The sequence below is a fragment of the Pseudomonas eucalypticola genome (assembly GCF_013374995.1).
In the GTDB taxonomy this organism is placed as follows: domain Bacteria; phylum Pseudomonadota; class Gammaproteobacteria; order Pseudomonadales; family Pseudomonadaceae; genus Aquipseudomonas; species Aquipseudomonas eucalypticola.
The window spans coordinates 3,694,969-3,810,311 of the sequence record NZ_CP056030.1; the positions used below are offsets into that span (position 1 = coordinate 3,694,969).

Here is a 115,343-nt window from a genome sequence, read left to right on the forward strand (position 1 = left end):
GAAGAGCGCAGCGTGATCGGCTCCCAGGAGGCCATCGAGTCCCTGGGCCGCCTGACCCGCAGCCATGCGCGCCTCATTGGCAGCGATGGCAGCATCAGCGAAGTGGACAACGGTACCCTCAAGGCCGGCGACCAGGTGGAGGTGCGCGCCGGTGACCGCGTGCCAGCTGACGGCCGCGTCCTGGAAGGCCAGGCCAGCCTGGACACCGCGCCCATCACGGGCGAGTCGGTGCCGGTGCAGGCCGCGCCGGGCATGGAAGTGTTCGGTGGCGCGATCAACCTGGACGGCCTGCTGCGCATCGAGGTGTCGCGCACCGGTGAGGATTCGACGCTGGGCAAAGTCATCGCCCTGATGCAGAAGGCCGAGCAGTCCAAGCCCCCCATCACCCGCCTGCTGGAGCGCTACGCTGGCCAGTACATGGTGCTGGTGCTGCTGATCGCCGCCGTGACCTGGTTCATCACCAACGACCCCCAGGCCATGCTGGCCGTGCTGGTCGCCGCCTGCCCTTGCGCCCTGGTGCTCTCGGCGCCGGCCACGGCGATCGCCGGTATCGCGGTGGCGGCGCGCCACGGCATCCTGATCCGCAGTTCAGCGTTCCTGGAAGAGTTCGCCGACCTCAGCTCGCTGGTGATCGACAAGACGGGCACCCTCACCTATGGCGCCCTGCACCTGCAGCGCTTGCAAGCGGTGCCTGCCTGCAGCGCCGATGAGTCGACCTTGCTGCACCTGGCCGCCAGCCTCGGCGCCGCCAGCAGCCACCCGGTCAGTCGTGCCCTGGCGACCCTGGTGGCGCAGGATGCCTACCACCCGCTGGAGCAATTGCGCGAACGCCAGGGCCTTGGCGTGATCGCCCAGACCCCGCAGGGCGAAGCGGCCCTGGGCCGCGCCGAGCTGTTCCAGCAACTGGGCATCGACCTGCCGCCGGTGCCGGAGCACGACGGCCCGATTGCCGGGCTGTCGCTCAACGGCCGGTTCCTGGCCTGGCTACTGCTGGCCGACCAGATGCGTCCGGAGGCCGCCAGCGCCTTGGCCGACCTGCGCGAACTGGGCCTGGGCCGGCAACTGCTGCTGACCGGCGACCGCCTGCCGGTGGCCAATGCCCTGGCCAGCCAGGTGGGTATCAAGGACGTGGTGGCCCAGGCATTGCCGGAAGACAAACTGCGCCACGTCACCGACGAAATCCGCCAGGGCTTCCGGCCGCTGGTCGTGGGTGACGGCATCAATGACTCACTGGCGCTGAAGGCCGGCGTGGTGGGGGTCGCCATGGGTGCCGGCGGTTCCGACATCGCCCTGGCCTCGGCCGACATCGTGCTGATCGGCAGCGACCTGCGCCGCCTGGGCACCTGCGTGCGCCTGAGCCGCCAATGCCGCCGCACCCTGCAGGTGAACGTGGCCATCGGCCTGGGCTGGACCCTGGCGATCGTCGCAGCGGCTGCGTTCGGTTTGCTGGGCGTGGCGGGCGCGGTGATCGCGGCGTTGCTGCATAACTTGAGCACGTTGCTGGTGCTGGGGAACGCGGGGCGGTTGTTGCGGATCGAGGAGCCTTTGAAGTAGGGGGCATGGATTGGAGCTGTTGCGTTCTCCAGATCGAGCGCCGCCCGCGCGGCGCTCGATCTCGGGAACACCAGAAGCCTTAAGCCACGCACCTGACTGCCCGGCCCAATCCTCCCCCCTACCGCCCGCGCAACCCCACCGGCCGATACAACTCCCTCACCCCATACCGCTCGCGGTACTCGCTCAACGCATACCCTGTGACCCGCATGAAGATCTTGCGCAAGGCGCCCACGTCCTGATACCCGACGCTGTTGGCGATCTGGTCGACATTGCGCTGGGTGGTCTCCAGCAAATGGCACGCCCGGGCGATGCGCAGGTACTGGCAATACTCGGTCGGCTTGAGCCCGGTGCTGGCGTGAAAGCGACGCAGAAAGGTGCGCGGTTCGAGCCCTGCGCACGCCGCCATGTCGTCCAGGGTCACGCCCTTGGCCTGGTTGGTCTGCAACCACAACTGCACCTTGAGCACCTCGGCACGGCCATGATCCAGGCGTGGCTGGAAGGGGCTGGGCGGCAAGGGCTCGCTGCGCCAGGGCACATTCAGCACACCATGGGTTTCCACCGCCAGCGCTGCCCCCAGGTAACGCGCCAGCACCGCCAGCCCCAGCGCTTGCCATGCATGGTTGCCCGAGGAGGTCACCACATCACCGTCATCCAGCAGGGGTTCATGGGGCAGTACCTGCACCTGGGGGTAACAGGCCGCCAGGCCCATGGCGTGGTCCCAGTGCAGCGTGGCCTGGCGGCCATCGAGCACCCCGGCCATGGCCAGCAGCCAGGCGCCCGAACAGACTGCCACCAGCACGGCGCCATCGGCATGCCAGCGTCGCAACGCAGCAACCGCAGGCCCCAGCGCTTCGGCATCAGGCACCTGCACAGCGGGCAACGGCGGTACGAATACCACCGTCGGTGTCTGCCCGGCGTCGGCACCGCTTACGACGTCCACCTGTAAGAGTGGCGTTTTCGCCATGCCCAGGTCGTCACGAACCTGCTCGGCGCAGGCAAACAGATCCACCAGCCCGGCCACCGTGGATGCCTGGCTACCGGGGTATTGCAACAGGCACAGGCGCAACCCTGCGTGCGGGGATCTTTCTGTCATTTTTCACTGCCTTCTACACGGTGGCGTACATGCTACCCAACGGGCCTGTGGCAGAGAAGCGCTTTCAGAAAATGACGTTGCGCACGAAGCGCACCGGCACCGGCCCGTCATTACGATAGCCGTGAGGGCGGTCGCTGGCGAACATGAAAAATTCGCCCGCCTGGACAGGCCGCGCCAGGCCGTCTACCTCAAGGGTCAGACAGCCTTCGTAGACGAATACCTGCTCGGTATAACCCGGGCCATCGCAGGAACCCTGATAGATCTCTCCAGGGGCCAGCTGCCACTCCCACAGTTCCACTTCCCGACGCGCCGGGGCGCTGGCCAGCAGCACCGCGGTACTGCCCGCCTGGCTGCCGGCCCAAGCCAGCTCATTGATGCGACCGCGGTCGCGGTTGTCCGGGGCGCTGATCAGGTCGCTGAACACCACCGCCAGCGCCTCGGCGACCCTGTCCAGGGTGCCCAGGCTCACATTTCTCTCACCCGCCTCGATGGCGACCAGCATTCGCCGGCTGACCCCGGAGCGCTCGGCCAAGGCGGTCTGGCTCAGGCCAGCGGCGAGGCGCAGACGCCGCACATTGTGGCTGACGTGTTGCAGCACCGAGGCGCGCGGGGGAGAGTCTGGGGGCACGGCAATAGGCTCTGGCATGGGTTCTGGCGCAACGTAAGGTCGCTGTCCCCGGCTGGCGCTGGGGTGGCGAGCCCTGTTGAGCGCCTGTTCGACGAGGTTCATGCCGGGGCATTGCGTGGAAGGATGGACGCAGGACTTCAGCGACCTTCATCCGGGCGTGAACGATTCAAGGATTATGGCTTTTGTAAACTTTTGCAATGAAAAACCCACCAAATAGACCACTATTGTAGGGTTCAGGCATAGGCTGGCGGTTGGTGATGGCCGCCCTGGCCCGTATGATTCCTAGTCCCTTTCAGCAGATCAGACCGCTATGTCATTGATAGTCCTACTGCTTCTGCCCTTCATCGGTAGCTGCCTGGCAGCGGTGCTGCCCCACGATGCGCGCAACCGCGAGTCGATCCTGGCCGGCCTGGTGGCGCTCACCGGCACCGTCGCGGTGGCGCTGATGTACCCGCAGGTAGCCCATGGCGGGGTCATTTGCGAGACCTTCGAATGGCTGCCCGGCCTGGGCCTGAACCTGACCCTGCGCATGGACGGCTTCGCCTGGCTGTTCTCCCTGCTGGTGCTGGGCATCGGCACGCTGGTATCGCTTTACGCGCGCTATTACATGTCGCCGGATGACCCGGTGCCGCGCTTCTTCGCCTTTTTCCTGGCGTTCATGGGCGCCATGCTCGGGTTGGTGATGTCCGGCAACCTGGTGCAAATGGTGTTCTTCTGGGAGCTGACGAGCCTGTTCTCGTTCCTGCTGATCGGCTACTGGCACCACCGCGCCGACGCCCGCCGCGGCGCCTACATGGCCTTGGCGGTCACTGGCGCTGGCGGGCTGTGCCTGCTGGCCGGGGTGATCGTACTCGGCCAGGTAGTGGGCAGCTACGATTTGGACACCGTGCTGGCGGCCGGGGAACAGATCCGCGCCAGTCACCTGTATCCGGTGTTGCTGACGCTGATCCTGATCGGCGCGCTGAGCAAGAGCGCCCAGTTCCCCTTCCATTTCTGGTTGCCCCACGCCATGGCGGCCCCCACACCCGTATCGGCGTACCTGCACTCGGCGACCATGGTCAAGGCCGGGGTATTCCTGTTGGCCAGGCTATGGCCGTCGCTGTCGGGCAGCGAACAGTGGTTCTGGATCGTCAGCGGCGCAGGCGCCTGCACCCTGCTGCTGGGCGCGTACGCGGCCATGTTCCAGAACGACCTCAAGGGCCTGCTGGCCTACTCCACCATCAGCCACCTGGGCCTGATCACCTTGCTGCTGGGGCTCAACAGCCCGCTGGCGGCGGTGGCGGCCGTGTTCCACATCCTCAACCACGCCACGTTCAAGGCCTCGCTGTTCATGGCCGCGGGCATCATCGACCATGAAAGTGGCACCCGCGATATCCGCCGTCTCAGCGGGCTGTTTAGGATGATTCCGTTCACGGCGACCCTGGCCATGGTGGCCAGCGCAGCCATGGCTGGGGTGCCGTTGATGAACGGTTTCCTGTCCAAGGAAATGTTCTTCGCCGAGACCGTGTTCATCACCTCCACGGCCTGGGTCGAAGCGGCGCTGCCCGCCGTGGCGACCATCGCCGGCACCTTCAGCGTGGTGTACGCCCTGCGTTTTACCGTCGACGTGTTCTTTGGCCCACCGGCCACCGACCTGCCCCACACCCCACACGAACCGCCCCGCTGGATGCGCGCGCCGGTGGAGCTGCTGGTACTGCTGTGCCTGGTGGTGGGCATTTTCCCGGCGCAATCGGTGGGGCCTTTGCTCGCGGCCGCGGCGCTGCCGGTGGTGGGCGGCGAATCGCCCGCCTACAGCCTGGCCATCTGGCACGGGTTCAATGCGCCGCTGATCATGAGCCTGATCGCGATGGGCGCCGGCATCGTGCTGTACCTGTTGCTGCGCGGCCAGTTGCGCCGCGGCCGGTTGCAGCGCCCACCGCTGGTGGGGCGCCTGAGCGGCAAGCGCCTGTTCGAACGCAGCCTGGTGCTGCTGATGCGCCTGGCCCGGCGCAGCGAGCGCTGGCTGACCACCCGGCGCCTGCAGCCGCAATTGTTCATGCTGGTGCTGGTGGCGGTGGTCGCCGCGGTGATCCCCTTGCTCCACAGCGGGCTGAGCTGGGGGCTGCGGCCCAAGATCGCCGGCTCCGGGGTATTCGTGACCTTGTGGCTGATCGCCATTGCCTGCGCCCTGGGCGCTGCCTGGCAGGCTAAATACCACCGCCTGGCGGCCCTGACCATGGTCAGCGTCTGCGGGCTGATGACCTGCATCACCTTCATCTGGTTCTCGGCACCGGACCTGGCCCTGACGCAACTGGTGGTGGAAGTGGTGACCACGGTGCTGATCCTGCTGGGCCTGCGCTGGCTGCCACGGCGGATCGAAGACGTGCAGCCCCTGCCTGGCCACGAACGTCGCGCGCGGGTGCGCCGGGTGCGCGACCTGCTGCTGGCCATTGCCACCGGGGGCGGCATGGCGGCCCTGTCCTACGCCATGCTGACCCGCGCCACGCCCAACCATATTTCCGAGTTCTACCTGCGCAAGGCCTTGCCCGAAGGCGGCGGCAGCAACGTGGTCAACGTCATGCTGGTGGACTTCCGCGGCTTCGACACCCTGGGGGAGATCACCGTGCTGGTGGCCACCGCCCTGGCCATCTTCGCCCTGCTGCGCCGCTTCCGCCCGCCGCGCGAGAGCATCCAGTTACCCGCCCAGCAACGCCTGCTGGCGCCGGACGTGGTGACCGACCTGGTCAACCCGCGCCAGGCCAGCGACACCGCACTGGGTTTCATGATGGTGCCAGCGGTGCTGGTACGCCTGCTGCTGCCATTGGCGGTAGTGGTGTCCATGTACCTGTTCATGCGGGGTCACAACCAGCCCGGCGGCGGCTTCGTCGCCGGCCTGGTGATGGCAGTGGCGTTCATCCTCCAGTACATGGTGGCCGGCACCCAATGGGTCGAGGCGCAGATGCGCCTGCGGCCGCAGCGCTGGATGGGCACGGGCCTGCTGTTCGCCACGCTCACGGGCGTGGGCGCCATGGTCCTGGGCTATCCGTTCCTGACCACGCACACCGCCCACCTGCACCTGCCCGTGCTGGGTGAGGTTCATGTGGCCAGCGCACTGTTCTTCGACATCGGGGTGTTCTGCGTGGTGGTGGGCTCGACCCTGCTGATCCTGACCGCCCTGGCGCACCAGTCGGTGCGCGCGCACAAACCCTCCGGGCTGCCCAAGCCCATCGCCCCTCCACAAGGAAGTGCCTGATGGAAGAAGTCATCGCAATCGCCATCGGCGTGCTGGCCGCCTCCGGGGTCTGGCTGGTGCTGCGGCCCCGGACCTTCCAGGTGATCATGGGCCTATGCCTGCTGTCCTACGGCGTCAACCTGTTCATCTTCAGCATGGGCAGCCTGTTCATTGGCAAGGAGCCGATCATCAAGGACGGTGTCCCGCAGGATTTGCTGCACTACACCGATCCCCTGCCACAGGCCCTGGTGCTGACCGCCATCGTCATCAGTTTCGCCATGACTGCGCTGTTCCTGGTGGTGCTGCTGGCGTCGCGCGGCCTGACCGGCACCGACCATGTGGATGGCCGGGAGACCCGGGAATGACTGCCATGCCGTCGCTGCTGATCGCCCCCATCCTCCTGCCGTTGCTGACCGCGGCGGTGATGTTGTTGCTGGGGGAAAAACACCGGCCGCTCAAGGCTCGCCTCAACCTGCTGTCGACCCTGGTCGGCCTGGGCATCGCCGTGGTGTTGCTGCTGGGCGTGCAGAACCAGGCCAGCGCCATCGGGGTTTACTTGCCCGGCAATTGGCAAGCGCCGTTCGGGATCGTGCTGGTACTGGACCGGCTGTCCGCGCTGATGCTGGTGCTGACCGGGATCATCGCCAGCGCCGCCCTGGTGTTCGCCATGGCCCGCTGGGACCGCGCCGGGGCCAGCTTCCATGCACTGTTCCAGATTCAGTTGATGGGCCTGTACGGTGCCTTCCTGACGGCCGACCTGTTCAACCTGTTCGTGTTTTTCGAGGTGCTGCTGGCGGCCTCCTACGGCATGCTGCTGCACGGGTCCGGGCGGGCACGCGTGTCCTCGGGGCTGCATTACATCGCCATCAACCTGCTCGCTTCGTCGCTGTTCCTGATCGGCGCAGCGATGATCTACGGGGTCACCGGCACCCTCAACCTGGCCGACCTGGCGCTGAAGATCCCCCTGGTGCCGGAGGCCGACCGGGGCTTGCTGCACGCCGGGGTAGCGATCCTGGCCACGGCGTTCCTGGCCAAGGCCGGCATGTGGCCGCTGAACTTCTGGCTGGTACCGGCCTATGCTTCGGCCAGCGCGCCGGTCGCGGCCCTGTTCGCGATCATGACCAAGGTCGGCGTCTACACCTTGCTGCGCCTGTGGACCTTGCTGTTTTCAAGCCAGGCGGGCGCCTCGGCTCATTTCGGCGGCAACTGGCTGCTGGCCGGCGGGCTGCTGACCATCGCCGTGGCGGGTATTGCCGTACTGGCCGCCCAGCGCCTGGAGCGCATGGCCAGCCTCAGCATCCTGGTGTCGGCAGGTACATTGCTGGCGGCGATCGGCTTCGGCGTGCCGGCCATCACCGCTGGCGCCCTCTTCTACCTGGTCAGCTCGACCCTGGCGCTGGGCGCGCTGTTCCTGCTGGCCGAACTGATCGAGCGCTCCCGTTCGGCCAACGAAGTGGCCCTGGAAGACGACGGCGACCTGCTGCCACGCCCCGTGGAGTCGCTGCACCCACCCAAGGGCATCAACCTGGACGACGAACAGAAAGCCGTGGTCGGCCAGGTGATTCCCTGGACCATGGCGTTTCTGGGCCTGAGCTTCATCGCCTGTGCGCTGCTGACGGTCGGCATGCCGCCACTGTCGGGCTTCATCGCCAAATTGAACCTGATCGGTGCGCTGGTGCGCACCTCGGGGCCGGCGGCCTGGGCGCTGGTAGCCTTGCTGATTCTGTCAGGGCTGGCCGCCCTGCTGGCCATGACTCGGCTCGGTATCCAGCGCTTCTGGACACCCCAGGAGCGCCCCTCGCCGCTGCTGCGTCCTGCCGAATGCGTGCCCATCGTTATGCTGCTGGGGCTGTGCGTCGTGCTGACGATCAAAGGCCAGTGGTTGCTGGATTACACCCACGATACCGCCGCGGTGCTGGATGACCCCAGCCACTACATCGACGCGGTCATGACCACTGAGGTGCGCCCATGAAGCGTCTGTTTCCGGCGCCGTTGCTGTCACTGGCTTGCGGCTCACTGTGGTTGCTGCTGAACCTGTCCCTGAGCGCGGGCAACGTGCTGCTGGGGGTTGTGCTGGGCATTCTGGCACCCTGGCTGATGCGCTCGCTGCGCCCACTGTCCGTACGCATCCGCAAACCCGGCGTCATCCTTCGCTTGCTGGGCCGGGTGGGTCTGGATGTGGTGGTATCCAACCTGCAAGTCGCCTGGGGCGTGCTCAACCTGGGGCGCCGGCCTCCCCGCTCAGCCTTCGTCAAGGTACCGCTGGACCTGCGCGATGCCAATGGCCTGGCGGCCCTGTCGACCATCACCACGGTGGTGCCGGGCACGGTCTGGTCGGAACTGGCCCTGGACCGCAGCATTCTGTTGATGCACGTCTTCGACCTGGACGATGAAGCCCGCTTCATTGCCCACTTCAAGGCCACCTACGAGCGTCCGCTCATGGAGATTTTCGAATGAGTGCCTGGCTCGACCACGTCATCGTCCTGAGCCTGGCGATTTTCGCCCTGGCCATGCTGCTGACCCTGTATCGGCTGTTCAAGGGGCCCTCTGCCCAGGACCGGGTGCTGGCGTTGGACTACCTGAACATTCTGGGCATGTTGACCATGCTGGTGCTGGGCATCCGCTATGCCAGCGAGACCTACTTCGAGGCAGCGCTGCTGATTGCGCTGTTCGGCTTCGTCGGCTCGTTCGCCCTGGCCAAATTCCTCTTGCGCGGCGAGGTGATCGAATGAACGAAGTGCCAGCGTGGGCCGAAGCGGCCGTTGGGCTGCTGCTGTTGCTCGGCAGCCTGTTCGCCCTGTTGGGGGCGATCGGCATGGTGCGCCTCAAAGACTTCTTCCAGCGGATGCACCCACCGGCCCTGGCGTCGACACTGGGTGCCTGGTGCGTGTCGCTGGCGTCCATTGTTTACTTTTCGATGGTGCGGCACGAACCGGTGCTGCATGCCTGGCTGGTGCCCATTCTGCTGGCCATTACCTTGCCGGTCACGACCCTGCTGCTGGCGCGCGCCGCGCTGTTTCGCAAACGCATGGCGGGCGAGCCTGTGCCGGGTGAAGTCAGCAGCCGCGAAACCCCGTAGCGGCTTGCGCAAAGGGCTCGAGGCTGCCCTGGCCGCATCGCGGTGTGCCTGATGTTACGCGGCGTTCGTGACGCGGCCAAGTCCGCTGCTACAGCGCGGCGGCGACTTTGTCGGCTACCGGGGCGGGCACCCAGGCGCGCCATAGCTGTGGGTGCGCCTTCAGGAAGGCGATGGCGACCTGGCGCGGCGGCAGGTGCTCTTCGCTCATGGTGGCCAAGGCCTTGTTGAGGTCATCGATAGGCAACTGCACCTTCTCGAAGAACCCCACCAGTTGCGGGTAATCCTTGGCGAACGCCGTAGACACCCCTACCGACAGGATGGAGGGCGGAGAACGGGTAGGCCGGGGCGCCGGGTTGTCCGCCTGGGTCAGGGTTTTCCAGGCCTCGGGGTCGAACGCCGGCTCCTGCAATTGCACCAGGCGGTAACGGCCCAGCAACGGTGTAGGCGACCAGTAATAGAAGAGCACCGGCCGGCCCCGCTTGATCGAGGAAGTGATTTCCGCGTCCAGCGCCGCACCACTGCCGGAACGGAAGTTGGTGTAGCTGTCGCTCAAGCCGTATGCCTTGAGTTTCTGGCCGTTGACCACTTCCGACGTCCAGCCGATCGGGCTGTTGAGGAACCGGCCCTTGCCAGGGTCTTCAGGGTCACGGAACACGTCCTTGTAGCGCGGCAGGTCGCTGACGCTGCGCAGTTCGGGCGCCAGGGGCTTGATGCCCTGCGCCGCATCGCCCTTGATCACGTACTCGGGCACCCACCAGCCTTCGGTCGCCCCCGCCACCAGGTTGCCCAGCCCCTTGACCTGGCCCGCCGCCTCGGCCTTCACCCACACCGGACTGCGCCCAGCCCACTCCTCGGCGATCACCTGTATGTCGTTTTTCGCCAGGGCGGTTTCCAGGGTGATGGTGGTGCCCGGCAGGGTATCGGTCGGCAGGTCGTAGCCCTTCTCCACCACCAGGCGCAGGACTTCGGTAATCAGGCTGCCGCTTTCCCAGTTCAGGTCGGCAAAGTGGATGGGCGCAGGCGCGGCGCGCAACGGCGACGCCGCCAGCGCCAGGCAGCAAAGCACAGCGGACACTAACAGTTTCATCGGCATGGTCTCGACAGTCAGCACTCACTGACTGTAGACCACCGCGCGGACGTTACTCGCTGGGCTTGAACGTCAGCTCGCCCTTGCGCCATTTGGCGGCCTTGGACGAGGCGGCCTTGAGGGTCTTGGCCAGGCCACCCTGCAGTTGTTCATTGGCAGCGAACACCATCACCACGGTCTGGCCTTCCTTGAAGACGATACCGTTGCCATCGGCGGTGCTGACAAAGGCATATTCGCCAAGCCCATAGACCGCCAACTTGATTTCGCGGAACTTGATTTCAAACTTTCCGCCTTCTCGGCTGGGTAATACTGCCGCACGGAAGTGGTCACCCACTTTCAGTTCCAGGCGGGGTTTGTCATCCACTACCAGTGCGCTTTCGGTATCGAGCTCAGCCATGTAAATGCCTTCGGCGGTTTGCTCGGTGACATACACGAAACGCGATTGAAACAGTTTTACCAGTTTGGCGCGAAGGTCGCCCAGCACGAACAGCGCGTGCATTTCCAGATTACTTACTGCCAATTAAAAATCCTCGAAATGAAAACACTGCCCCCTCCAACTCGGGCAGCCGAACCCAACCCGGCCGAACCCGAACACCAAGGCCCGGCGTGAAGAACACACGTCCATGAGAGACCCGACCAGCCCCGCCATGAGAAAGGGCGAGACTCGCTCCGCAGCGCAGAAGACTAACGGAAACAGCCCAGGGACGACGCCCGCAGGCATTCACTGACCTTGAAGGAAAAAACCACCCTACGTGTAGGGCGTTGCCTATTCGCTGGAATCAGCAATACGCCACAGCCCGCAGTACCTTTTCCGACAGCCTGATGCGGTAAAAAATGCGATAGCTATGCACGCCGCTACGCACAGGGCGTACCGCTACCCCACGAGAAGGAACGAATATGCACGATTCAATGGAAAACCGTCGAGCCTCTATTGACGAGGCCCACCCAACTATCGACTTCGGCGCTCTATTGTACCGACACATCGGGTCACAGGGCTACCACCCCGCGCCCCGTTGCCATGTTATTCCAGCGGGGCGCAACTTCTTTCATATCCAGGAACGCGCCTCCGGGCGAACCCTGGGCTTTCGCCGCAGCCATCTTGAAGCCTGTGCGCTGGCCCAGCAACTGGAAAGCAGCGTACCGGCCTAAAGGACTGTGTAGCACCGCCGATACAATTGGCGAGCCCTCTTCGAGATCAACGCCATGCTTGAAATCAATACGGTCCTCGGCCTGCTGGCGCCGCGGGAAGAGGACCCGGCGCGCGTGCGGGCCGAAGCCGAGGCCAGCGCACGGGCGCGCGCTGAAGTCGAGGCCAGTGCGGCCGAGGCAACCGCCGCCAAGGCCGCTGCCACCGAGGCCGCCACTGCCAAGCGCCAGGCCCAGCAGGTCGCCAACCGCCGCCGCGCGCGCCAGCACAATCAACGTATCGCCGAACTGCAGAACCAGGCCAGGCACGAACAGCACCAATACATGGCAGCGCTGAACGCCGACTACCCGAGCGTCGCCGAACGCAATCTGGCGCTCACCCGCGCCCGGGCCAGCATGATGGCCGCGCATATCGCCAGAGACTTGGCGACGACGGTACCCGTGACCCCACGCCCGCCCGCTAGCACGCCGGGCCAGGATTCAAGCAGCGTCGACACCTTCGCATGAGCCTCGGGCCTGCCGGTGCCCGATCAGGGCCTGCCGCCCCTTCTGCCACGCGGCTCCACCTCGGATAGAACTCTTGTGCCTGGAACCTTTCATAGCATAGACAAGCGCTTTTTCAGCCAGGCACCGGCAGGCTTCCCCTGCCAAGGAGATGACATGGAAACCGAACAAACGAATCTGGGTACCCTGTTCGAACAATTGGGGCTGGACGGCGACCCGGCCAGCATTGATCGTTTCATCGCAGCCCACCCCCTGCCCGCGGACGTGAAGCTGATCGATGCCACGTTCTGGACCGACCGCCAAGCGCAATTTCTGAAGGAAGAACTACGCGCCGATGGCGGCGACTGGGCCATTCCTATCGACGAGTTGAACCAGCGGCTGCATCAGCAAGCGTGACGCGACGCTAACAGCCCAGGCTCTACGGCCAGTTGCGCCAGCCAGGCGTCCCGGCACTCCAGCGCTTCGGCGCGGCTCGCGAAGGCGGTGCCGCGCCGTTCGCCGTTGACCAGCACCACCCAGCACACGCGCGTGCCCACCGCCTGAAGGCCGGCGGGTACGCCGCTGCCGATCATGACGGCCACATCAACTTTGCTTTGCATGATTTCCCTCCCGAGATTTCATTAGCTAGCTAACAATGTAACTATCATAGTGCCTTCAGTGATGAAGAAACAGTGAACTCTGGTATAGCTTCGTTACAGAAACGGTAACAAAACCCCGTTAGTCTCGAACACTCTGCGGTGTGTATCCCAACCGGAACCCGCCCCAGTGCCTTCCCTTGATATGTATCGGCACGGACAGGTCGTGCATGAGCTCCCCGGTATCGCGGGTGTAAGTCTGCAGCAGCACTGCCTGTTCATGACTGCCACAGCGCACGCCAGTGCGGTCGTCGAACTTGCGCTTGGTGCGGTTGCCCAGGGTGTCCCGCGCCACATCGCCGGTCAGTGGTTGGCTGAACGCCTGGTTATGCGTGGGTACATAGCCTTGGGGCGTGCAGGCGATGGCGAAGACCAGGCCCTCGTGGCGGCGCAACAAGGGCTCCTGGATCGCCGGCAGTACCTGGTCGGTGTAGCGGTCGAAACGGGTGCGGAATTTCACCGGGTGCGTATTGGCAACCGGCTGGTAGTGACGGTCGAACAGGTCGTCCAGGCTCAAGCGCCCGCTGTCCAGGTCCTGTTCGAACTGCCGCGCGATGTGGGCCGCGCCTTCACGGGCCAAATCGTAGACGCGCTGGTGATAGTCGTCGAGGCCGACCTCGGCCAGGCGCTCGCTGATGCTCTCGGCCTGGCTTTCCAGCTGCACCGCGGCCCCGGCCAGGTGCTGGGTCTGCTGGTCGCTGACGGCCAGGTCGCCACGCATCTGCTCCACCGCCTGAAACAGGCTGGCCAGTTGCTCACGATTGGTCTGGGCGCCCTGGGCGATCTCACCCACCTGGCGCTCCACGCCCGCCGCCAAAGTGGCGATGGTGTGCAGTTGCTCACCGGTATGTTCCACCTGCAACACCCCTGCCCCCAGGTCCGTGGACAACTGGCGGATTTGCTCCACCACCTCAGCGGTGCGCATTTGAATATCGGCGACCATCTGCCCGACCTCTTCAGTGGCCGTTGCAGTGCGGCCAGCCAACCCCCTCACCTCATCGGCGACCACGGCGAAACCACGGCCATATTCCCCGGCCCTGGCGGCCTCGATCGCCGCGTTCAATGCCAACAGGTTGGTCTGGCTGGCGATGGACTGGATGACCGCCGTGACGCGCTGGATGTCTTCACTGCGCTGGCTCAGCGCCTCGATCAGTTCGCGGCTGGCGTTGGCGCGCTCGCTGAGCTGGTGCATGCGGGCAATAGACGCGGCCAGGACTTCGCGACCTGCCACGCCGTGGCGATGCGCCTCGCTGGCGGCCCCCAGCGCCTGCTGGCTCAGCTCGGAAGTGACCTGTTCGGTGCCGATCATGACCTCGGCGCTGCTGACGATCTGCGCGGCGGCGGTCAACTGCGATTGCACGCGCGCGGCCAGCTGGCGCACGGAGAACGCCACACCGGCGGCGGACAGGGCATTCAGGCTGGTGGTACGGGACAGGTCACGGCTGAGCGCCGCCAGGGGCGGCACCTCATTGGCCTGGGCCGGCGCGGGCGCTGGCTGGCCCAGCCTCGGTAGCCACAGGCAGAGCAAGGCCAGGGGCGCGGCCAAGTAGAACGGCAGCTGGACAAACGCCGTGGCTGCCAGCAGGCCAAGCAACGCCAGGCCCTGCAACCCGGGGAGCCAGGACCGGGGCGGGCGAACCGCAGTTGGCCGGGCAGTGGCGAGCAGAGATCCGTCTCTCATCATTTCAAGCACCTCGTGGCTATTGTCATTGTTCTGACGTCATTAAACGCCACAACAAGGCAATTGGCCACTACCGCTCACCTGCAACGCCCCTGGCAATCGGGCGTCCGGGGCGCGATCAGGCCTGGCGCTGGTGCTTGTCGATCTGCTCGTGACGCTCTTGGGCTTCGATGCAGTATTTGGTGGTCGGGCTGATCAGCAGGCGCTTGAGGCCGATCGGCTCGCCGCTGTCGTCGCACCAGCCGAAGCTTTCGTCGGCGATACGGCCCAGGGCCTGTTCCAGCTGCGGCAGCGAACGCTGATCGCGGTCGATGACGTTGACCAGCCAGTGGCGCTCTTCTTCAACCGAAGCGGCATCGGCCGGGTCGGCCGGGGTGTCCAGGCTCTCAATGGCGATGCGGCTCTGTTCGATACGCTCGTGCGTCTCGACCTTGAGCGCCTGCAGCAGCTCGGTGAAAAATGCCAGCTGCTCGGCGTTCATGTAGTCATCGGCCGGCATGGCCAGCAACTTTTCCTTTGTCATTGATTTCTCTATAAAAAATACGTGCATTAAGGCGAATCAAAATGTGCTGCCGAACCCGGTTCGGCCCCACGGAATTCTTCAAGCGCCAACCGGCACTCAATTTATGAGGGGCGGCAGTCTAAGGCGGGTTTTCTCGCGCAGCAACTGAATTGAAGGCAGATTTGACCAATAACCTGCATCTTTGCGCAATGCCTTCCGGGTCATACCCGGCGCGGGCGAGCGCGGCGGACAAAAATGCCGCCAACAGGCGGCCATCTTCGGGCTAAACGCGGCAAAAAGCAAAAAAGCCCGCGGGGCACCGAAAGCGGCGCCGCGCGGGCAAAAATCGCAACCCCGTCAGCGCTTCAACAAGCGCTTGCTGCGATACTGGTCGATGACCACGGCCACGACGATGATCACCCCCTTGATGATGTCCTGCACATACGCGTCAACCCCCACGAACGTGAAGCCAGAGGCCATCACGCCGAGGATCAGCGCCCCGATCACCGTGCCGCTGATACGCCCTACCCCGCCCACCAGGCTGGTGCCGCCAATCACGGCGGCGGCGATGGCGTCCAGTTCGTAGGACATGCCCATGCCTGCCTGGCCAGTGGCAGCCCGCGCCGACGCTACCACCCCGGCCAGGCCCGCCAGCAGCCCGGCGATGCTGTAGACGATGACCAGGTGACGCTTGACGTTGATACCACTGGTCCGCGCCGCCTGCATGTTGCCGCCGATGGCGTAGGTGTACTTGCCGTAGCGGGTGTAGCGCAGGGCGATATGGAAGATCACCGCCACCACCAGGAAGATGATCACCGGCATCGCCCCGCGGCCAATGGCGGTGTAGCTGTCCGACAGCATGCTGATAGGCTGGCCCTCGGTATACAGACGCGCCAGGCCACGGGCCGACACCATCATCCCCAGGGTGGCGATGAACGGCGGGATGCCCGTCAAGGCGATGATACTGCCGTTGATGGCCCCCGCCAGCAGGCCGACCCCCAGCCCCGCCAGCACGGGCGCCCACACGGGCAGGTCAGTGAGGTGCGGGAACACCGCGCGGGCATAGTCCGAACCCTGCGCCAGGCTGGCAGCGACCATGGCCGACATGGCCAGCACCGAGCCGGAAGACAGGTCGATGCCCGTGGTGATGATCACCTGGGTCACGCCGATGGCGATCAGGCCGATGATCGACACCTGCAAGATCATCAGCACCAGGCGTTGGGAGTTCATCAGAAAGCTCTGGTCGCGCACGATCCAGCCAAATACCTCAAACACCAGGCCGATGCCGATCAGCACCAGCAGAATGCTCAGCTCGGTGGGCATGCGCCGCCGGGAGCGGCTGGGCGGTGCGGCAACGGGTTTGTTTTCAGTCAAGGTGGTCATGGGCGGGTTCCTTATTGTGGGTGCGCGGGCGCGGCAGTGTCCAAGGCGCTGGCCGGGACGCCCGAGGCGAGGTGCATGATGCGTTCCTGGGTCGCGTCGGCGCGGTCCAGGGTGCCGGTCATGTGCCCTTCATGCATGACCAGGATGCGGTCACTCATGCCCAGCACTTCCGGCAGTTCGGAAGAAATCATGATCACCGCCAGGCCTTCGTCGGCCAGGTTGGCGATCAGGCGGTAGATTTCCGCCTTGGCGCCGACGTCGACGCCACGGGTGGGTTCGTCGAGGATCAGTACCCGCGGCTGGGTCATGAGCCATCGGGCCAGCAGGGCCTTCTGCTGGTTGCCCCCGGAGAGGCTGTCGATGCACTGGTCCAGGGACGGGGTCTTGACCCGCAGGCGCTTGCACATGTCATCGCACAGCAGGCGCAGGGCCTTCTGATGGACGAACCCATGGCCCACATAGTGCGGCAGTACCGCCACCTCCATGTTCTCCATCACCGACAGGCACGAAAACAGCCCGGTCAGCTTGCGGTCCTCGGTCAGCAGCGCCAGGCCCAGGTGGATGGCCTGGCCCGGGTCGGTCATGCGCACCGGTTTGCCGTCGACGAACATCTCGCCTTCGGTGGCCGGGGTGATGCCGAACAGGGTTTCGGCGATGTTGGTGCGCCCGGCCCCCATCAGCCCGGCGATGCCCAGCACCTCGCCGGCGCGCAGTTCGAACGACACCCCTTCGAACACCCCCTTGAGGCCCAGGTTGCGCGCCTCCAGGCGCACGTCGCCCAGCGGCTGGGTGCGCTGGGGGAACAATTGGGTCAACTCGCGCCCCACCATCAGGGTAATCAGTTGTTCGCCGTTGAGGGTGTGCGCCGGGTACTGGCCGATGAAGCAGCCGTCACGGAACACCGCCACCTGATCGGCGATGGTGAACACCTCGTCCATCTTGTGGGTGATATAGACGATGGCTTTGCCCTGGGCCTTGAGGTCGCGAATGATGGAGAACAGGTGGGCCACTTCCTTTTCGGTAATGGCCGAGGTGGGTTCATCCATGATCAGAATCTCGGAGTCGTAGCTGACCGCCTTGGCGATCTCCACCATTTGCCGCGCGGCGATGCTCAGCTCGCCCACCAGGTCGTCGGGCGAAAGGTCGATGCGCAACCGGGTCAGCAACTGCGTGGTGGCCCGGTGCATGGCACCGTGGTCAACCGTGTGCCAGGGGGTCAGCGGTTCACGGCCGATCCAGATGTTCTCGGCGATGCTCATGTGCGGCATCAGGTTGAGTTCCTGGTGAATCATGGCGATACCGGACTTCAATGCCGCCAAGGGGTTGTCCAGGGTCACGGCTTCGCCGCGCAGGCGCAATTCACCGCTGTCAGGCTGGTGGATGCCGGCGATGATCTTCATCAGCGTCGACTTGCCCGCGCCGTTCTCGCCCATCAGGGCCAGCACTTCACCGCGGTGAACGCTCAGGCGAACATTGTCCAGGGCGGTCACACCGGGAAAGCGTTTGGTCACGCCGGCTACTTCCAGCAGGCATTCGTGTTCGGAGGGGTCGTTGGCATAGGCAAACATCGGGGTGCACTCCAGGGCTGGGCGGGCAATCAGTGTTTGAACTGGTCGGCGTTAGCGGCCGTGATCAACTGGAACGGTACCCACACCCATTGTTCGACGGGCTGCTTGTGGGCCATCTTCACAGCTGCGTCCACGGCGGCATCGGCCTGGCCTTTGGCGTCCTGATACACTGAAACCGCCAGGTCACCTTTCTTCACGGCGTTCAGGCCGTCGGGCGTGCCATCGACACCGCCAATCAGCACACTCCCCTCCTTCACCCCAGCCTGTTTGAGGGCCATCGCGGCACCAATGGCCATTTCGTCATTGTTGGAGAACACTGCATCGAACTTGCGGCCCTGGGTGATCCAGTCGTTGACCAGGTCCATGCCCTTCTGCCGCAGCCAGGTACCACTCTGTTCCTGGTCGATCTTGATGCCTGGGTATTTGGCCAGAATCTCTTTCACACCCTTGGTGCGCCCCTGGGTCGAGTTGTTGGCCAGGTCGCCCAGCAGGATCACCACGTTACCTTTGCCTCCCAGCTTATCGGCCAGATACTGGCCCTGCATTTCACCGGCCTTGATGTCGTCAGAGGCCACTACCACCACCCCCGCTGGAATCTTGCGGTCGTCAGGGCTGCGGTTGACGTAGATGAGGGGTATGCCGGCGTCGGTGGCCTCTTTGGTGATGCGCGCGGTCGCTGCGGTGTCGACGGGGTTGACGATGATGGCATCGACCTTCTGACTGATGAAGCTTTCCACCTGGCTGAGCTGCTTGACCACATCGCCCCGGGCATCTTCAAACTGCAGGGTGACCCCTTCGGGCACGGATTTGGCCTTGGCGCCCATGTCTTCGCGCAGGTAGGTCAACCAGGTGTCATCGAATTGCGACATGGCCACGCCAACCTTGAGGTCGGCCAGGGCGGCGCCGCTGGCCAGGGACACGGCCATGGCCAGGCAGAGGCGGCGGATAGCAGACGAGCGTGTGGAGCGCAGCGGCGTGGCTGGCGGGGTGGAGGTTTTCATCGACGGCACCTTTTTATTGTTGTGCTTGGTTTTTTCATCCACCACGCCGAATGCGCAATGGATGTGAAAGTCGGAACCTGCAATTGACTCTAGTAGAAAATAAATTCCATATCAAATGAATTTAGAATTTTGTTGCAACCTCCAGCGTAACCACCTCGCGCTGGTCGGCACTGCGCCGGGCAGCGTCCAGCACCACCAGGGCCTGCACCGCGTCGCGGGCGTCCACTGGCAACGGCCCGCCCTGGTCGATGGCCGCCTGCAACTGCTGATAGAACTGCGGCCAATTGCCCCGTTCGGAGGGGACTTTTTCCCGTTCCTGGCCCTGCTCGAACCAGCCCCAGCGGCGGTGTTCCTCCACCCCCCAAGTGTCGCCGGCGCTGGCCGGGGTAAGCCCGGCCTCCGCTTGCTCGCTTTGCACGTCCAGGCCATCGACACAATAGCTGCCGTGCTCGCCGCTGACCCGGAACCGCGGCCGCGGCGCGCTTTGCAGCGCGTGGCCGTACAAGTGGCTGACGACCCCGCTGGCGTGGGTCAAGGACATGAAGAAACCATGGTCCACACTGTGCTGGGGCTGTTGTTCCAGTTCGGCGTAGACCTGGCTGACCGGGCCGAACAGCAACAGCGCCTGGTCGACCAGATGGCTGCCCAGATCACGCAGCCAGCCACCCCCACTGTCGTTGCCGACATTGTCAGGTTCGAAACGCTCCATGGCCGACTCGAAGCGATGCACCCGGCCCAGCACACCCGTGTCCAGCAACTTGCGCACGGTGAGAAAATCCGAGTCCCAGCGCCGGTTCTGGTACACGCTCAGCGGCACCGCCTGGCGCTCGGCGGCGTCCACCAGCACTCGCGCCTGTTCAGCGTCGGCTGCGAACGGCTTGTCGCTGACCACCGCCACCCCATGCTCGATCGCTTCGAGCACCAGGCCAGGGCGGCCTTTGAGCGACGTCGAGATCACCACCGCGTCCACCCCCGCCGCCACCAACTGCGCGAGGGTGTCAAAGGCCGGCACACCGGGGTAATCGACCGCCAACTGTGCCCGCCGCTGCGGCGAACGGGTCACCACCCCCACCCAGGTGGCGTTGCCCAGCGACGCCAGCAGGGGTGCATGGAACACACGGCCACCCCGGCCATACCCTACAAGTCCGATACGCATGTCGCGCCCCTCCGGTTACGGTTCAATACTGGCGCGCTTGCGCCAGGTGTTCGTCCTGGCTGCGCCGAACCTCGGCCGTACGGGCGCTGTTGGACACTTGCGCGACGCCCACCCGCCACCAGGACAGGTAACCGTGGACCATGGTCTTGGGCAGCACCTTGATATCGATGAGGGTCGACACCGTCTGCTGACGGGCGTCGATCAGCGCCGCGTGCAACTGCTCCAGGGTACTGACCTTGTAGGTCTTGCAGCCATAGGCCGCGGCGCTCATGGCGTAGTCCACGGGCATGAAGCTGCCATCCAGGCGCCCGGTCTCGGGGTTGCGGTAACGGAATTCGGTACCGAAGCTGCCCATGCCATTGCCCATCTGCAGGTTGTTGATACAGCCGAAGGTCATGTTGTCCAGCAACAGCACGTTGATCTTGCGCCGTTCCTGAATGGAAGTGACCAGTTCCGAATGCAGCATCAGGTAAGAGCCGTCCCCCACCAGTGCATAGACCTCCCGCTGAGGCTCGGCCAGTTTCACCCCCAGGGCGGCGTTGACCTCGTAGCCCATGCACGAATAACCGTATTCCACGTGGTAACTGTTGGCACTGCGGGTCTGCCACACACGTTGCAGGTCGCCGGGCAGGCTGCCCGCTGCCGCGACCACCACGGCGTCGGCGTCGATCTGGCGGTTGATCACGCCCAGCACCTGACTCTGGGTCAGCGCAGAGCCCGTCAGCTCGATGAACTCACGCAGCACGGCCGGGTCCAGGCCATCGACCACTTCCGGCACGAAATCCTGACTGCTGTAGCCACGGTTGTAGACACGCTCCACCTCAGCGTGCAACTGCGCGCGCGCCTCGATCACCTGGTTACCCCAGGCGGCACGGTAGCCCTGGCGTGCCAAGGGGTCGGCCAACTGCTGCAGGGCCAGCTTGGCATCGCCCAGTACCTGCACGGCGTCCAGCTTGAGCACGTCGGCGCTGTTGACGTTGAGGTTGAGAAACTGCACCTCGGGGTTCTGGTACAACCACTTGGAGGACGTGGTGAAATCGGTGTAGCGGGTGCCGATGCCGATGATCAGATCGGCCTCCAGGGCCAACTGGTTAGCGGCCAGGCAGCCGGTTTCGCCAATGCCGCCCACATTCAGCGGGTGGCTGGAGACCAGGGTGCCTTTGCCCGCCTGGGTTTCGGCAAAGGGAATGTCGAAGCGTTCGGCGAAGGCCTGCAGGGTGTCCCCGGCGCCGGCATACTTGACCCCGCCGCCGCAGATGATCAGCGGTTTGCGCTTGCCAGCCAGCAACGCGGCGGCGTCGGCGATAGCGGCGTCCACCGGCGGGCGACGGTCCACGCGGTGCACCCGCCGGGCGAGGAAACTGTCGGGGTAGTCATGGGCCTCGGCCTGCACGTCCTGGGGCAGCGCCAAGGTCACGGCACCGGTCTCGGCCGGGTCGGTGAGTACGCGCATGGCCTGCAGCGCCGCGCTGATCAGTTGCTCGGGCCGGTTGATGCGGTCCCAGTATTTGCTCACGGCCTTGAAGGCATCGTTGGTGCTGATGCTCAGGTCATGGAACTGTTCGATCTGCTGCAACACCGGGTCGGGTTGGCGGCTGGCGTAGACGTCGCCCGGCAGCAACAGCAAGGGGATACGGTTGGCCGTGGCGGTAGCCGCTGCGGTCAGCATGTTCGCCGCCCCTGGCCCCACCGATGAGGTGCAGGCATAGATTTTGCGGCGCAGGTGCTGCTTGGCGAAACCGATGGCGGCGTGGGCCATGCCCTGCTCGTTGCGGCCCTGGTGCACCACCAGTTGGCCACCGTCCTGCTCCAGGGCCTGGCCAAGGCCCAGTACGTTGCCGTGGCCGAAAATAGTGAACACGCCTTCGACGAATTTGCTCTGCACGCCGTCCACTTCGATGTACTGGTTGTCCAGGAAACGCACCAGGGCCTGGGCCATGGTCAATCGTGTCGTGCTCATGTTCGCACCTTTTATTCTTCAAACGGGTTCTGTGGTCAATCGCGACATCGGGGCTCAGGGAAGCTGCTGGCTCAGGTAATTCATGCTCCGCCCCAGCGCCTGGCGAATATCGGCCAAGCCATGGACGCTCGCGGCGAACGGCTCCCATGACACGTAGCCGTCATAGCCACTGCTGAGCAGGCTGTCGATCTGCGCGGCGTTGCCGAGGATGTCGTGTTCGCCGATCAGCACGCGGTGCCCGTCCTGGATGCTGGCGAGCGGCGCCTCGGCGTCTTCCACGCCGCTGATGTGCACCAGCCCGGTGAGCGCCGGGAAGAACGCCTGTTCACCTGCCAGGTGGTGGTGGAAGGTGTCGTGCACCAGGCGGAACACGTCCAGGCCGCCGATGGCCTTGATCGCCTCCACGGCCTGGCCTTTGCGCCGCAACGCCGACTGTTCGAAACCCAGGGGCTCGACAAAGCCCAGCAAGCCATGTTCACGCAGAATGGGCGCCAACGCCGTGAGCGCTGTGCGCAGGCCGGCAGCGCGGGCGGCGGCGGCGCGGCTATCGCCCTGCTCGTTGAGCGGGCACATCACCAGGCCGGTAGCACCACAGTCACGAGCGTAGGCCGCCAATTTCAGGGCCTGGGCACGGCGCTCGTCATTCCATACGTCAAAGGGGTACAGGGCGTTGATCGACAGTACGCGGATGCCGTGGGCGGCACACAGGTCGCGCACCTGCTCCGGCGGCGTGCCATCTTCGATCTCGACCCCCTTGAGGTCGTTGCGAATCTCGATGGCATCGGCGTTGAGGGCCACGGCCAGGTCGATGAAGTCGGCCAGTGGCAGGTGGGGGGCAACCATGCGGTTGAGGGCGAAACGCAGGGGCTGGCGCATTTGTTATTGTTCTCCGGAAGAATGGCGCGGACGGGTTCGAATACGCGGTGGCCGCTTCCCGAGCTTCGCCCGGTCCCACAGGGACATGAGCAGCCATCCTGTGGGCAGGCAAGGTCAAAGGTCCAGCAGCCAGGCGTGCTGCGGGTCGTTGTAGAACTGCCAGACGCGCTTTGGCCCCGCCATCACGTTCAGGTAATAGTTCTCGTAGCCATACGGCACGCTCACCGGGTGATACCCCTCGGGCACCACCACCAGGTCGTTGTTTTCCACGGCCATGGTCTGGTCGACGCGGCGGTCGTCGGTGTAAACCCGCTGGAAGACAAAACCCTGGGGCGGGTTGACCTGGTGGTAATAGGTCTCTTCCAGGAAGCTCTCCTCGGGCAGTGCATCGCGGTCATGCTTGTGCGGTGGGTAGCTGGAGCTGTGGCCCGACGGCGTGCGCACCTCCACGACCAGCAGCGAATGGGCCACCTCGGTGTCGGGCAGGATGTCGCAGACGTAGCGGGTGTTGGCACCCTTGCCGCGGCTGCTGCGCTTCATGCTCTGGGGCGTGATGAGCCGCGCGTTCAACTCACCCACTGGCGCGCCAGGTGCCGCGCACACCGCCACTTGCATGTCGCTCAATGCTTCCAGGCGCGCCTGGCTGCCGGTGGGCAGGTACACCGCCCAGGGCGACTTGTCTTCGAACACCGACTGGCGCTCGCCCAGGTTGTCCCAGGTGAACGCACCCTGGACCGGCGCTTCGCCACTGAGGCTGGCGCGGCCGGTGAGAATCACCACGCACAGCTCCTTGTCACCGGCCGCCAGGGGCAGGCTTTCACCCAGGCTCAGGCGGTGGGCACTGAAGCCTACGTATTCCAGGGTATTGTCGGCCAGGCGTACCACTTCCTGGCCCTGTTGATGACTCTTGACCAGCAGGCTCATGCAGCAGTCCTCCGTTCACGGGCTTGGGCAAGCAAGGTATGCAGGGTGTCGAAGCCCTTTTTGGCATAGACATAGCTGGGGGCCACGGCGGGATCCTGTTCGGCCTCCACCACCAGCCAGCCCCGGTAATCCACCGCGAGCAGTTCGTCGATCAGCGGCGCGAAATCGATGTCGCCATCGCCCGGCACGGTGAAGGTGCCGTTGACGATGCAATCGGGAAAGCTCCACAGGTTGTTGCGCGCCAGTTGCACCACGGGCTTGCGCACATCCTTGAAGTGCACATGGCACACGCGCTGGATATGGGTGCGCAACACGGTCAGGGGGTCACCGCCGCCCATGTAGCAATGGCCGGCATCGAACAGCAGGCCCACCTGCGAGCCGGTCAGGGCCATGAGGGTGTCGATGTCCTGGGGCGCCTCCACGTAGGCGCCCATATGATGATGGTAGGCCAGGCGCACGCCCTGGCTGAGGGTAAAGGCCGCCAGTTCGTCGAGTTTCGCCGCGTAGTCTTCCCAGGCCTGGCGGCTATGGAAGCGCGGGCGTTCGACCAGGGGAATGCGCTTGCCCTGAATGGCGTCGGCCACCTCGCCGTAGACCAGCACGGTGGCGCCGTTGGACGCCAGCAGCTGCACATGGCTGGCGATGGCGTCGATCTCTTCGGCCGCCGTGCGCTGGGCCAGGCGCCCGGAGTACCAGCCCGACACCAGCGCCAGGTCATGGGGCTCGAGGACCTGGGCCACGCCCGGGCCGTCCTTGGGGAATTTGCCGTTGAGTTCAAAGCCTTCGTAGCCGATGGCCTTGCCCTCGCTGAGCGCGGTGCTCAGCGGGGTCTCGCCGCCCAGGGACGGCAGGTCGTCGTTGCTCCAGGAAATCGGGTTGATGCCGATACGAATCGCGGATGGCATGGCTGCACCTGTTGTTGTTATCGGTGTGGGACGTTCAGCGGCCATGACGGGCCGAACGCCAGGCTTCGATCAGTTGGCCGAATCGCTGCCGCACCTGGGCCACCAGGCCGGCGTCGTCGATCTCGCCGTTGAACCAGGCGCGGCTGGGCTCATGGAAAATCGTGCGGCCCACGGCGAAACCGCGGCAGGTGGTGCTGGCACCGGCCTGGGCAAAGCCCTCGGCCAGCTCGCTGGCCGGGGCGTTGAGGCCCAGCAGCACCACGCCACGGCAATAGGGGTCACGCTCCTGGATCAAGGCGTCCAGAGCCTGCCATTGCTCAGCACTCTGGGCCTCTATTTTCCACCACGCCGGGTAGATACCCAGGTTGTACAAGCGCTTGATGGCACGGTAAAGCACGTCGGGGTGGGCGCCGGGCAGGTCCTTGGGGGGAATGATTTCAAGCAGCAGCTCATGGCCGCTGGTGATCGACGCTTCGTACAGGCCGCGGATCTGCGCTTCCTGCTCCAGGCGCAGCAAGGGCTCATCATCGGGGTGGAACTGCACCAGGCACTTGATGATCTGCTCGCTGGGCCAGGCGATCAGGTTGCTGGCCACCGAACGGCCATGCTCGAACGCCAAGGGCCGCGAACCTTGTACCTCCACCGGCCGGGCGATCCACCAGCCGCGCCCGCTGGCCGCGTTCAGTGCATCCTGGCCAAAGCGCTGGTCGGCCAGCAGCCCGACATCGGCGGCGATGCCGCGCTTGGCCAGGTCCGCCTCCACTTCTTCTATGGCGCGCAGAAACAGTTGCTTGAGCGCGGGAATCGTGGCCAGGTCACGGCCGGCCTGCTGGGCCAGCTCCACCAGTTGGCCACGGTGGTCGAAGGCAAAAATGAACAGTTGCTGCCATTGCTTGCGCGGCGTCGTGACCCGGTGCAGGCGTTGCAGGGTATCGTCCTTGTCCGGGCGGGTGATGGGCACCGGGCTGTTGAACAGGTAGTCCAGTTCGGCGGGGGTCGGCATGGCCGGGGCACAGGCATGACGTGACACCACCAGGCCGCCGCAGGCATTGGCCAACTGGCAGCACCGGGCGTCATCGGCGTCGTTCAGCCAGCCACTGAGAAAGCCCGACATGAAGGCATCCCCGGCGCCTAGCACATTCAGCACTTCCACCCGGGTCCCCGGGTAGATCTCGCCGTCTTCCAGGCGCGCCGGAATGGCGCCGTGAATCACCGTGCAGCCCTGGGCACCCAGCTTGACCACCAGGGTGGCGCTGCTCAGCTCGCGCACGGTGCGCAGCGCGGTCAGCAGGTCGGTGCTGCCGCCCGCGATGAGAAACTCTTCCTCGGTGCCGACGATCAGGTCGAACCGTGGCAGGATACGTTGCACATGGGCGCTGACCTTATGGTCGGCGACAAAGCGCGTCTCGCCGTCTGCCTTGCCCGCCAGGCCCCACAGCACCGGGCGGTAGTCGATATCGAGCACGCGCTTGACGTTGTGCCGCTCGGCATAGTCCAGGGCCTGACTGCTGGCCTGGTAGACGCCGTCGGTAGAGAAATGGGTGCCGGTGATCAGCAGCGCCTTGCTGGAGGCGATGAAATCTTCGCGCACGTCTTCGGCGCGCAGGGCCATGTCGGCACAGTTCTCGCGGTAGAACACCAAAGGGAAGGTTTCACGGTCCTTGAGGCCCAGCAGCACCATGGCGGTGAGGCGCTCGGGGTCGACCTTGACGGCCGAGGTGTCGCAGCCTTCACGCTGCAACGACTCGACCAGGAAGCGGCCCATGTGGTCGTCCCCTACCCGGCTGAGCATGGCCGACTTGAGGCCCAGCCGTGCGGTGCCGAAGGCAATGTTGGCGGAAGAACCGCCCAGGTACTTGGCGAAGCTGGAAACATCCTCCAGCCTGGCCCCCACTTGCTGGGCATAGAGGTCGACGCCCAGGCGCCCCAGGCAAATCAGGTCCACGTGTCGACCGGTGGCAAAACGAGTCTGGCCCATGCTGGCTCCTGTTATTGTTATCAGCCCCGCGACCCGGCTGGATAGCGCCGGTGTCGTTTTCTTGAACTCCAGACTAGAACGCCTTTTCCATCGGATCAACTTTTTTTCTATAAATTTTTCATGCGGAATTTATTTTCCAATTCTGAACCGACATACTGTGTTTGAGCGTTTCTGGCCGGTTTGCCACGGGGACTGGACCTTTTGCTCAGGTTTTTTTCCGCGCCTACCCTGTAGACTGCCAGAGCCAGCCACCACCTGGGACCCGCATGTAAAAAGGGCCCGAACGAATACGCAGAAGGATACGACCATGTCCCGCCCTGATCAGCAGGCCACCCCCGAGCCGTCAGCCGCCAGCGCCCCGGCCAGCGCCGAGCAGCTGTTGCAACTGATCACCCGCGAATACGAGGGCCTGCCGCGCCAGCTCAAGCGCATCGCCAGCTACATGAGCCAGCAGAGCGACCGCATCATGGTGGACCGCATCAGCGACATCGCCGGCGAGTGCGAGGTACATCCATCGGCCATCGTGCGCTTTTCCCAGCGATTCGGCTTCAGCGGTTTCAGCGAAATGCAGTCCCTGTTTCGCGAGGCGTACACCCACAAGGCCACCCCCGTACAGAACTACCAGCAACGCATCCGCAACCTGATCGCCAACAAATCGCAGAAAGCCAGCGGCGCCGACCTGGCGCGCGAATGCATTGATGCCACCCTGTCGGGCATCGAGCGCCTGGGCGGCGAACTGGATGACAAAGCGTTCGAGAAAGCCGTGGACCTGGTAGTGAACGCCGAGAACATCTACGTGGTGGGCGTGCGTCGCTCGTTCGCGGTGGCCGACTACCTGGTCTATAACCTGCAGCACACCAACAAGCGCATCCACCTGGTGTCGGGCCTGGGTGGCAGCTACCGCGAGCAGATGCGCAGCGTGCGCCAGGGCGACCTGGTCATCGCCGTCAGCTTCACCCCTTACGGCAAGGAAACCCAGCACTGCCTGCGCATTGCCCAGCACCACCAGGCCAAGACCCTGATCATCACCGACTCCACCCTCTCGCCCCTGGCCAAACGCGCCAACAGCGTACTGCTGGTCAATGAGGGCAGCTCGTTCGCCTTTCGCTCGTTGAGCGCCACGCTGTGCCTGTGCCAGGCGTTGTTCATCGCGGTGGCGTACCGGCTGGAGCTGAAGGTGGATGAGATGCATGAGCAGGTGGGGTTTGAGGATTAGTACGATCGTGGCAGGCCACACGCCTCGCCAGCCGGCTGGTTGACAACCTTCATCCCAACAGCTGACTCAACACCGCCCGCAACTTCCCCGCTTTCACCGGTTTGTTCAGCACCGGCGCGCCCAACCGCTGCATCTGCCGCCGAAACGGGTCGCTGCGTTCGGCGGTGATCATGACCGCCGGGATCGCCAGGGCGTAGTGCTCACGCAGGCGCTTGATCACCTGGCAGCCGGTCACGCCGCGGTCCAGGTGGTAGTCGGCGATGATCAATTCCGGCGCGTGCCCGGCCAGCACCGCCATGGCCCCGGCCTCGTCCGTGGCGGTCAGCACCTGGCAGCCCCATTGGCCCAGCAGGTCGGCCATGCTGCGCAGGATGGCGGGCTCATTGTCCAGCACCAGCAGGCGCCGCCCCGGCAACGGGTTGCCCAGGCGCGGTTGCGTTGGCAGGGTGGCCAGCGGCGGGCGGGTTGCCAACGGCACCAGGATGCTGAACACCGAACCGCGCCCCGGGGTGGAACGCACCTGCACGCTGCTGTCGAGAATACGCGCGATGCGCTCGACGATCGCCAGCCCCAGGCCCACTCCCTTGCGCTGCGCAGCGAGGCCCACCTCCAGCTGGTTGAACTCCAGGAAAATGGCCTGCAACTGGTCCGGGGCGATGCCCCGCCCCGTGTCCCACACCTCGATACGCAGGTGCTCGCCCCGGCGGCGCGCCCCCAGCAGGATGCGGCCTTGCTCGGTGTAGCGGCAGGCATTGCTGAGCAGGTTGCGCAGAATACGCGTCAGCAACCGCAGGTCGGTGCACACGGCAAACTGCCCGCAGCGCAGGCTCAGCCCCAACCCGGCTGCCTGCGCCACAGGCTGGAATTCGGAAGCCAGCGGCGCCAGCACTTCCTCCAGGCGGTAGACCTCGACGTCCGGCTTTACCGCGGCCTGGTCCAGGCGCGAGATGTCGAGCAAATCGGTGAGCAGGTCCTCGGCGCCTTCCAGGGCCTGGTGGGTGCGCTCCACCAGGCCCTTCTCGGCCGCCGGCAAGGGCCGCTCGCGCAGGGTGGAAATCAGCAGGCGAGCCGCGTTGAGTGGTTGCAGCAGATCGTGGCTGGCGGCCGCCAGGTACTTGTCCTTGCTGAGGTTGGCCGCCTGGGCGGCATCACGGGCTTCGCGCAACTCCTCGGTGCGCTCACTGACCCGTCGTTCCAGCTCATCATTGAGCTGCTGCAAGCGCAGGGACAGCGCCTGGTAACGGTTGCGCTCGGTTTCCAATTCTTGCAGGCGCGCGGCCAGTTCCGGGTAATGGCTCTTGCGCACTGAGTGGTTGGTCAGCCCCAGCAGCCCGGCCAGGGCTTGCTGGCGTGGGTCAGAGGGCTTCGCCAAACACCACCTCGACGTCACGCTGGCTGGAATGGCGCGGGTTAGTGAGGATGCAGGGGTCATGCATGGCATGCTGGGACAGAAACGGAATGTCCGCCACCCGCACCCCATGCAACCCAAGGGTTTCGTGGAAACCGATGGCGTGCTTCAGCGCGATCAGATGGTCCACCAGGCGCTGACGAATCTGCGGATGGCTCAGCCCACGGCAGTCGATGCCGCAGGTCTGAGCGATCACCTGGAAACGCTCGGGGGCGGCGCTGTAATTGAACGCCACCACATGTTCGATCAGCACCGCGTTGCACAGCCCGTGGGGCAGGTCGAGAAACCCGCCCAGGCTGTGGGACATGGCGTGCACCGCACCCAGGATGGCATTGGAAAACGCCAGCCCCGCCTGCATGCTGCCCAGCATCACTTTCTCGCGTAACGCCAGGTCATGGGGGTTGGCGATCATTTGCACCAGGTGGCCATTGATCAGGCGAATGGCTTCCAGCGCATGGGGGTCGGTCAGTGGCCCGTGGCCGGTGGACACGAAGGCTTCGATGGCATGGACCAGCGCGTCGACGCCGGTGCAGGCCGACAGGAACGGGTCCATGCTCAGGGTCGTCTCCGGGTCGATCAGCGCCACGTCGGGCACCGCGCCCTTGCTGACGATGGAGATCTTCATGCGCTGTTCCTGATTCGACAGAATCACGAACTGCGACACGTCTGCCGAAGTGCCGGCGGTGGTCGGGATCAGGATCAGCGGCGGGCTGGGCACCCGCAAGGTGTCGACGCCTTCGAATTCGAGGATGTGGCGGTCATGGGCCACCACGATGCCGATGGCCTTGGCGCAGTCCATGGGGCTGCCGCCGCCCACCGCGACAATCACGTCGCAATGCTCGGCGCGGTAGCGCTCGGCGCCCTGCATCACTTCCTCGATACGCGGGTTGGGCGACACGCCACTGAACAACGCGTAATCGATACCTTCGGCAGCCAGGCTGGCCTCGACGTCCGCCACCCAACCAGCGTTGATGACACCGGGGTCGCTGACCAGCAGCACCTTGCGGGCACCGAAGTTCTTGGCGTAATTGGCGACGTGATGGCGGCAACCGGCGCCGAAGATGATCTCCGGCGAGACGAATTTGCGCAGTTGGCTGATGGCGGGGCTCATGGGCTGTTCTTCTGGCGGGGACAGTTGCGGTCAGGGTAAAGCATCAGCACTGCAATGCGCAGCCTGCCTGCGCCGTGCCGACTACTACTTTGGTACTGGCATGACGTGCCAAAGTAGCATAGGCAAAACGCCGCACCGCGCCTGTAATGCCCGCATAACTAGAAAGAGCCTGCCCGCCATGATTCGTGTTCTTGCCTCGCTGCTCTGCCAAGCCCTGGCCGGCCTTACGCTGGGCCTGCTGATCGCCACCCTGGCCCACGCCGCCAGCCCGTCCCCGGCCCCCCGTGCCAAGTGGGTCCGCGCCTTGTGATACCCTGTTCCAGGCCCGTTGCCCACAACAAGAATTTGCGCCCATGTACCGATTCCTGATTGCCGACGATCACCCGTTGTTCCGCGAAGCCATGGCTCGCGTATTGGTCGACGCCTTCGTCGGCTGCGAGGTGCTGGAAACCGCCGACCTGGAGACCACCCTGGCGATGAGCGGCGGCCACGATGACCTGGACCTGATTCTGCTGGACCTGAACATGCCCGGCATGCACGGGCTGGCGGGGCTGCTGACCCTGCGCAACCAGGCGCCGACCATCCCGGTGGTCATCGTATCCGCCGAGCAGGACAAGCAGGTGGTGCTGCAGGCCATCACCTACGGCGCCGCCGGCTTCATCACCAAGTCTTCGCCGCGCGCACAGATGACCACGGCCATCACCCAGGTGCTGGACGGCGATGTCTACCTCCCCGCCGACATCATCCGCAGCACCGCAAGCCGCCCTCCGCAACCGGGCACGGCGGTGCCGGGGTTGACGGTGGAACTGCTCGAGGCGCTGACCCGCAAGCAGTTGCAGGTGCTGGAGCGCATGGCCAAGGGCGAGTCGAACAAGCAGATCGCCTGGCACCTGGACATCGCCGAGACAACGGTGAAGGCCCATGTGTCGGCGATACTGCGCAAGTTGAACGTGCATAATCGGGTGCAGGCGATCCTGAGCGCGGGGGAGATCGACTTCAGCGCTTATCTTCGGCGGTGACAGCCGCGAAAAAGCTCACCTGCACCGGGTGGCCCTGACCCAATTCCAAGGCAAACAAACAAGGCGGTCGAGGTAATGGCACAGGCATAACTGGCCCGAAACAGATGTGGGACCGGGCTTGCCCGGGAAGCGCCGCGCGGGCGGCGCACGGTCTCAAGGGCGCCGGAAAAACCAAGGCATGCACCTGGCGGCCCTGACCCAATCCCCAGCCAAACCAACAAGGCGGTCCAGGCAATCCCACAGACATAACTGGCCCGAAACAGATGTGGGACCGGGCTTGCCCGGGAAGCGCCGCGCGGGCGGCGCACGGTCTCAAGGGCGCGACAACAACATCGACTAGCGCTTGGTGGCCATGATGAGATCTCCAGCGGGGCCCTAAAAGCCAGTCATGAAACCGCATCATGGCCTCTAGGTGCATGGCTTGGATTTCTCCTGCGCCCTTGAGACCGCGCGCCGCCCGCGCGGCGCTTCCCGAGCTTCGCCCGGTCCCACATCTGTTTCGGGCCAGTTATGCCTGTGCCATTGCCTGGACCGCCTTGTTTGTTTGGCTTGAGATTGGGTCAGGGCTGCCAGGTGCATGGCTCAAGGCTTCTGGCGCCTTTGCGACCGTGCCTATTGCGCTAACGGAAACACCCCGCTTTCGCTCCAGGCCAGGAACTGCCCTTCATCCATCGGCTTCGCGAAGAAATACCCCTGCGCCTCGTCGCAGCCAAACTCGCGGATCATCTGCAAGCAACGGAAGGTTTCCACGCCCTCGGCCACGGTGCGGTAGCCCAGTTCGCGGGCGAGGTTGAGGATGGAACGGGCGATCTTCTGGTAGCGCGGGTTGCCTTCGATGCCGGTGACCATGGATTGGTCGAGTTTGACCACGTTGGCGGGGATCTCGTGCAAGTAGGAAAAGTTACTGTAGCCAGAGCCGAAATCATCGATGGCCACGTCGATGCCCAAGGCGCGGATCTGTGCCAGCTCACCCAGCACCCGCGGGTTGGAACGCAGCCACTCGCCTTCGGTGATCTCCACTTCCAGGCGCTGGGGATCGATGCCGTGGGCATGGCATAGGCGCCGCAGGGTGCCGCTCACATCGTGGCCGTCGAAGTCCATGGGCGAGAGGTTGATGGACAGTTGGCCGAAGGTCTGGCCTTGCCATTGCGCCAGGCGGACCAGGGCGCTGTCGATGACCCAACGGGTCACCTCATGGATCATGCCGTTGCGCTCCAGCACCGGAATGAACTCGGCCGGCGACACCGCGCCCAGCCGCGGGTGCTGCCAGCGTAGCAGTACCTCGGCGCTGACCTGGGCGCCATCGGCGATGGCGAAGCGCGGCTGGAAACGCAGGCTCAGCTGCCCGTCGGCCAGGGCCTCGGCAATGTCGGCCAACAGGTAGAACGCGCGGCGGTAGGCGGCGTCACGCACCGGGTCGAACGGCGCCCAGCGCAGACCGGCCCGCAACGCCAGTTCACCCGCGTACATGGCCTTGCGCAGCACATCGCCCACGGCTTCGGTGTTCAACGCGAAATCGACGCTGCCTGCGCGCACCGTGGGGCGGATCGGCAGGCTATCCAACAGAATCGGCCTGCGCAGGCTGTCTACCAAGCCCTCGATGAAGGCCGGAAAGTCGTCACCGGTGGCGGCCAGCACGAAACCAAAGCGCTTGACCCCGATGTGGTACACCTGCACCACGCCGTCGAGCTGCTCATGCAGGCGCGAGGTGATGCAACGGATGATGTCCTCGAACGGCGCCAGGCCCATGGCCAGGGTCATGCCATGGGCCCACGCCATGTCCAATGCATCGACCAGCACCAGGGTGCGAGATTGCCCGGGATGCTGGCAGGCGAGTTTCTCCAGATCGGCGGCGAATTGCACACGGTCCGGCAACCGGCTGATGGGGTCCAACCGCGCGGTCGCAGGCGTCAGCGCATAAACGTCTTGTAGCATGGGCAACTCCTGGTGGCCCGGCCGTTGAAAAAGCCGGTCCTGAATAATAGCCAAACAACATCAGCCCTAAATTGATCGACAGCAATCGAGGGGCTGGCGCAATGCCTGACGCCTCAGGCAACACCTGCTAGGATGGCCCGCTCAATGCTTTCAGCCTGTGCATCTCGACCCCCTTGAATGGATATCGCCATGCTTACCGCCCTGCTCTTCGACCTCGACGGCACCCTCACCGACACCGACAAACTGCACCTGCTGGCCATCCAGCAACTGCTGGCCGAAGAGGGCCGGGATTTCACCGAGCATGACTTCGTGCTGCATTGCAGCGGCCGGGCCAACCCCGACATGTGCCGCAACCTGTTCCCCGACCGCTCGGTGGAAGAACACCAGGTGTTCGCCGACCGCAAGGAAGCGCGGTTCCGCCACCTGTCCCCGCAACTGGCGCCGTTGCGCGGCCTGCCCCGACTGCTGGACTTCGCCGACGCACAGGGTATTGGCATGGTGGTCGTCACCAACGCCCCACGCGCCAACGCCGACCACATGCTCGGCGCCCTGGGCATCGCCCCCCGCTTCAAGAGCGTGGTGGTCGCCGAAGAACTGCCACGGGCCAAACCCGATCCCCTGCCCTACCTCACCGGCCTGGAACGCCTGGGCGCCCAGGCGTCACAGGCCATGGCCTTCGAAGACTCTGTGCCGGGCCTGACCGCCGCCGTCAAGGCCGGCGTCTTCACCGTGGGCCTGACCACTAGCCAGAGCCGCGAAGCACTGCTGGCGGCCGGCGCGCACCTGGTCATCGACGACTTCGACGATGAACGCCTGTGGGAGGCCCTTCGGGAGCTGCAAGCGGCAGGCTGAAAGCCGCGAGCAGGCCCGGCGCGTCCCGCTTTCAGCTTACCGTTGCGCGTTGCAGCGCCACGGTAGCGGCCGGGACATCCCTTTCCTCGTGCGTAAAGGCGATGCTTCATGCCACCTGTCGGCGCTGCTGGCGCGTTCTTGAATGCTGTTCGTCGGTGGGCAATCTGCCATCAACGGAAGACGTGCCTCGCGCTGCCGCAGGCGTCCACAGGTCGGCCCAGGCAGGGAGCACCGCCGTTGGCTGGTATAACGGAAGGGTCGGTTTCCTTTGGAGTACCCGTCATGGACCACCCTGTCGTTTCCCGCGAACAATGGCTCGCCGCCCGCCTCCACCACCTCGAACACGAAAAAGCCCTGACTCGTGAACGTGACCGCCTGGCCCAGGAGCGGCGTGAGCTGCCGTGGGTGCTGGTCGACAAGCCCTACCATTTTCAGGGGCCCAACGGCTCGATGAGCCTGGCCGAGCTGTTCGGCGACCATAGCCAACTCATCGTCTACCACTTCATGTACGCCCCTGAATGGGATGCAGGCTGCACCGGTTGCTCGCTGCTCAGTGACCACCTGGATGGCCCCAACCAGCACCTGGCCCACAACGATGTGGCCGTGGTGGCCGTATCCCATGCGCCCCTGGCCCAGCTGCACGCCTACCGCGCCCGCATGGGTTGGCACTTCGACTGGGTATCATCATTGGGCAGCGACTTCGATGTGGACTTCCAGGTTGCCGCCAGCGACCAGCAGAAGGCCGACGGGCAGATGACCTACAACTACGAGCCCATGGAAGCCGCTGGCGAGATGCCCGGTTTGAGCGTGTTCTACAAGGACGACCAGGGCCGGGTGTTCCACACCTACTCCACCTACGCCCGTGGCCTGGACATGCTGGTCGGCGCCTACAACCTGCTGGACCTGACACCCAAGGGCCGCAACGAAGTGACGATCATGGACTGGGTACGGCTGCACGATGAATACGAAGGCGAGCCCCAGGGCGGATGCTGCCACCACTGACGGGGCTGTTGAGGCACAATAGGCGGCTACCCCTACATCGCCGCTCAGAGGAACCGCCGTGTCACTGAATATTCGCCCTGCCACCATCGCCGATGCCGAGCTGATCCTGGGCTTCATCACGGAACTGGCCATTTACGAAAAAGCCGAGCACGAGGTCATCGCCAGCATCGACGATATCCGCCACAGTTTGCAGGACCCGCTGGGCTATGCCCGGGCGCTGGTCGCCGAACTCGATGGCGAGGCCGTGGGTTTCGCCCTGTATTTCCTCAGCTACTCCACCTGGCTAGGGCGCAAGGGCATGTACCTGGAAGACCTGTACGTGTCGTCGAAGCACCGCGGTGTGGGCGCCGGCAAGGCACTGCTCAAGCGCCTGGCGCAGATCGCCCACGACAGCGGTTGCGGCCGCCTGGAGTGGAGCGTACTGGACTGGAACGAACCCGCCATCCAGTTCTACGAGTCGATTGGCGCCGCTGCGCAGCCCGAGTGGATTCGCTATCGCCTGGCCGGCGATTCGCTGAAAACTTTCGCCCAGGCCGACTGACTTCTAGACTGGCAGGCAACTGGATAAAAGGAGACGTTCCATGTTGCCTCGCGCGTTCACCCTGGCCCTGTGCCTGAGCCTGCCCTTGCTGGCTCAAGCACAAGCGGCCTTCACCCTGACCACCCCGGACGGTGCCGACAACGCCCTGCTGAGCCGGGCCAATGCTGCCAACACCGGCGACTGTGGCGGCGACAACGTGGCGCCGGCCTTGAGCTGGAGCAACGCACCGGCCGGCACCCGGAGCTTCGCCGTGGTGCTGCACGACCCCGATGGCCAGAAAGGCCTGGGGGTGGACCACTGGGTGCATTACGGCATTACCGGTGATGGCCTCGAGGGCAGCGCCGGAGGCCTGGGCGGCACCAACAGCAAGGGCCTGACCACCTACAGCGGGCCATGCCCGCCAGTGGGGGAGAACCCGCACCATTACGTGATACAGGTGTACGCCCTGGACCTGGCGCCCGATGCCCTACCGGCCGGGCTCACCCGCGAGGCACTGCTGGGGCAGATCAAGGGGCATATCCTGGGCAACACCAGTGTGGTGCGGCGGTACGGGCGCTGATACGGCGTGCCGAGCTTTGCCCCGACCGGGCGAAGCTCGGGACGCGGCACCCTATCGTCAGCCCAGCAGAAAATTCCCCGGGCCCGTCTCGCCCTCCAGCACCGGCACCTGCGCCTCATCCTTGAGGTTGACCCCCGACAACTGCCGCCGCCACGCTTCGCGCATCAGGTACAGCAGTTTGTGCGCGGCCATGGCGTAGCTCATGCCTTCGAGCCGTACGTTGGAGATGCAGTTGCGCGCGGCGTCGTTGAGCCCCGCCTTGGGCGCAAAGGTGAAATACAGCCCCAGGCTATCCGGTGAGCTCAGCCCCGGCCGCTCACCAATCAAGATCACCACCATGCGCGCGCCCAGGCGCTCGCCGATCTCATCGGCCACCGCCACCCGGCCCTGCTCCACCAGGCTCACCGGCGCCTGGCGCCAGCCCTCGGCGGCGGCCAGTTCATCGATGCGCTGCACCATCGGCAGGCTGTGGCGGTGCACCGCCAGGGACGACAGGCCATCGGCGATGACCACCGCCAGGTCGTAGCCATCGGGGTTCAACTGGCGGTGCTCATCCAGTTGCCGCGCCGAGGCCTCATCCAGCCGCCGGCCCAGATCCGGGCGCTGCAGGTACTGGTGGCGGTCGCTGGCGCCGCTGTGCAGCAGCAGGGTCTGGCCATTGAGCTGGGCGGCCAGCGCATCACGGTCGAACGGCGTATGCACGGCGTCCCGCGCTTGCGCATGGGCGTACTGGAAATCCAGCTGCGCGGCGGTCGGCAAACTGGTGCCGGCGCGCCCCAGGGCAATGCGCGCCGAGGTCAGGCTGCGCAGTGGCTGCCAGGGGTCGGCCTGGGCCGGTTGCTTGTGTTCGTCAGTCATCGCGTGGCCCTCACTTCAACTGCGCCAGTGCCTGGCGAAAGGCCGGTGGCAAGCCCTTGCCCAGCTGCAGGGTGCCGTCGCCCTGGGTCATGATCTGCATGCGCGCCAGCCAGTCCTCGAATTCCGGTGCGGGCCGCAGGCCCAGGGTCTTGCGGGCGTACAGGGCATCATGGAACGAGGTGGTCTGGTAGTTGAGCATGATGTCGTCGGAACCGGGAATGCCCATGATGAAGTTGATACCGGCCACCCCCAGCAGGGTCAACAGCATGTCCATGTCATCCTGGTCGGCCTCGGCATGGTTGGTGTAGCAGATATCACAGCCCATGGGCACGCCCAGCAGCTTGCCGCAGAAGTGGTCTTCCAGGCCGGCGCGGATGATCTGCTTGCCGTTGTACAGGTACTCGGGGCCGATGAAACCGACCACGGTATTGACCAGGAACGGCTTGAAATGCCGGGCCACGGCATAGGCACGGGCTTCACAGGTCTGCTGGTCGACACCGTGATGTGCATTGGCGGACAGCGCGCTGCCCTGGCCGGTCTCGAAATACATGAGGTTCTTGCCCACGGTGCCGCGCTTGAGGCTCAGGCCTGCCTCGTAGCCTTCACGCAGTAGCTCAAGGCTGATACCGAAGCTGGCATTGGCCGCTTCGGTACCGGCGATGGACTGGAACACCAGGTCCAGGGGCACGCCGCGCTCGATGGCGGCGATGGACGAGGTGACGTGGGTGAGCACGCAGGACTGGGTGGGAATCTCGTAGCGCTGGATCACACCGTCAAGCATCTTCAGCAGCTCGGTGATGGCGCTGAGGCTGTCGGTGGCCGGGTTGATGCCCAGCATGGCGTCACCGTTGCCGTACAGCAGGCCATCGAGCACGCTGGCGGCGATGCCGGCGGGATCGTCCGTGGGGTGGTTGGGCTGCAGCCGGGTCGACAGCCGCCCGCGCAGGCCCACGGTGTTGCGAAAGCGGGTGACCACGCGGATCTTCTGCGCCACCAGCACCAGATCCTGCACGCGCATGATCTTGGACACCGCCGCGGCCATTTCCGGGGTCAGGCCCGGCGCCAGGGCGCGCAGGCTGGCCTCATCGGCCTCGTCGCCCAGCAACCAGTCGCGAAAGCCACCCACGGTCAGGTGGCTGACCGGGGCGAAGGCCGCCACGTCGTGGCCGTCGAGGATCAGCCGGGTCACCTCGTCCGCCTCGTAGGGAATCAACGCTTCATTGAGAAAGCGCTTGAGCGGCACATCCGCCAGGGCCATCTGCGCCGCTGCGCGCTCGGCGTCGCTGCTGGCCGCCACCTCGGCCAGGTAGTCACCGGAACGCGCCGGGCTGGCCTTGGCCATCAGTTCCTTGAGGCTGTCGAAGCGCCACAGCTGGCCACCCGCGGTATGCACGAAACCACTCATTGCGTCACTCCTTTGTCATGCGTTGCTGGCCAGTGCCGCGCGGGCAGCGCCACGGCCCAGCACGATCCTGCAGAACACTGCGCCTGCAAGCATCAGGCCGGCGAACACGCAGGCGATCTGCCCGTTGAACCAGATCATCGCCACCAGGCACACCAGCGCCAATACCAGGGCGATGGCCGGTACTACCGGGTAGCCGGGGGCACGGAAGCTGCGTTCCAGGTTCGGCTCGGTCTTGCGCAGGCGGAACAGGCTCAACAGGCTGATGATGTACATCACGATAGCGCCGAACACCGACATGGTGATCATGGCGGCGGTCAGGCTCATGCCCTGCAGGTTGACCAGGCCGTCACTGAAGATCGAGGCGATACCCACCACGCCGCCGGCCAGGATAGCGCGGTGCGGGGTCTGGAAGCGCGACAGCTTGGCCAGCCCGGCGGGCAGGAAGCCGGCACGGGCCAGGGCGAAGAATTGCCGCGAGTAACCCATGATGATGCCGTGGAAGCTGGCGACCAGGCCGAACAGGCCGATCCACACCAGCATGTGCATCCAGTTGGAGTTGTTGCCCACCACGGTTTTCATCGCCTGGGGCAGCGGGTCGTTGAGGTTTGACAAGGCTTTCCAGTCGCCCACGCCACCGGCGAAGACCATGGTGCCGATGGCCAGCACCACCAGGGTGAGAATCCCCGAGATGTAGGCGCGGGGAATGGTTTTCTTCGGGTCCTTGGCTTCTTCGGCAGCCATGGCGGCGCCTTCGATGGCCAGGAAGAACCAGATGGCGAATGGGATGGCGGCAAACACACCGGACAAGGCGCCGAAGCTGAAGGTGTCGCTACCCGCCCAGCCGCCCAGTACGAAGTTGCTGAAGCTGAAGCCGGGGGCGACCACACCCATGAACACCAAAAGTTCCAGCACGGCGAGCACGGTGACGATCAGCTCGAAGGTGGCGGCGATGTTCACGCCGACGATGTTCAGGGTCATGAACACCACATAGGCACCGGCGGCGGCCCACTTGGGGTCCAGGCCCGGGAACTGTACGTTCAGGTAGGCACCGATGGCCATGGCGATGGCCGGCGGGGCGAACACGAACTCGATCAGCGTGGCCATGCCGGCGATCATCCCGCCGCCCACGCCGAAGGCACGCAGGCTGTAGGCGAACGGTCCACCCGCGTTGGGGATGGCAGTGGTCAGCTCGGTGAAACTGAAGATGAAGCAGGTGTACATCACCGCCACCATCAGCGTGGTCACCAGAAAGCCCAGGGTGCCGGCAGTGCCCCAGCCATAACTCCAGCCAAAGTACTCGCCGGAAATCACCAGGCCCACGGCGATGCCCCACAGGTGCAGGGTGCCCAAAGTCGGTTTGAGTTGCGTGCTGCTCATTGTGTCGTACCTTCGAGAGGATGCCTGGGCACCAGCTTATCGAAGCCTTCGCTTGCAAGACTTGACCGGTCAAAGCCGGTTTTCGTGCCCTGCGGTCAAGTTTGCCGGTGGGTGCGCAATGGCGGAGCACGCCCCAGGTGCTGTGCACCGAATCGGCACTCTTGGGGCAGGAGCGGGCCAGGAATGACGAGCAAGCAGTTACCGATCTTCCCACTGTGCAGCGGCCTGGACTATTGCGCCGGTCCCCAGAACGCTCTACCCCGGCGCGCTGTTGAACCCGGAACAACTCTTGCTTGAAGTTTTTTCATGATGAGCGCTGAAAAGGTAACCGCCATGACCCCGTCCCTGTTTTCCCCCGCCGCGCAACCAGGCTCGCGGGCGAACAACCGTGGGGTGCTGTCGGCCGCCGCCAATGGCCTGGACCACTTTATTACCCACCACGGCGGCGACCTGGACCGGGTGTTCGGGCACGCCGGCATCGACGCCGAGCAACTGCGCCACCCCACCCTGAGCCTCGCCCTGCCCAACTATTGCCAGGTGCTGGAAGAAGCCGCGCGCCAGACGGGTTGCGACAACTTCGGCTTGCGCTACGGCGAACAATTCAAGCCCCAGGCCCTTGGCCTGCTGGGCTACGTGGGGCTGTGCTCAGCCACCTTGGAGGAAGCACTGGTCAACTTCGCCGAGGCTTTTCCGTATCATCAGCACAGCACACTCATCCAGTTGGTGGACCAGGGCGAGTGTTACCGTTTCGACTACCAGGTGCGCCACGGCGCCATCCTGGAAAAACGCCAGGACGCCGAGTTGACCATGGGCATGGCCATGAACCTGGTGCGGCACGTACTGGGCCCGCGCTGGGCACCGCGCGAGGTACAGTTCGAGCATGCCCGGCCCATGGATTGGCAAGAGCACCGCGAGGTGTTCGACGCGCCAGTGCGGTTTGATCAACCCTGCAATGCCATCCTCATTCCCAAGCATGAACTGCAGGGCAAGCTGATGCCGGGCCATGACCCGGTACTGCTGATGCTGGTCAAGGATGCGATTCGGCAACTGGGTGAGGTGGATCTGGGGCCCGACTTGCTCGAACAGGCGCGCCAGATAATCCGCACGGTGTTGCACCAGGGCGAACCGGTGCTGGAACTGATCGCCGAACAGCTGGAGCTCACCGACTCCACCCTCCAGCGACGTCTGCGCGAGCATGGCTTGAGTTTCAGCCAACTGGTCGACCAGACCCGCCAGGCCCTGGCGCGCCAATACCTGCGCCAGCCGAACCTGTCCATCAGCGAATTGGCGCCGTTGCTGGGGTACTCGGAGACCAGCGCCTTTTCCCGCGCCTTCAAGCGCTGGTTCGGCGTCAGCCCGCGCCAGTGGCGCCAGAACAGCCTGAACTGATTCGGTCAGCGGGGTGTGACCAGCCCCAAACGCTCATGCCACTGGGCAATGGACTCTTCAGGGTAGCCCTGGAACTGCTTGTCCCCGGGCTTGGCATCCACCTCCACCCACGGCGCCTTGGAATCGAGCAGCAGGTGGGTATGCTCCGGTGGCACGGGCAAAGGCGTGTCGATGGCGCTGGCGAAGGGGTGAATCAGGTCTGGCCACTCGGGGCTGAACAGCCACAGCGCCGTGCCGCACTGGTTGCAGAAATGCCGTTCGGCGGTGCTGGCGTGGGCGCGGCTGTCGCCTTTCTCTTTCATTCGAGCATGATAGATGGAGATGTGCTTGCGGCCGGTCACGTGCAGTCACTTGGCATCGCCCCCCAGGTTGATGGCATAGCCGCCCCCGCCCTGGGTCTTGCGGCAGATGGAGCAGTAACAACGCTGGTACGGATACGGATGGGCGCTGTCGAGGCTGAACGCAACAGCGCCACAGTGGCAGGAACCTTCAAGCTTCATGGGTATGTCCCCCTGGGTGGTCAGGTGTCAGGACACTAGACCACCCCTGCGGATCCTGCGTTCACACCCGTGCCAGCACCCGACCACTGGCCGCGACGAAGCTCAGCAGCAGGACCATCACCCCCAGGGCCACCGCCAGGCTGCTGGCGTGGGCGATGAAACCAATGGCCGCGGGGCCGATGAGGATGCCAGCGTAACCCAGGGAGGTCATGGCCGGGATGGCCGCGCTTTGCGGCATGGTCTTCTGCCGGCCGACCGCGGTGAACAGCACCGGCACGATGTTCGAACACCCGGCGCCCACCAGGGCGTAGCCCAGCAGCGCCAGCGACCAGTCCGGCGCCAGAATCGAGAGGGCCAGGCCCAGCGCCGCCACCAGCCCGCCCATGATCACCACACGGGCGCCGCCCAGGCGCGTGACGATCATGTCGCCAGTCAGCCGGCCCACGGTCATGGTGCTGGCGAACGCGGCGTAACCGAGGCCCGCATAGCGGGGGTCCATGCCGTGGTCGCCCACCAGGAACACCGCGCTCCAGTCCAGCACCGCGCCTTCGGCCTGGAACACGATGAAGCACAGCACGCCCATGAACAGCACGATGCCCCGGGGCCGTGCGAACAGCGGGCCGGGCTCGCCATTGCCGAAGTTGAGCAGGTGCGGCGCCGCCGACAGCAGCCCCAGCACCGCCAGCGCGATCACCACCAGCACCGCCGGCAAGGGCGCCATGCCCAGGCTCAGCAAACCGGTCATGCCCGCCGCACCGGCGATGCCGCCGACACTGAACAGGCCATGAAAGCCGGACATCATTGCGCGACCGCTGGCACGTTCCACCAGCACGGCCTGGATATTCATGGCGCAATCCAGGCCGCCGAGGCCGGCACCGAACACGAACACCGCGCTCATCAGCAGCCAGGGGCTGGCGGCGGTGGCCAGCAGCGGCATCACCAGGCACAGCAAGGCGCCGGCGGCGAGGATCACCCGCCGGCAGCCCAGCCGCGACGTCAGGTAGCCGGCCACGGGCATGGTGATGATGGACCCCGCGCCCAGGCACAGCAGCAGCATGCCCAGCATCCCGTCGTCCAGGCCCGCCCGGGCCTTGGCCAACGGCACCAGCGGTGCCCAGGCCGACATGGTGAACCCGGCGATGAAAAAGGCCACGCGGGTGGAAAAGAATTCGTACTTGCCAGGCTCCGCCTGGACAGCCGTGGTACTGGAGGACATCGGAGACAGCCTTATCTCGCTGAACAAAGTCTGGCCTACCTTGGTGCCGCGAGGGCCAAAATGCAAGCGCGTGCGGTTGGCCGTGGTTCTGCGGGGGCCTGAGATCAAGGGGCGTTCGCACAGCGCTCGCTCTGGAGAATATCCCCGCCCCCTAGCGCCGAATACCTGTCTGCCCTCCCACAATCGCCACCCTCAATCAAGCAAGCGCCGAACTTGCGCGCCATTTGTCGATCAGTTTCAGGAGACCCCTGTCGGTAACCAAGGAGAAATCGGGTGTTATCCACGAAGGCCAAACCAATTCTGATGTGGGTTCTGGGCACGGTGCTCAGTGTCAACCTGGGGCTTGCCAGTGCCGCCACGGCCCCGGCGGCCGGTGCGCCGGCCAAGCCCGAGGTGCTGGTGCAGGGCGGGCTGCTGGGAGCGCTGTCATCGGGCATCGACGATGTACAGGACAATCTCGACCTGGACGGCCACCTGGTGGACAGCTGGCGGTTGCGCGCCGACCGCGCCGCCGACGAAGTCGGCAGCCTGGTGGACCAGCATGACGCCAGTTCCGCCCTGGGCATGGCCGGCGATTTCTCTATCCTGACCTTGTGCTGGGTGGCCATCTTCGGCAGCCTGAGCCTGCTGGGCCATCTGGTCGTCAAGCGCCTGGGCCGCCGCCGGTTCATCGTACAGCGGCCCCGGGTCCAAGGCTTGCTCAGCTACCTGCTGCCCTTTACCGCGCCAGCGCTGGTGAGCCTGCCATTGACCCTGACCATCAGCCATTACCTGGACGTGTCCGTGGCCCGCGCCCTGGCGCTGTGCCTGGCCTATGCCACCAGCAGTGGCCTGGTGTCGAGTTCCATCATCCTGTGCCTGATCGTGCTGTTCGATTCCGGCCACAAGCGCACCGCCGTGCGCATCCTGCGCCAGCGGGCGCCGCGGCGGTTATTCGTGATCGGCTTTCTCGCGGCCCTGGGTGACGCCCTCAACAGCCCGCAGATCGCCCGCCAACTGGGCGGCAACATCACCGCCAGCCTGGCGGTGGTGTGCGGCCTGCTGGCCACCCTGGCCTTCGCCGTGCTGGTGATTCGCATGCGCCGGCCGGTGGCGCACCTGATCCGCAACCGCTCGCTGAACCAGCGCCTGCACCACCGCGCCGTGCAGGAAACCCTGCGGATTTTCTCCGGGGTGTGGTACCTGCCGATTCTGCTGATGATCCTGGTGTCCATGGTGCACCTGATCGGCGCTGGTGCCGAAAGCCAGCGGGCCCTGCAGAGCGCCATGCTGACCACCCTGCTGCTGGTCGGCACAGTGTTCCTGAGTACGCTGTTGCAGCACCTGTTCCAACCGGGCGAAGCCGCACCACGCCAACGCGTGCGCCCCTATGTGGAATTGCTCCGCAACCTGGCCCATGCCCTGTCACGCATCGCCATGGCAGTGGCGTTCATCGAGCTGCTGGGACGGATCTGGGGCGTGTCAATCCTGGGCTTCGCGGCCAGGAACAGCCTGGGCCGGGCCATCAGCGACTCGCTGAGCAGCATCGGCCTGATCCTGCTGGTGACCTGGCTGCTCTGGGTGGTGATCGACACGGCCATCCAGGAAGCCCTCAAGCCCGCGGTGGGCAAGCGCGCCGGGCGCGAGCCCAGCACCCGGGTCAAGACCATCCTGCCCATGGTGCGCAACGCCATCAAGATCGTACTGGTGGTCATCTGTGCCATCACCACCATGGCCAACCTGGGCATCAACGTTGCACCGTTGCTGGCCGGTGCCGGGGTGGTGGGCCTGGCCATCGGTTTTGGCTCACAGCAACTGGTGCAGGACGTGATCACCGGGCTGTTCATCCTGATCGAGGACACCATCGCCATTGGCGACTGGGTGGTGCTGGACTCCGGTCACGCCGGCACGGTGGAAAGCCTGACCATCCGCACCTTGCGCCTGCGCGATGGCAAGGGTTTCGTGCACTCGGTGCCGTTCGGCCAGATCAAGGCGGTCACCAACCAGTCCCGGCAATTCGCCTATGCGTTTTTCTCGGTGCAGGTCAGCTACGACAGTGACATCGACACCGCGCTGGAACTGATCCGGGAGGCCGGGCGCTCCATCAGCGAAGACATCGTGCTCAAACACAACCTGCAGGGCCCGCTCCAGGTGTTCGGCGTGGACAAGATGGACCTCAACGGCATCTCGTTGACCGCCCAGTTCCGCACGATCTCCGGGGGCCAGTACGGGGTGAACCGAGCGTTCAACGAGCGACTGAAAAAACTCGTGGACCAGAGTGACAACGTGCGGTTTGCGCAGTACTCGCAGCCGATGCTGGCCGTCTCCTAGACAGGGGGCGGCTGACGCCCGTGCTTCGCCCAGCGGTTGAAGCGCGAGACCGCCCAACCAAATCTAAGGTTCTTTACGGATTGCCGGGAAAGTGGGTGGAGCCTTCAAGGATCTGTAGTGAACAAACAAGGCGGACCAGGTGATCTAACAGGCATAACTGGCCCGAAACAGATGTGGGACCGGGCTTGCCCGGGAAGCGCCGTGCGGACGGCGCTCGTTCTCAGCAGCGACACAACAACATCGCCTGGCACCTGGAAGCCCTGATGCGATCTCCAACCAGGAGCCCCGACGAACATCTGTCGGTCCTTCTTGCAACCACGCCAGGGCCACTAGGTGCATGCGTTGGTTTTTCCTGCGCCCTTAAAATCGAGCGCCGCCCGCGCAGCGCTTCCCAGGCAAGCCTGGTCCCACATCTGTTTCGGGCCAGTTTTGCCTGGGACATCACCTAGTCCGCTCTGCTTGCTCACTGTAGATCTGCGGTGGTGCGATAAATTTCCCAGCAATTCGTGAAGCACCAACGCTAAGCCTGCTCCCCGACAAAAATACTGACGGCCTCAACGGCGCGGCTGGCACCCTCGCAGATCTGCACGATCACCTGCCCCGCCTGGTCGGCCAGGGCCACGCTGCGCCCGGCTTGCTCACGCGTGGCTTCCATGCTGGCGATGGCCAGGCGGGTTTCCTGTTGAATACGGTCGATCATCGCGGAAATCTCCGCTGTCGAACCACTGGTACGCCCTGCCAGTTGCCGTACCTCGTCGGCCACCACCGCAAAGCCACGGCCCATGTCACCTGCCCGGGCAGCCTCGATCGCGGCGTTCAACGCCAACAGGTTGGTCTGGTCGGCGATGCCACGAATGGTATTGACGATGGCCGTGATCTGCTCGGACCGTTCACCCAATTGCGCCAACAGCTGCGCAGACTGGTCAATATCGCTGGCGATATCGCGCATCTGCCCGGCTGCCTGGTGGATGACCTCAGTGCCCTGCTCTGCCGCACGGCGGGTATCCGTGGAAATGTGATAGGCCCGTGCCGCGCTCTGCGCATCTGCGCGCTGTTTGACGATGCGGGCGGTGATATCGGACGCAAACTTCACCACCTTGGCCAAGCGCCCGCTGGCGTCGTACACCGGGTTGTAATTGGCCTCAAGCCATAACACCTGGCCCTGCTTGCCCAGGCGCTCGAACTGGCCGCTGAAGAACTCACCCTGATTCAGCCGCCGCCAGAAGTCCTGGTAGCCCTTGTCGCGCACCACGGCGGGCGGGCAGAAAAGGGCATGTGCCTTGCCCTTGATCTCGGCCAGGGTGTAGCCCGTCAGGGCGAGGAAGTTGGCGTTGGCGGTGATGATGCGACCGTCCGGTTCAAATTCGATCACCGCCATGGCGCGGTCGATGGCGTGCAGTTTGCCCTGAGCCTCGTTTTCGCACTGGACCCGTGCGGTGACGTCGGTGGCGAATTTGATGATCTTCTCCACCTGCCCCTGGCCGTTGCGTACCGGGTTGTAGCTGGCCTCCAGCCAGATCCGCCGTCCCGTGGCGTCTACCCGCTCGAACGTTTCGGCCACGAATTCACCAGCCTTGAGCCGCGCCCACAATTGGCTGTAGGGCGCACTCCGGGCGAACTCGGGGGTGCAGAACATGCGATGGTGCTGGCCCACCACCTGGTCGGCCCGATAACCGACGGTCTTGAGGAAGTTGTCATTGGCGCGCAGCACCACGCCATTGAGATCGAACTCGATCACGGCCATGGAGCGCTCGATGGCGGCCAGCAGGCTGGATTGCTGGGCGTTGTGATGTTCAAGGTCAGCGATGGCCTGGCGCAGGCCGGAATTGAATAGCATGGTCAGCGTCTCGTGTGCACAAGGTTGAGGTTGATGCTCGACCATGAGCAGACAGACGTACTTGTCGATCGCTGGCCCGCAAGCCACAGCAGCGTCGTGTCGGGTATTGTTGTTATTGGGCTCAATTGGACAGCATCTGAACGCAGCGATGTCAAAGTGCCAAGCCCTGAGGCAAATCCTATACAAGGCTTGTACAAATCTCAACGTTCATACCAAAAAAAGCCGCCCCTTACTGGCAAGGGGCGGCGGGTCAGGCGACAGCGGTAATCAGTGCATGAACAGCGCGATCAGGATGATCACAGGGATTGGCACACCGAGGAAAAACAGCAGTAATGAGCGCATGGTGATGCTCCTTGATTAACGAATGGGGGCGGTGGTGGAGTAGGTTTCGCTGTGCACCAGCACCACGGCGTCGCGGCGACGGCCACCGAAGGTAGCGGCCAGGCTGGCGAAGAACGCACCACACAGCAACGCTACGAACATCCACAGCGAGGTCCAGGCAGCCACTTTGGTGGCGGTATCAGCGGCTTTCTGAGCCGCTACCTTGGCGTCTTCCACAGCTTGGCGGGCCTGGCCATAGACCTGATCCACGCGCTGCTGCGCCTGTTCAGGGGTCAGGTTGGTACGCTGGCTGACCAGTTGCGCCAGGTAGGCACGGTCTTCAGCGCTCAACTGCCCGTTGTTGCTGATGGTGCGGGCGAATACGCGGGTGACCTGGGCGTGGGCAGCGTCATCGCTGACCGCGGCCGGACGGTCGTCACGGAACAGGGTGTCGACGAAGTAGCCGAACGGGTCGCTACCGCCGGAAGCCTGACTGCCCGCCGCGGCGCTGGCGGCGGTGACGGCGCCGGAGGCCATGCTGGCGCCTGCTTTCACGCCACCACCGACCACGCTGCTGACCGAGCCGAGCACCAGGGTAGCGGTGACCAGGGTTGCCACGGCCCAGGAGAGGAAGCCATGGGCGGTGTCGCGGAAATACACTTCGTCACCGTGCACAGTGGCCCATTTGACGCGCAAGCGCCCAGCCAGGTAGCCCCCCATGCCGGCGGCGATGATCTGCGTCACGGCCAGCCAGACGATCCCGGAAATGCCCAGGGTCTTGGCGCTGGCACCCTCCCCGGCCCACGGCGACACGGCCGAGAAGCCAAGGCCGAAGCCCAGCAGGATGAGAATCAGCGACAGCGCGGCGGCAGCGGCGGCCCCGGCGAAAATCGCTGCCCATGAAACACCCGAGTGGTTGGACCCCTCGGTAGCAGTGGCAAGTTCAGCTTGGGTAATCATTGTTGTGATGCTCCTGGCAAACAGTCGGTAAGGCATGCACTGGGGTTAGTGCAGCGGGCGTGCCAGCCAGGGCAAAAAACAATACCTTTACTATTCAATACGTTAGCGCGACGGCCTTTTGCGAGATCATGCAAAGTGCATGATAAGACCCTGTTGCGGCAGGCGTTCTGCATCCTGCGGGCTTCATGTTGGGGGAGCAGGCAGTGTGTTTAGATGGTCGGGTATCCCTCTGAAACGCTGGAGCTGTGCATGTCCACCCCTCTGAAAGACCACCTGCGCTTTCATCGCCCACACGACCACCTGAACACCACCTTTGGCAATGACACCTTCGCCCTGAAAGCCGAGGCGTTCGCCCGCTTCTTCGGCACGCCGACGTTTCTCGGCGCGCAGACCCTGGTGGTGGTGTTGTGGGTGGCGGCGAACATGACCGGGTTGGTGGCGTTCGATGTCTACCCTTTCATTCTGCTGAACCTGGCGTTCAGCCTGCAATCGGCCTACGCCGCGCCGTTGATCCTGCTGGCACAAACCCGCCAGGCCGCCCGCGACAAGGCCCAGTCCGACGCCGACGCCCTGCACCGCGAGGACCTGGCCAAGGCCAACATGGAGCGCCAGGAACGGGCGGAGCAGAACACGGCCCTGCTGTTGCAGTTGATGGAACAGAACACCGAGCTGACCGAAACCACCCGGCAATTGACCGAGCGCGTGGAAGCGCTGACGCGGCAAATTCACCAGAAGCTGGTGTAGCGCAACCATCCAGCGGACTTGGCCGCGTCGGTGGTGTACGCGGTGGGGCGTGGTAACGCAATCAATCCTTGAGGGCGTTGCCCAGGGTCTCGATGTTGGCGCGGTAGAAACCCAGGTAGGTGCTGGCCGGGCCGCTGGCGGTCAACGCATCGGAATACAAGGTGCCGCCGATGCGCGCGCCGCTTTCGTCGGCGATCTGGCGCAGCAGGCGGGCGTCTTCGATGTTCTCGATGAACACCGCCTTGATGTGGTCGGCACGAATCTGCCGGATCAGTGCCGCGACTTCACCGGCCGACGGCTCGCGCTCGGTGTTCAGGCCCTGGGGCGCCAGGAACTGGATGCCGTAAGCCTGGCCCAGGTAACCGAAGGCATCGTGGGAGGTGACGATGCGGCGGTGGCCTTCGGCCAGGCTGTCGAACGTCTGCCTGGCCACCGCCAACAGCGCGCGGATCTGCGCCACGTAGGCATCATGGTTACGCTGGTATTGGCTGGCATGGGCAGGGTCGACCTGGGTCAGCCCGCGCAGGATATTGCCGGCGTACACCTCGGCATTGGCCAGGCTGTTCCAGGCATGGGGGTCGGGCACGGTCTGGCCTTCTTCATCCAGGGTACGCGGCAGCACGCCCTGGCTGGCTTTAATGACCTTGGCGGTGGTTTCGCTGCTGGTTACCAGGCGGTCCAGCCAAGGCTCGAACGACAGGCCGTTCTCGATGATCAGGTCGGCCTGCTGCACATGGCGGGCATCGTCCGGCGAGGTCTCGTAGACATGGGCGTCCTGGTCAGGGCCCACCACGTTTTCCAGCTGGATGTAGTCGCCGCCGATCTGCCGGGTCATGTCGGCGAGAATACTGAAACTGGTCACCACCTTGACCTTGTCGGCGGCCTGGGCCAGTACGGGCAGCAATACGGACAACAGCACAATCAACACACGCATGATCAGACTCACTGGGGAATGGGCGAACCGTCACGGCGCAATACGCCATGCACCGGGCCGAACAGCACGGACAACAGGTAGCCGGCACCGGCCACCACGACAATCGCCGGACCACTGGGCAGCGACAGGTAATAGGACACCAGCAGCCCCAGCCATACCGACAGGCAGCCGAGGAGCGCCGCGCACAGCAACAGCACCGGCAAACGACGGCTCCAGAACCGGGCGGCGGTGGCGGGCAGCATCATCAGGCCCACCATCATCAGGGCACCGATGGCCTGGAAACCCACCACCAGGTTCAGCACCACCAGGCCCAGAAACAGGCCGTGGGCCAGCGGCCCGAAGCGGCTGACGCTGCGCAGGAACAAGGGGTCGAGGCTGTCCAGCACCAGCGCCTTGTAGATCAGCGCCAGCACGGCCAGGCTGCCGATGGCCACCCAGACCATGGCGTCCAGGGTGGTCTTGTCCACCGCCAGGGCCGAGCCGAACAGCAGGCCCAGCAAATCCAGGCGCTTGCCGGCCAGGCCCAGGATCAGCACACCAGAGGCCAGGGAAATGGGGTAAATGGCCGCCAGGCTGGCGTCCTCACGCAAGCCGGTGTTACGGCTGATCCAGGCTGCCAGCCCGGCCACCGCCAGGCCAGCGGTAAGGCCGCCCAGCGTCAGCGCCGGCAGCGACAGGCCGGCGATCCAGAAGCCGGTGGCCGCGCCGGGCAGTATGCCGTGGGCAATAGCGTCCCCGATCAGGCTCATGCGCCGCAGAACCAGGAACACCCCCAGCGGCGCGGCGCTGGCGGCCAGCAGCAGGCCGCCGAACAGGGCACGGCGCATGAAGGCGAATTCAACGAAGGGTTGCCACAGGTGCGCAAGCATCAGGCCACCTTGCGCAGGCTGGCGCCAGCAATCAGTTGTGCGCTGTGGTCCAGGCGGCAGCCCTCGGGGGCGATCAACAGGCATTGGTCGACGCGCTCGCGCACCGCGGCCAGGTCATGACACACCAGCACCAGGGTACGACCCTGGTGGTGCCATTGCAGCATCTGCTGCCATAGCAAGCTCTGGCTGGCCTCATCGAGGCTGGCGTCCGGCTCATCCAGCAACAACAGCGGCGCCTCGGTCAGGCTCAGGCGCGCCAGTAGCGCGCGTTGCAGCTCGCCCCCGGACAGCGCCTGCAAATGGCGCTTTTCCAGGCCATTCAAGCGCCAGTCGTCCAGGGCCCGCGCCAAGCGCACCCGACGCTCGCCGCGCGACAGCCGGCTGCCCCAGAACCCGGCGCTGACCAACTCGCCCAGGCTGATGGGAAATTGTCGGTCGATGGCCTGCTGCTGCACCAGGTAGCCAATGCCACCGGTGCGCGCCGCGACCTGCAGCGTGCCTGCCAATGGCCGCTGCAGGCCGGCGATGCACTTGAGCAGGCTACTCTTGCCACAGCCATTGCCGCCGATCACCGCCGTGAAGCTGGCGGCGGGCAGGTGCATGTCCAGGGGCGGCGTCAACGGACGCGCGGCCGGTCCCCATTGCAGCTGTTGACAGGTAATCATCGGCGGCCTCCTGAAACGAAGGCGGTGCGGGTAAACGGCAAGGGCATGGTCGTGGCAATGTCGGCGGGTGAAGGTGGTTATGATATAACATCTTTCACCTTCCCAGATGAAAAATCTGTCATCGCCCCGATGGTTCGTATTGCCCCGCGTTTACCGTTATCCTGAGCGCCGCCTGTAACCTGCTATCGCTATTCGCCTGTCATTACAAGGAACACACAATGTCCAATATCATCCTGGTACTCAACGGCCCCAACCTGAACATGCTCGGCCTGCGCGAGCCGGCGGTCTACGGCCACGAGACCCTGGCCGACGTCGAAGCCATGGCCACCCGCCACGGCGAGGGCCACGGCTTTGCCGTGGAATGCAAGCAGACCAACCACGAAGGCCAGATGATCGACTGGATACACCAGGCCCGCGGCCGCGTGGCCGGTATCGTCATCAACCCCGGCGCCTGGACCCACACCTCGGTGGCCATTCACGACGCGTTGATCGCGTGTGAAGTGCCCGTGCTGGAAGTGCACATTTCCAACGTGCACAAGCGCGAATCGTTCCGCCACCATTCCTACGTGTCGCTGGTGGCGGTGGGCGTGATCGCAGGTTTTGGTACTCAGGGCTACACCCTGGCGATCGACCGGTTCGCCACGCTGCTCAAGTAACCTCAAGGCCCTGCCTTGAGCCGGGCGAAGCTTGGGAAAACACCAGCCCCCCACTAATGCTGCACGCAGGGCCGTTCCTGAGCTTCGCACGGCCCCACGGGGTTCAGCGCCAACCGGTCGCCCGCAACGCGTCCAGCAACACCGGCGCCTTGAGCCCAGGCACCGGCGTGCCATCGTCGGCGCACATGTCCTCCCCCGCCAGCAGCACGTTGATGATCGCCTCCTCTACCGCCTCTGCCGCCGCCGCGAACAGCGCCGAGATATGGTCGTTGTTGACCATACTCAGCGCGGTGGTCAGCGGCAGGTCCTTGCGCCCGTAATCGGCGGGCGGCAGGTCGCGGTTGCCGGTGGCGAACGCCAGGAACACATCCCCACTGGAGTCCTCGGTGCCGCCACCGGTACGGGCAATCCCGATGGACGCCCGCTGGGCCAGGCGCTGGCACTGGTGCGGCAGCAACGGCGCGTCGGTGGCCAGGACCACCACGATCGAGCCCATGCCCGGCGTGCCCTGCTCGGCAAACGGCGAGGGAGGCCCACCCAGGTGGCGCCCCACCGGGTAGCCGTCCACGCGCAACTCGGTGCGCTTGCCGTGGTTGGCCTGCACCAGCGCGCCCACTGTCCAGCCACCCTGCCCGGCCGCCAGCTTGCGCGAGGCCGTGCCGATGCCGCCCTTGAATTCGTGGCAGATCATGCCGGTACCGCCACCCACGGCCCCCTCGGTGACAGGACCGGGGTGTGCCGTCGCCAAGGCTTGCTCGACCTGGGCAGCGCCCACGTGCTGGCCCCAGATGTCATTGAGCACGCCGTCATAGGTTTCCATCACCACCGGCATGCACCAGTACACCGCCGGGTCACGCAGGCTGTCACGCTCATGGGCAATGAGCGCATCGCGTACCACCCCCACGCTGTGGGTGTTGGTGATGGCGACCGGCGTGGTCAGCAACCCTGCCTCGCGAATCCACTCAAGCCCGGTGGCATCGCCATTGCCGTTGAGCACATGGCACCCGGCGAAGCACGGCTGCTGGCGCGCGGCGCCGGGCCGTGGTTCGACGACGGTGACACCTGTACGCACGTGTTTGCCCTCGACCACCGTGCGCAGCGTGCTGTGGCCCACCCGCACCCCCGGCACATCGGTAATCGCATTCAGTTCGCCGGGTGTGCCCAGCCCCAGGGTGATGCCCAATTCACGCGCACGCATGGTGGCTCCTGTTTCAGAGTTTCTGGAAAGCCGGGCTCAGGCGCCCGGTAGTGCAATAAAGAATGACCGATACCGCCAGCAGCCCTGTCAGCACCATCACATCGCGGTTCGACGCGTCGGCCAGCAGGGTCAGCATCAGGTAACCGGCGCCCGCGGTGGCCAGCAGCGCTGGCACCGGCCATAGCGGCATGCGGTAAGGGTGCTCACGGTCACGGCGCAGCACCCGGCTGAACAGCGCGCACAGGGCGACGATCAGGTACACCAGCACGATCAGCAGCACGCTGAACGAGGTCAGGCTGGCCAGATCCGAGTTGAAGGTCAGCGCCGCCGAGGGCACCGCCAGGAACAACGTGGCCAACCAGGGCGACTCCCAGCGCGGGTGAATCTTGCTGAAGGCCCGGTTCAACGGCGCCGTCCACAGGGCGTCGCGGCCACTGCTGAACACCACGCGGCCGGTCTGGATAACGATGGCCACCAGGGCGTTGAACACCGACAGGAAGATGCCTGCGCTGACCAGGCGTGCCAGCAACGGGCTGCCATGGCTGGTCAGCAGATAGCCGATAGGGTCGGGACTGGCAATCATCGCGCTCAGGGACGGCGCGCCGATTAGCAACGAGCTCAGCGGCACCATCTCGATGATCACGACCAGCACCAGCGACCACAGTACCGCCTTGGCCACGCCGTGACCGCCATCGTGCATGTCCTCGCCCAGCAGCACAGCGCCTCCGTAGCCATTATAGGAGAACAACCCCACGCCCACCGCGCCGATCACCAGGGCCCAGGGCGCGGCCTGCAAGGCGCCATCGACCACGACCTGCGGGTGCACCAGCACGCTCATGGGCTGTTCGGCGTGGCCATAGCCCAGGGCGACGATCACCAACAGTGCCGCCACTTCCAGTATCAGGCAGGTGCCGGTGACCCAGGCGTTGAGCTTGATATTGAGCACGCCCAGGGCAAAGCTGGCTACCACGATCACCAGGGCCACGGTCTGCGCATCGAACTGGGTGCCCAGCGCCGCATTCAGGTAAGTGGAGGCACCCGTGGCCAGCACGGGCGGAATGAACAGCAACATCACCAGCACCGTCAGGAACGTGGCGTAGCCGGCCATGCCGCCGAATACCCGCTTGGCGAACACATACTCGCCGCCGGCGCTGCGGTGGGCGCGGCCCAGTTCGGCGTAGCAAAAGGCAAACATCAGCGCCAGCACGGCAGCGATCAGGAACGCCATGATCATTCCGGAACCGGCCTGCCTGATGGCGAAGGGGGCGATCACGAACACGGAACTGGCCGGGGTCACCGCCGAGACGGTGATGGCAACCACATCGAAGACTTTCAGGGTGGGCTTGAGCGCAGGGGCCTGCGCGGGGGCATCGCTCATGTCGTTATCCTCTTGGTTGTTCTAGGTCTATGGAGGCAGCAACGAAAAGTGAGAGCCGGCACGCTCTGGCGGCGCGTCCGGGTGGGTGAACCCTACGGTGCGCATCAAGCCCTGGCTATCCCCGTTTTGGGTTACTCCTCTTGACGGACCGCCGAAAAACCCGCAAAAACGCGCTACCCCCGCCCCGGAAAACTGCCCCATGGAACTGCTGTTCAGCGAAGTCGGCGCCCATGCCAGCCTGGCCCGTGCCATCGAGCACCTGGGCAGCCCACGCTTCTTCAGGCAATTGATCCTGCTGTTGCAGCACTGGCTGCCCTTCGACAACGCCCTGGCCATCCACTACCCCAGCGACACCGCCCCCCGCGCGCTGGAGGAGTAGGACGCCCTGCCCCACGGCGGCCCCGCTGCCATGCTCGTCTACCTGGACGGCCTTTACCTGCTGGACCCGTTTTTCCAGGCCTGCCGCGAGGGCATCGCCAGCGGCCTGTACCGCCTGGAGGAAGTGGCGCCCGACCATTTCCGCCAGAGCGAGTACTACCTCAACTATTTCCACGACAACGTGCTGGAGGACGAACTGCAATTCATCCTGCAATTGGGCGCCGAAGGCACCTTGTCGCTGTCGTTGGGCATGCGCCAACCCTTCACCACGGCCCAGGCGGGCCGCCTGCACACCCTGGCGCCCTGGGTACTGGCACTGATGCGCCAGCACTGGCAGGCCCAGGCGCCGCGCCCGGCGGCACCAGAGCCGCGGGAACTGTCCCACCACATCCGCGACGCCATGAGCCAATTCGGCGCCGGGGTGCTCTCGGAACGGGAAGTGGAGATCGCCCGGCTGATCTTGCGCGGTTTCTCCTCCAAGGCCATGGCAGAGCGGTTGCATATCTCCCCGGAGACCATCAAGGTGCACCGGCGCCATCTGTACGCCAAACTCGACATCGCCTCGCAGCCCGAGCTTTTCTCGCTGTTCATCCAAGCCCTTGGGCACGACCCGCAACATCCCTGAGGCAGCCGCCGCTTTAGCGTCTATGCTTGCAGAGGGCCGCCGGCAATGCATGCCACCAGGCCCCGCAACGTATTGGAATTCCACACAAAACAGGGAGTACGCGATGACCGCTGCGGCGTTTGGCACCCTCAACCTGAGCCTGGCTGCCCTGACCGACCAGGTCATAGGTGAAGTGCGCAACCACATTGGCCACATAACCCTCAACCGCCCCGACGACCTCAACGCCCTCAACCTGGACATGGTGCGCACCGTGCGCGGCTACCTCGACGCCTTTGCCGCCGACCCGCACATTCACGCGGTGATGCTGCGCGGCAACGGCCGCGGGTTGTGCGCGGGCGGCGACATCCGCTGGCTGTACGACACCTACCAGAACGGCACTCAGCAGCACGAGACCTTCTTCACCGAGGAGTACGCCCTGGACCTGTGCCTGCACCATTACCGCAAACCGGTACTGGCGCTGATGGATGGCTATACCCTGGGCGGCGGCATGGGCCTGGCCCAGGGTGCCGACCTGCGCATCGTCACCGAGCGCAGCCGCATTGGCATGCCGGAAGTCGCCATCGGCTACTTCCCCGACGTCGGCGGCAGCTATTTCCTGCCGCGCATCCCGGGGGAACTGGGCATTTATCTGGGCGTCACTGGCGCCCAGATCCAGGCCGCCGACGCCCTGTACTGCGGCCTGGCCGACTGGTACCTGGACAGCGGCAAACTGGCCACCCTGGACGAACGCCTCGACCGCCTGACCTGGACTGACTACCCCCTCAAAGACCTGCAGAGCACCCTGGCCAAACTGGGCCAACAAGCCTTGCCCAACGCCCCCCTGGACCGCCTGCGGCCGGCCATCGACCATTTCTTCGCCCTGCCCGACATCGCCAGCATGGTCGAGCAACTGCACCAGGTCACCGTCGCCGACAGCCACCAATGGGCCGACGCCACCGCGCAACTGATGAAACAGCGCTCGCCGCTGGCCATGTCGGTCACCCTGGAAATGCTGCGCCGGGGCCGGCACATGAGCCTGGAAGACTGCTTCAACATGGAAATGCACCTGGACCGCCAGTGGTTTGCCCATGGCGACCTGCTGGAAGGGGTGCGAGCGCTATTGATCGACAAGGACAAGCAACCCCGGTGGCGGCCCCCAACGCTGGAACTGCTGGACCGCAAGCAGGTGGAGCAGTTTTTCGAAGGGGTGTAGCGAGCGAGGTCCTGAATCAGCGCCCGTTGAACCGCGCTTCGCGCTTGGCGATGAACGCGGCCATACCTTCTTTCTGGTCTTGCGTCGCGAACGCTGCATGGAACACCCGGCGCTCGAACCGCACCCCCTCGCTAAGGCTGACTTCAAACGCGCGGTTGACGCTTTCCTTGACCATCATGGCCACCGGTAATGACTTGGCGGCGATCTGCGCGGCAGTCGCCAGGGCCTCTTCCAGCAACTGGTCAGCCGCGACGATACGCGCCACCACGCCGGCACGCTCGGCTTCCACCGCGTCCATCAGCCGACCCGTCAGGCACAGCTCCATGGCCTTGGCCTTGCCGACGGCATGGGTCAGGCGCTGGGTGCCGCCCATGCCCGGCAGTACGCCCAGCTTGATTTCCGGTTGGCCGAACTTTGCCGTGTCTGCGGCCAGGATGAAGTCGCACATCAGCGCCAGTTCACAACCGCCGCCCAGGGCGAAGCCGGCCACGGCGGCGATCATCGGCGTGCGACGGTTGGCGATGCGGTCGGTCTCGCTGAACAGGTCGTCCAGGTAGATCTGCGGGTAGGTGCGCTCGGCCATTTCCTTGATATCGGCGCCGGCGGCGAACGCTTTGGCCGAACCGGTGAGCACGATGCAGCCGATGTCGCGGTCGGCATCCAGGGTGTCGAGGGCCTGGTTCAATTCGCTGATCAACTGGGCGTTGAGGGCATTGAGCGCCTCGGGGCGGTTGAGGGTGATCAGTGCGACACGGCCACGGGTTTCCAGCAGCAGGGTTTGGTACGCCATGGAGCGTTCTCCGTCTTACAGGTTGCGCGCAATGACCATGCGCTGGATGTCGCTGGTGCCTTCGTAGATCTGGCAGATACGCACGTCGCGGTAAATGCGTTCCAGCGGGAAGTCATTGAGGTAACCATAGCCACCCAAGGTCTGCAATGCGTCTGAACAGGCCTTTTCGGCCATTTCCGAGGCAAACAGCTTGGCCATTGACGCCTCCACCAGAGCCGGCTGCCCGGCATCGCGCAGGGCTGCGGCGTGATAGACCATTTGCCGGGCGACGCTGATCTGGGTATGCATGTCGGCCAGCCGAAAGGCCACGGCCTGGTGCTCGATCAAAGGCTGGCCGAAGCTGGTGCGCTCGCGGGCGTAGTCCCGTGCCGCCTCGAACGCCGCCCGTGCCATGCCCACGGCCTGGGCGGCGATGCCGATGCGCCCGCCTTCGAGGTTGGCCAGGGCGATCTTGTAGCCCTGCCCTTCGCTACCCAGCAGATTGGCGGCGGGCACGCGCAGGTCGTCGAACACCAGTTGGCAGGTGTCGCTGGCATGCAGACCGAGCTTTTCCTCCACCCGTACCACCTGGTAGCCGGGGCTGTCGGTGGGCACGATGAAGGCGCTGATGCCGCGCTTGCCCGCTTGTGGGTCCGTGACGGCGAAGACGATGGTCATGCCGGCGTTGCTGCCCGAGGTGATGAACTGCTTGCTGCCGTTGATCACGTAGTGGTCGCCGTCCCGCCTAGCACGGGTGCGCAGGTTGCTGGCGTCGGAACCCGCCTGGGCCTCCGTCAGGGCAAACGCCCCGAGCATGCCGCCGCTGGCCAGGGGCTGCAGGTACTGAGCCTTCTGCGCCTCGGTGCCGAACGTGAGAATAGGCACGCAGCCCACCGAGTTGTGCACGCTCATGATGGTGGAGCACGCACCGTCACCGGCGGCGATTTCTTCCAGGGCCATGGCATAGGCCAGGTACCCGGTGTCGCAACCGCCCCACTGCTCAGGCACCAGCATGCCGAAAAAACCCAGCTCGGCCATTTCCGCCAGGGCTTCACGGGGGAAGGTGTGGTCGCGGTCCCACTGGGCTGAGAAAGGCTTCAGGCGTTCCTGGGCGAAGTGGCGGGCAGCCTCGCTGATCTGGCGTTGCTCTTCATTGGCTAGCATGCAAGCTCCTTAATACACACATTCGAGGGCCAACGCGGTGGCTTCACCGCCACCGATGCAAAGGGCGGCGATGCCCCGTGACAAGCGGCGCTGACGCAGGGCATGAATCAGGGTCACCAGGATGCGTGCCCCCGAAGCGCCAATGGGGTGGCCCAGGGCGCAGGCGCCGCCGTGCACATTGACCTTGCTGTGGGGCAGGTCCAGCGCCTGCATGGCGGCCAGGGTGACCACCGCAAAGGCCTCATTGATCTCGAACAGGTCGACACTGGCCAGGTCCCAGCCGGTGCGGCTGACCAGGCGTTCAATGGCGCCGATGGGCGCGGTGGGAAACAGCCCCGGGGTGTCGGCAAAGGTGGCGTGGCCGTGGACGATCGCCAGCGGCGCCAGGCCTCGGCGCTCGGCTTCACTGCGGCGCATCAGCACCAGCGCGGCGGCGCCGTCGGAGATCGAGCTGGCGTTGGCCGCCGTCACCGTGCCGCCGTCGCGAAAGGCCGGCTTGAGGCCAGGGATCTTGTCCAACCGCGCCTTGGGCGGTTGTTCATCGTCACAGATCCGGCGTGACTCTTTGCCTGCCTGCACGGTCAGGGGCACGATCTCGTCCTTGAAGTGGCCACCGCTGATGGCCTGCTGGGCACGGGTCAGGGACGCGACAGCGAAGTCGTCCTGCTGCTGGCGGCTGAAACCCAGGGCCTGGGCGCAGTCTTCAGCGTAGGTGCCCATCAACCGGCCGGGTTCGTAGGCATCTTCCAGGCCATCGAGAAACAGGTGGTCCAGCACCCGGCCGTGGCCCATGCGGTAACCGGCGCGGGCTTTGTCCAGCAGATACGGGGCGTTGGACATGCTCTCCATGCCCCCGGCCACCACCACGCGGGCGCTGCCGGCCAGCAACTGGTCATGGCCGAGGATGACCGCTTGCATCCCGGAGCCGCACATCTTGTTCAAGGTGGTGCACGGGGTGCCCTTGTCCAGGCCAGCGCCAAGGGCGGCCTGGCGCGCCGGGGCCTGGCCGAGGCCGGCGGACAGCACGCAGCCCATCAGCAGCTGGTCCACCGCGTCGCTGCCCAATGAGGCACGGCTGACGGCGGCGCGGATGGCTTCGGCACCCAACTGCGGTGCGGAAAGGGTTTTGAGGTCGCCCTGCAGGCCACCCATGGGCGTGCGGGCAGCGCTGACGATGACGATGGGATCGATGTTCATGGGGCTCTCCCGGGAATTATCTGGCGGCCATGCGCAGGGCGCCGTCCAGGCGAATGACTTCGCCGTTGAGCAGGCGGTTTTCGACGATGTGCCGTACCAGCGCGGCGTATTCACCGGGGTGGCCGAGCCGCGGCGGGAACGGCACGCCAGCGGCCAGGGAGCTGCGAACTTCCTCGGTCATGCCGGCCATCATGGGCGTCTCGAACACGCCCGGGGCAATGGTCATCACGCGAATGCCAAAGCGCGCCAGCTCTCGGGCGGCGGGCAAGGTCAGGCTGACGATGGCGCCTTTGGACGCGGCATAGGCGGCCTGGCCGATCTGGCCGTCGTAGGCCGCCACCGAGGCGGTGTTGATGATGATGCCGCGCTCGCCGTCTTCGCCGGGCGCGCCTTCGGCCATGGCCACGGCTGCCAGACGCATCAGGTTGAAGCTGCCCACGACGTTGATCTCCAGCACGCGGCTGAAACTGTCGAGGCCGTGGGGGCCCTCCTTGCCGAGGATCTTCTCGCCAGCGACCACCCCGGCGCAGTTGACCAGGCCGTGCAGGCCGCCGAAGGTGCTGACCGCCAGGTCGACGGCCGCCTGGGCCTGGTCTTCGCGGCGGATGTCAGCCACGGCATGACGAGCCGTGGGGCCGAGCTTTTGCGCCTGGGCAGCGACGGCCTCGGCATTGAGGTCTACAAGGACCACGTTGGCGCCCGCCTCGGCCAGCAACTGCGCCGTGGCAGCACCAAGGCCCGAGGCAGCGCCGCTGACCATGAAAGTCCGTTGTGCGATAAGCATGGAGCGCTTCCTTATTGTTGTGAACGTCTCCCTGAAATATGGCCCCGGCCCGGCACGGCGGCAATGGTCAAAGCGCTCAGGGGGCGTGAGCGGTTTGGCCACCGGCGCCCAGGATCAGGCTGCGATAGTGCCCGGGGCTGGCGCCGGTCCATTTGCGAAAAGCCTTGTAGAACGAACTGGCATCGGCAAAGCCCAGGCGTTCGGCGATGGCCTCGAACGGCACGTGCGCTTCGGCCAGCCAGGCCACCGCCAGCTCGCGACGCACACTGTCCTTGAGGCGTTGCCAGGTCTGGCCTTCGTCGGCCAGCCGCCGGCGCAAGGTGGCCGCCGACAGTTGCCACTGGCGTGCCGCAGCCTCGGCCTCCGGCCAGCCGTGGGGCGGTTGTTGGCGCAACCACTGGCGCACCTGGCGGGCGAAGCTATCGGGGTCGCGGTACTTGACCAAGATGTTGCCCGGGGCGCGGTTGAGGAAGCGTTGCAGGTCGGCTGGGGTGCGGCGCACCGGCAGGTCCAGGCAATCGGCGGCGAAGATGATGCGTGTGCGCGGCCGCTCGAAGCGCAGGTTATCGGAGAACATCACCCGGTAGTCGTCGCAGTAGTCCGGCGCCGGCCCGCGCAGTTCAACCGCCAGGATCGGGATGCGGCGCCCGGCCAGCCAGCACGCCACGCCATGAACGATCATCCAGTAGGTGAAATAGGTGAAGGCCCGGCGCGGTGGCAAGGCGCTGTCGTCGATGACGATCTCGGCCAGGCTTTGCTGGCGTTGCAAGGTGGCGGGCAGGTCCTTGAGCATCAGCGAGAGAAAGCCCAGGGCGGCGTCCAGCGCGGCCGCCAGGGTGGGCTGGGCCATGGCGCAGCGGCACAGGAAGGCCAGGCTGCCGGCGCGCAGGGGGCGCGGGTCCATGCCGAAGAATTCGTCGTCGGTGTCGCGGGCGATCTGGCGCCACAGGCGCGCGTAAGCCAGCACGGGCACGCGGGCCTGCATCGGGTCGATGCCGGCGTTGGCCAGCGCGGCACTGGGCGCGGCCGCGGCCTGCTGCAAGGCTTCGCGGACCATGTGCATCGAGATGGTGTCTTTTTGCGCCATGGAACTGCTCGACAAGGTGGACAGTCCATCCTAACAGCGATAACGCCGCGTGTGACGGGCGCGCCCGGTCCTGCAGGGTGCGGTGCTGATTTTTTACAGTGGGATCAAGGCGAAAGCGGTACAGTTGGCCGGTTGAATTTTCCATGGCGAGGACGCCCCATGCTTCGTGTTTCCGCACTCATTCTTTCCTGCCTGCTGGCCGCTGGCGCCCAGGCCACCGAGCCCCCGGCGCCGGTCTACGGCCAGGAACTGCAAGGCTTCGACTACCCCTACCCGCTCAAGCATTTCGAATTCGAGTCCCAGGGCAAGTCCCTGCAAATGGGCTACATGGATGTACCCGCCAAGGGCCACGCCAACGGTCAGACCTTGTTGCTGATGCACGGCAAGAATTTCTGTGCCGCCACGTGGGACACCTCCATCAAGGCCCTGACCGACGCCGGCTATCGCGTGGTGGCCGCGGACCAGGTCGGTTTCTGCACCTCCAGCAAACCTGAGAATTACCAGTACAGTTTCCAGCAATTGGCGACCAACACCCACGCCCTGCTGGCCTCCCTGGGCATCGACAAGGTCACCGTGCTGGGCCATTCCACCGGCGGCATGCTCGCCACCCGCTATGCCCTGCTCTACCCCGGGCAGGTGCAGCGCCTGGCCATGGTCAACCCCATCGGCCTGGAAGACTGGAAAGCATTGGGCGTGCCTTATCGCACCGTTGACCAGTGGTTCGCACGCGAAGCCAAACTCACTGCCGACGGCATCCGCAGCTATGAACGCAGCACCTATTACGCCGGGCGCTGGAAGCCGGAATTCGAACGCTGGGTGACCATGCTCGCGGGCCTCAATCAGGGCCCGGGGCACAACCTGGTGGCGTGGAACTCGGCGCTGATCTACGACATGATCTTCACCCAGCCAGTGGTCTATGAGTTCAAGGACCTGAAGATGCCGACCCTGCTGCTGATCGGCGACGCCGACACCACTGCCATCGGCAGCGACATCGCGCCCCCCGAGGTCAAGGCGCGCATCGGTCATTACAACGTGCTGGGCAAACAGGCCGCCCAGGTCATTCCCCACGCCACCCTGGTGGAATTCCCCGGCCTGGGCCACGCCCCGCAAATGGAACAACCCGAGCAATTCCACAAGGCCCTGCTGGCCTGGTTATCGAAGAACTGAACTCAAGGAGCAATGGTATGCGCATAGCCGTGATCGATGACTGGCAAGACGTCGCCAGTGACGTGGTGGACTGGGCCCCGCTGCGTGCGCTGGGCCAGGTCGATTTCCTGCCCGACTACCCCGCCGACAACGAAGCCCTGGTGGCACGCCTGCTGCCCTACGACGTGATCTGCGTGATGCGCGAGCGTACTCTTTTCGACGCCGAGCTTATCCGGGGGCTGTCCAACCTCAAGCTGCTGGCCACGGGCGGCATGCGCAACGCGGCCATCGACCTGGCCGCGGCCAACGCCCTGGGCGTGCAGGTGGTAGGCACCGAGAGCTACAAGCACGCCGCTCCGGAGTTGACCTGGGCGCTGATCATGGCCTCTACCCGCAACCTGCTGGCCGAGGCCGCGTCGCTGCAATCGGGCGGCTGGCAGATCGGCCTGGGCGGTGACCTGCACGGCAAGACCCTGGGCATCCTCGGCCTGGGCAGCATCGGTGAAAAAGTGGCGAAATTCGGCCAGGCGTTCGGCATGAAGGTCATCGCCTGGAGCGAGAACCTGACCGCCGAGCGCGCCAGCAGCGTCGGCGTGACCTGGGTCAGCAAGCAGGAGCTGTTTGCCCAGGCCGACGTGCTCAGCGTGCACCTGGTACTGAGCGAGCGCACTCGCGGGCTGGTGGACCGCGAAGCGCTGGGCTGGATGAAACCCCGTGCGCTGCTGGTGAACACCGCCCGCGGCCCGATCGTCGACGAGGACGCGCTGGTGGAGGCGCTCAAGGCCAACCGCCTGGGCGGCGCGGCGCTGGATGTGTTCAGTGTCGAGCCCCTGCCGGCCAATCACCCGTTCCGTACCCTGCCCAACGTTCTGGCCACCCCCCACGTGGGCTACGTCAGCGCCAACAACTATCGCGTGTTCTACGGCCAGATGATTGAAGACATCCTGGCCTGGCATGACGGCCAGCCCATTCGCCTACTGGCCTGACCACACCTGGGCTTCGGTCCAGCCCAGCTCGGCGAAGTCCTGGGCGCGCAAATGCGCTTCACCTTCGCAGAAGAATTCGTCGAGCTGGGGCGGTTTGATGTCGGTTTCCGCGAGCATGGCGTGTACCTGGCCACGGTGGTGGATCTGGTGTTCGAACAGGTGCGACAGCAGGCGCAAGCGGGTATCGCGCTGGGTACGATCGGGGCGCAGGATGGTCACGTAGCGGCCCAGACTGTCGTCCTTGAGCAACCGGCAGCAGGCAATCAGGCGATGGTCGGCCTGGGCCTGCTCGCGGTGCAGCGCCAGGCAAGTGTCAAACGGCTCTTCGGGGTCGAAGAAGCGCTGGCTGTCCAGCTCCGGCGGCTCGCCAGCCTGTTCGCACTCCAGCGCCTGCAGGTAGAACCAGTCCACTGTGAGGGTGTGGTTGAGCGTGGCCTTGATCGAGGGGAAAAAACTGCTGCGCGGTGCCAGGAACTCGTCCTGGCTCAGTTGCAGGCAGGCCTTGTACAGCCGGTGGTTGGCCCAGCCATTGTTGTAGGCCATGGTCAGCAGATGATGCGACAGGAGGTCGGCCATCACGGTGTCTTCAGCTGAAACGTTGCAATTGCATCTCCCGCAGCCGGCTCAGGGTACGCCGGAACGGGAACGACAGATACCCTTGAGTGTAGAGTCCCTCCAGCGCCACCCGTGCTTCGATGTACAACGGCACCCGGCGGTCGTAGCACTCGTCCACCAGGGCGATGAAGCGGCGCACGCCGTCGTCGTTGGCCGACAATTGCGGGAGTTCCCGATCCCCGGCCGCCACCCGTTCGGCGGCATCTTCGGTGCCACGGGCGATCTTCGCCGGCCGTTGCCGGGCACCCAGTTCCGGTACTTCACCCAGCAGAATCGCACTGAAGCGGTCGCACAGTTGCATGAAATCCATGGCCGCCCAGGGTTGCTCGCACACTTGCTCGTAGGTGCACCACAGGGTGTGCTCGCTGGCCCGCACCACGGGCAACTGCCGGTAGCCCACCGGGATAGGTTCGTCGCTGGCGGGCTGGTCGCCGCTCAACTGGACGAACGCCCCGGCCAGCGCCTCGGGTTCGTTGACCCAGTAGCGCTGCAGCGTGGTGCCTGGGTGCAGGCGGTGGTCCTGCTCGCCGTCCACCGCCAGTACCTGCATGTGCGCCTCGATGGCGGCGATGGCCGGCAGGAAGCGGTCGCGGTTGAAGCCGTCGGCATACAGCTGCGCCGGTGGCTGGTTGGAGGTCGCGACCACCGTCACCCCCGCGTCGAACAGCGCCGACATCAGGCCGCCCAGGATCAAGGCGTCGGCAATGTCGGTGACGAAGAACTCGTCGAAGCACAATACCCGGATCTCGCTGGCCAACTGGGCGGCCAGCGCCTGCAGCGGGTCACGTGTGCCGTTGAGCTGGAACAGATGCTGGTGCACCCACGCCATGAAATGGTGGAAATGCTGACGCCGGGCAGGCACGGTCAGGCAGCGGTGGAACAGGTCCATGAGCCAGGTCTTGCCCCGGCCAACCGGCCCCCACAGGTACAGGCCCTGGCAAGGCTCACCGGCTTGCAGGGCCTCGAAGCAGGCTTGCAGGGCCTGCACGGCGCGCTGCTGGGCAGGGTCGGGGGCGAAGTCGCGATCAGCGAGGGCGTGCTCGTAAGCGGCCTGGGGCGAGCGTGGGAATAGCATGTGACATCCTGTGCAATGGGCTCTGACACAGCGATTCTACGGCATCACCCACGCTCATGTGGGGCCGGGCGAAGCTCGGGAAGGCCGCGCTGCGGGTGTGCCTGATGTACCGCGCCGCCCGCTTCCCGAGCTGGCGCCCGGTCCCACAGGGCACCACCGCGCTGGCGAAACCCACCCTGTGGGACCGGGCGAAGCTCGGGAAGGCCGCGCTGCGGTGTGCCTGATGTCCCGCGGCGCCTGCTTCCCGAGCTGGCGCCCGGTCCCACAGGGAACCACCGCGATGGCGAAACCCACCCTGTGGGACCGGGCGAAGCTCGGGAAGACCGCCCTGCGGTGTGCCTGATGTCCCGCGGCGCCTGCTTCCCGAGCTGGCGCCCGGTCCCACAGGGCACCACCGCGCTGGCGAAACCCACCCTGTGGGACCGGGCGAAGCTCGGGAAGGCCGCGCTGCGGTGTGCTTGATGTCCCGCGGCGCCTGCTCCCCGAGCTGGCGCCCGGTCCCACAGGGCACCACCGCGATGGCGAAACTCACCCTGTGGGACCGGGCGAAGCTCGGGAAGACCGCCCTGCGGTGTGCCTGATGTCCCGCGGCGCCTGCTTCCCGAGCTGGCGCCCGGTCCCACCGGGCACCACCGCGCTGGCGAAACTTACCCCGTGGGACCGAGCGAAGCTCGGGAAGGCCGCCCTGCGGTGTGCCTGATGTACCGCGCCGCCTGCTTCCCGAGCTGGCGCCCGGTCCCACAAGGTGAACCACCGCGATGGCGAAACTCACCCTGTGGGACCGGGCGAAGCTCGGGAAGGCCACCCTGCGGTGCGCCTGATGTACCGCGCCGCCTGCTTCCCGAGCTGGCGCCCGGTCCCACCGGGCACCACCGCGCTGGCGAAACCCACCCTGTGGGACCGAGCGAAGCTCGGGAAGGCCGCGCTGCGGTGTGCCTGATGTACCGCGCCGCCTGCTTCCCGAGCTGGCGCCCGGTCCCACCGGGCACCACCGCGCTGGCGAAACTTACCCCGTGGGACCGGGCGAAGCTCGGGAAGACCGCCCTGCGGTGTGCCTGATGTCCCGCGCCGCCTGCTTCCCGAGCTGGCGCCCGGTCCCACAAGGTGAACCACCGCGATGGCGAAACTTACCCTGTGGGACCGGGCGAAGCTCGGGAAGGCCGCCCTGCGGTGTGCCTGATGTACCGCGCCGCCTGCTTCCCGAGCTGGCGCCCGGTCCCACAAGGTGAACCACCGCGATGGCGAAACTTACCCTGTGGGACCGGGCGAAGCTCGGGAAGGCCGCCCTGCGGTGTGCCTGATGTCTCGCGGCGCCTGCTTCCCGAGCTGGCGCCCGGTCCCACAGGGCACCACCGCGATGGCGAAACTTACCCTGTGGGACCGGGCGAAGCTCGGGAAGGCCACCCTGCGGTGTGCCTGATGTCCCGCGGCGCCTGCTCCCCGAGCTGGCGCCCGGTCCCACAGGGCACCACCGCGATGGCGAAACTTACCCTGTGGGGCCGGGCGAAGCTCGGGAAGGCCGCCCTGCGGTGTGCCTGATGTACCGCGGCGCCTGCTTCCCGAGCTGGCGCCCGGTCCCACAGGGCACCACCGCGATGGCGAAACTTACCCTGTGGGACCGGGCGAAGCTCGGGAAGGCCGCCCTGCGGTGTGCCTGATGTCCCGCGCCGCCTGCTTCCCGAGCTGGCGCCCGGTCCCACAGGGAACCACCGCGATGGCGAAACTTACCCTGTGGGACCGGGCGAAGCTCGGGAAGGCCGCCCTGCGGTGTGCCGTATCAGTGCGAAGGTTGCTGCAAGCCCACACGCAGCAATTGCCCATCATCGGCGTCGGTAAGTACGTACAGGTAGCCATCGGGGCCCTGGCGCACGTCACGGATTCTCGATTTCAACTCCCCCAGCAGGCGTTCCTCGTGGTTGACCTTGTCGCCCTCGAACGTCAGGCGAATCAGTGCCTGGTCGCTCAAGGCGCCAATGAACAGATCGTGCTGCCACGCCTTGAAACGGTCCGCGTCGTAGAACGCCATGCCGCTGATGGCCGGCGACTTGGGCCAGAAGAACACCGGGTCCTTGACGCCCGCCAGGGAGGTGCCCTTGGCTTCGGCGATCGGTACGCCGCTGTAGTCGATGCCGTGGGTCGCACGTGGCCAGCCGTAATTCTGGCCACGCTCGATGACGTTGATCTCGTCACCACCCCGTGGCCCATGTTCATGGGTCCACAGGGTGCCGGTCCAGGGGTTCAGGGCCGCACCTTGCTGGTTGCGGTGGCCATAGGACCAGATCTCGGGCCGAGCGCCCTTCTGCCCCACGAAGGGGTTGTCGTCGGGCACGCGCCCGTCGGGGAAGAGGCGCACCACCTTGCCCTGCAGCTTGCTCAGATCCTGGGCAGTAGGCCGCCGGTTGTTCTCGCCCAAGGCGATGAACAGGTAGCCGTCCCGGTCGAATACCAACCGTGAACCAAAGTGTTCGCCGGTGGACAGCTTGGGTTGCTGGCGGAAGATCACGGTGAAGTTGTCCAGGTGCGTCAGGTCGTCGGACAGGCGCCCGCGCCCCACGGCCGTGCCCGCCTTGCCGTCGGGGCCGGCTTCGGCGAAGGACAAGTACACCAGGCGGTCTTCGCGGAACTGCGGCGACAGCGCCACGTCCAGCAGGCCGCCCTGGCCATGGGCCCACACCGCAGGGCCGCCACTGACGGGCGCCGACAGCTTGCCTTCGGGGCTTACCACCCGCAGGGTGCCGGGCCGCTCGGTCACCAGGTAGCCTGTGTGGTCGGGCAGAAACGCCAGGGCCCAGGGGTGATGCAGGCCTTGCACCACCGGGGTGACGCTCAAGGGCCCCAATTCGCTTTTATAGGTCACAGCGCCCGCGGCGTGGGCCAACAGCGGGACGGCCAGCAAAGTAGCCAGCCAGGTAGCTCGAAACATGGGCGATTCCTTCCGTGGGCTTCAGTTGTTGTCCGCCGGGCGAGGCACCGGCGGGCTGGGTGCGACGGGCGCCGAGGGTGCAGGACGCAGGTTATTGCCATTGCCGATACGGCCGTTCTGCAGCGTGGGCGGCTGCGGGTTGACCTGGCGTTGCAGGTTCGGGGAGGTGGGCGTAACCGGGCGCGTGCCCTGCATGCTGTTGGGGTTGGCCCGGCGCACGGCGCTGTTGTACGGGTTGCCAGCGTCGGTGGCGGCGCTGGCGCTGGTGGCGACGGCCAGGAGCAGTGAGGCGAGCAGTAACGGGTAGCGGCGCATGGTGCAGTCCCCCGAGCGAAATACTGACGGTAGCTTCATTGGAACGGCTACCGGGGTGAGCGTTCGATGAAACCTGCGGCCATACGTAACATTTTGTGCCTCGACGGCCCTGCCGCCCCGCGAACCCTGGGGCCTGCGAACGGTCTCATGCTGCGCCGTCCATGACCAGAGAGTGCTTCCATGCCCCGATACCTGCTTGCTGCGTTGCGCCACTACCTGCTGCTGATGCTGCTGGTGGGCCTGAGCGCCTGCGCCCTGCTGCCGCCCCGCGACCCCATCAACATCAACGTGGTGGGCATCGAGCCCTTGCAGGGGCAGGACCTGGAAGTGCGGTTTGCCGTGAAGATCCGCCTGCAGAACCCCAACGAAGACAGCTACAGCTACAACGGGGTGGCCCTGAACCTGGACGTCAATGGCCGGCCGCTGGCCTCGGGGGTGAGCAATGAAAGCGGCACGCTGGCCCGCTTTTCGGAAACCATCGTCACCGTGCCCGTCAGCGTCACCGCGTTCAGCGTGCTGCGCCAGACCCTGGGCCTGAGCCAGACCCAGTCCCTGGACAACCTGCCCTATGAACTGCACGGCAAGTTGGCCAACGGCCTGTTCGGCACCGTGCGCTTCAGTGACCACGGCAACCTGTCGCTGGCGCCGGTGGCCGCCGGGCCGGCAAGCGCGCCAGACAGCAACCCCTACAAAAACACCCGCTGGCCCGCCACCCCGTGACAGGCCGGCATTCAGGGGCGGCTGAGCAAAGCCAGGCGCACCGCCAGCGCCATGAGCACCGTCGCCAGCCCCAGTGACTGGACCCTGGCCCAGCGCCCCTTGCTGGCCAGGCGACGGTGGATGGCGGCGCCGAACACCCCCAGCACCGAATGGAACACCGTGGCCGTCAGCGCCAGCATCACCCCCAGCTGAATCAATTGCCACCCCACCTGCCCCTGTTCCGGTCGCACGAACTGCGGCAGGAACACCATGAAGAACAACAGCGCCTTGGGGTTAAGCAGGCTATTGAGCGTCGCCGAGAACAGGATGCGCGCCAGCGGCAGCGAGTCGTCACTGTTCAATGCCCCCAGGCCGCCACCGCGCAGGGTCTTGAACGCCAGCCATAGCAGATACAACGCCCCCGCATAGCGAATCAGGTCGAACGATGGCGGCCAGCTGGCCACCAGTGCGGTCACCCCGGTCGCGGTCAGCACGGCCAGGCTGAGGTCGGCGATGGTAATGCCCGCGGCCGCCATCAACCCGCCCCGCCAGCCCCGGGCGATTGCCTGGCTGAGCACGAACGCCATGTTGGGGCCGGGTGACAGCAGTAATAGAATGACAGCCAGGAAAAAGACGGGAAGCGTGTCGAGCGAGACCATGGCGGGGGCGTCCGTGCGTGGCGAAAACGAGCGCACAGGATAGTCGCGGCAAACCGGGCCGTCCTGCAACAGCTGCGCGCGATTTCACCGGGTCAGTTGCCAGGACACGCGGCGTCACGCATTCCCCGCCCACACCGCTGGGCGACGTTGGGCCCAGGGCAGTGCCCGTTCCAACTGCCCCGCCAGCCCCAACAGCAATCCCTCATCCCCGAACCTGCCCATGAACTGCATGCCAATGGGCAAACCCGTCAGAGGGTCATGGGCAAGCGGCACCGACATGGCTGGCGCCCCCACGACATTGGCCAGCGCCGTGAACGGCGACTGGTTGAACACATGGTTCATCCAGCCCCACCCATCCAGTTGCTCCTGCTGTGCGTTGTAGGTGCCCAGCATCGGCGCCAGCCCCGGTAATGTGGGCGATAGCAGCACATCGTGAGCTTCAAGCAAACCACCGGCGTGGCGGGCGACGATGTTGCGCTCGTACAGTGCGCCCAGCAACTCGGTGGCCGACAGCGCCTTGCCTTGCCGGTACAGCGCCAGGGTCGCCGGTTCCAGGGTATGGGTATCAATGCTGCGCCCCGTCGCGGCGGCGATGGCATCGATCCAGGCTGCGGTGTTGGACGACCAGAAGCGTGCGTTGAGCGCCACGAAAGCTTCCCAACTGACGCCAATGTCAACCGCCACCGGCTCGACCCGGTGGCCAAGCGCCTCAAGATGGCCAACCGTCTGCAGCAACGCATTGTGCACGGCAGGGTGCAGTGCCTCGCCGTTCAGTGGGCTCGTTTGCAGGCCGATACGCAATGGCCGTGGCGGACGTTGGCACAGTGCCAGAAAGCTCGCTTCAGGGGCCTGTATATGGAAGGGGTCGCCGGCGGCGTGGCCGTGGATGGCATCCAGCAATGCGGCGCTGTCACGTACCGAGCGCGTCAGCACCCCGTGAACCGCCAGGCCACTCCACACCTCATCCACCTCCGGCCCCATGGGCACCCGCCCGCGGCTGGGCTTCAAGCCAAACAGCCCGCACAGTGACGCGGGCACACGGATGGAACCACCGCCATCGGTGGCGTGAGCCACCGGCACCATCCCCGCTGCCACGGCCACCCCGGCACCGCCACTGGACCCACCGGCACTGCGCGCGACATCCCAGGGGTTGCGCGTGGGCCCCAGCAGGCGGCTTTCGGTAGTGGTGCTGGCGGCAAACTCCGGTGTGGCGGTTCTGCCCAGCGCCAACAACCCGGCACGACGAAAGCGCCGCATCAACTCCGAATCGCTCTGCGCGGTGCAACCGAGTGCCAGCGCACTGCCCAGTTCATTGCGCCGCCCGGCCGCGGTGATGCCCAGGTCCTTGAGCAGCAATGGCACGCCGCGGAGCGGCCCTTCGACAACGCCCGGCTCATCGGTCCAGACCTCGACCACGGCGTTGAGTTGCGGGTTGACGGCCTGGAGGGCCTGCAACGCTACAGCGCGAACCTGTGACGCACTCATCTGGCCGTCACGGATGAGCTGCGCCAGGCCCGTTGCATCCAGGGCCGCATATTCAGACAGATGCATGAAGATCTCCAACTAGGTATGATCGATACTGATCGGTATCAAACAATACCAATAAGTATCGTGCGATACCATACAGTATCGCACCGACAGGAGATTTTCATGCGCCTCCAACGCACCCCTCAGCTACCGCCCCGGGAACGCATCATTGATGCTGCCCAGGCGCTTTTCATGGAACAAGGGATTTCGCGCGTCAGCGTTGACGCGATCGCCGCACTGGCGGCATCGACGAAAATGACCGTGTACCGGCATTTCGAGAGCAAGGATGTGCTGATCCTGGATTGGCTGGAGGGCCTGACGGCCAACTACAGCGGGGTGCTCGACCGGTTGGCGGCTGACCACCCCGACGCCCCCGACCAGCAACTGCTGGGCTTCGTCGCGTACATCGTCCAGGACCTGGAGCGCTCGGGCTATCGCGGCTGCCCCTTCACCAACACCCTGGCCGAGCTGCCAGACGACGCGCACCCGGCACGGGCACTGATTCAAGCGCACAAGCAGCGGCAGTTTGCGCGATTGACCGAGCTGTGTACCCGCATCTGGCTCGACGAACCGCAGGAAGTCGCCGAGGAACTGACCTTGCTGATGGAGGGCGCTCAGGTTGTGGCGCAGAACAAGGGCCTGGCGAACCCAGGTGAGCGCTTGACACGCATGGTACAGCGACGGCTCCAGGCGGTGTCATCGCTCTGCCCCCAGTGATTCTGCGCACTGGCACAAGCAGCCATGGGGGTCAGGCGCGACGGCCCAGTTCCCGGGCCAACTGGTCACGATCGAGCTCTTTTTCCCAGGCGGACACCACCAGCGTCGCAACACCATTGCCCACCAGGTTGGTCATGGCAAGCCCGGTGCCCATGAAGCGATGGATACCCAGGATCAGCACCATCCCTGCCACCGGTACCAGCGGCACGACCATGAGGGTGCTGGTGAGCATGACGAAGGCCGCCCCGGAGACGCCGCTGGCGCCTTTGGAGGTCAACATGGCGACCAGCACCAGCGTCAATTGCTGGGACAGTGACAAATCGATATTCAACGCCTGGGCGATGAACAGCACGGCCATGGTCAAGTAAATGTTGGTGCCATCCAGGTTGAATGAATAACCGGTCGGGATCACCAACCCCACGACAGGCTTGGAACAGCCCAGGCGCTGCATTTTTTCCATGATCTGCGGCAACACCACTTCCGATGAGCTGGTACCGAGCACCACCAGCAGCTCTTCCTTGATATAGCCCAGGAAGCGCAAGATATTGAAGCCACAGATTTTCGCGACGGCCCCCAGCACCACGATCACGAACAGCGCGCACAGCACGTAGAAGCACCCCACCAGCTTGAGCAGCGGCAGCAGCGAGCCGACACCGTAGGTGCCCACGGTGAATGCCATTGCGCCGAATGCCCCCAGGGCAGACAGCTTGGCGATGATATGAACGATGCGAAAGAACACCCCGGACAGGCCTTCGATCATGGCGTAGACCGGCCGCCCCTTCTCGCCCATGGACGAAAGGGCGCAACCGAACAGGACCGACACCAGCAGGATACACAGCACGTTGCCTTCGGCGAACGCTTGAACGAAGGTCGAGGGAATGATGCCGAGCAGGAAGTCGACCATGTGCAAGTGCTCAGCCTTCTGCGCAAAGCCGGTCACAGCCGAGGCATCGAGGGTGTTCACGTCGACATTGAAGCCACCCCCGGGATTCAACAGGTGGCCGCCGACCAAGCCGATCACCAGTGATACCGATGAGATGATTTCAAAATAGAGCAGCGCCTTGCCGCCCACCCTTCCGACCTTCTTCAAATCCTGCATCCCCGCGATACCGGTGACCACGGTACAGAACACAACGGGGCCGATGATCATCTTGATCAACCGGATGAACCCGTCGCCCAGCGGCTTGAGGTCAGCGGCAAAAGCAGGCCAGAAGTGGCCCACGGCAATACCGGCACATATCCCCAGCACTACCTGAAAGTACAGGGCGCGATAGAACGGCTGCCGGGCGTTTGCATGAGGAACGGGCGGCGCTTTCACGGGGGCGGCTACAGGGCGGGAAGTCATGGCATCGGGCTCGCTGGCAATCTTATTGTTGGGGGGCGTGTGTGGGCGTGGATCAACGACCGTAGAGCGTGAGCGGATTGTCGACCAACAGCTTGTGACGCTGCGCAGGGTCCGGGCAGAACATGGCCATCAGGTCTACGAGCGCGCCATCGTTGGGCATGTCCTGGCTGATATTCGGATGGGGCCAGTCGGTACCCCACAGCACGCGATCAGGGGCGGCCTGGATCAGCTGTTCGGCAAAAGGCACGGCGTCCTCAAACGGTCGGCGCCCGGCGGAAACCCGTTCAGCACCGCACACCTTGACCCAGGCCAGCGGGTTTTCCATCAGTTCCAGCAAGGCCCGAAACGCGGGCTGCCCGAGGCCATCCCGGGCCTTGACGCGGCCCATGTGGTCGATGATGAAAGGCACCGGCATACGCTGCAACCGCTGGGCATAGGTGGAGATATCCTGGGCATCGAGGTGCAGTACCACATGCCACCCCAGGCCGGCCAGGCGGTCGACCGTCTGATCGAACACTGCCAGGTCGGGGGCACCGCCCAAGTGCGCCACGAAGTTGAACCGCACGCCGCGAACGCCACCGGCATCCAGTGCCTCCAACTGCGCATCCGATTCGCTGCCATCGACGATGGCCACGCCCCGGTACCGCCCTTCGCTGCGGGCAATGGCGTCCAGCATGGCGCGGTTGTCACTGCCATGGCAGCTGGCCTGGACAATAACCCCGCGGGTCAATCCGAGGTAGTCGTGCAGTGAGCGCAATTGCTCGTAGGGTGCATCGGGCGGCGTATAACTGCGGTCGGGGGCATAGGGAAAATCGACGCCGGGGCCAAACACATGGCAGTGGGCGTCCCAGGCCCCGCGGGGCAGAACGCATGTCGGCCGAACAGGATGTGCATCAGGAGCAAGGCAGCTGTTCATCTCGGATCCTTAGGTCATTATTTGCGGAAGCGAGGCTGAATGGTGGCGTTGTTGGCCAGGTGCAACAACCGGATGGCTTTTCTAGCTGCTATGCGCGTTTTGCATAGTCAGCATTCTGGCGTGCAGATTTCGCGCACCATCGCCATCGCCTGTTCGGCCAGGCGCGACAGCGGCCGTTGCTGCGCCGTGGCAATGAACAGGTGCGTCTGGATCATGGGCTCGATAATCGGCGCCGCCTTGAAGCCTTCCAGTGAATCGAGACGCCGCGCCAGCGCGGATTGGAACAACACCCCATAGCCCATCCCCCGGTGAATCAGCTCAAGCAATGCGGGGATACTGTCGATCTCCAGGCCGATGTCCAGGGCCAGTGACTGGCGGCTGGCCTCGGCTTCGATCAGGCGGCGAATGGAATGCGGTTCACTCGGGGTAATCAGCGGGTAATCCGGCAGCGCGTTCATGGGTACTTCGCCAGGCAGGTGCGAATCGGCGCTTGCGATCAACATCAACGGCTCGGCATGCACGTGTTCGTACTGGAGCTGCGAGCTCTGGCTGGGGTTGAACAGCAAGGCAAAATCCAGCCGTCCCAGCAGCAGCCATTCGCGCATCGAGTGGCTCAGCCCCTCCTTGATCCCCAGGATGCAATGGGGAAACCGCTCGCGGAAGGCCGATACCAGGTTCACGGTATGGCGACGGGAGATATTGGGTGGCAGGCCGATCACTACCTTGCCGGAGAGGCTGCCACGCTGATCGCGCAATTCTTCGCGGGCCACCTGTACCTGTCGCAATATGCCTTTGCCATGGTCGAAGAACCGCTGCCCGGCATCGGTCAACGACACATTGCGGCCGTTGCGCAGCAACAAGTGCTCAGCCAGCTCAACTTCCAGCTGCCGCACCTGTCGGCTCACCGCGGACTGTGACAGGTTCAGCACTGCGGCTGCACGGGTGAAGCTGCCGAACTCCGCCACTCGAACAAAACACTCCAACTGCTTCAGGTCCATGCGTGGCTTCCGGATAAAACGCTCACTCTACCTTGTCAGCGTCGCCCAGGGGGCCCGGCGCCGATGACAGGGTCGAGTGCGATGTTTCATGAACAGGTTGTTGACGCCCCACCTGTACGTGATGCACTCTGGATCCATGAACCGTTTCCCGCGCACCACCTCGACCCCAATCACCACGACCGCCACCGGCGGGCCGTGCGGCGAGGCGTGAGCAGTACCTGACACGCGACACCCAAGGCCCCGCCAGCAATGGTCGGGGCCTTTTTCGTGCCCGGACCGGGACTGGTTTTTTCAAGGAGAAGTACCATGGCTGCATTGAAGCTCAACCAACCCGCCCTGCTGATCATCGACGTGCAGGTCGGCCTGATCCACGGCCCACAGAAGCCGCTCGGTGGCGAACGCCTGCTGGCCAACATCAACCAGTTGATCGCCCAGGCCCGCGACGCCGGTGCGCCGGTTCTGGCCGTGCGCCACACCGGCCCGGCCGGCTCGCCCATCGCCCAGGGCAGCGCGTTCTGGCAGGTCGCCCCGGAGCTTGGCCTGAATGAAAGCAACGCGCGGCTGTTCGACAAGCGGGCGGCCAGCGCCTTCCAGGGCACCGACCTTGAGCAGTGGCTCAAGGCCGATAACATCCAGGACCTGGTGATCGTCGGCCTCAAGACTCAGTATTGCGTCGACACGGCCTGCCGCGTCGCCGCGCAACTGGGCTTCAAACCGGTGCTGGTGGCCGATGCCCATAGCTGCATGGACACCGACCTGCTGGCCGCCGAAGTCATCATCGCCCATCACAATCAAACGTTGAACGGGCCGATCGCGCGCGTGGTGGACACCGCGCAGGTGCAGTTCTGACGTTGCTCAGAAAGCCGGAACCACGTCGCCGTGGTAGCGTTCCAGGATGAACTGTTTGACTTGCGGTGAGTTCAGCAAGGCGCCCAGCTTCTGGACCGCCGGGTCGTTGGCCTTGTCGCGGCGCACGTACAGGTAGTTGGCGTACGGCGACTGCGAACCTTCGATGAACAGGGCGTCCTGGTGCGGCACCAGCTTGGCTTCCAGCGCATAGTTGGCATTGATCAGCGCCAGATCCACCTGGTTCAGTACACGCGGCAGCATGGCCGCCTCAAGCTCCTTGAACTTCAGGTGCTTGGGGTTGGCGACGATGTCCTGCTGGGTGGCCATGATGTTGTTCGGGTCCTTGAGGGTGATCAGGCCCTGCTTGGCGATCAGCAGTAGCGCGCGGCCCGAGTTGGCCGGGTCGTTGGGGATGGCTACGGTGGCGCCGTCCTTGAGTTCGGCGATGCTCTTGATCTTCTTCGAATACGCACCGAAGGGTTCAATGTGGACGGCCACGATCGGCACCTGGTCGCTGCTGGGGCGGTCTTTCTTGTACGCGTCGTAGTACGGTTTGCTCTGGAAGTAGTTGGCGTCCAGCTGGCCTTCGTCCACCTGGCGGTCCGGCTGCACGTAGTCGGAAAACACCTTGACGTCCAGGGTCACGCCCTCCTTCGCCAGTTCAGGCTTGAGGAACTCCAGGATCTCGGCGTGTGGCACCGGCACCACGGCGATTTTCAAGGTTTCGGCATGGGCCGTGCCCAGGGCGGCGACCAGCAGTGCAGCAGACAGAACGATGCGTTTCACGATGCATTACCTTTGAAGCGTTGCAGGGAAAAGGACGACAGGTCCAGGTCAGTGGTACCCCGCGTGCACCATTGGGCGAAGGCTTCGCCCAGGGCAGCCGAGTGTTTGAAGCCGTGGCCGGAGCAGGCACTGACCACCAGGGTGTGCTGCAGGGCCGGGTGCCGGTCAATGATGAAATGCCGGTCGGGCGTCACGGTGTAGGCGCACACGGCAGACTTCACCACCCGCGGGGTGACACCGGCGATACGGCCTTGAACCTGCTGCTCGTACATCTCGCGCTCTTCGGCCGCCGACACCGTGCGGGCCAGGGTGTCGGGGTGGCCGGCGACCTTGTACTGGGCGGTGGCGATTTTCAGGCTTCCCTCGCCCGGCAGGGCCGGAAAGCCGTAATTGATGCAATCGTCGCCACGCCCGTGGGTGAAGATGAAGGTCGGCGAGGCGCCTTCCAGGCCAGCGTTGTGCGCCAGTTCGAACCAGAACAGCTTCTGCCGGTAGACACTCAGCAGGCCATCGAACGGCTCGCCCAGCAGGCCGCCGGCCCAGTTGCCCGCACTGATCACCAGCTTGCCGGCACGAAGGGTGCGCTGGTCGGTGGTGACGGTCACGCCTTGGGCATCTGATGCAATGGCGGTGACCGTCTCACCTTTGAACAAGGTGGCGCCGTGCTGCTCGGCCAGTTGCAGTTGCACGGCGATGCAACGCTCGGGCCGCACAAACCCGCCTTCAGGCTCGAAATAGCCGATGGCGTTGTCACGCACCTGGGCAAATTGCGGGAAGCGCTGGCGGATCTGTACAGCGTCCAATACCTCGTGCTCGATCCCGTAGGTACGGGCCAGGCCGATGGTGCGCAGTGTGAAGTCGCTGGCGTCGGCGGGGTCGAAATCGGCGCTGGAGGTGAGCACCAGCAGGCCGGACTGCTCGAACAGCGCCTCGCCCGACAGGTCCTCCAGCTCACGCCAGATCGCCTGGGAACGGCGGACGATAGGCACATACTGCGCGCCTTCGCCCACGGACAAGCGCGTGATGCGGGTGTCGCCGTGGCTTGAACCCAGGTTGTGCGGAGGATGGTGACGGTCGATGCCGGCTACGTTGACCCCGGCCTTGGCCAGTTGATAGACGGTTGCCGCGCCCATGGCGCCCAAGCCGAGCACCAGAACGTCATAGTGTTTTTCCATGCCCAGGTGCCTTGCAAAAAGCGCCTAGTTCAGGGGGAAACACGGCAAGAATCAACGATCAAAAAAGCATAAGCTTATGCCTCTAACGCAGCCTGGCTGCGCCCCCTGACAGGGACCAGTCATGAGGCGGCTACCTGCGCTTGCGCGTGCCCAACTCTATCCATACCGGCGCGTGATCACTGGCGTGCTCCTCGTTGCGCACCCAGGCGTCCACCCCAGCATTTTTCAGGTACGGCGCCAGCGCCGGGTTGAGCAACAGGTGGTCGATGCGCAACCCACAGTTGCGGGGCCAGTGCTGGCGGAAGTAGTCCCAGAAGGTAAACACCTGTTCATCGGGGTACAGGTGACGCACGGCGTCAGTCCAGCCCTGGGCCAGCAAGCGCTGGTACGCGTCGCGGCTCTCGGGCTGCAACAAGGCGTCCTTGAGCCAGGACTTGGGGTTATAGATGTCGAAATCGGTGGGCACCACATTGTAATCGCCCGCCAGCACCACCGGGTGGTCGCTGGCCTGCAGGGCCTGCGCATGCTGGATCAGGCGCTCGAACCAGGCCAGCTTATAGTCGAACTTCGGCCCTGGCTGCGGGTTACCGTTGGGCAGGTACAGGCAGCCTACCAGCACCCCATGCACCGCGGCTTCCAGGTAGCGGCTTTGCGTGTCGCTGTCGTCGCCCGGCAAACCGCGGCGCGACTCCAGCGGCTGTGCATCCCGCGCCAGAATGGCGACGCCGTTCCAGGAGGGTTGGCCGTGGTGCAGGGTGCCGTAGCCGATGGCTTCGAAGTCGGCCGCGGGAAATTGCCCGTCGGCGGCCTTGAGCTCCTGCAGGCAGGCAATGTCCGGGCGCTCGCGCTCTAGCCACTGCAACAGGTTGGGCAACCGGGCGCGCAGGCCGTTGATGTTGAAGGTGGCGATTTTCAAGGCTTTCATGCGGGCTCCTCGGGGCGCGTTCCAGGCCGTGACCGTTTGAACCTGAGCGGCGCCACTCGTTCACCCCGCGGGAACTCTACGGCCCCCGCGCCCCTCCACTTTCCAGGTCTCTATGAAATGTATTCCAGCGCAGCATGCGCCGAGTTGGGATGCATTGCGTACAAAGCCTGGAACCCTGCGCGCCGGAGAATCCCCATGGCCCGTTCCCTGAAGGAATACCACAGCAAGCGCAACTTCGACGCCACCCCCGAACCCAGCGGCAAGGGCGGCCAGCGGGGCAAAGCCCATGCGCTGCAGTACTGTATCCAGAAACACGATGCCAGCCACCTGCACTACGACTTTCGCCTGGAACTGGATGGCACGCTGAAGAGCTGGGCCATCCCCAAGGGCCCGTCGCTGGACCCCAAGGTGCGGCGCCTGGCGGTGCACGTGGAAGACCACCCACTCGATTACGCCAATTTCGAGGGCCATATTCCCGAGGGCCACTACGGCGGCGGTGATGTCATCGTCTGGGACCGTGGCGTGTGGATCCCCGAAGGCAACCCCCAGCAAAGCTATGAAAAAGGCAAGCTGCGCTTCCGCCTGCAGGGGGAAAAGCTGTCCGGTATCTGGAACCTGTTTCGCACCCACCTTGCAGGCAAGAAGGAACAATGGCTGCTGATCAAGTCCGCCGACGGCGAAGCCCGCCCCGAGGCGGAGTTCGACATTGTCGCGGCACTGCCCGACAGCGTCCTCAGCGACCGTACCCTGGCGCCCAAGGCCCGGCAATCGACGAAGGCCGCCAAGGCCCCGGCCAAGCCCAAGGCGAAAACCAAACCCCAGTCCCTGAGTGGCGCGCGCAAGGCCACCCTGCCCGCTACCCTCACGCCGGAGCTGGCCACGCTGGTCGAGTCCGCCCCCAGCGGCGACTGGCGCTACGAGGTCAAGTTCGACGGCTACCGGGTGCTGGCGCGCATCGACGGCGACGAGGTGCGCCTGTTTACCCGCAACGGCAACGACTGGACGGCGAAAATGCCCAGCCAGGCCAATGCCCTCGCCGGGCTAGGGGTACAGTCAGCCTGGCTGGACGGCGAAATGGTGGTGGCCCGGGAAGATGGCGTCTCAGACTTCCAGGCGTTGCAAAATGCCTTCGATGACGGCCGCGACGAGGCCATCGTTTATTACCTGTTCGACGCCCTGTACCTCAATGGCCTGGACCTGCGCCAGTGTCCCCTGCAGGAGCGTCGCGCGGCCCTGGAGGCCCTGCTGGCGCCCAGCGAGGCAGCGCAACTGCGCTATTCGGCCGATTTCGACGAACCGGTCCAATCCCTGCTCGACAGCGCCTGCCGCATGGGCATGGAGGGCCTGATCGGCAAGCGCGCCGACAGCCTGTACAGCGGCAAACGCAGCAGTGACTGGGTCAAGCTCAAGTGCCAGCAACGCCAGGAATTCGTGATTGTCGGTTACACCGACCCCAAGGGCAGCCGCAGCGGTTTCGGCGCGCTGCTGCTGGCCTTGCACGACCGTGACAGCGGCGAGCTGCGCTTCGCCGGCAAGGTGGGCACCGGCTTCAACACCGCGACCCTGGCCAGCATTCTGCAGAAACTCGAGCCCCTGCAAGTGCCCAAACCTCAGTTCAGCCGCCCCCCCACCGGCGCCCAGGCCCGTGACGTGCACTGGCTCAAGCCCGTCCTGTTGGCGGAAGTCGCCTACGCCCAAATGACCCGCGACGGCGTGGTCCGCCACTCGGTCTTCCACGGCCTGCGCGATGACAAGCCGGCCAAGGCCATCGACCTGGAGCAACCCGTGAACACCAGCAAGGCAACCCCCCGTAAAGCCACCCCCGGCAAAGCCAAGACCAGCGCCAGCCGCGAAAGCCTGCGCCTGACCCACCCTGACCGCGTCATCGATGCCAGCTGCGGCGCCACCAAGCGTCAGGTCGCCGAGTACTACACCCAAGTGGCGGCCTGGATCGAGCCGCACCTCAAGCGGCGCCCGGTGGCGCTGGTGCGGGCCCCGGAGGGTCTGGCCGGTGAACTGTTTTTCCAGAAAAACGCCGCGCACCTGGACATCCCCGGGCTGGTCACCGACGAGGCCGCCGGGCAGACCGTGATGATCATCAACCGCCCCGACGCGTTGCTCGGCGCGGTGCAGATGAACACCCTGGAGCTGCACACCTGGAACGCCACAGACCAGAACTACGACAAACCCGACCGCTTTATCCTGGACCTGGACCCCGACCCCGCCCTGCCGTGGAAAAGCATGCTCGAAGCCACACAACTGACCTTGACCTTGCTCGACGAGCTGGGCCTGAACGCCTTCCTCAAGACCAGTGGCGGCAAGGGCATGCACATTGTCGTGCCGCTGACCCGGCGCGCGGGCTGGGACGAAGTGAAGGACTTCGCCCACGCCATCGTCAAGCACCTGGCAGGCTTGTTCCCCGACCGCCTGACCTCGGTGTCCGGGCCCAAGAACCGCGTGGGCAAGATCTTCATCGACTACCTGCGCAACACCAAGGGCGCTACCACGGCCTGTGCCTACACGCTTCGCGCTCGCGAGGGCCTGCCGGTATCGGTGCCCATTCGCCGCGACGAGCTGAGCGAGCTCAAGGGTGCCAACCAGTGGACCCTCTTCAACCTGCACGAACGCCTGGCGGACAGCGACGATCCCTGGGCCGACTACGGGGCGACCAAGCAGTCCATCACCGCCGCCCTGCGCGACCGCCTTGGGGGTGACTGATGGCCAAGGCGCGGGTGCACATAGGCATTTCTGGCTGGCGCTACACGCCCTGGCGCGGCGATTTCTACCCCGAAGGGCTGCGCCAGAAAGACGAGCTGCGTTTTGCCTCGCGAGCCGTCAACAGCATCGAGATCAACGGCACCTTCTATGCCCTGCAGCGGCCCCAGCGCTTCGCTGAATGGGCCAGCGAAACCCCCGAGGGGTTCGTGTTCAGCGTCAAGGGCCCGCGCTTCATTACCCATGTCAAACGCCTGCGCGACATCGAGGAGGCCATGGCCAACTTTTACGCCTCCGGCCCCCTGTCGCTGGGTGACCGCCTTGGCCCAACCCTGTGGCAATTCCCGCCGAACTTCACATTCGACGCCGGGCTGTTCGAGGACTTCCTGGCCGGCCTGCCGCGCACCGGGCAACAGGCGATCGCGCTGGCCAAAGGCTGTGCCGAGCGCCTGCAACACCCTGGCTACCTGGACGGCAACCCCAAGCAGGCGCTGCGCCACGCGGTGGAAATTCGCAATGACAGCTTTATCGACCCCGCCTTCGTGGCTTTGCTGCGCAAACACCACGTCGCCCTGGTGATTGCCGACGCCGCGCGCAAATGGCCCCACGTTCAGGATGTTACCGCCGACTTTCTGTACCTGCGTTTGCACGGGGACAAGAAGCTCTACAGCAGCGGCTATTCGGATGCAGCCCTCAAGCAATGGCAGAAACGCCTGCAGGCCTGGAAGCGCGGGGCCCAGCCCGGCGACGCCGACTTGATCGATGCCCACAGCGAACCCCCGAAAGCCAGCCAGCGGGACGTCTATTGCTACTTCGACAATGACATCAAGGTACGCGCGCCGTATGACGCGCGTCGATTGCTGACGCTGCTGAAGCTGGACAAGGGCCTGCAGACCACTCCCGGCGAACCTACCGACACCCTGTAACGCACGTGCAGCCAAAGGCAGCAGCGGTCAGGACGCTTTCTTGCGCGTCGTGCGTTTGGCTGGCGCTTCGGTTTTCTTCGCCGGCGCCGGTTTCTTGCCGGCCAGGCTGCGTTTGAGCAGGTCGGTCAGGTCAATGATGTCGGCGCCCTTCTGTTCGCCTTCCTCGTCCAGGGATGTCACCGTGGCGATCTTGCCTTTGCTGGCCTTTTCTTCCACCAGGTCCATGATGGTCTGCTTGAAGTCGTCCTGGTATTCCTCGGGCGTCCAGGTACCGCTCATGTCCTCCACCAGCCGCTTGGCCATCTGCAACTCGCGCTTGTCGATCTTGGCGTCGGTCACACTGCTGTCCAACTCCAGGCCCTCGAGGCCGCGTACCTGCGCGGGCCAGCGCAAGGTAATCATCACCAGCGCGTCTTCCAGCGGGCGCAGCAAGGCCAGGTGCTGCTGGGTATGCAGGACCACCCTGGCCAAGGCCACTTTGCCAGTGCTTTCCAGGGTCTGGCGCAACAGCGCGTACACCTTGCCACCGCGCTTGTCGGGGGCCAGGTAATACGGCGTGTCGAAGGCCTGCAGCGGAATCTCCTGAGCTTCGACGAAAGAAAAGATGTCGATGGTCTGGGTGGCTTCCGGCCGCGCCTTGCGGATCTCGTCCTCGCTGATCACCACGTAGCGACCTTTTTCGTATTCGACACCCTTGACGATGTTGTCCTTGTCGATGTCCTTGCCGGTCACCTTGTTGATGCGTTTGTAACCCACTGGATCCATGCTGCGCTTGTCCAGCCAGTCGAAATCGATGCGTTCGCTGGACACCGCGGTGGTCAAGGACACGGGAATGTGCACCAGGCCGAAGCTGATCGCGCCTTTCCAGATGGCTCGAGCCATGACTGATCTCCTGTGGGGCCCTGCGAATGAGGGCCTGTCATAGAGAAAGACTGCGGGGTGAAAGGAAGGTTTAACGCTGGACCGAGCGAAACGGGGGTGTCACCTCAGGTAACGGTATTGTATACAATATTCCTAACCAATTGATCAAACTGACACTGCGTTTTGGATCTAATAGGTAGTCAAAACAATAGCTAAGGCAGGACCTCAAAAAAAATAACACAAAGCTGGCACGATTATGGCTACTTGAAAACCACAAATTGTATACAGAAACAAATACAACCGTGGAGCCACACCGATGCAGCTCAACAGCCCCGCCGAGTCCTCCCATGCCGATTTAACCCACGCCGGGGCCCTGCCCTACCCAGCCCTCAGCCCGCGCCTGCATAACCGCGACCTGGCCCCTACACGCAGCGAAGGGCGGCGCTGGGGCGGGTACAGCATCTTTGCGCTATGGACCAACGATGTACACAACATCGCCAATTACTCCTTCGCGATGGGCCTGTACGCCCTGGGGTTGGGTGGCTGGCAGATCCTTATGTCGCTGTTGATCGGTGCCGGGCTGGTCTACGGTTTCATGAACCTGACGGGGTACATGGGGCAGAAAACCGGGGTGCCTTTTCCGGTCATCAGCCGCATCAGCTTTGGCATTTTTGGTGCACAGCTCCCTGCTTTGGTGCGTGCGGTGATCGCTATCGCCTGGTTCGGTATCCAGACGTACCTGGCCTCGGTGGTGCTGAAAGTGATGCTCAGCGCCCTGTTGCCAAGCCTTGGCGCCTGGGACCACAACCAGGTACTGGGGCTTTCCAGCCTGGGCTGGGCGTGTTTCGTCAGCATCTGGTTGGTGCAGTTGGCGATACTGGCCTACGGCATGGAAACCGTGCGCCGCTATGAAGGCTTCGCAGGGCCGGTGATCCTGCTGACCATGGCTTGCCTGGCCGCCTGGATGTACGTGCGCGTAGGGGGGCAACTGGCATGGTCGATCCACGAGCCCTTGCAGGGGACCAGCATGTGGCGGCACATTTTCGCCGGGGGTGCGTTGTGGCTGGCGATCTACGGCACCATGATCCTCAACTTCTGCGACTTCACCCGCTCGGCCCCTTCGCGCCGGTGCATCCGCCAAGGCAACTTCTGGGGCTTGCCGGTCAATATCCTCGCCTTCGCCGTGGTCACCGTGGTGCTGTGCGGAGCGCAGTTTTCCATCGACGGCCGAGTGATCGAGAACCCTACGCAGATCATCCAGTCCATTCCCGACACGTTGTTCCTGGTGCTCGGCTGCCTGGCCCTGCTGATCGTCACCGTGGCGGTGAACATCATGGCCAACTTCGTGGCCCCGGCGTTCGTGCTCAGCAACCTGGCGCCGCGGCTGTTGACCTTCCGCCGCGCCGGGATGATCAGCGCCACGGTGGCGGTGCTGATCCTGCCGTGGAACCTGTACAACAGCCCGCTGGTGATCGAGTACTTCCTGGCCGGCCTGGGCGCCTTGCTGGGCCCGCTGTACGGGATCATCACGGCTGACTACTGGCTGCTGCGGCGCGGCAAGGTCAACGTTCCGCAGCTGTACACCGAGGCCCCCGACGCCGCCTACCACTACCGCCGCGGCGTCAACCCGCGTGCCGTGGCCGCCGTGCTGCCCGCGGCGGTCATCGCCATCGTGCTGGCCCTGGTACCGGCCTTCGCGACCGTGTCGGCGTTTTCCTGGTTGTTCGGTGCGGCCATTGCCGCGGCGGTGTACCTGCTGCTCAGCGACCGTCACCAGTCCTTCTTGGACGTCAGCGGCGAAGCCATCGCCGTCGCCGATACCCAGCATTGATTTCCCCCGCCCAGAGGTTTGCCATGCGTATCCTGGTTGTCAACGTCAACACCACCGCCGCCATCACCCATACCATCGCTGAACAGGCACGCAGCGTCGCCGCCCCCGGCACGGAGATCGTCGGCCTGACCCCGCGCTTCGGCGCGGAATCGGTGGAAGGCAATTTCGAAAGTTACATGGCCGCCATCGGTGTCATGGACGCGGTCATGGCCTATGACCAGCCCTTCGATGCGGTGATCCAGGCCGGTTACGGCGAGCACGGCCGCGAGGGCCTGCAGGAACTGCTCAATGTACCGGTGGTGGACATCACCGAAGCGGCTGCCAGCGTGGCCATGCTGCTGGGCCACGCCTATAGCGTGGTCACCACCCTGGACCGTACCGTACCGCTGATCGAGGACCGCCTGCGCCTGGCCGGGTTGTACCAGCGCTGCGCCTCGGTACGCGCCAGTGGCCTGGCGGTGCTGGAACTGGAGCAGGACCCTTCACGCGCCGTGGCCGCCATCGTCGCCCAGGCCGAGCAGGCCGTGCGCGACGACAAGGCCGAAGTCATCTGCCTGGGCTGCGGTGGCATGGCCGGGCTGGACGCGATGATTCGCGAAAGTACCGGCGTACCCGTGGTGGATGGCGTCACGGCGGCGGTGGCGCTGGCGGAGTCGCTGGTGCGCCTGGGCCTGAGCACCTCGAAGGTGCGCACCTATGCAACGCCGCGCAGCAAGCGGGTGGCCGGTTGGCCGCTGGGGTAAGCAGGCGTGGGTGTGCAACAGCGACCACCGGTTTCGCGGCCCTTCGAAGCGCCGCAGAACATCTGGCCGGGTACCATGAGGCAGCCCGGCAAGACCAGGGAACACTGCCCTCGCGGCCCACTGCGAAATCGAGGTAAAGTCGCCGTCCTCCCAGCACTTCACCCTCAGCCCCCATGACCCTATTGCTTTTCGTTATCCTGATCGCGCTGGCCACCCTGTGCGCCTTTCTGAAACGGCGCCGCGCCCAGCGTATCTTGCTGGTAGTGTCCGTTTCCTGGTTCCTCGCCGTGGGCTGCGGCGCGGTTCCCGCCTGGCTACTGAACAATCTGCAGAGCGACTATGGGGTAAAACCGGCGGTGAGCTGGGGTGAGCGCAACGTGATCGTGCTGTTGGGCGCTGGTACCGAGCAAACGCCTGCGGCCATCGAGCCCGGTGTCTTCGCCTTCCCGCGCCTGGTTGAGGCCACCGCCCTGTACCACCAATGCCACCAGGCCGGCGGCGATTGCACCGTGCTGGTCAGCGGCGGCGATGCACGCCACCAGGGCGCGGCGGAAGCCACTGTGTACCAGGCCACGCTGCTGGCCCTGGGTATTCCCCCGGCTGAGCTGCAGGTCGAAGACCAGAGCATGAACACCTGGCAGAACGCCGAATTCACCGCAGCCCTGCTGCACCACCCGCGCGCCAATCAGGTAGTGCTGGTTTCGTCGGCCATCCACCTGCGTCGCAGCGAGCTGTATTTCGCCCATTTCGGCGTGAGTGCCACACCGGTACGGGCCGACTACCTGCGGGCCATGCTGTCGCCCTTGCCGCTGTCCTACAATTTCATGGCCGCTGATGTTGCTTTGCACGAATACATCGGCATTGCCCGTTACCACCTTTATTCGGCGCTGGGCCTGAACCCGTCGCGCCCACAGCCGGGTGATGCGTAAGCGCAAGCACCCAGGGGCGTGTTCTTGTACAAATAAATTGCACCTTTCCAAGCGCGGCCTGTCACAGCCCAATCCCCCTCTGAAACCCTCGCACCGCCTGTCGCGTAATCGTTGCTAGCTAGCAAGCTAGCGCGCGCTTTCGTAGCCCTTTGCTATACCTACAGGATCCAATCTGTATAGGTTTTTTCGGAGCTGCCTGCCCGCATGCAGCAGAAGTGATGTTCGCCATGCGGTGCGAAGCGTGGCGGCTTAGAAGAAAGCGAAAGGAAGAGCCGATAATGGACAATATCGTCGTCGCCGACAAAGCAACTGCCCAAGTCACCGCCCAGCAATTTGGTGATGTCTCACTGCCAAACCCCGCCGTCGTACAGATTCCTGTTCCGCCTGATCAAGTCGCCTCGGTCACCCGTTCCGGTGACGATGCCGTGCTCAACCTTAAAAATGGCGAGCACGTGCGGGTCAGCAATTTCTTCAAGGCTAACGCCGAGGGCGTGCGCAGTGACATGGTGTTCCAGGACGAAAACGGAACCCTGTGGCAGGCGCAGTACAACGCCGAGGCCTTCCACGGCTTTACGTTCGCGCAAGTGTCTTCGCTGGATGACCTGCTGGCCGGGGTCGGCGTGGTGGGCAGTGCTACTCCGGAATGGGCCATTGCTGGCCTCGGCCTGCTCGGCGCTGGTGGCGCCACCGCGGCCGCAGTGGGCGGCGGCGGTGGCGGCGGTGGCAGCAGTGACAGCGGCACCGCTGTCGATACCACGGCCCCCGATGCCCCCAGCGGCCTGAGCCTGTCCGGGAATGGCCTGGTGCTCAGCGGCCTGGGTGAAATCGGTAGCACCGTCACCGTGCGCGACGCCGCGGGAAATGTCCTGGGCAGTGGCACGGTCGGCAGCGACGGCAGCTTCCAGGTCACCCTGAGCAACCCGCAAACCAACGGCCAGACCCTGGACGTCACCCTTACCGATGCCGCCGGCAACACTTCCGCGCCCGGCACCGTGACGGCCGCCGACACCAGTGCCCCCGATGCCCCCGGCAACCTGGCCGTGAACGCCGACGGCAGCCAACTGAGCGGTACTGCCGAAGCAGGCTCCACCATTACCGTGCGCGGTGCCGATGGCAGCGTGCTGGGTACTGCCGTGGCCGGTGCCGACGGCACCTTCACCCTGACCTTGAGCCAGCCTCAGACCAACGGCCAGACCCTGACCGTGAGCGCCACCGACACTGCCGGCAATACCTCGACCGCAGGCAGCGTGACGGTGGCAGACACCACCGCCCCTGATGCCCCCGGCAACCTGGCCGTCAATGCCGACGGCAGTCAACTGACCGGTACCGCCGAAGCAGGTTCCACCGTAACGGTGCGCGGCGCTGATGGCAGCGTGCTCGGTACCGCCGTGGCCGGCGCCGACGGCACCTTCAGCCTCACCCTGAGCCAGCCTCAGGCAAACGGCCAGACCCTGACGGTCAGCGCCACTGACGCTACCGGCAATACGTCCACCAACGCTACCTTGACCGTTGCCGACACTACCGCCCCCGACGCCCCCGGCAACCTGGCCGTCACTGCTGACGGCAGCCAACTGACCGGCACCGCCGAGGCCGGCTCCACCGTCACCGTGCGTGCCGCTGATGGCAGCGTGCTGGGTACCGCGGTGGTCGCCGCCGACGGCACCTTCACCCTTACCCTCAGCCCGGCCCAGACGGATGGCCAGTCGCTGAACGTCAGCGCCACGGACGCCGCAGGCAACACCTCCACGCCCGCCACGGCCGTGGCGCCCGACATTGGCACCCCCGACACCACTGCGCCCGATGCCCCTACCGATGTCGCGATCAGCGGCAGCGGCACCTTGGTCAGCGGCCATGGCGAGGTGGGCAGCACCGCCACCGTCATCGATGCCAACGGCACGGTGCTGGGCACGGCGGTCGTGGGCGCGGACGGTTCGTTCAGCCTTACCGTGAGCCCTGCCCAGGACAACGGCCAGACCTTGCAGGTCACCCTGACGGATGCCGCCGGCAACGTGTCGGCCAACGTCGCCCTCACGGCCCCCGATATTCAACCACCGGCGCAACCGGCCAACCTGGTGCTTTCGGCAGACGGCCTGACACTGACCGGCACCACCGAACCCGGCGCCCGGGTGCTGGTGCATGACGCCAACGGCCAGGTGATCGGCGCGGCGCGTGCCAACCTGGACGGCACCTTCACCTTGACGCTGGACACCGCCCAGATCAATGGCGAACACCTGGACGTCACCGCCACCGACGCCGCGGGTAACAGCAGTGCGCCGGTTGCCCTGCAGGCCGGTGACACCACCGCGCCCGACGCGGTCAGCAACGTGGTCATCAGCGCCGACGGCCTGGCCCTGTCCGGCCAGGGTGAGGCCGGCGCCACGGTCAGCATCACCAATGCCGCCGGCACCGTCATCGGTACCGGCACCGTCAGCGCCAACGGCACCTTCGAAGTCACCTTGGCCCCAGGCGTGACCCAGGGCGACCTGGTCCGCGTGGTGCAGGCCGACGCCCAGGGCAATGTGTCGCCCGCCGTGACCGTGCTCGCCCCGGATGCCGACGGCCCCGCCACGCCTTCGGACCTGGTGGTCAACGCCGATGGCAGCCAGGTGACTGGCACCGGCACCGCTGGCAACCTGGTGGAAGTGCGTGACGGCAGCGGTAATCTGCTGGGCTCGGCGGTGGTCGACACCAATGGCCAATTCACCGTGATCCTGACCCCCGCCCAGGCCAATGGCGAAGTCGTGGATGTCACGGCCATCGATGGCAACGGCGAGAGTTCGGTGACCGTCCCGATAACCGCCCCCGATATCACCGGGCCGACCGCCGCCACCGATCTGGTGGTCAACGCCAATGGCCTGCTGCTGACCGGGCGCGGCGAAGTGGGCGCCACCGTCAGTGTCACCGATGCCAACGGCAACGTGCTGGGCACCGCCGTGGTGGCGGCCAACGGCAGCTTCGCCGTTACCCTGGCCAACGCCCAGATAAACGGTGAAGCCCTGCAAGTCACCCTCACCGATGCCGCCGGCAACCCCTCACCGGCCACCGCTGTCACCGCCCCCGACCTGGATGGCCCGCTGCAACCGGACAGCCTGGCCCTGAACATCGCCGGTACCGTCCTGACGGGGCATGGCGAGGCCGGTGCGCAGATCACCGTCACCGACGCCAACGGTAACCCCCTGGGTACCGCCACCGTCGCCGCCGATGGCACCTTCAGCGTCACCCTCAGCAGTGCCCAGAACAACGGCCAGACCCTGTTGGTGGCCGCCACCGACGCGGCAGGCAATGGCGCAGGCCCGGTGACGTTCGTGGCGGCGGATACCCAGGCGCCGGCCGCGGCCACTGACCTGGTAGTGGACGGCACGGGCAGCGTGCTCACCGGCAGCGGCGAGGTCGGCGCCACGGTCACCGTGCGCGACTCCTCCGGCGCTGTATTGGGTACCGCGACCGTCGACGGCACTGGCCACTTCACGGTCAGCCTCAGCACGGCGCAGGATAATGCCCAGGTACTGCAAGTAGTGCAGGCGGACGCGGCGGGCAACCCTTCTACGCCCGCGCAGGTCACCGCACCGGACCTGGTGGCGCCTGGCGAACTGACCACCCTCAGTATTTCCGCCAACGGCACCCTGGTCAGTGGCCAGGGCGAGCCCGGCGCCACCGTCACCGTGCGCGACGCTGACGGCAACAGCCTCGGCTCGGCGGTGGTGGGCAGCAACGGCACCTTCGAGGTCACCCTGAGCCCGGCGCAAGTCAACGGCCAGGCACTGACGGCCGAACAGAGCGACGCTGCCGGCAATGCCAGCCCCACCACAGATTTGACTGCCCCCGATATCCAGGCGCCCGACGCCCCTGCCAACCTGGCGCTGAACGGCGCCGGGGACGCACTGAACGGCACCGGCGAGCCCGGCGCCACCGTGTACGTCTACAGTCGCGACGGTACCCTGCTGGGCAGCGACACGGTGGGCGCCAACGGCAGTTTCACCGTGGCGCTCAGCACTGCCCAGACCGATGGCGAGGTGCTGCGCGTCAACCAGACCGACATGGGCAACAACACTTCGGCCGATGCCAGCCTGACGGCCGCCGATTCCACGCCACCGGCACCGGTCGACGGCCTGGCCATCAGCGGCAACGGCGCTACCGTCACCGGTACCGGCGAAGCCGGCGATACCGTGTATGTGCGTGCGAGCGACGGCACCCTGCTGGGCAGCAGCGTGGTCGCTGACAATGGCACCTTCAGCGTCACCCTGACCCCGGCGCAGCTCAACGGTGAAGTGTTGAGCGTCACCCAGCTCGACACGGCGCAGAACCCCTCCACCGCCCTGAGCCTGACCGCGCCGGACCTGACCGCGCCCGCAGTGCCCACGGACCTGGCCGTCAGTACCGATGGCCTGAGTGTCACCGGCAACGCCGAAGCCAACAGCCACATCGAGGTGCGCGCGGCTGACGGAACCCTGCTCGGTGAAGTCGACGCCGATGGCAACGGCGCGTTCAACGTCACCCTCAACGCTGCGCAAACCAACGCCCAGGCGCTGCAAGTGACAGCGACCGACGCCAGCAACAACACCTCCCTGCCCGGTGACGTCAACGCACCGGACACCACCGCGCCCCAGGACGTCACCAACCTGGCGGTAAGCCCCGACGGCACCCAGGTGTCGGGCGTCGGCGAAGCGGGCAGCACCGTGACCGTGCGCGACGGCACCACCGTGCTGGGCACCGGTACGGTGGCCAGCGACGGTGTGTTCCTGATTACCCTGACCACCGCGGCGGCCACCGGCAGCACCCTCAGTGTGACCAGCACTGACGCGGCCAACAACAGCTCCACCCCCGTGGACGTGGCAGGCCCCGACGGCACTCAGCTCGCGGCGCCCAGCGACCTGGCTCTGAGCAGCGACGGCACCACCCTGACCGGCGCCGGCACGGCCGGCAGCACCATCACGGTGGTGGACAGCACAGGGACCAACCTGGGGACCACCACGGTCAACAGCCTGGGCCGCTTCACCCTGCGTTTTGCCACCGCGCAGCTCAACGCCCAGGTGCTGCACGTGACCGCCACGGACAGCGCCAACCACACCTCGGTGCCCAGCACCGTGGTCGCCGCTGACAGCACAGCCCCCGATGCCCCCACTGACGTGGCCGTCAACAGCACCGGTACTACCCTCACCGGCAAGGGCGAAGTGGGTGCCACCGTTACCGCACTGGACAGCGCCGGCACCGTGCTGGGCAGCGCCACGGTGGCCAGCAACGGTACCTTCGTCATCGCCCTGACGCCTGCCCAGGCCGACGCCCAGGCGCTCACCGTGACCCAGGCCGACGCCGCCGGCAACGTCTCGCAACCTGCCAGCACCGTGGCCCCGGACCTGACCGCGCCTGACGCCGCCACCGGTCTGGCCATCAACAATGTCGGCACCGTGGTCAACGGCCAGGGTGAAGCCGGCGCCACCGTGACCATCACCAACGCCGCAGGCACCGTAGTGGGCACCGGCACGGTCGACCAGAGCGGCAATTTCCAGGTCACTCTCAACCCCGCGCAGACCGATGGCGCCAACCTGCACGTCAGCCTCACCGACGCGGCGGGCAATGTCTCGGCCGACGCCACCGTAGCCACCCTCGATACCACGCCACCGGCCACAGTCGCCAACCTCACCATCAGCAACGACGGCGCCACCCTCAACGGCACCGGCGAAGCCGGCGCCACGGTGCGCGTCACCGACAGCAGCGGTGTGCTGCTGGGCACCGCCACCGTGGCGGCCAATGGTACGTTTTCGGTGGCCTTGGCCCCGGCGCCGAACAATGGCCAGACCCTGGACGTGTACCAGACCGATGCCGCGGGCAATGCTTCGCCGTCGGCAACCCTGACGGCGCCGGACATCACCCCACCCGCCGCGTTGACCCAGGTAGCCGTCAACGCCGATGGCATCACCGTGACCGGCCACGGCGAACCCAACGCCACCGTCAGCGTGCGCAGCGCCGATGGCACCCTGCTGGGCACCGGCCTGGTGGCCAGCAACGGCGCCTTCACCCTCACCCTCACCACGGCGCAGCTCAATGCACAAGTGCTGACCGTGACCCAGGAAGACCCACCCGGCAACGTTTCCACGGCCGTCACCGTGACCGCCCAGGACCTGACACCGCCCGACAGCCCCACCGACTTGGCCCTCAATGGCGCCGGGCTGCAACTGACCGGCCATGCCGAGGCTGGCAGTACCGTGACCGTCAGCGACGCCCAGGGCAACGTGCTGGGCACCGCTACCGCGGCGGCCAACGGCACCTTCCAACTGACCCTGGCCAGCGCCCAGACCAACGGCCAGGCACTGTCGGTGACCGCCACTGACGCCGCCGACAACGTCTCCACGGCGGCCAACTACACCGCCGCCGATACGACCGCGCCGTTGGCGGTGACCAGCCTTGCGGTAGCCGCCGACGGCGCCACCCTAGCGGGCCAGGGCGAAGTGGGTGCCACCGTCACGGTGCGCGATGCCAGCGGCACCCTGCTGGGCACCGGAACCGTGGCCAGCAATGGCAGTTTCAGCCTGAGCCTGGCGCCTGCCGCAGCCGCCGGCACCACCCTCAGCGTGGTGCAGACCGACGCAGCGGGCAATGCTTCCGGCACGGCCACCGTGACCGCGCCCGGCAACCTCGCCGAGCCTGCCCCCACCAACCTGGTGCTCAGCGCCGATGGCCTGACCCTGACCGGCAACGCCACCCTGGGCAGCAACGTCAGCGTGCACAACGCGGCCGGCACCCTGCTGGGTAGCGCCCAGGTAGCCAGCGACGGTACTTTCAGCATCACCTTGAGCACCGCCCAGCTCAACGGCGAGCAGCTGTCGGCCACGGCCACGTCCAGCGACGGCATCAACTCGCTGCCTACCGGCCTGGTCGCCGCTGACCTCACCGCACCTGCTGCCCTGACCGACCTGCACCTGGCGGCCAACGGCACCACCCTGACCGGGCACGGCGAAGCCGGAGCCACGGTCACGGTACTGGGCCAGGGCGGCATCGAGCTGGGTACCGCCGTGGTCGGCGCCAACGGCACCTTCAGCGTGACCCTGAGCACGGCACAAACCAACGGCCAGCTGCTGAACCTGAGCCAGGCCGACGCCGCGGGCAACGAGTCGCCCAGTGTCAACCTCACCGCGCCGGACCTGATCGCCCCCGATGCCCCCACAGCCCTGGTGGTCAGCAGCAACGGCCTGTTGCTCTCGGGTACCGGCGAGGCCGGCACCACGGTCAAGGTCATCAACGCCGCCGGTGACCTGCTGGGTACCGGCACGGTGAACGTGGACGGCAGCTTCCAGATCACCCTGGCCACCCCCCAGGCCAACGGCCAGCAACTGGCCGTGACCCTGACCGACGCCGCGGGCAATACCTCGGCCGCCACCGATTTGACCTCGGTGGACACCACCGCCCCCACAGCCCTCACGCAACTGGCCATCGCCAGTGACGGCGCCACCCTGACTGGCCATGGCGAGGCGGGCGCGACCGTCACCGTCACCGACGATGTCGGCACCGTGCTGGGCACCGCCACCGTGGGCACCACCGGCACCTTTACCCTGGTGCTGGCAACCCCCCTGACCAACGCCGAAGTGTTGACATTGGTACAGGCCGACGCGGCCGGCAACCTGTCGCCCACCGCCACCCTGACCACCCCGGACTTCACCGCGCCGGATCAACTGGCGGACGTGGCCATCAATGCCGCCGGCGCCCTGGTCACGGGCACCGGCGAGGCCGGCGCCATCGTCACCGTGAAGGATCCCGCAGGCCTTGTGCTGGGCACCGCCGTGGTGCTGAGCGACGGCACGTTCAGCGTCAGCTTGAGCACACCGCAAATCAACGGCCAGCTGCTCACCGTGCAGCAGGCCGACCCACCCGGCAACGTCAGCACCCCGGTGGTGGTGAACGCACCCGACCTGACACCGCCCGACCTGGCCACCCAGCTGCAATTCAACGCCGATGGCTCGGTGCTCAGCGGGGTCGGCGAAGCGGGCACCACCGTGCATATCCTGCTGGCCGACAATACCGAAATCGGCACGGGGACCGTCGACAGCACCGGGCATTTCCTGATCACCCTGGATACCGCCCAGGCCAACGGCCAGACCGTGTTCGTGACCTTGACCGATACGGCGGGCAACACCTCGGCCGCCGCCACCCAGGTCGCCCCGGACATCACCGCGCCGGATGCCGTTACCGGGCTGGCCCTGGACGCTACAGGGCTAGTGGTGAGTGGCGCCGGCGAGGCCGGCGCCACCGTCACGGTCACCAATGCCGCGGGCACCACGCTGGGCACTGGCACGGTCGACGCCAACGGCCAGTTCACCCTGACCCTGAACGCCGCGCAGCTCAATGGCGAGCAACTGTCGGTGGTGCAACAGGACGCCACGGGCAACCTCTCGGGCACCACCCCCCTGTTGGCCACCGACGTCACCGCCCCCGCCGCCCCGGCGGTCACAACCCTCACCACCGATGGTCTGACCCTGACCGGCACCGGTGAGGCCGGCGCGACGTTGGTGGTCACCAGCGCCAGCGGTGCCACCCTGGCCACCGTGACCGTCGCCGCCGATGGCACCTACACAACCCCATTGAGCAGCGCCCAGGTCAACGGCGAGCTGCTGACACTGGTGCAGACCGATGCCGCGGGCAACCACAGCCTGCCCCTGGTGTATCAGGCCGCCGACACCACCGCGCCGGACGACGTTACCGCCCTGGCGGTCAGCGCCACGGGCCTGGCCGTCACGGGCCTGGGCGAAGCCAATGCCACGGTCACGGTCACCAGCGCGGCGGGTGCGACGCTAGGCACTGCTACCGTGGGCGTCGACGGCCACTTCACCGTGGTGCTCAATGGCGCGCAACTGAACGGCGAAACCCTCACCGTCAGCCAGGCCGACCCGGCCGGTAACCTGTCGGGCAACCAGACCGTAACCGCCAGCGACATCACGGCCCCTGGCATCCCTACCGTGACGATTCTGTCCACCGATGGCCTGACCCTCACCGGCACCGCCGAGGCCAACAGCCAGGTGACCGTCACCAGCGCCGACGGCACCCTGCTGGGTACGGCCACCGCCACGGCGGGCGGGACCTACAGCGTTGGGCTCAACGCCGCGCAAATCAATGGCCAGGTGCTGTCGATCGTCGCTACCGACGCTTCGACCAACGCCTCGACGCCACTGACCTACACCGCAGCCGATACCCAGGCCCCGGATGCCGTCACCAACCTGAGCATCAGCGCCGACCACAGCCAACTGGCCGGGCGTGGTGAGGTCGGGGCCACGGTAGAGGTTACCGATGCTGTCGGCACCTCGGTCGGCACCGGCATTGTCGCCGCCAATGGCACCTTCGTGATTGACCTGACCCCAGGGATCGTCGCCAACGCTGTGCTCACCGTGGTGCAGACCGATACCAGCAATAACACCTCGTTGTCCGCCGACTTGACGGTACCGGTCAACCCGGCTCCCGATGCCCCGACCAACGTAGTACTGGAGGCCGACGGCGTCACCTTGGCGGGAGGCGCCGTCGCGAACAGCACCATTACCGTCTATAGCGCCACCGGCACGGTACTGGGCACCGGGACCACCGATGCCGACGGTGCATTCACAGTGACCCTGAGCAGCCCGCAGACCAACGGCCAGACGCTGTCGGTCACCGCCAGCACCGCGACCGGTGGCGCTTCGCTGCCCACGGAAGTGGTGGCCGCGGACACCACCGCGCCCGACCCATTGAGCGGCCTGGCCGTCACCGGTGCAGGGCTGCTGGTAACCGGCCACGGTGAAGCCGGCGCCACGGTGACGGTCACCTCGGCCACCGGTGCGGTGCTGGGCACGGGCCTTGTCAATGCCGCCGGTACTTTCACCGTCACCCTCAATGCCGCGCAGACCAACGGTCAACTACTGACCGCAGTGCAAACCGACACCCACGCCAACACCTCCACAGCAGTCACCGTGCAGGCCGCGGACACTACCGCGCCAGTAGCGCCCAGCCTGCTCGCCCTCGACACCGCTGGCCTGGTCCTGTCGGGCCTGGGCGAGACCGGCGCCACCGTGACCGTCACCAATGCCGCCGGCACGGTGCTGGGGACGGGTACCGTGGTAGGCGGCACCTTTGCCGTTACCTTGAGCGCCGCGCAATTGAACGGCCAGACCCTGACCGTCAGCCAGGCGGATACCGCCGGCAACGTCTCGGCCGGAACCGCGCTGGTGGCCAACGACACCACCGCGCCAGCACAACTGGCCAACCTGGCACTGACCGGCACCGGCCTGCAAGTCACCGGTACCGGTGAAGCGGGGGCCACGGTCACCGTGACCAGTGCCACCGGCACCGTGCTGGGCACCACCCAGGTGGGCTCGGCCGGTACCTTTACCGTTACCCTGGGTACCGCCCAGCTCAACGGTCAAGTGCTGACCCTGGTGCAGACCGACGCGGCTGGCAACACCTCACTGGCGTCGACCCTGACGGCCACGGACACCCAGGCCCCCGCGGCCCCCACCACGCTGGCGCTGGCCGTCGACGGCACAACCTTGACCGGTGCCGGTGAGGCCGGTGCCACGGTCACCGTCAGCAGCGCTGGCGTGACCCTGGGCACCGCCGTGGTCGGCACCGGTGGCACCTTCACGGTGACCCTGAGCAGCGCCCAACTCGACGGCCAGGTGCTGACCGTGCGCCAGGCCGACGCGGCCGGCAATGTCTCGGCCACGGCCAGCCTGACCGCACCGGATACCACGGCACCCGCCGCGCCTACCGGTGTTCTGGTGAACGCCAGCGGCACCGTGGTCACCGGTACCGGCGTGGCCGGCTCCACCGTCAAGGTGCTGCTGGGTACCACGGTGCTGGGCACCACCACCGTGGCTGCCAACGGCAGTTTTTCGGTGGCCCTCACAACCGCGCAGATCAACAGCCAGGTCCTGAGCGTCACCCAGGCCGACCCTAGTGGCAACGTTTCGGTCGCCGCCACTGCCACCGCCCCGGACCTGACACCGCCCGCCGCCGCAGGCACCTTGCTGGTCAGCGCCGACGGCCTGACCGTCAGCGGTACCGGCGAGGCCAACAGCACCGTCACCATCAAGGCCGCGTCCGGCCTGGTGCTGGGCACCGGCACCGTCGGCGGCACCGGAGTGTTCAGCGTCAACCTCAGTACCGCGCAGATCAACGGCGAAACCCTCAGCGTCAGCCTTACCGACAACAAGGGCAACGTCTCCACCGCGGTCACCGTCGTGGCGCCGGACATCGACGCCAACGCCCCCGTCACTGCCAGCAACGACTTGGCCGTGGCCACGGTCAACCTGACGCCGGTGACCACCACCGCCCACTACACCGATTCGTTCACCACCCTGCTGGCCGGGTTCTCCAAGGCGTACACCTTTACCGTGGGCAGCGGTACCTCCGTTACCTCCACTTTGACGCTGACGGCAGGCAGCCTGGTCTCGCTGTTGACGGGCGTCAGCTATACCCTGCAAGTCAAGGACGCGAGCGGCAACTGGGTCACCCTGGACGTCAATGGCAATCGCGGCATTCTCGACCTGCTGACCATCAACACCCAGGAGGTGCAGGTACAGATCAGCTCGTTGCTGGCCGGCGATTACCGCCTGGTGGTGTCCAGCAGTGGCATCGGCGTGCTGACCACGGTGACCACCGACCTGTCTCAGCAAACCAGCAGCCTGACGCAGTTCACCGGCTCGGCGGGCGTGGCCACAACCGGCAACGTGCTCACCGACACCGGCACCAACGGCCTGGCCGACCAACTGGGCCCGGACAGCGCCGCCGTGCTGCAGATCGCCAAGAACGGCACCTTCGTCACTGCCGCCAGTGGCGCCGGTACCACGGTGCAGGGGCTGTACGGCACGCTGGTGATCCACGCCGACGGCAGCTACACCTACACCGCCAACGGCGCCACCAGCAGCATCGGCCAGGTGGACACCTTCACCTACCAGCTGGTGCACGCCAACGGCTTGACCGCCACGGCCACGCTGTACGTGCGCATCGAAAGCCCGCAGTCCACCGAGACCTGGAGCAGCACCAACCTGGCGGCCGCCGCCACCGTGGTGGACGCCACCTACGACATCGCCAGCACCAGCATTACCCTGGCGGCCAAAGAGGTGACCAGCACCGCGACCCTGGGGACGCTCTCCGTGCCGCTACTGGGCGGCGCCAATGCCACCTACACCACCAGCGTGGCAGCCAACACGGTGAGCGACTTGACGGTCACCCTCAACGCCAGCAACTTGCTGAGCCTGGCCAGCAGCCTGACCCTGGGCCTGTACAAGCTCAACACCAGCACCGGCCAGTACGTGCTGGTGAAAAGCGTCAGCGGCGGTGCGCTGCTGAGCCTGGGGGGCAACAACTATGGCGTGACCTTCGACGACCAGACCGCCGGTACCTACCAGGTCAAAGTCACGGTCACCGGCATCGGGCTGGCCAGCAGCATCACCACCAGCATCACCAACGTGGCCACCTACACCAACCAGTACGTCGTGGGCAGCTACACGCCGGTCAGCGGCAACCTGCTCACCGACACCGCCGGCGGCGGTGCCGACCTGCTCGGCTCTACTTACACCGTGCTCAGCGTCCTGCTGGCCGGCACCTACGTGACGCCCGGCTACAACGGCACCACGATCGCCGGTACCTACGGTTCGTTGCTGGTGCACGCCGACGGCAGCTACACCTACACCCTCAATGCCGGACTGACAGACGCCGCGATCGGCCACACGGATGTGTTCACCTACGAGCTCACGCACCCCAACGGCACCACCGACATCTCGACCCTGACCATCGACCTGACCCAGGCGGGTGCCACCGCGACCACCTTCAGTGCCCTGGTCAGCGATGACAGCACCACGGCAACCACCACGGCGACGGCGGCGACCACCAGTACCGAAGTGCTGCAAGGCACCGACGGCAACGACACCCTGGACGCCATCCATGGCGGCGCGGTGACCATCATCGGTGGTGCCGGCAACGACACCATGATCGTCCATGACCAGAACTTCGCATCGGTGGACGGCGGCACCGGCACCGACACCCTGATGTGGGACGGCGGCGACGCCACCATCGACCTGGGCACCCTGGCCAGCCGCATCCACAACATCGAGGTCCTGGACCTCAACAGCACCAGTGCGGTGGCCTTGACCCTCAACCTGGCCGACATGCTGGCGGTGATCGAGAGCGGCGACACCAAGTTGATCATCAAGGGCAACAGCCAGGACAGCGTGCACATGACCGATACGTGGACCGCCAGCGGCACGGAGACCGCCGACGGCGTGAGTTACACCCAGTACACCCCCGAGCAAGACCCCAGCCACCATCTTTGGGTACAGAGTGGGGTGCATGTGGTCTGAATTGCACTAGGGTAATGAAGTAGGCATCAGCTCTGCAGGAGCTGGCTTGCCAGCGCGCTGTTGCGCAGCATTGGAAAGCTCGCTGGCAAGCCAGCCCCTGCACGGGGCGAAGAAATTCAGAACCACAGTAAGGGACTTACGTGAAGCCAGTTCGACTAGGGATGTTATCGGCGGTCGTATTGACCACCAGCCTGCAGTACACGTTTTCCCCATCGGCCACGGCCGACGACCATCTGGACCCCGGGCTCAGTGTCATCAGCCCGAGCCAATTGCGCAGCAGCCCGGACCGGGTCAGCGCCGAGCCCACCGGCCCGGCGTCGGTCAAGGCCAGTGACCAGTCCCTGGGGCTGGAGCAGGCCATTCGGGTCGCGGTGGATTGGCACCCCAGCATCGGCCAGGCCATCGGCACCCTCTACCAGCAGGGCGAAGGCATCAACGTCGCCCAGGCCGGCTACTACCCGCAGATCACCGGCGGCATCAAGGGCGGCTACGACAGCGGCTACGACGGTAACCGCAACACCCAGGCCATCAGCATCTCGCTCAAGCAGATGATTTATGACTTCGGCAAGGTCGACACCGCCGTGGACGCCGCCCGCGCCAAGGTGGCGCAGAGCCAGGCCAATATCCTGCTGGCCATCGACCAGGTGGCACGCGATACCGCCTACGCCTACATCGAAGTGCAGCGCTACCAGCACCTGCTGCTGATCGCCCGCGACCAGATCCACGGCATCGGCGACATCGTCGACCTGGCCCAGCAACGCAGCGACATGGGCGCCAGCACCCGCTCCGACGTGGTTCAGGCGCAGTCCCGGGCCGAAGGCGGCATGGCCACCCTGCAAGATTACAAGGCCCAGTACGCACGCTGGCAGTCAACCCTGGCCAACCTCCTGGGCCGACGCAGCGTGCCCCAGGTCACCGACGCCTTCTCCCCGGGGCTGAACCAGGCGTGCCTGGCGCCGGACAATGGCGATGCGCTGCCCGCCGTGCTGGCCGCCGTGGCCCAGCGCAGCCAGGCCCAGGCTGAACTGGCCCAGGCCAAGGCCGAGGCCTACCCCACCCTGTCGCTGGAGCCGTCGTTCAACCAGTACCTGGACAACGACTACAACAAGGACGACCCCTTGGTGGACCGCACCCAGGTGGGCATCTTCCTCAACCTGGAAGTGCCGATCTACCAGGGCGGCGCCATCAGCGCCCGCAGCCGCGCCGCCGGCCATGCCCTGACCGCCGCCGATTCGGCCGAGGACGCCGCCCGCCTGCAGGCGCGCCAGGGCCTTACCGAAGCCCAATCACAGACCGCCGGCCTGGGCCGACGCCTCGATGCCCTGAAAACCCGCGAGGCCAGCATCAGCCAGGCCCGCGAGCTCTATGGCAAGCAATACCTGGAACTCGGTACCCGTCCCCTGCTGGACCTGCTCAACGCCGAGCAGGAGATCTACCAGTCGCGCTTCGACCTGGAAAACACCGTGGCCGACCTGCGCCGCCTGCAAATCGATTGCCTTTACAACAGTGGCGGCCTGCGCCGCGCCTTCGGCATCGACCACAGCACCATCCAGCACGTGGAGATCCAGCCATGACCGACACCCTCGTCATCCCCCAGGACCCGGCAGGCGCCGCGCCCAAGGCCGACTATGCCCCCTGGCTGGAAGCCGTGCTGACCGTGGCCCGCCACTACCGCCTGGACGTGTCGCCGGAAAGCATCCGCCTGGCGTCCCTGCAACCGGATGGCCGGCTGGAGGACGTGGTGCGGCACATGGCCCGCCAGGCCGGGCTGAGCGTCAAGTTCGCCGGCTTTGACCGCCGCAGCCTCAGCCGTTGGCGCGCGCCGCTGGTGGTGCAGTTGCGCGACGGCCAGGTGGGCGTGGTGGAAAGCGTGGGCGAAGATGGCGAACTGGGCGTGGTGTTCAGCGGCGACCAGGGCCTGCAAAGCCGCCTGGCCCCGGCCGCCCTGGCCGGCGAAGCGATCCGCACCGTGGTGCTGCGCCCTACCCGGGCGCTGAGCGACGTGCGCACCGACGACTACGTCAAGCCTTTCGACGAGCACTGGTTCCGCCGCATCGTGCTGCGCGACCTGCGCCCCTACACCCAGGTGATGATCGCCTCGCTGGTCGCCAACCTGCTGGGCCTGGCCGGGGTGCTGTTTTCCATGCAGGTGTACGACCGGGTGATTCCGGCCGAATCGCTGCCCACCCTGTACGTGCTGTTCGGCGGCGTGCTGCTGTCCGTCGTATTCGACTTCGTCATGCGCATCGCGCGCTTGCGCATCACCGACCTGCTGGGCAAGCGTGCCGACCTGCGGGTGTCCGACCTGGTGTTCGGGCACGCCCTGCGCTTGCGCAACTCGGCGCGGCCGCGTTCCACCGGCTCGTTCATTTCACAGTTGCGCGAGCTGGAACAGATCCGCGACCTGATCACTTCCAGCACCGCCACGGCACTGGCCGACCTACCGTTCTTCCTGCTGTTCCTGCTGGTGTTCTACCTGATCGGCGGGGCCCTGGTGGCCATCCCCGTGGTCGCCCTGGTGGCCATGGTGCTGCCGGGTATCCTGGCGCAGCGCAAGCTCGCGCGGCTGGCCAACGAGTCCATGCGCGAGGCCGCGTTGCGCAACGCCATGCTGGTGGAAAGCATCCAGGGCCTGGACGACATCAAGGCGCTGCAGGCCGAGCAGCGTTTCCAGCAACAGTGGAACCAGTACAACGCAGCCTCCGCGCAAAGCAGCCTGCGCCTGCGGACCCTCACCAACAGCCTGGTGGCCTGGACCCAGAACGTGCAGAGCGCGGTGTTCGCCGTGGTCATCGTGTTCGGCGCGCCGATGGTCATCGCCGGCGACCTGACCACTGGCAGCCTGGTGGCGGCCTCGATCCTGTCCTCGCGAATGATGGCGCCCATGGCGCAGCTGACCCACGTGCTGACCCGCTGGCAACAGGCCAAAGTGGCGCTGGAAGGCTTGAACCGCATCATGCAGTTGCCGGTGGACCACCCCGAAGGCAGCCAGCGCGTGCACCTGCCCGCCATTCGCGGCGACTACCAGTTCAAACAGGCCAGTTTCCGCTACAGCGAAGACGGCGCCCCGGCCCTCAGCGGCCTGAACCTGACCATTCGCCCCGGCGAGCACATCGCCGTACTGGGCCGCAATGGCGCGGGCAAGTCCACCCTGCTGCAAGCGCTGGCCGGGGCCATGGACCTGGGCACCGGCGAGACCACCCTGGACGGCATCGCCCTGCCCCACCTGGACCCTGCCGACCTGCGCCGCGACGTGGGCCTGCTGGCCCAGCACGCGCGGCTGTTCCACGGCACCCTGCGCGACAACATCACCCTGGGCGCCGGCCAGGCCAGCGACCAGGAGATACTCGCGGCGCTGTCGCTGACCGGCGCCCTGGATTTCGTGCGCCTGCTGCCCAAAGGCATGGACCACCTCATCCTGGAAGGCGGCCAGGGCTTGTCCGGCGGCCAGCGGCAAAGCCTGTTGCTGTCGCGCCTGCTGTTGCGCCAGCCCCAGGTGTTGTTGCTGGACGAACCCACCGCCAGCCTCGATGACATCACCGAACGACGCTTGCTGGAACAGTTGGCCACCTGGACCCAGGGCCGCACCCTGGTGGTGGCCACCCACCGGGTCAGCCTGCTGCAACTGGTCGAGCGGATCATCGTGCTCGACGGTGGCCGCATCGTCATCGATGACCACCGCGACGCCGCGCTGGCGCGCCTCAAGCAACCTCAAGGAGCCCAGGCATGAGCACTTACGAGCACGCGTCCTATCTGGACGGCGATGACGACCGTGGCCTGGTGCGCGGCACCCGGGTGATCTGGGGCTGCGCGCTGATGCTGGGCTGCTTCTTTGCCTGGGCCTACTGGTTCCAGGTGGTGGAGGTGTCCACCGGCACCGGCAAGGTCATCCCCAGTTCCCGCGAGCAGGTGATCCAGTCCATGGAGGGCGGCATCATCAAGCAGATGAACGTCACCGAAGGGGCACTGGTGGAGCGCGGCGAAGTGCTCGCCCAACTCGACCCGGTGAAGAATGAATCCAACGTCGGCGAGAGCGAAGCCAAATACCGTGCGGCCCTGGCCAGCGTCAGCCGCCTGCAGGCGGAGGTCAGCGACAAACCGCTGAAGTTTCCCGACTCGCTGGCGGCCTACCCCGACCTGATCCGTGCCGAGACCGAGCTGTACACCACCCGTCATCGCGGGCTGGAGGCCATCCTGGCCGGTATTCAGGACAGCCTGCGGCTGGTGCGCAGCGAGCTGGAAATCACCGAGAACCTGGCCAAGATCGGCGCCTCCAGCCGGGTCGAGGTGTTACGCCTGAACCGCCAGCGCTCGGAGCTGGAGCTCAAGGCCACCGAGGCGCGTTCGGACTACATGGTGCATGCCCGTGAAGACCTGGCCAAGGCCAACGCCGAAGCGGACATGCTGGTGGCCATCATCCGCGGGCGCAACGACTCGCTGGAACGCCTGACCTTGCGCTCGCCAGTGCGCGGCATCGTCAAGGACATCAAGGTCACCACCGTGGGTGGCGTGGTGCCGCCCAATGGCCAACTGATGGAGATCGTGCCCCTGGACGAGCAACTGCTGATCGAGACCCGCATCGCGCCGCGGGACATCGCCTTCATCCACCCGGACCAGGAGGCCAAGGTCAAGATCACCGCCTACGACTACTCGATCTACGGCAGCCTGGACGGCAAGGTGGTGACCATCTCCCCGGACACCATCCAGGACGAGGCCAAGCCGGAGGTGTTCTATTACCGGGTGTTCATCCGTACCACGGCCGACGTTTTGCGCAACAAGGTCGGCAAGACCTTCGCGATCGTGCCGGGCATGATCGCCACCGTCGACATCCGCACCGGCGAGAAGACCGTGTTCGACTACCTGATCAAACCGCTGAACCGCGCCCGCGAAGCCCTGCGCGAGCGCTGACAGGCAGTGGGCGATCAGCGGCTCGCCAGCTTGGTGGTGGGCGCCTGCAACGGCTGCGACTGGGCCAGGTACCGCTGCCACTCGCGGCTGATCTCGGCGTAGGGCAAGAAGATGCTCACCCGGGGTTCGTTCGCCAGGTCTTGGCGTTTGAGCCCCGCCAGGTCGCCGCGGGTCAGGTAGGCGACATTGATGCCCACCGCCTTGCCATCCGCGGCAAACACTGGCCCACCGGACATGCCTTTTGCCGTGGCGCCGTCATGGGTACCGTACATCACCGCACCTTCCTGGGCGTTCAGGCGCACCATGGCCGGCAGCGCATGACCTTCACCCTTGATAGGTACGTACAGCGAGTTGAAGCCCACTGCCGTCAGCGTTTCCCCCGGCGCATAAGCGCGCCACTGGGGAACACGGTCGGCTTTGTGACGGAAGAACTGCACGTCGGCCTGGCCTTGGTAGACAGCACCCGGCAGGTACGGGATGTGCTTGACGGTCACGGCGTAGTCGGCGTTCCACTGCACCGCGGTGCCCATCAGCATGAAAGGCAATGGCCCCCCTGAGTGAACGACGAAGGCTTGATCATAGACTGGGTCCGTGGTGTAGGCGGTCGGCATTCCGTTGCACCCGCTGAGCAGCACACAGGCTGCCAGGAATGACTTAAGGGGGTACATGGTGGCACACATAGGTGATGAGAGGTGGCGAGAATATATCAGTGTGCCACTACTCCGTCGATAGCCTGAGACTACCGTTCGGCTGGATCCAATCGTCTTACTGCATGAACTGTCTGGTTACATTTTGTGCGTCGGGTCGTCAACGTCCGCGCGCAAACAGCGCGCAAAACGCACCGAAATGTATCAGCGGGCGCCCCATTGTGGTGACAGCCCCCTCGTGGGATGCGATCATTATCGGCTCATCTGCCCGTACCACCCCCCGCTCCAGAGGCTCCCTTGTCCAAAGGCATCATCTCGTCCGTCATGGCATCGACGCTGTTCGCCGTGATGTATTTCTATACTTCACTGCTCACGCCGCTCGATGGCGAAGAAATCTTCGGCTGGCGCATCCTGCTCACCGTACCCTGCGTAACCCTGTTCCTGGTGATCACCCGCGACTTCAAGCTGGTCATCGGCCTGCTCGAACGCATGCGCGCGCGCCCCATTCTGGTGCTGGGCAGCGTCGGCACGGCGTCGCTGCTGGGCCTGCAGCTGTGGCTCTTCCTTTGGGCGCCGTTGCATGGGCGCAGTCTGCCGGTGTCCCTCGGGTACTTCCTGCTGCCGCTGACCATGGTGCTCACCGGACGGGTGGTTTATGGCGAGCGCTTGTCGTACCTGCAGAAAGTCGCCGTGGGTTTCGCCCTGTGCGGCGTGGGGCATGAGCTGTGGGTACACGGCAGCTTCGCCTGGGAAACCCTGGTGGTCGCCTCCGGCTACCCGGCCTACTTCGTGCTGCGGCGCGCGTGCAAGACCGACCACCTGGGCGGGCTGTGGACCGACATGTGCCTGATGATGGTGCCGGCGCTGTGGTTCGTGACCACCGGCCCGCTGTCATCGGCCGACCTGCTCCAGCACCCGGCGCTGTACGGCCTGATCCCGGTGCTGGGCATGATCAGCGCCCTGGCGCTGGTGTCCTACGTGATGGCCAGCCGGCTGCTACCTTTCAGCCTGTTTGGCTTGCTCAGCTACGTTGAACCGGTACTGCTGGTCGGGGTCGCATTGCTGTTGGGCGAGAGCATCGCGCGCGACCAGTGGTTCACCTACCTGCCGATCTGGCTGGCGGTCGTGGTGCTGATCATCGAGGGTTTCAAGCATTTGGTCCGGGCACGCCGTCGCGGCGCGTGAGTCACAAGTGCGCGACCATCAGTACCGCACTGATGGTGAAGAAGGACGCCAGGGTGGTCAATACCAGCGCCGCCGCGCAGCGCCCTTCCAGGCCGAAGCGTTGGCCGAGAATGGGGTAGACGCTCATCATCGGCGCGGCGGCGATCACCACGCCGGCCAGCATCATGGGTGCCGGTATGTCGCCCAGCAGCCAGAACAGCAGCGCCACCAGTCCGGGGTGCAGCAACAGCTTGCCGGCGCCGATCACACCTAGCTCGTTCAGTTGCCCGCGTACCCGGGTGCCGAACAACACCCCGCCAATTACGAACAGCGCTGCGGGCGCCGAGGCCTGGGCCAGCATCTCGATGACCTTCAATGGCGCGGTGGGAATACGCACCCCCGCCAGCGACAGGCCGCCGCCAATGATGATCGACACGATCAAGGGGTTCTTGCCCAGGCGCTTAAGGGTTTCGATGACGATACGCCGGGCTGATCCCCCCTGTTGCTCCCCGGCCTCGGCCAACGCCAGCGCTACGGGAATCATCACCAGGTTTTCGATGATCATGCCCAGGGCCAGCGCCACCACCGCCGGCGGCCCTGCCACCATGGCGGCGATGGGGTAGCCGATGAAGCCGCTGTTGGACACCGACATGCCCATGCCCGCGATGGCAGCGTTGGCCACGCTGGCCTGGCGCGTGCGACGAAAGACCATGAAACCGGCGGTGAAACTGCCCAGTGAGGCCATGCCGTAGGCCAGCAGGTAGTGGGCGTTGAAGACTTCACTGATGGGCCGGTCGGCCAGCGCGTGGATCACCAGAGCGGGCAGGCAGAAGATGATCACGAACGTGCCGACGCCGCGCACTTGCTCGCGGCTCAGCAGTTTGAGGGCAGAGGCCAGGTAGCCCAGGCCAATGATGATGAAGATCGGCGCGGTGATGGCGAGCACGTCGAACAAAGGTCGTGTTCCTCAAGTAAAGGCGATGGCCACCTCGAACTGTAGCAGCAGACCTGGCCGCGTCGTGAACGCCGCGCTGCATCAGGCACACCGCCTGCACCCCGACGCGGCCAGGTCCGCTGCTACGCGGCGGTGGTCACACGAGGCTATTGCGGGATCACCACCCGCTCACGCGTCTGGCACGCCTGCGCGATGGCCTCCACCACCCGCAGGTTCTGCAACCCGTCGCGCACGCTCACCAATGGTTGCGCCTGCCCGCGAATCACCTGGCAGAAGTGCGCCAGTTGCCGCGCCAGCGGATCATCCCGGTCCTGGGCCAATTGCTCGCAATCAAACGGTTTCCACCACGACCGGTCTTCGGCCTGGCCAAACCGTTTGAGGCGCATGGTGGGCACCGACAGTTGGCCAAAGGTGCCGGTGATCACGTAGCAGTCTTCATCGTCATAGTGGCAATAGCTTTTGTTTTCTTCACTGGTCTGCTCCCAACTGCGCGGACTGGCCGCGGTGTCCGACAGCATGAACGTGCCCAGCGCGCCACTGGCGAAGCGCAGCAGGACAGCGGCTGTGTCTTCCACCTCGAAGCCGCGGGTGTTGCTGGAGGCCATGGCCTGCACCTCGACGATTTCGCCGCACAGCGAACGCAGGTTGCCGATTTCATGGATCAGGTTCAGCAAGATCGGCCCGCCCCCGGCGACCGTGCGCCAGGGCCCTGCGGCAAAGTACTCGTCCGGCTTGAAGAACAGCGCGCTGCCCATCACCGCCACCAAATTGCCCAGCACGCCCTCGCCCACCAGCCGCCGGGCCTGTTCCAGGATGGGGCTATGGGCGCGGTGGTGGCCAACCAGCAACGGCGTATTCGACGCCAGGCTGGCGGCATACAGGCGCTCGCCGTCCTCCAGGCTGTGGGCCAGGGGTTTCTCTACCAGTGCCGGCACCTCGGCCGCCAGGCACGCCAGGGCCTGGGGCACATGCAGGGGGTTGGGCGTCGCGAGGATGATGCCGTCGGGTCGCTCGGCAGCGAACAGCGCCTCCAGTGACGGGTACAGCGGCACCTGGTACCGATCGGCCAGCTCACGGGCGGCGGCCGACGGGTCGACGATGGCCGCCAGTTGGCAATCGGGGCTGGCGTGGATCTGTTCCAGGTGGCTACGGCCGATCATGCCGGCACCGGCGACGGCGATACGAAGAAGGGGCATAGGGCTCTCTGATTGTTATGGGTGAGCAGTGGGCGTAGCTTAATACAGTGCGATCAGGACATAATTCTTCATTATGAAGATTCAGAATGCGCAATTAGCGAACAATGAACCCTTTCTGCGCGACCTGCAGTTGTTCTGCAGCGTGGCCCGCCACGCTAGCTTTGTCGCAGCGGCGCAGGAAAGCGGCATCTCCCCTGCCCACCTGAGCAAGCGCATCGCGTTGCTGGAGGCGGCCCTGGGGGTCAAGCTGTTCCAGCGCACCACCCGCCGCGTCAACATCACCGCCGACGGCGAAACAGCCTTCACGTGGGCCCAGACCCTGTTGGGTAATGTCGACGACATGCTCCAGGCCTTGTCCGGGGTACGCAACGAACCGCGCGGCGCGCTGCGTATCAGCACCAGCCTGCGCCTGGGCCGCGAGTACATCGCGCCGGTCATGGCGCGTCTGCGCCAGCGCTACCCGGCGCTGGAAGTGTGGCTGGAGCTACTGGACCGGCGCGCCGACCTGATCGCCGAGAACTTCGACATCGACATCCGGGTGGGTGAAGTGCTGGAACAACACCTGATTGCCCACCGCATCACCACGAGCTACCGCATCCTGTGTGCCGCCCCCGTCTATCTGGAACGCATGGGCGCCCCGCGCAGCCTGGCCGAACTGGCCCAGCACGACTGCCTGTTGTTCCGCGAGCGTGACCAGCGCTTCGGCCTGTGGCGCCTGCACGGCGCGAATGGCGAAGAGAGCGTCAAAGTCACCGGCCCCATGGCCTCCAACCACAGCGACGTGGTGCGCCAGTGGGCGCACGAGGGGTACGGCATCATCATGGCCTCGATGTGGGACGTCGCGGCCAGCCTCAAGGCGGGAGAACTGGTGCAAGTGCTGCCGGGCTACCGCCAGCCGGCGGACGTGTGGGCGGTGACCACGGCGCGGGGTGGGGAATCGGAGAAGATTCGGGTGTGCATTGAATTTCTCAAGCAATCCCTGACCCACGGCCCGCAGGCGCTGGTAACACGGATTTGAGCCAGGCAAACAAGGCGGTCGAGGCAATGGCACAGGCATAACTGGCCCGAAACAGATGTGGGGCCGGTGGGGGCGCCGAGCCCTTGGCCGGGAAACGCCGCGCGGGCGGCGCACGGTCTCAAGGGCGCCGGAGAAACCCAAGCCATGCATCTAGAGGCCCTGATACGGTCTCAAGCCGGAAAAACAAGGCGGTCCAGGCAATCCCACAGGCATAACTGGCCCGAAACAGATGTGGGACCGGGGGGGCGCCGAGCCCTTGCCCGGGAAGCGCCGCGCGGGCGGCGCACGGTCTCAAGGGCGCTGGAGAAACCCAAGCCATGCATCTAGAGGCCCTGATACGGTCTCAAGCCGGAAAAACAAGGCGGTCCAGGCAATCCCACAGGCATAACTGGCCCGAAACAGATGTGGGACCGGGCTTGCCCGGGAAGCGCCGCGCGGGCGGCGCACGGTCTCGAGGGCGCTGGAGAAACCCAAGCCATGCATCTAGATGCCCTGATACGGTCTCAAGCCGGAAAAACAAGGCGGTCCAGGCAATCCCACAGGCATAACTGGCCCGAAACAGATGTGGGACCGGGCTTGCCCGGGAAGCGCCGCGCGGGCGGCGCACGGTCTCGAGGGCGCTGGAGAAACCCAAGCCATGCATCTAGAGGCCCTGATACGGTCTCAAGCCGGAAAAACAAGGCGGTCCAGGCAATCCCACAGGCATAACTGATCGTGTCCCAGGAAGTGGTGTAACTCATCAAGGCTTGAGCCACTGAGTTTGCCGTTTAGTTGATCACGGCCGACAGCTTGGCCTGTGGATTATCGCTGACCGCCTCGAAGGCCTCCAACTGCATGTAGCGCCTTTGCAGGCACCACTCGTCGTTCTGTTCCAGCAGCATCGCCCCGACTAGGCGAGTGATGGCTGGATCGTTCGGGAAGATACCCACGACCTCGGTGCGGCGCTTGATTTCAGCATTTAACCGTTCCAACGGATTAGTACTGTGCAGCTGCTGCCGGTGCGCCTTGGGGAAGGCCATGTGCGCCAGCACTTCATCCTCGCAGCCATCCATAAGCGTCGCGATCTTTGGGTATTTCTCACGTAACTGGTCAGCTACCAGGCGCCATTGCTGGTGGCATTCCTGACGGCTGTCCTGGGCAAACACCGTGCGAAGTAGCGCCGCCACCATCGTCCGCTGACCCTTGCCGACGTGGGCCATGGCATTGCGCATGAAATGCACGCGGCAGCGCTGCCAAGTCGCATGGAATACCTTGGAAACTGCGGCCTTGAGCCCTTCGTGAGCATCAGAGATGACCAGCTTCACGCCTCGGAGCCCACGCCGCATCAGGCTTCGCAGGAAGTCTGTCCAGAACGGCTCGGCTTCCGAAGGCCCAACCCTCATGCCCAGTACTTCACGGCCGCCGTTGGTGTTCACAGCCACGGCGATTATGACGGCGACCGACACGATACGGCCGGCCTCCCTGACCTTGACGTAGGTGGCGTCGATCCATAGGTAAGGCCAGTCGCCCTCAAGCGGGCGATCAAGGAAGGCGTGTACGCGCTCATCGATCTCGCCGGCCAGCCGTGACACTTGGCTTTTTGAGATGCCGGACATCCCCATCGCCTTGACCAGCTCGTCCACTGAGCGCGTCGAGACGCCCTGGATGTACGCCTCCTGGATCACCGCTGCCATGGCTTTTTCGGCAGTACGCCGTGGTTCCAGAAAGCCTGGAAAGTAGCTGCCTTGGCGCAGCTTGGGGATCTTCAGATCAACATCGCCGGCGCGGGTTTGCCAGAGGCGATCACGGTAGCCGTTGCGGCTGTTTAGCCTGTCAGGACTTTTGACATCGAACCCGGCACCGCACAGGCTCTCGACGTCGAATTCCATCATGCGCTGGGCAACGAACTGGATCATTTGCTTGAGCAGATCAGCATCTGCCCCTTTCTCAACCAACTCGGTCAATGCGATAGTAGGTTTGGTCATCGTGGTTTCCCTGGTGAGTGTTAGGTCTTCGCAAACTCAACGTTAGCCAAAAACCACGATGACCAACCTCTTTCGCCCGCAGGGCGCCTTCGATTGGTTTAGTTACACCACTTCCTGGGACACGATCGCATAACTGGCCCGAAACAGATGTGGGACCGGGGGGGCGCCGAGCCCTTGCCCGGGAAGCGCCGCGCGGGCGGCGCACGATCTCAAGGGCGCCGGAGAAACCCAAGCCATGCATCTAGAGGCCCTGATACGGTCTCAAGCCGGAAAAACAAGGCGGTCCAGGCAATCTCACAGACATAACTGGCCCGAAACAGATGTAGGAGCGAGGGGGGCGCCGAGCCCTTGCTCGCGAAGCGCCGCGCGGGCGGCGCACGGTCTCAAGGGCGCTGGAGAAACCCAAGCCATGCACCTAGAGGCCATGATGCGGTTTCATGACAGGCTTTTAGAGGTCCGCTAGAGATCTCATCATGGCCACCAAGCGCTAGTCGATGGTGTTGTAGCGCCCTTGAGACCGAGCGCCGCCCGCGCGGCGCTTCGCGAGCAAGGGCTCGGCGCCCCCCTCGCTCCTACATCTGTTTCGGGCCAGTTATGCCTGAGCCATTGCCTCGTCCGCCTTGTTTTTCCGGCTTGAAACCGTATCAAGGCTGCCAGGTGCATGGCTCAAGGTTTCCAGCGCCCTTGAGACCGAGCGCCGCCCGCGCGGCGCTTCCCGGCCAAGGGCTCGGCGCCCCCACCGGCCCCACATCTGTTTCGGGCCAGTTATGCCTGTGCCATTGCCTCGTCCGCCTTCGTTTTTCCGGCTTGAAACCGTATCAAGGCTGCCAGGTGCATGGCTCAAGGTTTCCAGCGCCCTTGAGACCGTGCGCCGCCCGCACGGCGCTTCCCGGCCAAGGGCTCGGCGCCCCCACCGGCCCCACATCTGTTTCGGGCCAGTTATGTCTGTGCCATTGCCTCGACCGCCCTGTTGGTTCGCCTTGGAATTGGGCTGCAATTGTATCCGCCCCGACATTACTCCCGCCTTTCTGGTACGACCGTGCAACAATTGGCACAGTTTTTTCTAATGGATTTGACCGCAATGTCAGGATGCCCTTTTCTTTGGATCCCTGGGTGCACACAATGCACCAATTGCAGACACCGGACAGTACGCCTGTCCATTACCAGTGCAGAACCCCCCGCCAAAAGCAGGGGTTTCTCGAGCAGTAGAACAGGAAGTCGGATCAATGTTTGACGTGCCGTCCTCACTCAGGCTGTTGCTGTCCCGCTTTAATCAGGCCCATCAAGGCGCCAGCCATTTCCACTCCTTGCGCTACGTCCAGCACAGCACGCTGGGCCTCGGCGTCACCCGCAATGTCGTCGACCCACCTCGCCGCCACCACAGCTGTGGGGTGATGCTGTGCGTACGGGTCAACGGCAATGAAGCCTTCGCGGCCACCAGCGACCTCACCGACAAAGGCCTGGAGCAAGCCTACGACCAGGCGCTGCTGCTGGCCCACGCCATGGGCCAGCACGGCCTGTTGAGCTTGCCGCCCTTGCAGGGCCGCGCCGTGCACAGCACCTACGCCTCCCCCGCCGTCGACCAGCCGCTGGCCGACGCTGGCCATTGGCTGGAGGTGCTGCGCGCCGAGTCGGCACGAGTACCCCAGCACGACAAGCTGGTGAACTGGTCGGCCAACCTGCGCATCACCGACAGCCAACAGCTTTACGTGGACAGCACCGGCAGCGAGATCACCACTCACACCCGCCAGTTCTACCCGGAACTGGACGTGACCGCCTTCGACGGCCAGCAGAGCCAGCGTCGCAGCTGGGCCATCGCCCGCCAGGGCGGCGCCGAGCTGGTGCACGCCTCCGGTTTCATCGGCCAGATCGAACAGGTCGCCGACCAGGCCCTGCAACTGCTCGCCGCGCCCAACACGCCACAAGGTCCACGCGACCTGTTGCTGATGCCCGACCAGATGATCCTGCAGATCCACGAGTCCATCGGCCACCCGCTGGAACTGGACCGCATCCTGGGTGATGAACGCAACTACGCCGGCACCAGCTTCGTTACCCAGGAGATGTTCGGCACTTACCAGTACGGCTCGCCACTGCTCAACGTCAGCTTCGACCCGCAAGTACCCGATGAGCTGGCCAGCTACAGCCACGACGACGAAGGCCTGCCCGCCCACAAGCACCTGCTGA

90 protein-coding genes and 3 pseudogenes (2 of these 93 only partly in view) are annotated in these 115,343 nt (G+C 65.4%); 39 read left to right on the forward strand and 54 right to left on the reverse strand.

Translation table 11 applies throughout. From position 1 onward, the window contains the following. On the forward strand, positions 1-1,554 hold the 3' portion of the coding sequence (locus HWQ56_RS16370) for a cation-translocating P-type ATPase (RefSeq protein WP_245217888.1). It extends 318 nt beyond the left edge of the window; only the last 1,554 of its 1,872 coding nucleotides appear in the window; its start codon lies off the left edge, out of view; the stop codon is at positions 1,552-1,554. A gap of 118 nt (positions 1,555-1,672) precedes the next feature. Here the strand turns inward: HWQ56_RS16370 and HWQ56_RS16375 are convergent, their stop codons facing one another. Continuing rightward, positions 1,673-2,647: a GlxA family transcriptional regulator gene (locus HWQ56_RS16375; protein ID WP_176571170.1), complete on the reverse strand. Its 975-nt coding sequence runs from the start codon at positions 2,645-2,647 to the stop codon at positions 1,673-1,675. Positions 2,648-2,711: 64 nt separating this feature from the next. Continuing rightward, positions 2,712-3,275, reverse strand: a complete 564-nt coding sequence (locus tag HWQ56_RS16380) for a helix-turn-helix domain-containing protein (protein WP_233270859.1) — start codon at positions 3,273-3,275, stop codon at positions 2,712-2,714. Between the two features lie 310 nt (positions 3,276-3,585). Between HWQ56_RS16380 and HWQ56_RS16385 the strand changes: the two genes are divergently transcribed. From HWQ56_RS16385 to HWQ56_RS16410, 6 genes are read left to right on the forward strand one after another with little or no spacing between them, the layout of a single operon-like run. Next, positions 3,586-6,507, forward strand: coding sequence for a monovalent cation/H+ antiporter subunit A (locus HWQ56_RS16385; RefSeq protein WP_176571171.1), 2,922 nt, complete (start codon positions 3,586-3,588; stop codon positions 6,505-6,507). Beyond that, positions 6,507-6,851, forward strand: a complete 345-nt coding sequence (locus HWQ56_RS16390) for a Na+/H+ antiporter subunit C (RefSeq protein ID WP_158154743.1) — start codon at positions 6,507-6,509, stop codon at positions 6,849-6,851. Before HWQ56_RS16385 ends, HWQ56_RS16390 begins: the two co-directional genes overlap by 1 nt. Then, positions 6,848-8,458: a monovalent cation/H+ antiporter subunit D gene (locus HWQ56_RS16395; protein WP_158154744.1), complete on the forward strand. Its 1,611-nt coding sequence runs from the start codon at positions 6,848-6,850 to the stop codon at positions 8,456-8,458. The genes HWQ56_RS16390 and HWQ56_RS16395 overlap by 4 nt, the downstream gene beginning before the upstream one ends. Beyond that, the gene (locus tag HWQ56_RS16400; protein WP_158154745.1) at positions 8,455-8,943 is read left to right on the forward strand and encodes a Na+/H+ antiporter subunit E; all 489 of its coding nucleotides are present in this window, start codon (positions 8,455-8,457) and stop codon (positions 8,941-8,943) included. Before HWQ56_RS16395 ends, HWQ56_RS16400 begins: the two co-directional genes overlap by 4 nt. Then, entirely contained in the window at positions 8,940-9,218 is a 279-nt protein-coding gene (locus HWQ56_RS16405) for a K+/H+ antiporter subunit F (RefSeq protein ID WP_158154746.1), read from the forward strand. Before HWQ56_RS16400 ends, HWQ56_RS16405 begins: the two co-directional genes overlap by 4 nt. Continuing rightward, positions 9,215-9,565: a Na+/H+ antiporter subunit G gene (locus HWQ56_RS16410; RefSeq protein WP_158154747.1), complete on the forward strand. Its 351-nt coding sequence runs from the start codon at positions 9,215-9,217 to the stop codon at positions 9,563-9,565. The genes HWQ56_RS16405 and HWQ56_RS16410 overlap by 4 nt, the downstream gene beginning before the upstream one ends. A gap of 88 nt (positions 9,566-9,653) precedes the next feature. Here the strand turns inward: HWQ56_RS16410 and HWQ56_RS16415 are convergent, their stop codons facing one another. Beyond that, positions 9,654-10,652 (reverse strand): ABC transporter substrate-binding protein, encoded by a 999-nt coding sequence (locus HWQ56_RS16415; protein ID WP_176571172.1) that lies wholly within the window; start codon positions 10,650-10,652, stop codon positions 9,654-9,656. A 52-nt stretch (positions 10,653-10,704) separates the two neighbouring features. After that, positions 10,705-11,172 (reverse strand): hypothetical protein, encoded by a 468-nt coding sequence (locus HWQ56_RS16420; protein WP_158154749.1) that lies wholly within the window; start codon positions 11,170-11,172, stop codon positions 10,705-10,707. A 683-nt stretch (positions 11,173-11,855) separates the two neighbouring features. Here HWQ56_RS16420 and HWQ56_RS16430 point away from each other — a divergent pair. Together HWQ56_RS16430 and HWQ56_RS16435 are read left to right on the forward strand one after the other, a co-directional pair. Then, positions 11,856-12,305 (forward strand): hypothetical protein, encoded by a 450-nt coding sequence (locus HWQ56_RS16430; RefSeq protein WP_176571173.1) that lies wholly within the window; start codon positions 11,856-11,858, stop codon positions 12,303-12,305. Between the two features lie 153 nt (positions 12,306-12,458). Beyond that, the gene (locus HWQ56_RS16435) at positions 12,459-12,698 is read left to right on the forward strand and encodes a DUF2789 domain-containing protein (RefSeq protein ID WP_158154752.1); all 240 of its coding nucleotides are present in this window, start codon (positions 12,459-12,461) and stop codon (positions 12,696-12,698) included. On the opposite strand, the gene HWQ56_RS16440 is transcribed toward HWQ56_RS16435, so the two are convergent. From HWQ56_RS16440 to HWQ56_RS16495, 12 genes are all read right to left on the reverse strand, one after another. Further along, positions 12,686-12,901, reverse strand: a complete 216-nt coding sequence (locus HWQ56_RS16440) for a hypothetical protein (RefSeq protein ID WP_158154753.1) — start codon at positions 12,899-12,901, stop codon at positions 12,686-12,688. The two genes, HWQ56_RS16435 and HWQ56_RS16440, sit on opposite strands and share 13 nt — an antisense overlap. Before the next feature lie 118 nt (positions 12,902-13,019). Beyond that, on the reverse strand, positions 13,020-14,621 hold the full coding sequence (locus HWQ56_RS16445) for a methyl-accepting chemotaxis protein (protein ID WP_176571174.1): 1,602 nt from the start codon (positions 14,619-14,621) through the stop codon (positions 13,020-13,022). Between the two features lie 115 nt (positions 14,622-14,736). Beyond that, the gene (locus tag HWQ56_RS16450; protein ID WP_027979546.1) at positions 14,737-15,141 is read right to left on the reverse strand and encodes a TraR/DksA family transcriptional regulator; all 405 of its coding nucleotides are present in this window, start codon (positions 15,139-15,141) and stop codon (positions 14,737-14,739) included. 336 nt (positions 15,142-15,477) lie between these two features. Continuing rightward, positions 15,478-16,503: an ABC transporter permease gene (locus tag HWQ56_RS16455; RefSeq protein ID WP_158154755.1), complete on the reverse strand. Its 1,026-nt coding sequence runs from the start codon at positions 16,501-16,503 to the stop codon at positions 15,478-15,480. Positions 16,504-16,514: 11 nt separating this feature from the next. Then, positions 16,515-18,071: a sugar ABC transporter ATP-binding protein gene (locus HWQ56_RS16460; protein WP_176571175.1), complete on the reverse strand. Its 1,557-nt coding sequence runs from the start codon at positions 18,069-18,071 to the stop codon at positions 16,515-16,517. A 29-nt stretch (positions 18,072-18,100) separates the two neighbouring features. Then, a complete protein-coding gene (locus HWQ56_RS16465) occupies positions 18,101-18,997 on the reverse strand; it encodes a sugar ABC transporter substrate-binding protein (RefSeq protein ID WP_245217890.1) in 897 nt (298 codons plus the stop codon). Between the two features lie 196 nt (positions 18,998-19,193). Beyond that, positions 19,194-20,228 carry a Gfo/Idh/MocA family oxidoreductase gene (locus HWQ56_RS16470; protein ID WP_176571177.1) on the reverse strand — a complete coding sequence of 345 codons (1,035 nt, stop codon included), beginning with the start codon at positions 20,226-20,228 and terminating at the stop codon, positions 19,194-19,196. A gap of 22 nt (positions 20,229-20,250) precedes the next feature. Continuing rightward, positions 20,251-22,188 (reverse strand): 3D-(3,5/4)-trihydroxycyclohexane-1,2-dione acylhydrolase (decyclizing), encoded by a 1,938-nt coding sequence (gene iolD, locus HWQ56_RS16475; RefSeq protein WP_176571178.1) that lies wholly within the window; start codon positions 22,186-22,188, stop codon positions 20,251-20,253. 54 nt (positions 22,189-22,242) lie between these two features. Then, complete coding sequence (locus HWQ56_RS16480; protein ID WP_176571179.1) at positions 22,243-23,064, reverse strand: TIM barrel protein; 822 nt, start codon at positions 23,062-23,064, stop codon at positions 22,243-22,245. A 114-nt stretch (positions 23,065-23,178) separates the two neighbouring features. Then, positions 23,179-23,988, reverse strand: a complete 810-nt coding sequence (gene iolB / locus HWQ56_RS16485; protein ID WP_158154761.1) for a 5-deoxy-glucuronate isomerase — start codon at positions 23,986-23,988, stop codon at positions 23,179-23,181. Then, entirely contained in the window at positions 23,985-24,893 is a 909-nt protein-coding gene (gene iolE, locus HWQ56_RS16490) for a myo-inosose-2 dehydratase (protein WP_176571180.1), read from the reverse strand. Before iolE ends, iolB begins: the two co-directional genes overlap by 4 nt. Positions 24,894-24,927: 34 nt before the next feature. Beyond that, complete coding sequence (locus tag HWQ56_RS16495; protein ID WP_176571181.1) at positions 24,928-26,871, reverse strand: bifunctional 5-dehydro-2-deoxygluconokinase/5-dehydro-2-deoxyphosphogluconate aldolase; 1,944 nt, start codon at positions 26,869-26,871, stop codon at positions 24,928-24,930. A gap of 307 nt (positions 26,872-27,178) precedes the next feature. On the opposite strand from HWQ56_RS16495, the gene HWQ56_RS16500 reads away from it, so the two are divergent. After that, entirely contained in the window at positions 27,179-28,087 is a 909-nt protein-coding gene (locus HWQ56_RS16500; RefSeq protein WP_176571182.1) for a MurR/RpiR family transcriptional regulator, read from the forward strand. Positions 28,088-28,136: 49 nt separating this feature from the next. On the opposite strand, the gene HWQ56_RS16505 is transcribed toward HWQ56_RS16500, so the two are convergent. Together HWQ56_RS16505 and ercA are read right to left on the reverse strand one after the other, a co-directional pair. Further along, the gene (locus HWQ56_RS16505) at positions 28,137-29,459 is read right to left on the reverse strand and encodes a hybrid sensor histidine kinase/response regulator (protein WP_176571183.1); all 1,323 of its coding nucleotides are present in this window, start codon (positions 29,457-29,459) and stop codon (positions 28,137-28,139) included. Beyond that, complete coding sequence (gene ercA / locus HWQ56_RS16510; RefSeq protein WP_176571184.1) at positions 29,443-30,606, reverse strand: alcohol dehydrogenase-like regulatory protein ErcA; 1,164 nt, start codon at positions 30,604-30,606, stop codon at positions 29,443-29,445. Before ercA ends, HWQ56_RS16505 begins: the two co-directional genes overlap by 17 nt. Before the next feature lie 178 nt (positions 30,607-30,784). On the opposite strand from ercA, the gene HWQ56_RS29280 reads away from it, so the two are divergent. Together HWQ56_RS29280 and HWQ56_RS16515 are read left to right on the forward strand one after the other, a co-directional pair. Further along, positions 30,785-30,916, forward strand: coding sequence for a hypothetical protein (locus tag HWQ56_RS29280; protein ID WP_267903673.1), 132 nt, complete (start codon positions 30,785-30,787; stop codon positions 30,914-30,916). 43 nt (positions 30,917-30,959) lie between these two features. Further along, a complete protein-coding gene (locus tag HWQ56_RS16515; protein WP_176571185.1) occupies positions 30,960-31,625 on the forward strand; it encodes a response regulator in 666 nt (221 codons plus the stop codon). 612 nt (positions 31,626-32,237) lie between these two features. On the opposite strand, the gene HWQ56_RS16520 is transcribed toward HWQ56_RS16515, so the two are convergent. Beyond that, positions 32,238-33,560: a putative bifunctional diguanylate cyclase/phosphodiesterase gene (locus HWQ56_RS16520; protein WP_176571186.1), complete on the reverse strand. Its 1,323-nt coding sequence runs from the start codon at positions 33,558-33,560 to the stop codon at positions 32,238-32,240. 189 nt (positions 33,561-33,749) lie between these two features. Here HWQ56_RS16520 and HWQ56_RS16525 point away from each other — a divergent pair, with 189 nt between their 5' ends. The 4 genes from HWQ56_RS16525 (at position 33,750) to HWQ56_RS16540 (ending at position 36,514) form a co-directional block, all read left to right on the forward strand. Next, positions 33,750-34,412 carry an HAD family hydrolase gene (locus HWQ56_RS16525; RefSeq protein ID WP_158158955.1) on the forward strand — a complete coding sequence of 221 codons (663 nt, stop codon included), beginning with the start codon at positions 33,750-33,752 and terminating at the stop codon, positions 34,410-34,412. A gap of 282 nt (positions 34,413-34,694) precedes the next feature. Next, positions 34,695-35,414 (forward strand): DUF899 domain-containing protein, encoded by a 720-nt coding sequence (locus HWQ56_RS16530; protein WP_176571187.1) that lies wholly within the window; start codon positions 34,695-34,697, stop codon positions 35,412-35,414. A gap of 58 nt (positions 35,415-35,472) precedes the next feature. After that, positions 35,473-35,955 (forward strand): GNAT family N-acetyltransferase, encoded by a 483-nt coding sequence (locus HWQ56_RS16535; RefSeq protein WP_176571188.1) that lies wholly within the window; start codon positions 35,473-35,475, stop codon positions 35,953-35,955. Positions 35,956-35,995: 40 nt separating this feature from the next. After that, positions 35,996-36,514, forward strand: a complete 519-nt coding sequence (locus HWQ56_RS16540; protein WP_176571189.1) for a YbhB/YbcL family Raf kinase inhibitor-like protein — start codon at positions 35,996-35,998, stop codon at positions 36,512-36,514. 57 nt (positions 36,515-36,571) lie between these two features. On the opposite strand, the gene eutC is transcribed toward HWQ56_RS16540, so the two are convergent. The 3 genes from eutC to eat are packed head-to-tail and all read right to left on the reverse strand — an operon-like array spanning position 36,572 to position 40,154. After that, entirely contained in the window at positions 36,572-37,372 is an 801-nt protein-coding gene (gene eutC, locus HWQ56_RS16545; protein ID WP_176571190.1) for an ethanolamine ammonia-lyase subunit EutC, read from the reverse strand. Positions 37,373-37,382: 10 nt separating this feature from the next. Then, positions 37,383-38,777 carry an ethanolamine ammonia-lyase subunit EutB gene (locus HWQ56_RS16550; RefSeq protein ID WP_176571191.1) on the reverse strand — a complete coding sequence of 465 codons (1,395 nt, stop codon included), beginning with the start codon at positions 38,775-38,777 and terminating at the stop codon, positions 37,383-37,385. Between the two features lie 15 nt (positions 38,778-38,792). Beyond that, a complete protein-coding gene (eat, locus tag HWQ56_RS16555) occupies positions 38,793-40,154 on the reverse strand; it encodes an ethanolamine permease (RefSeq protein ID WP_176571192.1) in 1,362 nt (453 codons plus the stop codon). A gap of 333 nt (positions 40,155-40,487) precedes the next feature. Between eat and qhpR the strand changes: the two genes are divergently transcribed. Further along, positions 40,488-41,543, forward strand: a complete 1,056-nt coding sequence (gene qhpR, locus HWQ56_RS16560; protein ID WP_176571193.1) for an AraC-like transcriptional regulator QhpR — start codon at positions 40,488-40,490, stop codon at positions 41,541-41,543. A gap of 5 nt (positions 41,544-41,548) precedes the next feature. Here the strand turns inward: qhpR and HWQ56_RS16565 are convergent. Continuing rightward, positions 41,549-42,043: pseudogene (locus HWQ56_RS16565) on the reverse strand (GFA family protein). Between the two features lie 61 nt (positions 42,044-42,104). Continuing rightward, entirely contained in the window at positions 42,105-43,259 is a 1,155-nt protein-coding gene (locus tag HWQ56_RS16570) for an MFS transporter (protein WP_176571194.1), read from the reverse strand. A 303-nt stretch (positions 43,260-43,562) separates the two neighbouring features. Here HWQ56_RS16570 and HWQ56_RS16575 point away from each other — a divergent pair, with 303 nt between their 5' ends. After that, the gene (locus HWQ56_RS16575; RefSeq protein ID WP_176572418.1) at positions 43,563-45,569 is read left to right on the forward strand and encodes a mechanosensitive ion channel family protein; all 2,007 of its coding nucleotides are present in this window, start codon (positions 43,563-43,565) and stop codon (positions 45,567-45,569) included. Positions 45,570-46,089: 520 nt separating this feature from the next. On the opposite strand, the gene HWQ56_RS29495 is transcribed toward HWQ56_RS16575, so the two are convergent. The 3 genes and pseudogenes from HWQ56_RS29495 to HWQ56_RS16585 form a co-directional block, all read right to left on the reverse strand. After that, positions 46,090-46,695 (reverse strand): methyl-accepting chemotaxis protein, encoded by a 606-nt coding sequence (locus tag HWQ56_RS29495; RefSeq protein ID WP_425331971.1) that lies wholly within the window; start codon positions 46,693-46,695, stop codon positions 46,090-46,092. Further along, positions 46,684-47,451: pseudogene (locus HWQ56_RS29500) on the reverse strand (PAS domain-containing protein); the annotation flags it as partial. The gene HWQ56_RS29495 and the pseudogene HWQ56_RS29500, both read right to left, overlap by 12 nt. Before the next feature lie 312 nt (positions 47,452-47,763). Beyond that, on the reverse strand, positions 47,764-48,687 hold the full coding sequence (locus tag HWQ56_RS16585) for a hypothetical protein (RefSeq protein ID WP_176571196.1): 924 nt from the start codon (positions 48,685-48,687) through the stop codon (positions 47,764-47,766). A gap of 249 nt (positions 48,688-48,936) precedes the next feature. Here HWQ56_RS16585 and HWQ56_RS16590 point away from each other — a divergent pair, with 249 nt between their 5' ends. Further along, the gene (locus HWQ56_RS16590; RefSeq protein ID WP_176571197.1) at positions 48,937-49,431 is read left to right on the forward strand and encodes a DUF1003 domain-containing protein; all 495 of its coding nucleotides are present in this window, start codon (positions 48,937-48,939) and stop codon (positions 49,429-49,431) included. Positions 49,432-49,492: 61 nt separating this feature from the next. On the opposite strand, the gene HWQ56_RS16595 is transcribed toward HWQ56_RS16590, so the two are convergent. The 3 genes from HWQ56_RS16595 to HWQ56_RS16605 are packed head-to-tail and all read right to left on the reverse strand — an operon-like array spanning position 49,493 to position 51,899. Further along, positions 49,493-50,365, reverse strand: coding sequence for a metal ABC transporter substrate-binding protein (locus tag HWQ56_RS16595; RefSeq protein ID WP_176571198.1), 873 nt, complete (start codon positions 50,363-50,365; stop codon positions 49,493-49,495). Positions 50,366-50,373: 8 nt separating this feature from the next. Further along, entirely contained in the window at positions 50,374-51,234 is an 861-nt protein-coding gene (locus HWQ56_RS16600) for a metal ABC transporter permease (RefSeq protein WP_176571199.1), read from the reverse strand. Next, positions 51,234-51,899, reverse strand: a complete 666-nt coding sequence (locus tag HWQ56_RS16605) for a metal ABC transporter ATP-binding protein (RefSeq protein WP_176571200.1) — start codon at positions 51,897-51,899, stop codon at positions 51,234-51,236. The genes HWQ56_RS16600 and HWQ56_RS16605 overlap by 1 nt, the downstream gene beginning before the upstream one ends. 218 nt (positions 51,900-52,117) lie before the next feature. Here HWQ56_RS16605 and aroQ point away from each other — a divergent pair, with 218 nt between their 5' ends. After that, positions 52,118-52,555, forward strand: a complete 438-nt coding sequence (gene aroQ, locus HWQ56_RS16610) for a type II 3-dehydroquinate dehydratase (RefSeq protein ID WP_158152565.1) — start codon at positions 52,118-52,120, stop codon at positions 52,553-52,555. Between the two features lie 103 nt (positions 52,556-52,658). Here the strand turns inward: aroQ and HWQ56_RS16615 are convergent, their stop codons facing one another. Both HWQ56_RS16615 and HWQ56_RS16620 read right to left on the reverse strand, forming a co-directional pair. Beyond that, the gene (locus tag HWQ56_RS16615) at positions 52,659-53,753 is read right to left on the reverse strand and encodes a DmpA family aminopeptidase (RefSeq protein WP_176571201.1); all 1,095 of its coding nucleotides are present in this window, start codon (positions 53,751-53,753) and stop codon (positions 52,659-52,661) included. Between the two features lie 13 nt (positions 53,754-53,766). Further along, entirely contained in the window at positions 53,767-55,131 is a 1,365-nt protein-coding gene (locus HWQ56_RS16620; RefSeq protein ID WP_158152563.1) for an APC family permease, read from the reverse strand. A 199-nt stretch (positions 55,132-55,330) separates the two neighbouring features. Here HWQ56_RS16620 and HWQ56_RS16625 point away from each other — a divergent pair. Beyond that, a pseudogene (locus HWQ56_RS16625) lies at positions 55,331-56,134 on the forward strand (helix-turn-helix transcriptional regulator). Positions 56,135-56,237: 103 nt separating this feature from the next. After that, a complete protein-coding gene (locus HWQ56_RS16630) occupies positions 56,238-57,326 on the forward strand; it encodes an enoyl-CoA hydratase/isomerase family protein (protein WP_158152561.1) in 1,089 nt (362 codons plus the stop codon). 16 nt (positions 57,327-57,342) lie between these two features. Here HWQ56_RS16630 and HWQ56_RS16635 read toward each other — a convergent pair whose 3' ends face one another. The 5 genes from HWQ56_RS16635 to HWQ56_RS16655 all read right to left on the reverse strand — a co-directional run bounded on the left by HWQ56_RS16635 (position 57,343) and on the right by HWQ56_RS16655 (position 62,327). Then, entirely contained in the window at positions 57,343-58,116 is a 774-nt protein-coding gene (locus HWQ56_RS16635) for an enoyl-CoA hydratase (protein ID WP_158152560.1), read from the reverse strand. 15 nt (positions 58,117-58,131) lie between these two features. Then, positions 58,132-59,259, reverse strand: a complete 1,128-nt coding sequence (locus HWQ56_RS16640; RefSeq protein WP_158152559.1) for an acyl-CoA dehydrogenase — start codon at positions 59,257-59,259, stop codon at positions 58,132-58,134. Positions 59,260-59,268: 9 nt separating this feature from the next. After that, on the reverse strand, positions 59,269-60,456 hold the full coding sequence (locus HWQ56_RS16645; protein WP_176571202.1) for an acetyl-CoA C-acyltransferase: 1,188 nt from the start codon (positions 60,454-60,456) through the stop codon (positions 59,269-59,271). A 16-nt stretch (positions 60,457-60,472) separates the two neighbouring features. Further along, complete coding sequence (locus HWQ56_RS16650; RefSeq protein WP_176571203.1) at positions 60,473-61,240, reverse strand: 3-hydroxyacyl-CoA dehydrogenase; 768 nt, start codon at positions 61,238-61,240, stop codon at positions 60,473-60,475. A 76-nt stretch (positions 61,241-61,316) separates the two neighbouring features. After that, positions 61,317-62,327: an AraC family transcriptional regulator gene (locus HWQ56_RS16655; protein WP_176571204.1), complete on the reverse strand. Its 1,011-nt coding sequence runs from the start codon at positions 62,325-62,327 to the stop codon at positions 61,317-61,319. A 159-nt stretch (positions 62,328-62,486) separates the two neighbouring features. Between HWQ56_RS16655 and HWQ56_RS16660 the strand changes: the two genes are divergently transcribed. Both HWQ56_RS16660 and HWQ56_RS16665 read left to right on the forward strand, forming a co-directional pair. Beyond that, positions 62,487-63,494 (forward strand): alpha/beta fold hydrolase, encoded by a 1,008-nt coding sequence (locus HWQ56_RS16660; protein ID WP_176571205.1) that lies wholly within the window; start codon positions 62,487-62,489, stop codon positions 63,492-63,494. A 17-nt stretch (positions 63,495-63,511) separates the two neighbouring features. Then, positions 63,512-64,459: a D-2-hydroxyacid dehydrogenase family protein gene (locus HWQ56_RS16665; RefSeq protein WP_158158515.1), complete on the forward strand. Its 948-nt coding sequence runs from the start codon at positions 63,512-63,514 to the stop codon at positions 64,457-64,459. Here the strand turns inward: HWQ56_RS16665 and HWQ56_RS16670 are convergent. The 4 genes from HWQ56_RS16670 to HWQ56_RS16685 form a co-directional block, all read right to left on the reverse strand. Further along, positions 64,448-65,035, reverse strand: a complete 588-nt coding sequence (locus tag HWQ56_RS16670) for a DinB family protein (protein WP_176571206.1) — start codon at positions 65,033-65,035, stop codon at positions 64,448-64,450. The two genes, HWQ56_RS16665 and HWQ56_RS16670, sit on opposite strands and share 12 nt — an antisense overlap. 10 nt (positions 65,036-65,045) lie before the next feature. After that, the gene (gene zapE, locus HWQ56_RS16675) at positions 65,046-66,149 is read right to left on the reverse strand and encodes a cell division protein ZapE (protein WP_176571207.1); all 1,104 of its coding nucleotides are present in this window, start codon (positions 66,147-66,149) and stop codon (positions 65,046-65,048) included. A 1,777-nt stretch (positions 66,150-67,926) separates the two neighbouring features. Further along, positions 67,927-69,072, reverse strand: coding sequence for a PQQ-dependent sugar dehydrogenase (locus HWQ56_RS16680; RefSeq protein WP_176571208.1), 1,146 nt, complete (start codon positions 69,070-69,072; stop codon positions 67,927-67,929). A 21-nt stretch (positions 69,073-69,093) separates the two neighbouring features. After that, a complete protein-coding gene (locus HWQ56_RS16685) occupies positions 69,094-69,387 on the reverse strand; it encodes a hypothetical protein (RefSeq protein WP_176571209.1) in 294 nt (97 codons plus the stop codon). A 180-nt stretch (positions 69,388-69,567) separates the two neighbouring features. On the opposite strand from HWQ56_RS16685, the gene HWQ56_RS16690 reads away from it, so the two are divergent. After that, positions 69,568-70,107 (forward strand): LEA/WHy family protein, encoded by a 540-nt coding sequence (locus HWQ56_RS16690; protein WP_158155050.1) that lies wholly within the window; start codon positions 69,568-69,570, stop codon positions 70,105-70,107. A gap of 11 nt (positions 70,108-70,118) precedes the next feature. On the opposite strand, the gene HWQ56_RS16695 is transcribed toward HWQ56_RS16690, so the two are convergent. Beyond that, positions 70,119-70,745, reverse strand: coding sequence for a LysE family translocator (locus HWQ56_RS16695; RefSeq protein WP_176571210.1), 627 nt, complete (start codon positions 70,743-70,745; stop codon positions 70,119-70,121). A gap of 114 nt (positions 70,746-70,859) precedes the next feature. Further along, a complete protein-coding gene (locus HWQ56_RS16700; protein ID WP_176571211.1) occupies positions 70,860-72,296 on the reverse strand; it encodes an amidase in 1,437 nt (478 codons plus the stop codon). A gap of 99 nt (positions 72,297-72,395) precedes the next feature. Between HWQ56_RS16700 and HWQ56_RS16705 the strand changes: the two genes are divergently transcribed. Then, positions 72,396-72,989, forward strand: coding sequence for a TetR/AcrR family transcriptional regulator (locus tag HWQ56_RS16705; RefSeq protein WP_176571212.1), 594 nt, complete (start codon positions 72,396-72,398; stop codon positions 72,987-72,989). Between the two features lie 31 nt (positions 72,990-73,020). On the opposite strand, the gene HWQ56_RS16710 is transcribed toward HWQ56_RS16705, so the two are convergent. The 3 genes from HWQ56_RS16710 to HWQ56_RS16720 all read right to left on the reverse strand — a co-directional run bounded on the left by HWQ56_RS16710 (position 73,021) and on the right by HWQ56_RS16720 (position 76,248). Beyond that, complete coding sequence (locus tag HWQ56_RS16710; RefSeq protein ID WP_158155042.1) at positions 73,021-74,334, reverse strand: dicarboxylate/amino acid:cation symporter; 1,314 nt, start codon at positions 74,332-74,334, stop codon at positions 73,021-73,023. 52 nt (positions 74,335-74,386) lie between these two features. Continuing rightward, positions 74,387-75,250: an amidohydrolase family protein gene (locus HWQ56_RS16715; RefSeq protein WP_176571213.1), complete on the reverse strand. Its 864-nt coding sequence runs from the start codon at positions 75,248-75,250 to the stop codon at positions 74,387-74,389. Positions 75,251-75,357: 107 nt separating this feature from the next. Next, positions 75,358-76,248, reverse strand: a complete 891-nt coding sequence (locus tag HWQ56_RS16720; protein ID WP_176571214.1) for a LysR family transcriptional regulator — start codon at positions 76,246-76,248, stop codon at positions 75,358-75,360. A 306-nt stretch (positions 76,249-76,554) separates the two neighbouring features. On the opposite strand from HWQ56_RS16720, the gene HWQ56_RS16725 reads away from it, so the two are divergent. Continuing rightward, the gene (locus tag HWQ56_RS16725) at positions 76,555-77,097 is read left to right on the forward strand and encodes a cysteine hydrolase family protein (protein WP_158155036.1); all 543 of its coding nucleotides are present in this window, start codon (positions 76,555-76,557) and stop codon (positions 77,095-77,097) included. Between the two features lie 6 nt (positions 77,098-77,103). On the opposite strand, the gene HWQ56_RS16730 is transcribed toward HWQ56_RS16725, so the two are convergent. From HWQ56_RS16730 to HWQ56_RS16740, 3 genes are all read right to left on the reverse strand, one after another. Then, positions 77,104-77,883, reverse strand: coding sequence for a MetQ/NlpA family ABC transporter substrate-binding protein (locus HWQ56_RS16730; protein WP_158155034.1), 780 nt, complete (start codon positions 77,881-77,883; stop codon positions 77,104-77,106). Next, positions 77,880-79,058 (reverse strand): N-methyl-L-tryptophan oxidase, encoded by a 1,179-nt coding sequence (gene solA, locus HWQ56_RS16735; protein WP_176571215.1) that lies wholly within the window; start codon positions 79,056-79,058, stop codon positions 77,880-77,882. Before solA ends, HWQ56_RS16730 begins: the two co-directional genes overlap by 4 nt. A 130-nt stretch (positions 79,059-79,188) precedes the next feature. Continuing rightward, complete coding sequence (locus tag HWQ56_RS16740) at positions 79,189-79,983, reverse strand: exodeoxyribonuclease III (RefSeq protein WP_176571216.1); 795 nt, start codon at positions 79,981-79,983, stop codon at positions 79,189-79,191. A gap of 195 nt (positions 79,984-80,178) precedes the next feature. Here HWQ56_RS16740 and ligD point away from each other — a divergent pair, with 195 nt between their 5' ends. After that, positions 80,179-82,701 (forward strand): DNA ligase D, encoded by a 2,523-nt coding sequence (gene ligD / locus HWQ56_RS16745; protein ID WP_176571217.1) that lies wholly within the window; start codon positions 80,179-80,181, stop codon positions 82,699-82,701. Continuing rightward, on the forward strand, positions 82,698-83,624 hold the full coding sequence (locus HWQ56_RS16750) for a DUF72 domain-containing protein (protein WP_245217891.1): 927 nt from the start codon (positions 82,698-82,700) through the stop codon (positions 83,622-83,624). Before ligD ends, HWQ56_RS16750 begins: the two co-directional genes overlap by 4 nt. Before the next feature lie 27 nt (positions 83,625-83,651). Here HWQ56_RS16750 and ku read toward each other — a convergent pair whose 3' ends face one another. Beyond that, complete coding sequence (gene ku, locus HWQ56_RS16755) at positions 83,652-84,506, reverse strand: non-homologous end joining protein Ku (RefSeq protein WP_158156594.1); 855 nt, start codon at positions 84,504-84,506, stop codon at positions 83,652-83,654. Between the two features lie 295 nt (positions 84,507-84,801). On the opposite strand from ku, the gene HWQ56_RS16760 reads away from it, so the two are divergent. From HWQ56_RS16760 to HWQ56_RS16790, 7 genes are all read left to right on the forward strand, one after another. Continuing rightward, entirely contained in the window at positions 84,802-86,316 is a 1,515-nt protein-coding gene (locus tag HWQ56_RS16760) for an NCS1 family nucleobase:cation symporter-1 (protein WP_176571219.1), read from the forward strand. A gap of 23 nt (positions 86,317-86,339) precedes the next feature. Continuing rightward, positions 86,340-87,059, forward strand: coding sequence for an aspartate/glutamate racemase family protein (locus HWQ56_RS16765; protein WP_158156598.1), 720 nt, complete (start codon positions 86,340-86,342; stop codon positions 87,057-87,059). Positions 87,060-87,232: 173 nt separating this feature from the next. Next, positions 87,233-87,988, forward strand: a complete 756-nt coding sequence (locus HWQ56_RS16770) for a YdcF family protein (protein ID WP_176571220.1) — start codon at positions 87,233-87,235, stop codon at positions 87,986-87,988. 278 nt (positions 87,989-88,266) lie between these two features. After that, the gene (locus HWQ56_RS16775; RefSeq protein WP_176571221.1) at positions 88,267-101,307 is read left to right on the forward strand and encodes a BapA/Bap/LapF family large adhesin; all 13,041 of its coding nucleotides are present in this window, start codon (positions 88,267-88,269) and stop codon (positions 101,305-101,307) included. Between the two features lie 161 nt (positions 101,308-101,468). Further along, complete coding sequence (locus tag HWQ56_RS16780; protein WP_176571222.1) at positions 101,469-102,881, forward strand: TolC family outer membrane protein; 1,413 nt, start codon at positions 101,469-101,471, stop codon at positions 102,879-102,881. After that, positions 102,878-105,037 carry a type I secretion system permease/ATPase gene (locus HWQ56_RS16785; RefSeq protein ID WP_176571223.1) on the forward strand — a complete coding sequence of 720 codons (2,160 nt, stop codon included), beginning with the start codon at positions 102,878-102,880 and terminating at the stop codon, positions 105,035-105,037. The genes HWQ56_RS16780 and HWQ56_RS16785 overlap by 4 nt, the downstream gene beginning before the upstream one ends. Next, positions 105,034-106,215, forward strand: a complete 1,182-nt coding sequence (locus tag HWQ56_RS16790; protein WP_176571224.1) for a beta-barrel domain-containing protein — start codon at positions 105,034-105,036, stop codon at positions 106,213-106,215. The genes HWQ56_RS16785 and HWQ56_RS16790 overlap by 4 nt, the downstream gene beginning before the upstream one ends. A gap of 14 nt (positions 106,216-106,229) precedes the next feature. Here the strand turns inward: HWQ56_RS16790 and HWQ56_RS16795 are convergent, their stop codons facing one another. Further along, positions 106,230-106,826, reverse strand: a complete 597-nt coding sequence (locus tag HWQ56_RS16795) for a serine protease (RefSeq protein WP_158156251.1) — start codon at positions 106,824-106,826, stop codon at positions 106,230-106,232. Between the two features lie 360 nt (positions 106,827-107,186). On the opposite strand from HWQ56_RS16795, the gene rarD reads away from it, so the two are divergent. Then, positions 107,187-108,047: an EamA family transporter RarD gene (gene rarD / locus HWQ56_RS16800; protein WP_425331972.1), complete on the forward strand. Its 861-nt coding sequence runs from the start codon at positions 107,187-107,189 to the stop codon at positions 108,045-108,047. Between the two features lies 1 nt (position 108,048). Here rarD and HWQ56_RS16805 read toward each other — a convergent pair whose 3' ends face one another. Both HWQ56_RS16805 and HWQ56_RS16810 read right to left on the reverse strand, forming a co-directional pair. Further along, on the reverse strand, positions 108,049-108,981 hold the full coding sequence (locus HWQ56_RS16805; protein ID WP_176571225.1) for an AEC family transporter: 933 nt from the start codon (positions 108,979-108,981) through the stop codon (positions 108,049-108,051). A gap of 146 nt (positions 108,982-109,127) precedes the next feature. Continuing rightward, positions 109,128-110,177: a Gfo/Idh/MocA family protein gene (locus HWQ56_RS16810; RefSeq protein WP_176571226.1), complete on the reverse strand. Its 1,050-nt coding sequence runs from the start codon at positions 110,175-110,177 to the stop codon at positions 109,128-109,130. A gap of 73 nt (positions 110,178-110,250) precedes the next feature. On the opposite strand from HWQ56_RS16810, the gene HWQ56_RS16815 reads away from it, so the two are divergent. Then, positions 110,251-111,195 (forward strand): LysR family transcriptional regulator, encoded by a 945-nt coding sequence (locus HWQ56_RS16815; protein WP_176571227.1) that lies wholly within the window; start codon positions 110,251-110,253, stop codon positions 111,193-111,195. Between the two features lie 767 nt (positions 111,196-111,962). On the opposite strand, the gene HWQ56_RS16820 is transcribed toward HWQ56_RS16815, so the two are convergent. Next, the gene (locus HWQ56_RS16820; RefSeq protein WP_176570464.1) at positions 111,963-113,159 is read right to left on the reverse strand and encodes an IS256 family transposase; all 1,197 of its coding nucleotides are present in this window, start codon (positions 113,157-113,159) and stop codon (positions 111,963-111,965) included. A 1,226-nt stretch (positions 113,160-114,385) separates the two neighbouring features. Here HWQ56_RS16820 and HWQ56_RS16825 point away from each other — a divergent pair. After that, positions 114,386-115,343, forward strand: partial view of a TldD/PmbA family protein gene (locus HWQ56_RS16825; protein ID WP_176571228.1) — the 5' portion only. 488 nt of this gene lie beyond the right edge of the window; the window shows 958 of its 1,446 coding nt (coding positions 1-958); its start codon is at positions 114,386-114,388; its stop codon lies off the right edge, out of view.

What these genes read in the sequence shown, in the direction of transcription:
- HWQ56_RS16375 (WP_176571170.1), bottom strand. Translation starts at nt 2,647, where the DNA reads ATGACAGAAAGATCCCCGCACGCAGGGTTGCGCCTGTGCCTGTTGCAA.
- HWQ56_RS16385 (WP_176571171.1), top strand. Translation starts at nt 3,586, where the DNA reads ATGTCATTGATAGTCCTACTGCTTCTGCCCTTCATCGGTAGCTGCCTG.
- HWQ56_RS16390 (WP_158154743.1), top strand. Translation starts at nt 6,507, where the DNA reads ATGGAAGAAGTCATCGCAATCGCCATCGGCGTGCTGGCCGCCTCCGGG.
- HWQ56_RS16395 (WP_158154744.1), top strand. Translation starts at nt 6,848, where the DNA reads ATGACTGCCATGCCGTCGCTGCTGATCGCCCCCATCCTCCTGCCGTTG.
- HWQ56_RS16400 (WP_158154745.1), top strand. Translation starts at nt 8,455, where the DNA reads ATGAAGCGTCTGTTTCCGGCGCCGTTGCTGTCACTGGCTTGCGGCTCA.
- HWQ56_RS16405 (WP_158154746.1), top strand. Translation starts at nt 8,940, where the DNA reads ATGAGTGCCTGGCTCGACCACGTCATCGTCCTGAGCCTGGCGATTTTC.
- HWQ56_RS16410 (WP_158154747.1), top strand. Translation starts at nt 9,215, where the DNA reads ATGAACGAAGTGCCAGCGTGGGCCGAAGCGGCCGTTGGGCTGCTGCTG.
- HWQ56_RS16415 (WP_176571172.1), bottom strand. Translation starts at nt 10,652, where the DNA reads ATGAAACTGTTAGTGTCCGCTGTGCTTTGCTGCCTGGCGCTGGCGGCG.
- HWQ56_RS16430 (WP_176571173.1), top strand. Translation starts at nt 11,856, where the DNA reads ATGCTTGAAATCAATACGGTCCTCGGCCTGCTGGCGCCGCGGGAAGAG.
- HWQ56_RS16435 (WP_158154752.1), top strand. Translation starts at nt 12,459, where the DNA reads ATGGAAACCGAACAAACGAATCTGGGTACCCTGTTCGAACAATTGGGG.
- HWQ56_RS16440 (WP_158154753.1), bottom strand. Translation starts at nt 12,901, where the DNA reads ATGCAAAGCAAAGTTGATGTGGCCGTCATGATCGGCAGCGGCGTACCC.
- HWQ56_RS16445 (WP_176571174.1), bottom strand. Translation starts at nt 14,621, where the DNA reads ATGATGAGAGACGGATCTCTGCTCGCCACTGCCCGGCCAACTGCGGTT.
- HWQ56_RS16450 (WP_027979546.1), bottom strand. Translation starts at nt 15,141, where the DNA reads ATGACAAAGGAAAAGTTGCTGGCCATGCCGGCCGATGACTACATGAAC.
- HWQ56_RS16455 (WP_158154755.1), bottom strand. Translation starts at nt 16,503, where the DNA reads ATGACCACCTTGACTGAAAACAAACCCGTTGCCGCACCGCCCAGCCGC.
- HWQ56_RS16460 (WP_176571175.1), bottom strand. Translation starts at nt 18,071, where the DNA reads ATGTTTGCCTATGCCAACGACCCCTCCGAACACGAATGCCTGCTGGAA.
- HWQ56_RS16465 (WP_245217890.1), bottom strand. Translation starts at nt 18,997, where the DNA reads ATGGCCGTGTCCCTGGCCAGCGGCGCCGCCCTGGCCGACCTCAAGGTT.
- HWQ56_RS16470 (WP_176571177.1), bottom strand. Translation starts at nt 20,228, where the DNA reads ATGCGTATCGGACTTGTAGGGTATGGCCGGGGTGGCCGTGTGTTCCAT.
- iolD (WP_176571178.1), bottom strand. Translation starts at nt 22,188, where the DNA reads ATGAGCACGACACGATTGACCATGGCCCAGGCCCTGGTGCGTTTCCTG.
- HWQ56_RS16480 (WP_176571179.1), bottom strand. Translation starts at nt 23,064, where the DNA reads ATGCGCCAGCCCCTGCGTTTCGCCCTCAACCGCATGGTTGCCCCCCAC.
- iolB (WP_158154761.1), bottom strand. Translation starts at nt 23,988, where the DNA reads ATGAGCCTGCTGGTCAAGAGTCATCAACAGGGCCAGGAAGTGGTACGC.
- iolE (WP_176571180.1), bottom strand. Translation starts at nt 24,893, where the DNA reads ATGCCATCCGCGATTCGTATCGGCATCAACCCGATTTCCTGGAGCAAC.
- HWQ56_RS16495 (WP_176571181.1), bottom strand. Translation starts at nt 26,871, where the DNA reads ATGGGCCAGACTCGTTTTGCCACCGGTCGACACGTGGACCTGATTTGC.
- HWQ56_RS16500 (WP_176571182.1), top strand. Translation starts at nt 27,179, where the DNA reads ATGTCCCGCCCTGATCAGCAGGCCACCCCCGAGCCGTCAGCCGCCAGC.
- ercA (WP_176571184.1), bottom strand. Translation starts at nt 30,606, where the DNA reads ATGAGCCCCGCCATCAGCCAACTGCGCAAATTCGTCTCGCCGGAGATC.
- HWQ56_RS29280 (WP_267903673.1), top strand. Translation starts at nt 30,785, where the DNA reads ATGATTCGTGTTCTTGCCTCGCTGCTCTGCCAAGCCCTGGCCGGCCTT.
- HWQ56_RS16515 (WP_176571185.1), top strand. Translation starts at nt 30,960, where the DNA reads ATGTACCGATTCCTGATTGCCGACGATCACCCGTTGTTCCGCGAAGCC.
- HWQ56_RS16520 (WP_176571186.1), bottom strand. Translation starts at nt 33,560, where the DNA reads ATGCTACAAGACGTTTATGCGCTGACGCCTGCGACCGCGCGGTTGGAC.
- HWQ56_RS16525 (WP_158158955.1), top strand. Translation starts at nt 33,750, where the DNA reads ATGCTTACCGCCCTGCTCTTCGACCTCGACGGCACCCTCACCGACACC.
- HWQ56_RS16530 (WP_176571187.1), top strand. Translation starts at nt 34,695, where the DNA reads ATGGACCACCCTGTCGTTTCCCGCGAACAATGGCTCGCCGCCCGCCTC.
- HWQ56_RS16540 (WP_176571189.1), top strand. Translation starts at nt 35,996, where the DNA reads ATGTTGCCTCGCGCGTTCACCCTGGCCCTGTGCCTGAGCCTGCCCTTG.
- eutC (WP_176571190.1), bottom strand. Translation starts at nt 37,372, where the DNA reads ATGACTGACGAACACAAGCAACCGGCCCAGGCCGACCCCTGGCAGCCA.
- HWQ56_RS16550 (WP_176571191.1), bottom strand. Translation starts at nt 38,777, where the DNA reads ATGAGTGGTTTCGTGCATACCGCGGGTGGCCAGCTGTGGCGCTTCGAC.
- eat (WP_176571192.1), bottom strand. Translation starts at nt 40,154, where the DNA reads ATGAGCAGCACGCAACTCAAACCGACTTTGGGCACCCTGCACCTGTGG.
- qhpR (WP_176571193.1), top strand. Translation starts at nt 40,488, where the DNA reads ATGACCCCGTCCCTGTTTTCCCCCGCCGCGCAACCAGGCTCGCGGGCG.
- HWQ56_RS16570 (WP_176571194.1), bottom strand. Translation starts at nt 43,259, where the DNA reads ATGTCCTCCAGTACCACGGCTGTCCAGGCGGAGCCTGGCAAGTACGAA.
- HWQ56_RS16575 (WP_176572418.1), top strand. Translation starts at nt 43,563, where the DNA reads ATGTGGGTTCTGGGCACGGTGCTCAGTGTCAACCTGGGGCTTGCCAGT.
- HWQ56_RS16585 (WP_176571196.1), bottom strand. Translation starts at nt 48,687, where the DNA reads ATGATTACCCAAGCTGAACTTGCCACTGCTACCGAGGGGTCCAACCAC.
- HWQ56_RS16590 (WP_176571197.1), top strand. Translation starts at nt 48,937, where the DNA reads ATGTCCACCCCTCTGAAAGACCACCTGCGCTTTCATCGCCCACACGAC.
- HWQ56_RS16595 (WP_176571198.1), bottom strand. Translation starts at nt 50,365, where the DNA reads ATGCGTGTGTTGATTGTGCTGTTGTCCGTATTGCTGCCCGTACTGGCC.
- HWQ56_RS16600 (WP_176571199.1), bottom strand. Translation starts at nt 51,234, where the DNA reads ATGCTTGCGCACCTGTGGCAACCCTTCGTTGAATTCGCCTTCATGCGC.
- HWQ56_RS16605 (WP_176571200.1), bottom strand. Translation starts at nt 51,899, where the DNA reads ATGATTACCTGTCAACAGCTGCAATGGGGACCGGCCGCGCGTCCGTTG.
- aroQ (WP_158152565.1), top strand. Translation starts at nt 52,118, where the DNA reads ATGTCCAATATCATCCTGGTACTCAACGGCCCCAACCTGAACATGCTC.
- HWQ56_RS16615 (WP_176571201.1), bottom strand. Translation starts at nt 53,753, where the DNA reads ATGCGTGCGCGTGAATTGGGCATCACCCTGGGGCTGGGCACACCCGGC.
- HWQ56_RS16620 (WP_158152563.1), bottom strand. Translation starts at nt 55,131, where the DNA reads ATGAGCGATGCCCCCGCGCAGGCCCCTGCGCTCAAGCCCACCCTGAAA.
- HWQ56_RS16630 (WP_158152561.1), top strand. Translation starts at nt 56,238, where the DNA reads ATGACCGCTGCGGCGTTTGGCACCCTCAACCTGAGCCTGGCTGCCCTG.
- HWQ56_RS16635 (WP_158152560.1), bottom strand. Translation starts at nt 58,116, where the DNA reads ATGGCGTACCAAACCCTGCTGCTGGAAACCCGTGGCCGTGTCGCACTG.
- HWQ56_RS16640 (WP_158152559.1), bottom strand. Translation starts at nt 59,259, where the DNA reads ATGCTAGCCAATGAAGAGCAACGCCAGATCAGCGAGGCTGCCCGCCAC.
- HWQ56_RS16645 (WP_176571202.1), bottom strand. Translation starts at nt 60,456, where the DNA reads ATGAACATCGATCCCATCGTCATCGTCAGCGCTGCCCGCACGCCCATG.
- HWQ56_RS16650 (WP_176571203.1), bottom strand. Translation starts at nt 61,240, where the DNA reads ATGCTTATCGCACAACGGACTTTCATGGTCAGCGGCGCTGCCTCGGGC.
- HWQ56_RS16655 (WP_176571204.1), bottom strand. Translation starts at nt 62,327, where the DNA reads ATGGCGCAAAAAGACACCATCTCGATGCACATGGTCCGCGAAGCCTTG.
- HWQ56_RS16660 (WP_176571205.1), top strand. Translation starts at nt 62,487, where the DNA reads ATGCTTCGTGTTTCCGCACTCATTCTTTCCTGCCTGCTGGCCGCTGGC.
- HWQ56_RS16665 (WP_158158515.1), top strand. Translation starts at nt 63,512, where the DNA reads ATGCGCATAGCCGTGATCGATGACTGGCAAGACGTCGCCAGTGACGTG.
- HWQ56_RS16670 (WP_176571206.1), bottom strand. Translation starts at nt 65,035, where the DNA reads ATGGCCGACCTCCTGTCGCATCATCTGCTGACCATGGCCTACAACAAT.
- zapE (WP_176571207.1), bottom strand. Translation starts at nt 66,149, where the DNA reads ATGCTATTCCCACGCTCGCCCCAGGCCGCTTACGAGCACGCCCTCGCT.
- HWQ56_RS16680 (WP_176571208.1), bottom strand. Translation starts at nt 69,072, where the DNA reads ATGTTTCGAGCTACCTGGCTGGCTACTTTGCTGGCCGTCCCGCTGTTG.
- HWQ56_RS16685 (WP_176571209.1), bottom strand. Translation starts at nt 69,387, where the DNA reads ATGCGCCGCTACCCGTTACTGCTCGCCTCACTGCTCCTGGCCGTCGCC.
- HWQ56_RS16690 (WP_158155050.1), top strand. Translation starts at nt 69,568, where the DNA reads ATGCCCCGATACCTGCTTGCTGCGTTGCGCCACTACCTGCTGCTGATG.
- HWQ56_RS16695 (WP_176571210.1), bottom strand. Translation starts at nt 70,745, where the DNA reads ATGGTCTCGCTCGACACGCTTCCCGTCTTTTTCCTGGCTGTCATTCTA.
- HWQ56_RS16700 (WP_176571211.1), bottom strand. Translation starts at nt 72,296, where the DNA reads ATGCATCTGTCTGAATATGCGGCCCTGGATGCAACGGGCCTGGCGCAG.
- HWQ56_RS16705 (WP_176571212.1), top strand. Translation starts at nt 72,396, where the DNA reads ATGCGCCTCCAACGCACCCCTCAGCTACCGCCCCGGGAACGCATCATT.
- HWQ56_RS16710 (WP_158155042.1), bottom strand. Translation starts at nt 74,334, where the DNA reads ATGACTTCCCGCCCTGTAGCCGCCCCCGTGAAAGCGCCGCCCGTTCCT.
- HWQ56_RS16715 (WP_176571213.1), bottom strand. Translation starts at nt 75,250, where the DNA reads ATGAACAGCTGCCTTGCTCCTGATGCACATCCTGTTCGGCCGACATGC.
- HWQ56_RS16720 (WP_176571214.1), bottom strand. Translation starts at nt 76,248, where the DNA reads ATGGACCTGAAGCAGTTGGAGTGTTTTGTTCGAGTGGCGGAGTTCGGC.
- HWQ56_RS16725 (WP_158155036.1), top strand. Translation starts at nt 76,555, where the DNA reads ATGGCTGCATTGAAGCTCAACCAACCCGCCCTGCTGATCATCGACGTG.
- solA (WP_176571215.1), bottom strand. Translation starts at nt 79,058, where the DNA reads ATGGAAAAACACTATGACGTTCTGGTGCTCGGCTTGGGCGCCATGGGC.
- HWQ56_RS16740 (WP_176571216.1), bottom strand. Translation starts at nt 79,983, where the DNA reads ATGAAAGCCTTGAAAATCGCCACCTTCAACATCAACGGCCTGCGCGCC.
- ligD (WP_176571217.1), top strand. Translation starts at nt 80,179, where the DNA reads ATGGCCCGTTCCCTGAAGGAATACCACAGCAAGCGCAACTTCGACGCC.
- ku (WP_158156594.1), bottom strand. Translation starts at nt 84,506, where the DNA reads ATGGCTCGAGCCATCTGGAAAGGCGCGATCAGCTTCGGCCTGGTGCAC.
- HWQ56_RS16760 (WP_176571219.1), top strand. Translation starts at nt 84,802, where the DNA reads ATGCAGCTCAACAGCCCCGCCGAGTCCTCCCATGCCGATTTAACCCAC.
- HWQ56_RS16765 (WP_158156598.1), top strand. Translation starts at nt 86,340, where the DNA reads ATGCGTATCCTGGTTGTCAACGTCAACACCACCGCCGCCATCACCCAT.
- HWQ56_RS16770 (WP_176571220.1), top strand. Translation starts at nt 87,233, where the DNA reads ATGACCCTATTGCTTTTCGTTATCCTGATCGCGCTGGCCACCCTGTGC.
- HWQ56_RS16775 (WP_176571221.1), top strand. Translation starts at nt 88,267, where the DNA reads ATGGACAATATCGTCGTCGCCGACAAAGCAACTGCCCAAGTCACCGCC.
- HWQ56_RS16780 (WP_176571222.1), top strand. Translation starts at nt 101,469, where the DNA reads ATGTTATCGGCGGTCGTATTGACCACCAGCCTGCAGTACACGTTTTCC.
- HWQ56_RS16785 (WP_176571223.1), top strand. Translation starts at nt 102,878, where the DNA reads ATGACCGACACCCTCGTCATCCCCCAGGACCCGGCAGGCGCCGCGCCC.
- HWQ56_RS16790 (WP_176571224.1), top strand. Translation starts at nt 105,034, where the DNA reads ATGAGCACTTACGAGCACGCGTCCTATCTGGACGGCGATGACGACCGT.
- HWQ56_RS16795 (WP_158156251.1), bottom strand. Translation starts at nt 106,826, where the DNA reads ATGCCGACCGCCTACACCACGGACCCAGTCTATGATCAAGCCTTCGTC.
- rarD (WP_425331972.1), top strand. Translation starts at nt 107,187, where the DNA reads ATGGCATCGACGCTGTTCGCCGTGATGTATTTCTATACTTCACTGCTC.
- HWQ56_RS16810 (WP_176571226.1), bottom strand. Translation starts at nt 110,177, where the DNA reads ATGCCCCTTCTTCGTATCGCCGTCGCCGGTGCCGGCATGATCGGCCGT.
- HWQ56_RS16815 (WP_176571227.1), top strand. Translation starts at nt 110,251, where the DNA reads ATGAAGATTCAGAATGCGCAATTAGCGAACAATGAACCCTTTCTGCGC.
- HWQ56_RS16820 (WP_176570464.1), bottom strand. Translation starts at nt 113,159, where the DNA reads ATGACCAAACCTACTATCGCATTGACCGAGTTGGTTGAGAAAGGGGCA.